The organism is Streptomyces sp. NPDC087901, assembly GCF_044742205.1.
GTDB lineage: Bacteria > Actinomycetota > Actinomycetes > Streptomycetales > Streptomycetaceae > Streptomyces.
This window is the reverse complement of the sequence record NZ_JBIUUC010000001.1, coordinates 118,002-229,937: the sequence shown is the minus strand read 5'-3', so window position 1 is coordinate 229,937 and position 111,936 is coordinate 118,002. Positions and strand designations below refer to the sequence as shown.

Here is a 111,936-nt window from a genome sequence, read left to right as displayed (position 1 = left end):
TGGGCGAGGACGTTGTGGTCGGGCGGGTGCTGTTCGAAGACGGTGACCACACGCCTGATGTCCGTACCGTCGGCGTGCAGCGGCCGGTCGAAGTTGACGACCTTGGTGGCGTCGGAGTCGACGCCCGGGGCGTCCGGGTCGGCGACGAGGTAGACGATGCCGTATGCCGAGAAGTCGACCTCGGGGTCGGCCGCGTCGATCGCGTCGCGCAGGTAGGCGCTGCGCCGGTCGTCGTCCCAGTCGCGCTGTATCCCGTACCAGACGGACGGCTTGGGCATCTGGATCCAGTGCTGCAAGGGGTGCGGGCGCAGGCTGAACTTTCCGTACGAGGCGCGCCGGAAGAAGTCGGTGGTGGCGGGGAAGTGGTCGGCGGCGAGTTCGGCGGGGGTGGTGGCGGGCCGGGCGTCGGGGAACGAGAGGAAGACCATGACGGCGTCGAGGGTGTGGTCGGGGCGCGGATAGGCGCCATTCCATTCGTCCAGGCCGAGCGAGTGGTGGGCCTCGGTCCGGGGCAGCGCGCAGGGGGTCGCCTCTCCGGTGGCGGCCACGGCGGGTCCTGCGACGAGAGAGGTGGCGGCGAGCGCCAGGAGGGAGATCAGCCCGGCCGCCACCGCGCGCGGACTCGGCCTCTCCATCCCTCCGGGCCCTTGCTGACGCGGCACATCTACCTCCGGGTACGGGGTGTGGGCTCCAGGACCCTCCTGACCACCTTCTGGCGTTTCGGGAGGTACGTCCTGTTGAGCTGCCCCAGTCGGGTCAGCGGCCGAACCCCGCGCATCCCTCACACTCAGTCACAATCGATCACTGACGCGACGGGAGGGAACGAAGCCGTGCAGAAACAATCAGGCACAGGCAAACCGGATCACCCCGCGAATGGCTCAAGTGCAGCGGACGCGGGACCCGTAACCGTCGGGGCGCTGGAACGGCCGAGGTGCCAGCCTCTATGCTTCACCTCGCTTTCCTGCGCGGTTTCCGCCTCTGACGACGGCGCTCCACGCGGCGGGCCAGTCCGACCAGAGGTGTCCGGGACAGAACTGCACGGCGGGAGCGAACGGTGAGCGGAACCCCCGAAGGGCCCAGGCCCGCGGCGGGCACAGCACTCTCTTCCCCACCTCCATCCGTCACGGAACGTGACGAGGCGTGGCCGTCCGCCGGAGCCCTCTCCGAACCGCACGACTACCGGGCCGCGTTCCGGGCCGCCACGCTCCCGATGGCCGTCGTCGACCACGAGGGCCTGATCGTCACCGCCAACGAGGCCCTGGCCGCACTGACGGGTGTCGGAGCGGCGGCGCTGACCGCGCAGTCCGCATCGGATCTGGTCGACCTCGCCGCGGACGGCCGCACCTGGCACGCGTACCGCGAGGTGCTGCACGGCCGGCGCTCCCGCTTCCGCTGCACGCGGCGGCTCAAGCACCGCGACGGGCGCTCGCTGTGGGCGGAGATCACCGTCGTGCCGATGGCCGCGGCGACGGAGCAGGGGGACGGGGCCGCACCCGGCCAGGTCCTGCTCTCCATCGCAGACGTCAGCGACCGGCTCGAGCTCCAGAAGCGGCTGCGCCACCTCCAGATGCACGACCCGGTGACCCGGCTGCCCAACCGGACGCTGTTCTTCGAGCGGCTCTCGGCGGTCCTGGAGACGGCGCCGTACCAGGACGACAGCATGCCCGGGCGGGGCCGGATCGGGCTGTGCTACCTCGACCTGGACGGCTTCAAGGCCGTCAACGACACCCTGGGCCACCGGATCGGGGACCGGCTGCTGGCTGCCGTGGCCGCCCGGCTCACGGACTGCGCCGAGCAGGAGGGCCCGCACTCCACCGGCGCCCATCTGGTGGCGCGTCTGGGCGGGGACGAGTTCGCGATCCTGGTCGAGGAGTCCACCGGTACGCAGCAGCTGACCGAACTCGCCCGGACGGTGCTCGCCGCGTTGCAGCAGCCCTTCGACCTGGCAGGTCAGCGGCTTTCGGTCTCGGCGTCGATCGGCGTGGTGGAACGGCCCGTCGCGGGTACCTCGGCCACGGGTCTGATGCAGGCGGCGGACACGACGCTGTACTGGGCGAAGGCGGACGGCAAGGCCCGCTGGACCCTCTTCGACCCCGAACGCAACGCCCACCGGATGACTCGCCAGGCCCTGTCGTCCAATCTCCGCCCGGCGGTCGAACGCGGTGAGTTCACCATCGAGTACCAGCCACTGGTCTGCCTGGCCGACGGTGTCGTACGGGGTGTGGAGGCGCTGGTGCGCTGGAACCACCCGCAGTTCGGCCTGCTCTCCCCGAATCGGTTCGTCGCGATCGCCGAGGAGGACGGCTCGATCGTGCAACTCGGCCGGTGGGTGCTGCGGGCGGCCTGCCGACAGGCCAGGCAGTGGCAGCTCGACCACCCGGACGAGCCGCCGCTGTTCATCAGCGTCAACGTCGCCGTCCGTCAGGTCTGGGACTCCGACCTGGTCACCGATGTCGCGGAGATCCTCGCGGAGACCGGTCTGGACCCGGCGCTGCTGCAACTGGAGCTGACCGAGTCCGCGGTGATGGGATCGGCGGGCCGGCCGTTGCAGGCCCTGCAGTCGCTCAGCGACATGGGGGTACGGATCGCCATCGACGACTTCGGAACCGGCTATTCCAACCTCGCCTATCTGAGCCGCCTGCCGGTCTCCGTACTGAAGCTGGACGGCGCCTTCGTCCGCAGTTTCCGGTACGAGGACGGCACGCATCCCAGCCCCGCCGACGAGACCATCGTCGAGGCCATGGTCCAGCTGGCCCACCGGCTGGGCCTGACCGTCACCGCGGAGTGCGTGGAGACGGCCGGACAGGCGGAGCGGCTGCGGCGGATCGGCTGCGACACCGGACAGGGCTGGCTCTACTCCCGCGCGGTCGCCCCGGAACGCATCACGGAGCTGCTCGGCGCCCGGGCCCTTAAGGCCTGAGCGCCGAGCAGCGGACCGGCTTCGGCGACGTGACGACCATGATCAGGCCCCCGGCAGGCCGTACGCGTCCGCGATGAGGCCGTAGCTGCGCAGGCGCGCCTCGCCGCCATGGGCATTGGCGGTGATCATCAGTTCGTCGGCGCCGGTGCGCTTGGCCAGGTCGTCGAGGCCGGTGCGGACCTCGTCCGCGGTGCCGTGGACGATGTTGACGAGCCAGCTGTCGACGAACTCCCGCTCCATCGGGCTGAAGGCGTAGGCCTCCGCCTCCTCGGGCGTCGGGACCAGGCCGGGGCGGCCGGAGCGCAGGCGGAGCATCGACAGGGCTCCGGTCAGGACCTGACGGCGAGCCTCGCGCTCGTCGTCGGCGGCCAGGGCGGCGACGCCGATCAGGGCGTACGGGGCGTCCAGCACCGCGGACGGCTTGAAGGACTCCCGGTACAGCTCCAGGGCCGGAATGGTGTTCTGGGCCGAGAAGTGGTGGGCGAACGCGAAGGGCAGGCCGAGCATGCCGGCCAGCCGGGCGCTGAAACCGGAGGAGCCGAGCAGCCACAGCGGCGGGCGGCCCGGGGACTGGACGCCGCCTTCGGAGGTGGCCTGGACGGGTCCGGGGACAGCGTGGATGCGGGCGTACGGGTGGCCGTCGGGGAAGTCGTCGTCCAGGAAGCGGGTGAGCTCCATGAGCTGCTGCGGGAAGTCGTCGGCACCCTCGTTCAGCCGCTCGGTGCGGCGCAGGGCTGCGGCGGTGGCGCCGTCCGTGCCGGGGGCGCGGCCGAGGCCGAGGTCGACGCGGCCCGGGGCCATGGCCTCCAGGGTGCCGAACTGTTCGGCGATGACGAGCGGGGCGTGGTTGGGCAGCATGACGCCGCCGGAGCCGAGGCGGATGCGCTCGGTATGGGCGGCGGTGTGAGCCAGGATCACGGCCGGCGACGAGGAGGCGACGCCGGGCATGGAGTGGTGCTCGGCGACCCAGTAGCGGTGGAAGCCGCGGCGCTCGGCGAGCTGTGCGATCTCGACACCGGTACGCAGGGCCTGGGTCGCGGTGCGGCCCTGGCCCACGGTCACGAGATCAAGGACGGAGAGGGGCACGGGTGCCGTTCCCTCCGCCTTGCCACGGATCTCGTCGCCTCGAATCTCGTCCACGTCCTGGCCTCTCCGGTGGTGCTCAACTGTCCTTCGGTCCGCAGCACCCCAACAGGAGGTTGACTCCGCTTATTCCCGGGCGGGCCCTCCGTCACGACCGGTTGCCGTGCGCGTAGGACCGTCCACTCCCCCACTCCACCGGGGCCGGAGGTGATTCGCGGGCCTCGAAGAGGGTGCCGAGCCGGGGCGCCCAGGCGGGGCGGTCGGCCAGCCGCAGGGCCTCCCGGGCGGCCACCTGGTTCGCGGTGAGGACGGGTTTGCCGAGGAACTCCTCCAGTTCGGCGAGGTGGGCGACGGTGTGCAGGGCCGTGTCCGGCAGCAGGACGGCGTCCGCCTCGGGGCGGTCCGCCGCGACGGCCAGCTCCTTCACCTGGTCGAACCCCCAGGCCGCGGCCTCGGCCGCGCCGGCCACGCCCGCCGCGTGGGTGGCGACCACTTCCATGCCCGCGGCCCGGAGGAACGCGGTGAAGTGCGCGGCGATGCCCTCGGGGTAGGTCGCGGCGACCGCGACCCGGTTGGCACCCAGCTTCCGTACGGCGTGGACGAAGCCGACGGAGGTGCTGGAGGCGGGGACGCCCGCCGCCCGCGCCACGGCCATGGCCTGGTCGTGGGCGCCTTGCGGGCCGTACAGGAAACTGCCGGCGTCGCAGGCCCAGACGACGGACTGGACCCCGGAGCGCTGGAGCTCCTCGACACCGGCGGCGAGCCGGCCCGGGGCGCCCAGCTCGCGCAGGGCGTCCTCGCGGTAGGCGTCGTCGGGGCTCTCCGTGTGCCGGACGACGAGTCTGATGGTGCTGTCGAGCAGGATCTCCATGCGCGGGTAGTCGTCTTCCGCGAAGTGGCCCGGGTAGAGGAATCCGACGGTCGTCATGTCACCCTTCCTGTCCGGTGCGGCGAACCGGCCGCCACGGAGCGGGCGACCGCACTGGCCGTTTTCCCCGCCCTTGTTCCAGTATTCCCCCATCCGCCCCGGCCACCGCTCCGGCCTGTTGACGGGGTGGGGTGCGGCTGCGAGCGTGGTGCGTCCGCAGCCTCAGCCGACGCGGAGGAACCATGCCGGAGCCCGTCCTGCTCGTCCTGGACGCCGATCCGCCGCCCCGCCTCGGCGCGCTGACCGGGCGGGTGCAGGTGCGGCACACCGACGGGGCCGGTCTGGCGAGCGCCCTTCCCCTGGCGGACGTCCTGCTGGTGTGGGACTTCACCTCGGACGCGGTACGGGCCGCCTGGCCCGGCGGCGGACCGCGCCCCGCCTGGGTGCACACGGCGAGTGCGGGCGTGGACCGGCTGCTCTGCCCGGAGCTCGTGGCCGGCGACACCGTGGTGACCAACGCGCGGGGCATCTTCGAGCAGCCGATGTCCGAGTACGTGGCGGGCCTCGTGCTCGCGTTCGCCAAGGACCTCCCCGGCACCCTGGAGCTCCGGGGGCGCCGGCGGTGGCGCCCCCGCGAGACCGCCCGGGTCGCCGGGTCCCGTGCGGTGGTCGTCGGAGCCGGTCCGGTCGGGCGCGAGATCACCCGGCTGCTGATGGCGCTCGGCGTCGACGTGGCCCTGGTGGGACGCACGGCCCGGCGCACGATCCACGGGGCCGGCGATCTGGACCGGCTGGCCGCCCGCGCCGACTGGGTGATCTGCGCGGCACCGCTGACCCCGCAGACGTACGGCATGTTCGACAGCCGGTTCTTCGGGCTGATGCAGCCCTCGGCCCGGTTCATCAACGTGGGGCAGGGCCCGATGGTGGTCGAGGACGATCTCGTCGGCGCTCTGCGCAAGCGGTGGATCGCGGGGGCGGCGCTCGATGTCTTCGCGCGGGAGCCGCTCGGCCCGGACAGCCCGCTGTGGGACGTGCCCGGCCTGATCGTGTCGCCGCACATGAGCGGTGCCGCGGCGGGCTGGCGGGACCGGCTGGGCGAGCAGTTCGTCGCGATGTACGAACGGTGGGCGGCCGGGGAGCCGTTGCCGAACGTTGTGGACAAGCGGCTCGGCTACATTCCCGGCACGGACAAGGAGGGGTGATCCCAACTCAGGTCGTCCACGCCCCACTTCACCACCCCATGACGGACATCTGCGGATAACACCCCGTCATCCACCGCGCCGCGCAACGGCATACGCCCCGCACACAGCCCGTCGCACTCCGCCCATGCCCGGACACGGGAAGGTCACCCTCCGGCCACTGTTCGGTTACATGCGACCTCTTCCTGCATAGACGTACGGGATCGGGCAGGCGCCAACCCTGTCCGGACTGTTCGACCCCCAGGAGACTGCGAACCATGGCTGACTTCCCGAACCTGTCCCGCCGGGGCTTTCTCAACCGATCGGCAGCCGTGGGCGGTCTGCTCGTCGTCCCCGGCCTGCTCGCCGCGTGCAGCAAGACCGGCGCCGACTCCGCCGACGGCGAGGGGGCGCTCGACAAGCTCCGCAAGCAGGGCTTCGTCCGGGTCGCGTACGCCGACGAGGCCCCGTACGGCTACATGGAGGGCAAGGTCCTCAAGGGCGAGGCACCCACCCTGCACCGGGAGATCTTCAAGGCGCTCGGCGTGGACGAACTGCGCCCGACCCTCTCCGAGTGGGACGGGCTGATCCCGGGTCTGCAGGCCAGCAAGTACGACGTGGTCAGCGCCGGTATGGCGATCACGCCCGAGCGTTGCGCCAACGCCCTTTTCTCGGAGCCGGAGTTCATCTCGCCGACCGCGCTGATGGTGAAGAAGGGCAACCCGAAGAAGATCACCGACCTGGCGTCCGCGAAGGCCGCCGGAATCACCGTCGGCGTGATGGCGGGCGCGGTCGAGGGCTCGTACGCCGAGGGTGCGGGGATAGCCAAGGACAAGATCAAGTCGCTGCAGAAGCCGCAGGACGGCGCGGACGCGGTCAAGGGCGGCCGGGTCGACGCGTTCCTGCTCACCGGCATCTCGCTGCGCTGGCTGGCGAAGACCAACCCGGAGACCGAGGTGACCGAGGCCTTCCTGCCGGAGCTCGGCGGCGTGAAGCAGTACAGCCCCGGCGGCGCCGTCTTCCGCAAGGGCAACGAGGAACTGCGGGACGCCTTCAACCGCGAGCTGAAGAAGATCGTCTCCGACAAATCGCGCTACGTGGAGCTGCTCCGGGACTACGGCTTCGGAGCCACCGAGCTCCCGCCGGCCACGCTGAAGACGGCCGATCTGTGCAAGGGCTGACAGGGACGGGACCCACCGCATGAGTGATTTCTTCTCGGCCTTCGCCGACGATCTGCCACAGCTGCGCTCGGGCCTGTGGGTGACCCTGGAGGCCACCGTCCTGGGCGCGCTGCTGGCGCTGTTCCTGTCGTTCGTCCTCGGCCTGATGTCGATCAGCCGGCTGCTGGTCTCGCGGGGCGTCTCACGCGTGGTCGTGGAGTTCTTCCGCGGCACCTCGCTGTACGTCCAGCTGTTCTGGCTCTACTACGCGATGCCGCCGCTGACGGGGTACGAGCTGACGCCGCTGCTCTGCGGTGTCGTCGCCTTCGGGCTCAACTACGGGGCCTACGGCGCCGAGGTGGTGCGCGGTGCCATCAACTCCGTACCGCGGGCCCAGTACGAGGCGGCGGTCGCGCTGAACATGACGCCCCTGCACCGGATGCGCAAGGTGATCCTTCCGCAGGCCTGGGTGCAGATGATCCCGCCCTTCACCAACCTGCTGATCCAGCTGCTGAAGTGCACTCCGCTGCTGTGGCTCATCTCGGCGGCCGATCTGATGACCGTGATCGAGAAACTGCGCAGCCGTACGGGTGAGACCCTCGCCGCGTATGTGACCCTGCTGGTCTGCTACTTCGTGCTGGCCTACGCGCTGACCCTGCTGATGAACCTGCTGGAGCGGTCCGCCAAACGGCGGCTCGGCCTGGCGGACGGCGGGCGGAGCCTGCTGAAGTCCCGCAGCTCCGTGCCCGCCCCGACTGCCGGAGGTGTCCGGTGAGCAACGGATTCGACTGGAACGCCGTCGACGAGGCGCTGCCCCTGCTGCTGCAGGGGTTCAGGACCACCCTGCTGGCCACGGTGCTCGGGACGCTCGTCGCCGCGGTGCTCGGGCTGGCGATCGCGGTCGCCGGACGGGCCCCGAGCCGGTTCGTGACCGTACCCGTACGTGTCGTGATGGAGTTCGTCCGCTCGACACCACTGCTCGTCCAACTTGTCGGCGCCGCCGCCGTGTTCAGCTCGGTGGAGCCGCTGACCATCGGCATCGTGGTGCTGGGCATCCACTACGCGACGTACACCTCGGAGGTGTACCGCGCCGGGATCGACGGCGTGCCGAAGGGTCAGTGGGAGGCCTGCCGGGCGCTGTCGCTGTCGCCCCGGCGGACCTGGCAGGCAGTGATCCTGCCGCAGGCGGTGCGCAACGTCGTACCCGCGCTGGGCAACTACGCGATCTCGATGTTCAAGGAAACCCCGTTCCTCGCCGTGATCACCGTGCACGAGATGGTCTTCGAGGCCCGGGACTACGGAACCAAGCACTTCGTCTACACCGAGGTGTTCACGCTCGCCGGCCTGATCTTCCTGGTCGCGAGCTATCCCACGTCCCTCCTGATGAGGAAACTGGAGAAGCGCCTTGGCCACTGAACCTCTCCCCCTGCAGAAGACCGCGGCCACGGCCCCCGAGGACGTCGTCGCGATCCCCGCCCCCCAAAGCACCGCGCATCCGCTGGTCCGGTTCGACAAGGTCGTCAAGCGGTACGGCGACCATGTCGTCCTCGACCAGCTGGACTTCGAGGTCGAGCGCGGCGAGCACGTCACCCTGATCGGGCCCAGCGGCTCGGGCAAGACCACGATCCTGCGGCTGCTGATGACGCTGGAGAAGGTCAGCGACGGCGTGATCCGGATCAACGGCGACCCGCTGTCGCACATGCAGGCGGCGGACGGCTCACTGAAGCCCGCCTCCGAGAAGCACCTGCGCGAGGCGCGGAAGCGGATCGGGATGGTCTTCCAGCAGTTCAACCTCTTCCCGAACATGAAGGTGCTGCAGAACATCACCGAGGCCCCCGTCAACGTCCTGGGCATGGACCGCGACAAGGCGGAGACCCGGGCCCGGGAGCTGCTCGACCTCGTCGGGCTGTCCGCGAAGATCGACGCCCACCCCTCGCAGCTGTCCGGCGGTCAGCAGCAGCGGGTCGCGATCGCGCGGGCGCTGGCGATGGAGCCGGAGATCCTGCTCCTGGACGAGGTGACGTCCGCGCTCGACCCGGAGCTGGTGGCGGGCGTACTGGAGCTGCTGGGCGACATCGCCAGGAACACCGACATCACCATGCTGTGTGTGACCCACGAGATGAATTTCGCCCGGGACGTGTCGGAGAAGGTACTGATGTTCGACGCCGGGAGGGTCGTGGAGTCGGGTTCGCCGGAAAAAATCTTCTCCGATCCCGAACACGAACGTACTCGCGAATTCCTCAACGCGGTGCTGTGACCTCGACATCCGTCGATCGTCTTTGACTCTGGCATATGCCAGACGGGTGCGCCCCAGCTGACGGGGCCGGGGCGCCCCAATGAGTAGTCAACAGCCGCCCCTGTACGGCCTCTTGGCGGCTATCGTGAGGGCAGAGCTTGCGGTCACAACCTGGTAGGGGGAAACCGTGGCGTTGAAGCCGGAACCGACCGCGCCGTTCCATTCGGTGCAGTACGCCCTTCGTGTCCTCGAGACGGTCTCCAAGCACGGAAACGGTGTGACGAGCACCCAGATCGCCCGGGAGACGGGACTGCCCGTCGGGCATCTCACCTCCCTGCTGCTGACGCTGCGCCGCGAGGGGTACGTCGAGCAGATCACCGATGGCGCGTACGTCACCGGCGCCTCGCTGCTGCTCCTCGGCTCCGGCGCGGCCCGCAGACAGGCCCTGGAGGCCAAGCTCCAGCAGACCCTGGCCCAGTTGCGGGACTCGGTGGGCGCCGCCGTCTACATCAGTCGGTACGTGGACGGCGAGATCCGGGTCACGCAGTACGCCGACGGTCCGCGGACACCCGCGGTCAACGAGTGGGTGGACTTCCGATCGGCGGCGCACGCCTCGGCGATCGGCAAGTGCCTGCTGACCCAGCTCGACCAGAACGGGCGGCGCGATCACCTCTCGCGGCACAAGATCGCCCGGCTGACGTCGCGGACGATCACGAGCGAGAAGATCCTCTTCTCCAAGCTGGACAGCCAGCCGGCGACGGTGCCGGTGCTCGACCTCCAGGAGTACGCGGTCGGCACGGTGTGCGCAGCGGTGCCGCTGACGGCGGGGTCGTCGGCGGGATGCCTGGCACTGTCCCTGCCGGTCGAACACGCACACCGCCTGCGCGCGGCCGCGGACGCGCTGAACCGGCGGGCTGCGCCGGTGCTGCTGTCGCTGGCCCTGTAGCCACCGCGGCCCCGGAGACTCACCCGCCGCCGGATCAGGCGGCGCGGCAGAGCTCCGCGGCATCGGCCGGCACCAAGTCGCGGGCGGCCACGACCGCGTGCGCGGGACGGGCGGTGACCGCGGCCACCGAGCGGTTCCGTGCGAAGACGACGAGGCGCAGCACCACGAACCGTGCGACGCCGGCGAGCGCGGAGGCGGACAGGTAGACGGCCTGTTCCAGCACGGCCCCCGGCGCCTCCACCATGTGCGGCAGGGCGAACATCGCCACACAGGTCACCACATACGCCGCCGCCGCCGAACCGGCCGACTGGCCGTGCTGACGCCAGGTCGCGCGCCCGCCCGTGCCGAAGGTGAAGCGGGCGTGCAGCTCGGTGGCGAGGAGCGTGGAGACCACGGTGATCAGGGCGTTGGCCAGAACCCAGGGGATCCAGGAGGCCAAGGCCGCCACGGCGAAGCCGGCGGCGATCCCCACTCCGCCGCCGCAGAGCGCGAAGCGGGCGAAGGCGGTGAAGGTGGCAGGTGCCGCCGACTGTTGCTGCCGCGGTATCGCTTCCATGACCCGTCCCCCTCGATCGCCCACCGCATCCGGCGCGAGCCCTGCGCTCCGCGAGACCGAGGACTCGTTCCCCGTGGCGCCATAGTGGCACATCAATGACACCATTGCGAGTCCAATGTGGCACCACCCGCATCCGCCCTGGCGCCACTGCACCGCGACGACCACGAATGCGCAGGTCAGAAGGGTGGCGGACGCGTGTCGTCAGCACCCCTGGAGAGCAGGTATTATTTTCGAGTCAGCAAGCGCCGCTAGCTCAGTTGGTTAGAGCAGCTGACTCTTAATCAGCGGGTCCGGGGTTCGAGTCCCTGGCGGCGCACAGACACCACACGAGGCGGTCTCCGTTCAACGGAGACCGCCTCGTGTGTTTTGTGCTGCCCGCGATGATGTACGGATGTTTTACACGTCCGTACTAGACAACTGTTTTACACGCTCGTATATTTCCAGGCATGCCAACCTCCTCGCGCACCACCGCCGCTGCCGGAGATCTCGCCGGCCGTCGGGAGTGGACCGCTTTCGTGGTCCTGCTCCTCCCTCTCCTCCTGGTCTCCATGGACGTGTCCGTCCTCTTCTTCGCGATCCCGTCCATCGACCGGGACCTCGCACCCAGCGCCACCCAGCAGCTCTGGATCTTCGATGTGTACGCCTTCGCGCTGGCCGGCCTCCTCATCACGATGGGCTCACTCGGTGACCGGATCGGGCGCCGCAAGCTCCTGATGTTCGGCGCGGTCGCCTTCAGCGCGGCATCGGTCGGCGCCGCCTACGCCTCCAGCCCCGAAATGCTCATCGCGGCCCGGGCCCTGCTCGGGATCGGCGGTGCGACGCTGATGCCGTCGACCATGGGCCTGGTGCGGAACATGTTCCGCAACGAACAGCAGCGCGGCCGGGCCATCGGCATCTGGTCCGGTGCCATGGCGGGAGGCATCGCGCTCGGATCGGTGCTCAGCGGCATCATGCTGGAACACTTCTGGTGGGGTTCGGTCTTCCTGGTCAACGTGCCGGCGATGGTGCTGCTGCTCGTCCTGGTGCCGGTGCTGGTACCGGAGTTCAAGGACCCGAACCCGGGACGCTTCGACTTCCTGAGCGTTCCCCTGTCCATGGCAGCCGTGCTCCCGGTCGTCTACGGGGTCAAGGAGACCGCCGCCGAGGGGATGGACCTGAGCAACGGCCTGATCACCGCCGCCGGGCTGGCCGTCGGCTGGGTCTTCGTCCGGCGCCAGCGCACCCGCAACGACGCGATGATCAGCAGGGAGCTGTTCCGCGACCGGAACTTCGCCGCGGGAATCGGGCTGAACGCGCTGGCCGCGTTCGCCATGATGGGAGCGTCCTTCTTCACCACGCAGTACCTGCAGTCGGTGCTCGGGATGAGCACGATGGAGGCCTCGCTGTGGAGCCTGGCCCCGTCGCTGGCGGTGGGCGCTGCCGCACCGGCGGCCACCGCGATCGCCCAGCGGACCGAGCGCGCCCGGGTGATCTGCGCCGGCTTCGTCATCGCGGCCGCCGGATTCGGTGTCCTCGCCCGGTCGGGTACGGACTCGCTCGCCGTCCTGCTCATCGGCTCGGCCGTGATGAGCTGCGGGATCGTCACCGTCATGGCACTCGTCTCGGACCTGGCCATGTCCACCAGCCCGCCGGAGAAGGCGGGTTCGGCGGCCTCGCTGCTGGAGACCGGGCAGGAGTTCGGCGGGGCGATGGGGATGGCACTGCTGGGTGCGGTGGCGACCGCGGTCTACGCCGCGGACATGCCGGAATCGGCGCCCGAGGTGGCCCGCAAGACGCTGCCGGGGGCGTTGTCCACCGGTGACGGCTCACTGATCGCGGTCGGGCGGGACGCGTTCGTGCACAGCATGCAGTACGCCTCGGTGGCCGGCGGACTGCTCCTGCTGGTGGGCGCCGTGCTGGCCGTGACGCACCTGCGGCGGCCGGCCATCTCGGAACCCGCCGCCGTCTCGGGGCCCGCCGTCTCGGAACCCGCCGTCTCAGAGTCCTCCGCCGTGTGAGGAGAGCAGGTCATGGCGCCCGTGCTCCTCGTACTCCCTTACCAGCGAGCCCAGTTGTCCGTCGCCGAACGGTACGTACGCCCCGCCGGCCCCGTTCCACCACAGCGGTCCCCCGGACCAGAATCCCTCGCGCCGCAGCCCGACCCGGTGCACCTTGTTCGTCGCCGTCACCGGCATCGACCGGACGACGCGCACGAACCGGGGGGCCATCTTCGTCCCCAGGTCGGGCTGGTCCCGGAGGAAGGCGGCGAACGCCTCCGGATCGAACCGCACCCCGTCGCGCAGCGCCAGCGTCGCCATGACCTGGTCCCCCGCGACCGGGTCGGGCACCCCGTAGACGGCCACGGCCGCCGCGTCGGTCCAGCGGGCCAGGATGTTCTCGATCATCGCGGCGGCCAGGTTCTCGCTGTCGACCCGCAGCCGGTCCTCCGTACGGCCCGCGAAGTACAGGAAACCGTCGGCGTCCCGGAAGAAGAGGTCTCCGGTCCAGTACCAGCCGTCGCGCACCCGGGCGGCGTCCGCCGCCTCGTTGCGCCAGTACCCCTCGAAGGGGGTCCGGCCCCGGTTCACCAACTCACCTATCGCGGCGCCTCCGTTGGTGAGGGTGCCGCCGGCGTCGAAGACCGCGGCGACCCGCTCCCGGCCGCTCGAAGGATCGACGACCGCGAGGTCGTCGCGGTCCGACGCCCGGCCGATCGCACCCGGCGGGGTGTCCGGCGTCCGCTGGATCGCCGCCCCGCCCTCCGAGGAGCCGTACCCCTCGACCAGCCGCACGCCGAACCGCTCCCGGAAGCGGGCCGCGTCCACGGCGCCCGCCTCGGTGCCGAAGCCGAGCCGCAACGGGTGCTCGCGGTCGTCGGGGCGCTCGGGGGTTGCCAGCAGATACTGCACGGCACGGCCGACATAGGTGAAGTACGTGGCGCCGTGCGCGCGTACGTCGGCCAGGAAGCCGGACGCCGAGAAGCGGCGGCGCAGCGCGACGGCGGCCCCGGCGGACAGAGCGGGGCCCCAGTCGGCGATCACCGCGTTGCCGTGGAACATCGGCATGCAGATGTAGTGAACGTCCTCGCCCCGGATCCCGAACTGGTCGACGAGGGACCGTCCGGCCGCCGCCAGCCGCCCCTGCGTGCAGATCGCGGCCTTGGGCGCACCGGTGGACCCCGAGGTGAAGTACAGCAGCATCCGGGTCGCGGGAGCGGGCCGGTTCAGGACCGTGTCACCCGGCCGCGCCCCGGCGTAGGGGGCGAGAAGCGCGGCGTACGCGTCGGTGTCGGTGACCAGCACCCGTACGCCCGGCAGCGCGAGGCCGTCGAGCAGCGGCAGATGGGCGCGCTCGGTGATCAGCACCCGGCATTCGGTGTGCAGGATGTCGCGGGCCAGCTCGGCGCCGCGGCGGGTGGGGTTGATGCCCGCGACGGCGGCCCCGGCCAGGGCCGCCGCGCTCAACCACAGCGGGAATTCGGGAGTGTTGTCCAGCAGCACTCCGAGGTGCGGTTCACTGCCCGCCGGCAGCAGATCCGCCAGGAGCGCGGCCCGTGCGGCAGCACCCGAGGCGACCTGGTGGTGACTGAGGACGGTGCCCTCATGTCTCAACCCGGGCCGGTGGTCGCCCCATTGGCGCTGTACGAGCTCCGCGACGGTGCCTGCGCTCCCCATGGCGCCGCACGGTAACCGACCAGGCGTCAGAACTGAACATCCGAGCACGAGTAGAACGCGTTGGCCGTGTCGGCGATGTTCCAGACGCTCAGGATGATGTGCTTCCCGGTCTTCTGGGTGGGGATGGTGCCCTGCTGGGTCAGGGTCGACGGCGGCTGCTGATTGCCGTACGGCACCGTCATGAAGGGCTGCGACTCCAGGTCGGAGCGCTTGAGCGGCTTGGTGGGGTCCCAGCCGTTCTTGGTGATGTAGTAGCGGAAGTCCGTCGTGGCGTGCCGGGCGGTGAACTGCCAGCGGAAGCTGAAGCCCTGGCCCGCGGTGACCTTGGTGGCGGGCCAGTTGCCGCCGCGCGGGTCGTCGAGCTGGGCGAACTCGCCGTGACCGGCGGAGCAGATCGCACCGTCGGCGGGGCCGGCCGCCGGGAAGCCCTTGGGGCCCTCGACGCTCTGCGGCTCCCACTGGATGTTGCCGCAGCCCGTCACCGTGCCGTTGGCGCAGAGCTTCTGACGGCTGATGGGGTTGTCGGTGTAGCCGTGGCTGCTGGCACTGCTGGTCGCGAACATCGAGACGCCCGCTACCGCAAGGCCGACCAGGGCCGCGCCTGTCTTCTTACGCATTGCTGCCGCTCCTCGGAGACGTGGGGGAGGTTCCATGAGCACTGCTACGCGCGTGTCGTGCGGTCTAGACCAAGGCCTAGATTATTGACGCATCATGAACATGTCCAGACCAATGAGAGCTGGATTCCGGTTGTCTCCGAGGTGCCGGGCAGAACGTCTCAGGCGCTGTCCCCACCACTGCGACCGGTGTAGAAGGCCACCGTCAAGTCCTTGACCAGGGACTTCCGTTCGTAGGCGTCAAGCTCCACGAGGCCCCGGGCGGTCAGCCGGTTGACGGTGTCGTCCACGGCGTCCACCACCGAAGTCAGCACGCTGTCCCGGTGCTTGGCGTCGATGGCGGCGATCCGGCGCCGCTGCATGGCCGCCGCCACCTCCGGTGCGTACTCGATTCCGGTCGGCTGCGCCGAGTACAGCTCGATGCCGACCGGTTCGCAGTCCGCCTTCAGCATCCGGGTCAACGCGTCACCGACCGCCTCCGCGTTGCGCAGAGTGTGCGCGTCCTCGTGGAAGGCGTCGGCGGGCAGCTGGGACAGGACCCGGGCCATGGCCGCCTCGACCTGCTCACGCAGATACTCCTCGTGATCCTCGACCCCCAACGTCGCCCGCACGGTGTCCCCGACCCGCCACACGACGAGGACGACGACCCGCAGGGCGGTCCCGTTGGCGTCCATCGCTGGCAGCGGCTCACTGCGCCAGTGCCGCAGCCGTACGTCGACCCGGCGCCGCAGGAGCAGCGGGCTGACCCACATCAGCCCGGTCCGCCGCACGGTGCCCCGGTACCGGCCGAAGAGCGTGAGCACCCACGTGTACCCGACGCGCCCGCGGCTCAGACCGCCGAACGCGAAGAGCACCAAGGTCACCAGCAGCGCGAGCGCCGCCCAGGCGCCGATCCCGAGTCCGTCGTACGGTCGCGGAACGACCCCGATCCGCGACAGCACCCGGGCCGGCAATGCCCCGGCCCACCACAGGACTCCACCGATGGCGGCGATCCCGCCGGCTCCGGTGAGCACCGCGACCCAGCCGGGCAGCGCAGGTCCGGGCCGCTCGTGGAGCCGGGGGTCGGCGACCGGTGCGGGCCGGGTCGGGGGCCGCACCTGCGGAGTCCTCGGCACCGGCGGCCGCCGGACACCGGCCGGCTGCTCGCCGACGGGTGCCCTTCGTGCGACGGTGACCGGCATCGCCGTGGCGTCCTCCCCGGCCTCGGCCTCCTCGCGGAAGAGCAGGTGCACCGGGATGGAGGCGGTGCGCTCGTTGGCGATGACCGCCTGGTGCCGGCCGGTGTCCACACGGGCGTCGGCAGGGAACTCGCCGGTGTCCTCGCCGCTCAACATCAGGGAGAGGGAGGCGGGGGCGGACCCCGGCGTGGGCACGGACGCGGTGTCCGGCACGTCGATATCCGGCACGTCGGTGTCCGGCACGTCGACCCGGACGGGAGCGGACACGGAGACGTCGCGGGCCTCGGGCGCGGAGGCTTCCGACCCGTACGTTCCGGATCCGGCCCCCGCCATGACGAGCACAGCGGTTTCGGCAGCATCGGCTGGTGCCACGTCCTGCGGATCGCCGCCTGACGGCGCATCGGCCTCCGGCGCGGGAGCGGGCACCAGGTCCGAGGCGTTCGGCCGGGCGTCGCGCAGCGACGGCCCACCGCCGACGGGTGCGCCGGCGGTGGGCCGGTACACCGGGCCGAGGCCGGAGGCCGCCGATACCTCCGATACCTCCGCCATCTTCGGTACCTCTAGCGTCCTCGGTACCTCTAGCGTCCTCGGTACCTCTAGCGTCCTCGGTACCTCTAGCGTCCTCGGTACCTCTGGCGTCCTCGGTACCTCCGCCATCTTCGGTACCTCTGGCGTCCTCGGTACCTCTGGCGTCCTCGGCGCCTCTGGGATCTTCAGTGCCTCTGGCATCGTCGGCGCTGTCGACGTCGTCGGCGCGGTCGGCACCGGGTCGATCTCCGCCGTATCCAGCACCGCATCCACCGCCGGGACCGCCGCCAGGACGGCCGTCGGCGCAGGGCTCGGACCCGGGTCCGCCGCCGGGACCGACACCGAGGCCGAGGTCGCTCCGAAGGAGGAGCCCGCGCGTTCACCTTCGCCCGGCACCAGGTCGAGCACGAGGTCGACGACGGAGTCCGGCCCCGGCACGGGCGCACCGAGCATGTCGACCACGCCGGGCGCGTCGAACACGCCGTACACCCCAGCCACATCTGTCACCTCGGCCGCACCCGGCACCCCGGCCACACCGGGCGCGTCGTACGCCCCGGCCGCACCCGGCACCCCAGCCACACCGGGCGCGTCGACCACGCCGTACACCCCAGCCGCACCCGGCACCCCGGCCACACCGGGCGCGTCGTACACCCCAGCCACACCTGGCACCTCGGCCGGGCCGGCAGCGGGCAAGCCGGAGCCGGCGTGCGGACCCGCATCCCGGCCCATGCCCGGACCCGCATCCAGGCCCAGGCCCTGCCCCGCATCCAGGCCCACGCCCGGACCCGTGTCCGAGCCCACGCCCGGACCCGTCTGCCCGTACTCCGCCGCCCAGCCGCCCGACCCGGCCCGCTCCCCCGCCGCGGCCCAGGCGTCCGTGACCCGGCCCGGTCCGTCCGGCCCCACCCACTCCCGTACCGGGACCGCCCCGTACCTCTCCTCCCCGTACTCCGGGTCCTCCCGGTTCTCCGGGTTACCGGAGCTGTCCGACACCGTGGATCGCATTACCGCCTCCGTCATGTCCGTCGTGTCACGCGAAGAGTCGCCGCCAGGTCTCCGGCCCCGGATAGCCGTCGGCCTCCGTGCCTCGCCAGCCCTGGGCCTTCTGGAAGGCCTCGACATTGCGTCGGTCCGCCTCGGTCCACCGAGAGCCGGGGCCCGACAGGTAGTACTTGCCGTATCCCTTCTTCACCAACTGTTTGCCGAGCTTCTCGACATGGCTGTTGAACTGACCCGGCCTGAAATAGCCCCGCCCGGGGAAGGCCGGGACCGCAGCGGAGCCGCCGTCCGCGGCCTTGCCGCCCGCGGCGGGGATGTCGTGGCCGGTTCCGTTGGCCAGCAGGCGCCAGGTGTCGGGGCCGGGGATGCCGTCGGCCTCCTTGCCCCTCCAGCCCTGGGCCTTCTGGAACGCCTGGGTCGCCAGCCGGTCGGCGCTGCTCCAGGCGGGGCCGGGCCCGACCTTGTAGAAGCGCTTGCCGCCCCGGTCGACGAGCAGCTTGCCGAGCCGGGTGACGTAGGCGTTGTTCGCGCCGGCGCCGAACTTCCCGGCACCCGGGAACAGCGTCTTGGTCGAGTCGCTGCCACCGGACCCGGTCGTCAGCCCCTTGTACCGGTAGGCGACATAGCTGCCCGAGTTGGTCCAGTACGCCATGGGCGTCGTCTGCTTACGGGTGTGCGGCTTGGTCTGCTCGTACGCCGTGTAATGGGTGTGTGTGTAGTCGGTCCAGCCGCCGAAGAGCGTGACGTGCGAGCCCTTCCCGGGGTCGGCCGGGTTGTGGAAGAGCAGGATGTCGCCGGGCTGGAGTTCCTCCCTGGCGATGCGCGTCCCGTAGGTGGAGAGGCTGCCGGTCCATTCGTTGCCGGGCAGGTTCCAGGCCATCGACACATAGCCGGAGCAGTCCTGGCGGTACCCGTCCGACCAGTACTTCTCCATGCTGTACGGGACCTGTGCGGTGACCCACTTCTTCGCGCGGTTGATGATGTCGGCCCGAGTGGTCGTGCGCAGCGTGGGCGCGCCCGCCTGGGACGCCGGTGGTCCCGAGGCCCCCGCACCCTGCAACGGCCCCGGTCCGCCCTGCGGGCTGTCCGGCCCCGGTTCGACCGGCCCGGCCGCCGCGCCGGTCACCGCGACCGGGTCGGCCGCCTGGCCCGGGTCCGTCACCGGGCCCGGGTCGGCCGCCGCGCCCGCCGCCTCCGCGAGACCGGCGCTGAGCACCACCCCGGCAGCGGTGACCAGCACCATCGCCCGCCGCGCGCCGTGCGCGGCGGGATGTCCTCCATAGCGCGTCGGCAGTCCCCCGGCTGCGGTGCGCCGTTGAACGGCGCATCCCGCACAGGTGCAGTCGATGGCAGGTACGTACTCCTCGAAGGCCGGCACAGTCATGCGATTCCCTCCGCACTCGTCAAGATCTTTGGGCGCATCTGCACGGGCGTCAGTGTCTCAACTCTCCTGACATATCGCATTTTGACGGACAGAAGAGAAAAAACGACCATCCGACAGGCCGTGGCGGAGGGGAAATGGTCAGGAGCACGGCCGGAGATCGGGTAGAGTTCTCCAGGTCAGCAGGCGCCGCTAGCTCAGTTGGTTAGAGCAGCTGACTCTTAATCAGCGGGTCCGGGGTTCGAGTCCCTGGCGGCGCACGCAGAGTCAAGGCCCCCTCACCACGCGTGAGGGGGCCTTGCTCGTTCCCGCGCACTTCACCGCCCCGCGCAGGCGTCACTCGTTGAGCGATTTGCTCACGCACACCTCACGCCCGCATCGCGCTCACCTCGCATGCGCCTGACAGGCAAGCGCCCGCCGGCCGGCCGGCGGCGCATGACTCCCCGCGCACCCCCTCATACGCCTCCACACCACCCCTCCACAAGAGCCGCACAAATCGCGCATTTGAGCGGGTACTAACCCCTTTCACCCTTGCGATCGCGGCCGGGGTCGGCCAGTCTGTCTGAGGGCCATCGGCGCCAACCACGCCGGTGAGACCCATAGTTGGGGGGAAACGGAGGGGATTATTCCGGTTGTGTTCGATGCGAGGGGAAGGCGTCATGCACAAGCAAACGCCGAACAGGCATCATGCAACCGGACGGACGGCCTTGCCTGTCTCAGGGAAGTGACCCGCCACTGAACCGTCGGTCGCGTCCAGGGGGACATGCGGCAGACGAAACGACCGACCGACCACGCAGCCCCGCCTGCGTGCAGGGGGATGACCCATGACGTCGACGCCGCCAGGCGCCCGGCAGGACCACGACCCTTCCCGGACCACACAGCTTCGGATACCCCCGCAGCTGGGGACCGAGGGCCAGCGGCGGCGACAGAAGAAGGCGCTGCCTCGGTACGACTACGAGCACTACAGCCGGCTCGCCGGGCCTCTGACCCAGCCCGACCCTGCCAGGCCGTACACCGTGAAGTACCGCTCGCTCCTCTCCCAGGAGCCCCACCGGATCCGGGCGGCTCTCCTGCTGGGGGCCGCCCCGCTCGTCTCGCTCGGACTCTTCGCCTGGCTGATGCAGCCCGGGCACTGGACCCAGCGCGACCCGAACCTCAAAAACGGCACGCTGTTGGTCCTCGACATCGTGATGCTGGTCTCGATCGGTCTGATCGAGCTCTTCCGCACCCTGAACGTCCTCTCCAACGCGCACGCCACGCTGGTGGCGCGCGACCCGGTCCCGGTCGTGCCGGAGACCGGTACCCGGGTCGCCTTCCTCACCTCCTTCGTTCCGGGCAAGGAGCCCCTGGAGATGGTGACGAAGACCCTGGAGGCCGCCGTCCGCATCCGCCACCGCGGGCTGATGCACGTCTGGCTCCTCGACGAGGGCGACGACCCGGCGGTGAAGGAGGTCTGCCTGCGGCTCGGCGTGCACCACTTCTCCCGCAAGGGCGTGGCGCACTGGAACCAGGCCAAGGGCCCGCACCGGGCGAGGACCAAGCACGGCAACTACAACGCCTGGCTCGACGCCCACGGTGACACGTACGACTTCTTCGCCTCGGTCGACACCGACCACGTCCCGATGCCCAACTACCTGGAGCGGATGCTCGGCTACTTCCGCGACCCGGACGTCGGCTTCGTCATCGGCCCGCAGGTCTACGGCAACTACGACACCTTCGTCACCAAGGCCGCCGAGTCGCAGCAGTTCCTCTTCCACGCGCTGATCCAGCGCGCGGGCAACCGCTACGGCGCCCCGATGTTCGTCGGCACCAGCAACGCGGTGCGGATCTCGGCCCTCAAGCAGATCGGCGGTCTGTACGACTCGATCACCGAGGACATGGCGACCGGCTTCGAGATGCACCGCGCCCGCAACCCGCACACCGGCCGCAAGTGGCGCTCGGTCTACACCCCGGACGTGCTGGCCGTCGGCGAGGGCCCGACCGCGTGGACGGACTTCTTCACCCAGCAGCTGCGCTGGTCGCGCGGGACGTACGAGACGATCCTCAAGCAGTACTGGAAGGGCTTCTTCTCACTGCCCGTGGGCAAGCTCTTCAACTACACGATGATGATCATCTTCTACCCGATGTCCGCCATGAACTGGATCCTCGCGGCGCTCAGTTGCGCGCTGTTCCTGGGGATGGGCGCCTCGGGTGTGCAGATCGACCCGACCGTCTGGATGATGCTGTACGGGAACGCCTCGGCGCTCCAGATCGGCCTGTACATCTGGAACCGCCGGCACAACGTCTCGCCGCACGAGCCCGAGGGTTCCGGTGGTCTCGCCGGCATGATGATGTCCGCGCTCTCCGCGCCGGTCTACGCACGCTCGCTGATGGACGCCGTGCTGCGCCGCAAGAGCTCGTTCGTCGTGACGCCCAAGGGTGACTCCTCCAGCCCGGACACCCTCTTCGGGACCTTCCGCATCCACCTCTTCTTCATCCTCGTCTTCGGCGGCTCCATCGCGGCCTCCTTCGTCCTCGGTCACAGCCATCCGGCGATGCTCACCTGGGCCGCGCTGGCCCTGCTGATCACCGCGGCGCCGGTCTTCGGCTGGCAGTACACCGTGCGCGCCGAGAGGAAGAAGCGGCGTGCGGGCCCGCCGCCGGCGAGCGGGCCACCGGCCCACGCCCAGCAGACCGAGCCCCACTGGGCCGGCAACGAACAGACCATGCAGATCGCCCTTGGGGGACGTAAACCATGAAGTACCGTCCGAGCCGCCGTACCCGCCGCATGGCGATCAGTACGGCGGTGGTTCTCGCGCTCGCGGGGGCGAACGGGCCGTGGCTGTACCGCTTCAGCACCGAGCGCTACCACGCGTACAAGATCAACCAGCCGGAGTACAAGGCGGCCAACGGCCACTGGGACTTCCTGGACGTCCCCTCCGAGTTCCGGATCAACACGATCCACGCGGCGCTGCTGCACACCGGCAAGGTGCTGCTCGTCGCGGGCTCGGGCAACAACCAGAAGAACTTCGACGCGAAGAGCTTCCGGTCGGTGCTGTGGGACCCGGAGACCGACGCGTACCGGAACATCCCGACGCCCAAGGACATGTTCTGCGCCGGTCACACCCAACTGCCCGACGGCAGACTGCTCATAGCCGGCGGTACCAGGCGGTACGAGAAGCTCCAGGGTGACGTCACCAAGGCCGGCGGCCTGATGATCGTGCACAACGAGGACCCGGACAAGCCGGTCACCCTGCCGGCGGGCACCCGGTTCACCGGCAAGGAGAACGGCAGGACCTTCGTCTCCAAGGACCCCGTGCTGGTGGAGAAGGCGACCAAGGTCTTCGACAGGAACACCGGCGCCTTCCTCCGCAACGACCCCGGGCTGGGCCGGATCTACGTCGAGGCGCGGCAGTCCGGCGCGAAGTACGAGACGGGCACCGAGGACAACTACCGCATAGCGGGTCTGTCCGGCTCCGACACCCGCAACGTCTACGGGATCGCCCAGAAGCTGGCCCTCGACAAGAAGGACTTCCAGGGCATCCGTGAAGCCTACGAGTTCGACCCGGTGGCGGAGAAGTACATCACCGTCGACCCGATGAACGAGGCCCGCTGGTACCCGACGCTCACCACGCTGAAGGACGGCAGGGTCCTCGCTCTGTCCGGCCTGGACGAGCTCGGGCAGATCGTCCCCGGCAAGGACGAGATCTACGACCCGGCCACCAGGAAGTGGGAGTACACCGGCATCGTCCGGAAGTTCCCCACGTATCCGGCGGTCTTCCTGCTGAACGACGGCAAGCTCTTCTACTCCGGCTCGAACGCGGGCTACGGCCCCGCCACGGTGGGCCGCGCCCCCGGCGTCTGGGACCTGGCGACGAACAGGTTCACCAGGATCCCCGGCCTGAGCGACCCGGACAAGATGGAGACCTCGGCGACCGTGCGGCTGCCCCCGGCTCAGGACGAGAGGTTCATGGTGATCGGCGGGGGCGGCGTCGGTGAGTCCGACAGGTCCAGCGCGAAGTCCCGGCTGGTCGATCTGTCGGACGCCGAACCGGAGTTCAAGGACGGCGCATCCCTCGACGAGGGCACCCGCTACCCGAGCGCGTCGCTGCTGCCCGACGACTCCCTGCTGGTCACCGGCGGTTCGGACGACTACCGCGGCCGCGGCGGGTCCGACGTGCTCCAGGCCCGGCTGTACGACGGAAAGTCGGACACGTACACGCGGGTCGCCGACCCCGCGGTGGGCCGCAACTACCACTCGGGGTCCGTGCTCCTGCCCGACGGCCGGGTCATGATCTTCGGCTCCGACTCGCTCTACTCCGACAAGGCCAACACCCGGCCAGGCGTCTTCGAGCAGCGCATCGAGATCTACACCCCGCCTTATCTGTACCGCGGTTCACGGCCGGAGCTCACCGCCGGACCGAAGAGGATCGAGCGCGGCGGCACGGCGGTGTTCACGGCCAACCGGGCCTCGTCCGTCAGGTCGGCGAAGCTGATGCGGCCGAGCGCGGTCACCCATGTCACGGACACCGACCAGCGCTCGGTGGCCCTGGGCCTGAAGCGGACGGACGGCGGGATCTCGGTGACGGTGCCGGAGAACCGGGCCCTGGTGCCGTCGGGCTGGTACATGCTGTTCGTCACCGACGACAGGGGCACGCCGTCCGAGGGGATGTGGGTGGAGGTGCCGTAGGCGCGTCCCGCGGCACCGGACAGGACCTCTCCTATGCGGTGCCGCGGGCCAGCCCGAGTGCGTATGCGGGCCACCACGCGCCGGCCTTCGGGCCGCCCCGGCAGTCGCCGTCGGACTCGCCCGGCCGCTTGATCCAGAGATACGCGTCGACCAGCTCGTCGCCCGTGTCCGTCGTCGGTGTCTCACCGAGGGCCCGTCCCGGCGGGTTGCACCAGGTCTCCTCGGGGGCGCCGCCGGTGTACGGGCCGTTGCCGTTGCGGCTGGTGTCGATCACGAACGGCTTGTCGCCGACCTTCGCCGACAACTGCTTGCCGAACTCCCGGCTGACCGCGGTGGTCTGGAAGTTGGAGACGTTGACCGCGAACCCGTCGGCCGCGCCGATGCCCGCCTGCTGCAGGGGCTGGAACAGCGCGTCCGGGGTGTGCCAGCCCGCGTTGCCCGCGTCCAGGTAGACACGGGTGTCCGGCACCTTCCTGAGCCGCTCCACCGCACCCCTGAGCAGGTCGTAGCGCTCCTCGTGGAACTCCTGCGGGGTGCACCCGTCAACCAGGTGCAGCACCGCGTCCGGCTCCAGGATCACGGTCGCGCCCCGGTCGCCGATGCCCTTGGCGACACCCTCCAGCCAGGCCCGGTACGCGTCGCCGTCGGCGGCACCGCCCTTGGAGAACTGCCCGCAGTCGCGGTGCGGGATGTTGTACAGCACCAGCAGCGCCTCCCGGCCGGCCTTCTCGGCCGCCTCCGTGAAGCCCTTCGTCTCGGCCTCCGGACTGTCCGGGCCGACCCACTCGCCGACCGGCTGCCGCGCGATCCGGCGGATCAGGGCGGCGTCCTTCTCGTTGCCGTCCTCAATGTAGCGGGCAACCTGCCGGGCGGCGTTCCCGTCGGGGTTGACCCAGTACGGATCGCTGCCCCTGGGCTGCTGCCCGACGGCCGCCGGGTTCTTCCCCGTGCCCCCGGACGAGCCTTCGCCTTCGCCGTCGCCGTCGCCGGAAGAGCTGCATCCCGCGAGCAGGAGCGCGGCGCCGGCCGCGGCCGCGCACACCCCCCGCATGCCGAACCGGCCGTTGTGGCTGCCGTACATCCACTCCCCCTCGGGTGCGACGGCTGTGGGCTGCCGCATCGCCGTCCATCCTGGCACAGGGCCCGGCTCCGGCCCGGCCCCTCACGACTTCGTCGAAGAGCCGTTACACCGGGTTCACCACACTTTGCCCGGCCCGATCGCGTGCGGAGGGTGACCGGTTATCGACGTAACGTCAGAAACGCGCTGTGCGCCGGGAGTTCGCGCCCCTACAGTGGGGCGTGCGGCGGACCCGGACGCCACCGACCTCCCGTGTCCGCGCCGGGCCACTCCCGCGGCCCGCGCCCCGCGGTCGAGGACGGCCCGGCCGGCGCCCGGAGAACCGGGCAGCCGGCCGGGCCGGATACCGAAGAGGTCAGCCGCCGTTCGGTGCGCCGGCTTTCCCGCTCACCTGCTCCTGAGTGTTCTCCCGCGCCTCCTCCTGCACCTTCTCGCGTGACTTCTCGCCCGTGAGATAGGCCGAGACGACGACGTTCGCCGTGTACGACTTCGACGCGCGGTCGTACGTGCCGCCGCAGGTGATCAGCCGGAGTTCGGCCCGGCCGTCCTTGCGGGGGCCGTACGCCTTCCGGGCGTTGAAGCGTTCACGGGTGAAGACCTGGACGTCGTCGATGGTGAACTCGGCGACGGTGCCGTCGGTCCGGGTCACCTCGACCTTGGCGCCGGGGCGGGCCGCGCTGAGCCCGTAGAAGACGGCCGGCTTGGTCTCGGTGTCGACGTGGCCGACGAAGAGGGCCGGCCCCTTGGCACCGGGCTCGGTGCCGCTGCCGTACCAGCCGACCGTCTGGGGCGTGTCGAAGGACGGCGGCTCGATCGCCCCCTCCTTGTCCAGCCCCCGCGGGACGACGGGGGCACGGATCCCGATCGACGGGACCTCGACGCTCCGCGGCGCGACCCCCTCGATCGGGTCGTGGGCCGGGGGCAGTGGCACGCCGAGGGGTCGCCCGACCGCGGCGACGTCGCCGGTGGTCGGGGCGGAACTGGCGCCGGAGCCGCCGGTGATACCGCGGCCCCAGAGCCACAGGCCCAGCAGCAGCACGGCCCAGGCCACTCCGGTGAGCAGCCTGCCGTGCCCTGCCGGGCGGTCCGAGGCGGACACGTCAGTCGGCGGCCGGGCGGCGGCGTCGCACGCTGCGGAAGGCTACGGCGACGGCCGCGACGGCGGCCAGAGCGAGGCCCACCACCGCGTGAACGGTGCCGGGGCCTTCCTGCTGGGCGGCCTGGTCGGCGAGCACCGCGGTGCCTCCGCCACCCGCACGGACCGGGGCGACGGGCATGGGCCGGCTGCGGTGGACGACGGTCAGGACGGTGGACGCCTTGGCGTGCTTGTCGCCCTTGCAGACCACCTGGACGTCGTAGTCGCCGGGTTCGGCGTCGGACCGGACCCGGGCCTCCGCGAAGAGCGTCCGGTCGTCACCGGGCGAGAAGCGCGCCTCGGAGACGAAGGCGTCGGAGCTCCCCTTGGCCTCCTTGCCCTTGCAGCCGTCGACCTCCAGGTCGACCTCGCCGCCCGGGGGGGCGGAGGAAGGGGAGACGGTGAGCGTGACCCGGGACCGTGAGTCCTCGTGGTCGGATTCGGAATCGGCCAGTGCGGCGGAAGCGGGGATCAGGGTCGCCGCGACCACCGCGGCGGCACAGAACGTGAGGGGTATTGAACGCATCGTGAACCTCCTTATGGCAGGTTCACGCGCGCCGCGGCTTTCCGCATCCGCAGGGGGCCGGACGCTGGGCCGGTGGAGTGCGGGGGCGCGGCCACACCGGCCCGCTCCCCCGCCCCGAACCGGGTCAGCCCGCCTCGGTCGCCTCGGCCGGCTCGACCAGTCCGACCAGGTCGGCGATGGAGTCGACGACCGTGGACGGCCGGAACGGGTACTTGTCGATGTCCGCCACCGTGGTGAGCCCGGTCAGCACCAGGAAGGTCTGCATGCCCGCCTCCAGACCGGCCAGCACGTCGGTGTCCATCCGGTCACCGATCATGGCGCTGGACTCCGAGTGGGCGCCGATCGCGTTGAGCCCGGTGCGCATCATCAGCGGGTTGGGCTTGCCCGCGAAGTACGGGGCCTTGCCGGTCGCCTTGGTGATGAGGGCGGCGACGGAACCCGTCGCGGGCAGCGGGCCCTCGGCGGACGGGCCGGTCTCGTCCGGGTTGGTGCAGATGAAGCGGGCGCCGCCGTTGATCAGCCGGATCGCCTTGGTGAGCGCCTCGAAGGAGTACGTCCGTGTCTCGCCGAGGACCACGTAGTCGGGCTCGTGGTCGGTGAGGACGTAGCCGATGTCGTGGAGCGCGGTGGTGAGCCCCGCCTCGCCGATGACGTACGCCGTGCCGCCGGGCCGCTGGTCGTCCAGGAACTGGGCGGTGGCGAGGGCGGAGGTCCAGATGTTCTCGACGGGGACGTCGAGGCCCATGCGCTTCAGCCGGGCATGGAGGTCGCGCGCGGTGTAGATCGAGTTGTTCGTGAGGACCAGGAAGGGCAGCCCCGACTCCCGCAGCCGCTTGATGAAGGCATCGGCGCCGGGGATCGGCGTCCCCTCGTGAATGAGGACTCCGTCCATGTCGGTGAGCCAGGACGAGATCGGCTTGCGCTCTGCCATGTGGGACTCCAGTTGCCGTACGCCAGGTGCGGGGACGCCGGCGGCACCGCGTTGTGCAGCGCCGACGTACCCGATTTTAGGCTGTCCGTTCGACCGGAAGGTACTGCCTGATCACGCGAAAGGGGCCGCCGCACCCTACGGCCCGTACCCGTTACCCATTCGTTACGCACGCGCGGAGTCAGCTTCCCGTGGCCGCCTTCCAGGCGTCCACGTACGTGTCCAGGCTGGTCCCGATGTCCGACCAGTCCGGCTCGAAGACCTCGACGCCGGTCATCAGCTTCACCAGGGCGGCGGCGTTGGCGTCTGTCGCCTCGATGTCCTTGCGGGCGGCGAATCCGCCGCCGACCGCACTGACGTCCTTCTGGGCCTGCTCGGCGAGCATGAAGTCGAGCAGCTTCTTGCCGTTGGCGCTGTGCGGGGCCTTGCTCACCAGCCCGGCGGCGTACGGCAGCGCGAAGGTGGTGGGCTTGCCGCCGGACCTGGCGGGGAACCAGATGCCGAGGTTCGGCATGTCCTTGGACTGGGCGTAGTTCATCTGGACGTCGCCGTTGGCGGCGAGGAGTTCGCCCTTGTCGACCTTGGGGGCGAGCTTGCCGGTGGAGGCGGACGGGCCGACGTTGTTGGCCTGGAGCTTCTTCAGGTACGCCATCGCCGGCTCCTTGCCGCCGAAGTCGTGCACGGCCTTGATGAGCACGGCCGTGCCGTCACCTGCGACGCCCGGGGTGGAGTACTGGATCTTCTCGTCGTACTTCCCGTCGAGGAGCTCCTCCCAGGTGGCGGGCGGCGTGCTCAGCTCCTTCTTGTTGTAGACGAAGCCGAAGTAGTTGTTGACGACCGAGGTCCACTTCCCGTCGGGTGCCTTGCCGGCGCTCTCCACCTGGTCGGAGCCGGCCGGCTCGTACGTCTGGAGGAGTCCCTTGGAGTCGGCCTGCTGGATGAACGGCGGGAGGGTGACCAGCACATCGGCCTGGGTGTTGGACTTCTCGCGGACGGCGCGCTGCACCATCTCGCCGGAGCCGCCTTCCACGTACTCGACCCTGATGCCGGTCTTCTTCTCGAAGTCCTCGAAGACCTTGTCGTACCAGCCGTCGCCGTTCTCGCCCTTGAGGCCGTCGGCGCTGTAGACGGTGACGACCTTCTCGTCGGACGCGGCCGACGAGCCGCCGCAGGCGGTGAGGGTGGTGGCGAGGGCGAGCGCGCCGGTGACGGCGGCTATGGGCTTGAGGTGGTTCTTGCGCATGGCAGTCGTATCTCCTGGAAGACGTGTCATTGCGGGGGAGGTCAGCGGTAGGAGGCCCTGGTGCGGATGCGGGAGACCGCGAACAGCACGAGCAGCGTCGCCGCCATCAGGACCACCGCGACGGCCGCTCCGGTGAAGAGCGAACCGCGGTCGGTGGCCGCGAAGATCTGTACCGGAAGGGGTGTCCAGTCCGGCGGGTAGAGCATCATCGTGGCGCTCAACTCGCCCATCGACAGGGCGAAGCAGAGCCCTGCCGCCGCCGTGAGGGACGGCAGCAGGAGAGGCAGCCTGACGCGCCACAGCACGTACGCGGGCCGGGCGCCGAGGCTGGCGGCCGCTTGTTCGTACATCGGGTCAAGACGTACTGTCGCGGCCGAAACCGACGAGTAGGCGAACGCCGTGACAAGAACGGTGTGCGCGAGGATCACGATCCAGCGCGTCCCGTTGAGCAGCACCGGCGGCTGGCTGAACGCGACGAGTACGGCGAGTCCGACGACGACGGACGGCACGGCGACCGGCAGCATGAACAGCGCGTCGAGGAGCCGTTTGCCGCGGCGCCCCAGCGAGGCGGCGGCGAGCGCGGCCCAGGTGCCGATGACGAGGGCGGCCAGACTGGCGGTGACTGCGGTGACCAGGCTGGTGGTGAGGGCCTGGAGGGAGTCGCCTGCGGTGGCCGCGTCGTAGTGGTCGAGGGTCGGTCCGGAGGGGAAGGCGCCGGACCAGTTCGTGGCGAACGAGGCAGCGAGGACGACCAGCAGCGGCAGGGCGAACAGCGGGACGAAGAGCAGCAGGAAGACGGCCCAGATGGCCCACCTCCCGGTGCGGCTATGCACCAGCACGGCGGCTCACCGCCCGGTACAGGCCGTAGAGACCCACGGAGATCGCGATGTTGACGACGGCTACGACACAGGCAGCCGGGTAGTCGGACTCCAGGATCGCCTTGCTGTAGACGAGCATCGGCAGCGTGGTGACCCCTTTCGCCCCGGTGAACAGCACGATGCCGAACTCGTTGAGGCACATCACGAGGACGAGGCTGCCGCCCGCGAGGAGTGCCGGCAGCACCTCGGGGAGGATCACCTGCCGCACGATCCGGGCCGGTCCGGCGCCGAGTGAGGAGGCCACCTCCAGCTGTGCGGTGTCGAGCTGGGAGAACGCGGCGAGCAGGGGGCGCATCACGAACGGGGTGAAGTAGGTGATCTCGGCGAGGAGTACGCCCCAGGGCGTGGTGAGGAAGTGGAAGGGCCCGTCTGCGACTCCGGTGACACCGGTCCAGACGCCGTTGGCCATACCCGCGTTGCCGTAGATGAACAGCAGGGCGAGCGTGATCAGGAAGGAGGGGAAGGAGAGGAAGACGTCGGCGAACCGGGCGACGGCCCTGGCGCCGGGGAACGGGACGAAGGCGATGACCAGGGCGAGGACGAACCCGAGGACGAGGCATCCCACGGTCGAACCGGCGGCGAGCCACACGGTGGTGATGAGCGCGGACCGGAACGACGCGGAGGCGAAGACGTCGGCGTACGGCGCGAGCGAGGTACCGCCCTCGTCGGGGCTGAAGGACTGCCGGACGACGAGGAGGAGGGGATAGAGGAACACGACCGCGAGCACGGCCACGGGCGGCAGCGCCCGGGCCGGCCCCCGCCAGGCCGCCCTGGGCACGGATACGGGACTGTCCGCGGATCCGGCCCGGCGCACGTCTCCCCCGGTCACGACGCTAGCCATGGGAGACCGCCGCTCCCGCGGGCAGCAGCACCGCGTCCTGGGCCGCGAAGTGCAGCGTCACCCTGTCCCCCAGCGCGGGCGTCTCCCGCAGTTCGCGCAGGTCCGCCTTGATCCGGTGCCCGTCGACGTCGGCATACAGCCGGTGCGTGGAGCCGCGCCACTGGACTTCGGTGATGGTCCCGGCCAGTGCGTTGGGCCCGTCCCCGAGCCCGACCAGGTGCGGGCGGACGCAGAGGGTGGCGGTGACGCCGCCGGCCACCTCGCCGGTGGGCACGGACAGGGCGTGGCCGGCGAAGTCCACCGTGTCGGCGGGCTCGGCGACGGTGACCGGCAGCAGGTTCGCGTTGCCGACGAACGAGGCGGTGAACTCCGTGCGGGGACGGCGGTACAGCTCGTGGGGGGTGTCGCAGTCCTGCAGGCGGGCCTTGTCCATGACGGCGATCCGGTCGGCGAGGGTCAGTGCTTCGACCTGGTCGTGGGTGACGTACAGGATGGAGACGTCCGGCAACTCACGGTGCAGCCGGGCCAGTTCGGTGAGCATTCCGGAGCGCAGCCGGGCGTCGAGCGCGGAGAGCGGTTCGTCGAGCAGGAGGACGCCGGGGCGGATGGCGAGGGCGCGGGCGATGGCGACACGCTGTTGCTGGCCGCCGGAGAGTTCGCGCGGGTAGCGCTTGGCGTACGTGCCCATGCCGACGAGTTCGAGCGCCTCGGCGACCCGCCCCGGGATCCCGGCCTTGCCGGCCTTCTGCGCCTTCAGGCCGAAGGCGACGTTGTCGTGGACCCGCAGGTGCGGGAAGAGGGCGTACTGCTGGACGACCATGCCGATGCCGCGCTTGTGCGGCGGCAGGGCGGTGACGTCGCGGCCGCCGATGTACACCCGCCCGGAGGCGGGCCGGACGAATCCGGCGACGGCGCGCAGGGCGGTCGTCTTGCCGGAGCCGGAGGGCCCGAGCAGGGCCATGACTTCGCCGGGTTCGACGGTGAGGTCGAACCGGTCAAGGACGACGTTGCCGCCGTAGGCGACGCTGACCTGGTCGAATTTGATGCCGCTGCGGGCGGCGCCGGCCCCGCTCGTCATGCCTCGGCCCGCGTGATCAGGCCGGGCAGTTCGGCGACGGAGCCGAGGACGTGGGTGGCTCCACTGCGGGTCAGCAGGTCCTTGCCGTGGGCTCCGGTGAGGACGCCCGCGACGATGCCGGCACCGGCGCGTACGCCGCTCAGCATGTCGTACGAGGTGTCGCCCGCGACGACGATCTGCTGGACGCCGTCCACGGCGCCGGTGCGCAGCAACGCGGTGAGGACCATGTCCGGGTGGGGGCGGCCGCGGCCGCCCGCGTCGGCGGGGCAGAGGGTCAGCTCGACGAGGTCCTGCCAGCCGAGTGCGGCGAGGATCGCGTCCTGGGTGGTGCGGGCGAAGCCGGTGGACAGGACCACGGTGCGTCCCTCGGACGTGAGCTGTTCGACGGCCTCGCGGGCGCCGGGGACGGGGGCGATGCGGCCGCCGTCGACGAGTTCGCCGTACGCCTCCTCGAAGGCGGCGTTGGCCCGCTGGGCCAGGGTCTCCTCGCCGAACAGGTGGCGGAAGACGGTGATCTTGGATTCGCCCATGGTGGCGCGTACGTAGGCGAGTTTCTCCGCATGGCCGGCGGAGCCGGGCTCCACACCGAGGCGTGCGGCCGCGGCGGCGAAGGCCTGCTCGACGAGGCCGCCGTCGGCGACGGTGGTGCCGGCCATGTCGAGGACGATCAGATTCAGCTTGTCGTGTCGGGTCGACGGGTCGTGGTTCTCCATCTTCACCAGCCCAGTTCGTTGGCGGTCGTTTCGGCGATGGCGGGCGAGCAGGTCATGCCGCGCCCCCCGGGCCCGGTGACGAGCCAGACGCCGTCCCGCACCTGCCGGCGGAGGACGACTCGGCCGGCGTCGGTGCACTGGGCGTAGACCCCGGCCCAGCGGTGGCGGATTCTCGGCAGCGGGCGCCCGAGGAAGGACTCGACGACCGCGGCGAGGTGTTCGTAGGGCTCCTCGACGGTGTCGAAGGAGAAGGGGTGCTCGTACTCGTGGGTGTCGCCGATGGTCAGTCCGCCGTCGCGGCGCTGCACCATCAGGAGTTGCATCCGGTGCTCGGCGGCGGTGGGGGCCTGGGCCTGTCCGGCGTTGAGGGCGTCGAGCGCCTCGCCGCGGTAGGCGGGGTAGTAGCGGAAGCTGTCGGCGTCGGCGACGGAGGTGGTGAGCGGCTCTCCGAGCGGGTCGGTCTGCATCATCTGGAGGCGGACGCGTCGCACGGGGAGGTCGGGGCCGGCCAGTTCGCGGACGAGGCCGCCGAGCCAGGCGCCGGTGGCGAGGACGACGGCGTCGCCGGTGTGCACATCGCCGTGGTCGTCGCGGACGGACGCCGTACCGACGACCTCACGCACCTCTCGGCCGCCGAGGTAGGTGTACCGACCGGAGGCCAGCAGCTTCTGCTTCAGGGCGAGTTGGGCAGTGCGCGGTTCGACGGCCGCGTCCCGCTCGCACCACAGGGCGGCGGCGAAGTCGCCCCGCAGGGCGGGGTTGACCGCGCGGGCCTCGCCTGCGGTGAGCAGCTTGTAGCCACGGGCCGCCGCGTCGGGGCGGGCGACGGCCGCTTCGGCGACGGCGCTCTCCCTCGCGGTGCGCACCGGGGTGAGCGAGCCGCAGGCCCGGAAGCCGAGACCCGGCACCCGCTCGCCGATGGACTGCCACAGCTCACGGGCGCGGAGCGCGGTCTCCAGCTCCTCACCGCCGGCCCGGCCGCTGACCCATATCTGTCCGAAATTGCGGAGCGATGCCCCGCGTGCCTCGCTCTCGCGCTCGATCTGTACGACCTCGTGGCCGCGGTTCACTGCGTGCCAGGCGTGCATGGTTCCCACCACGCCGGCTCCTACGACGATGACTCTCACGACGGCCACGCTCCTCGGCGCGAGTGGCCCGGAAGGATCGGGAGGGCAACGGGAGGGTGAACCGGACCTCAAGTTTGGCCCAGACCCGTTACCTTCTCGTGATGCGTGATGTGGGTCCGCGCAGGACGGTATGCATGAGAGCGGTATGCATGGGCGGCAGGTGTCCCGCCCGCTCCCGTGGAGCAGGCGGGTGGGCCCGACCGCTCAGCCGCGTCCGCTGAGGTGGGCGGTGAAGGAGAACCGGTCGCCGCGGAACAGCGTCCGCACGCGCTCCAGCGGCTGTCCGCCCGCGTCCCGGGAGATCCGGTGGATCAGCAGCATGGGCAGGGCGGGCGGAGTCCCGATGAGCAGCGCCTCGCGCGGGGTGGCGAGCACGGTCTCGATCCGCTCGTCCGCGTCACCGAAGGAGATCCCGAGCCGGTCGTGCAGATAGGCGTAGAACGAGGAGTCCGGGTCGAACTTCTCCTCCAGGTCCGGTACCCGGGCGACGCTGACGTACGTGCTCTCCAGGCCGACCCGGTCGTCATCGGCGAGCAGCACCCGCTCCAGGTGCCAGACCGGCTCCCCGCGCTCCGTCCCGATCTCGGGGGCGAGCGCCTCGGGGCACGGGAACCGTTCCAGGCCGATGAGACGGCGGCCCGGGGTGCGGCCCTGACGGCGGACGCCCTCCGTGTAGCTCGCGAGGGAGAGCGGCTGTTCCAGCTTGGGTCCGGCGACCACCGTGCCGCGGCCCTGCCGGGCCAGCCGTCCTTCCAGGAGCAGTTCGCGCAACGCCTGGCGCACGGTCTCGCGCGACACCGCGTAGCGCACGGCGAGATCGCGTTCCGGCGGCAGCGAGCCGCCCTCGCCCAGCTCGTCGATGAGGGCGGAGACATGGGCCTTGACCGCGTAGTACTTGGGGATGCGGCCGTGCTCCGGGATGCCGGAGCGGATGGGTGCGCCAGGTGTCTGGTCGTGCGGGTAGTCCACGGACCGATGGTGGCAGACGGACGTGAACGCCGGTGGTCGCGGCGGTACCCGACGGCCGGAAGCCGCCGGTGAGAGGCCCTGACCGGGTCAGCGTGGGGCGCGGCGCGTCCTGCGGGCCCTGATGACGACGGCTCCGCCGCCGATCAGGAGGCCGGAGATGGTGAGGGCGGACAGCGGGACCGGTACGGAGATCCCGGTCCTGGCGAGTTCCGGGACTCCGGCCGGGTCCCGGCCGGGCACGAGCGGGCGCGGGGTGCCGGTGGTTCCGGTCGTGGGGTTGGAATCGGGTCTGCCGGGGACGCGGCCGTCGCCCTCCTGCTCCCTGCCCACCTCACCGGTCTCATCGGGCAGGTCGCTCGTGCCGTCGTCCGCCCCGGTCCCGCTGCCGTCGTCCTCGACCACGGTGAACGGGTAGTCCTCGGACTCACCGACCCACTCCCCGTCGAGACTCCTGCTCGCGGTGCCGCCGTCGTCCCGGCTGTCCTCGCCGCGCTGCCGCTGGACGATCGCGGCGTTCGCGGTGATCCGGCCGGGGCTGGTGTCGGAGGTGAACGCCAGCCTGACCTGGACGGTGACGGTCCGGCCGGCCGGCACGGTGAAGCCGGCGAAGGCGTCGTCGCCCTCGCCGCCGAAGACGCCGATGTGCTCGTCGCGGTCGGTCGTCTCCCAGCTGACGCGGTGTTCGACGCCGGGGTGGGCGCGTTCGGAGAACTCCAGCTGGATCTGGTCGGAGGTCAGTGTGCGGTCCTCGTCGGTGAGGACCAGGACCGGGTGGATGGCGCGGCAGGGCTCGGCGGTGGTGTTGGTCAGGTCCAGGAACCAGGTGCCGTACCCGCCGCCCGAGGCGTAGGTGTCCGGACCGCCGTGGATACGGGTGTCGATCGGGAAGTCGACGGCCCCCGGGTCACCGCAGGCGGGCCGCTGGTCGGCGGCGACGGAGCCCGGCACGGAGGCGGAGGTGAGGCCGGAGGCCGGGGTGGCGGCCGTGTTGCGCTGCGGGGCGGTGGACGCGGCCGCGGGGCCGCCGAGCACGACGGCGGGCATGACGCTCGCCGCGGCCAGCCCGAGCACGAGCCCGTGCCGGGGCCGGCTGCCCGCAGGGGGCGGCGACGGCGGGCGCGCCGGGACGGAGGGTTCGGGGGAAGGGTTCGCCGGGGGCGGTGTGGGGGGCATCGTGGGGCAGCCTTCACTTCTCGACTTCTCGCGGAATCGGTCGGCTCGCCCCGGGCCCCGGAGTTCACCGGTTTGATGGGCGACGCTGCCACACGGGGTGGGGCCGCCCACCGCAGACATGCCGACGGGCCGCCCGCCCGCCCGCACCGAACCGCTCGATCAGCCCAGTTCCGTATGGTCCCGGATGCTCCGTACGGCCGGGAGCCTGTCCTCGATCAGCTCGATTCCGTACGGCCGGGGAGCACGCCCTCGATCAGCTCGATTCCGTACGGCCGGGGAGCGTCCCGGCGTGGTCGGCCACCCGGCCTCCGCATGCGCTTCCACCGCTGTCCGGGTCCGCTTCGGCCTGCGGGTCCGCTCCGGCCTGCGGGTCCGCTCCGCCGACGCGGCCGAACAGCGGGGCGAGGATCAGCTGCGCCGCCCCTTCGGCGACCGGCTGGTCCCCTCCGCCGGCGGCGAAGACCGGTACCGGCATCCCGTCGGCCCCGTCACGCCGGGCCCGTTCGTCGAGCACCGCGCGTACCCCTCGGACGTACGCGTCGGGGTCGGCGGCGACAGTGCGCCCGCCCAGCACCACCCGGTCGATGTCGAGCAGCCCGACCAGGTTGGCGGCGCCGGTCCCGAGCACCCGCGAGGCCTCGGCGATGTCGCCCCGCTCGACGGCGGCCAGGCAGAGCGCCTCGATGCAGCCGCGCCCGCCGCAGCTGCACAGCACCCCGTCCAGCTGGACGGTCTGGTGGCCGAACTCCCCCGCTCCGGTACGGACCCCGCGGTGCACCGCCCCGCCCAGCACCAGTCCGGAGCCGAGGCCGGTACCGAGGTGGAGATAGGCGAAGTCGGCGGGGCCCGGCTCCTGGAGGGCTAGGCCGAGGGCGGCGGCGTTGGTGTCCTTGTCGATGACGGCGGGCAGACCGGTCCGCTCGGCAAGGGCGTCGCGGAGCGGATAGCCGTCCCACTGCGGGAAGCCGGTGACGCGGTGCAGGACCCCGCCCCGGTGGTCGAGGGGTCCCGGCACGGCGACCCCCACCCCGAGCACCGGCAGCGCACCGTCGCCCCGCACCGCGGCGACCGCCCCGGCCGCCGCCCCGAGCACCTCGTCCGCCGGGGCGCCGAAGTCCAGCGGAGCCGTACGGCTCGCGGCCACCGCGCCCGCGAGGTCGACGAGCACGACGGTCAGCTCGTCGCGGTCCAGGTGCAGCCCCACCGCGTGACCGGCGTCCGGAACCAGCCTCAGCACGGTCCGCGGCTTGCCGCCCGTCGAGGCACGGCGGCCCGCCTCGCCGGCCAGGCCCTCGGCGCGCAGCCGGGCGGTGATCTTGCTGACGGCCTGCGGGGTGAGCCCGGTACGGCCGGCGAGTTCGAGCCGGCTGATGCCGCGCTCGCCCGCCGCCCGCAGCAGGTCCAGCACGAGCGCCGCGTTGTGGCTGCGCAGTGCCGGCAGGTTCGCGCCGCTGTTACTCCTGTTCACTGACCCATTGTCTCCCGCGCTTGCACTTTGGCAACAGCGTTGCCAAAGTGGAACGCATGACTGACCACGCGACTCACGAGACCTCCGGATCGTCCGGGACCCCCCTGCGCGTCGGACTCGTCGGCTACGGCCTGGCGGGTTCCGTCTTCCACGCCCCGCTGATCGCCGCGACCGAGGGCCTCGTCCTGGACACGGTCGTCACGTCGAACGAGGAGCGCCGCGATCAGGCCCGCGCCGAGTCCCCCGGTGTGCGGTTCGCCGCCTCGCCGGACGAGCTGTGGCAGCGCGCGGACGAGCTCGACCTGATCGTGATCGCGTCGCCGAACAAGACCCATGTCCCGATCGCGACGGCCGCGCTGAAGGCCGGTCTGCCGGTGGTCGTGGACAAGCCGATCGCCGGCACGGCCGCCGAGGCCCGGGAGCTGGCGGCACTGGCCGAGGAGCGCGGGCTGCTGCTCTCGGTCTTCCAGAACCGCCGCTGGGACAACGACTTCCTCACCCTGCGCGCACTGATCGCGGACGGTGAGCTGGGCGACGTGCAGCGCTTCGAGTCGCGTTTCGAGCGGTGGCGCCCGCAGCCGAAGGGCGGCTGGCGCGAGTCGGGCGACCCCGAGGAGATCGGGGGGCTGCTGTACGACCTGGGCAGCCATGTCGTCGACCAGGCCCTGGCCCTGTTCGGTCCGGCGGTCCAGGTGTACGCGGAGTCGGACGTACGCCGCCCGGGTGCGGCGGCCGACGACGACACGTTCCTGGCGATCACCCACACGAACGGGGTCCGCTCGCATCTGTACGTCAGCGCGACGACGGCCCAGCTCGGCCCGCGCTTCCGGGTGCTCGGATCGAGGGCCGGCTATGTGAAGTACGGCCTCGACCCCCAGGAGGCCGCCCTGCGCGAGGGTGCGCGCCCGTCGGCGGACGGTCCGTGGGGCGTGGAGGACGAGGCCCTGTGGGGCCGGCTCGGTTCGGGCGAGTCCCCGCTCACGGGCGGCGGCACCCCGGTCCGTACGCTGCCGGGCGACTACCCCGCGTACTACGCGGCGGTCACCGACGCGCTGCGCGGAAAGGGCGAGAATCCGGTCACCGCCCTCCAGGCCGCTGCCGCGCTGGACGTCCTGGAGGCGGCCCGCCGCTCGGCCCGAGACGGTGTCACGGTCACCCTGCCCAGGGTCTCCGCACCCGTCACCGGTCACACCTCCGCACCCGCCGACGAGGAGCAGTCCGCATGAACCCCACCGCTCCGACCATCTCCGAGCTGATCGCCCAGGAGCGCCGGCTGACGCTGCCGCACTTCGGCTACGACGACGCGTACGCGCTCGGCGGCCTGCTCGTCGCCCTGGCCCGGGAACGGCACGCCCCGGTCGCGATCGACATCCGGCGCGGGGCCCAGCAGCTGTTCCACGCCGCGCTGCCGGGTTCGAGCGCGGACAACGACGCGTGGATCGACCGCAAGCGCAAGGTCGTCGAGCGCTACGGCGAGAGCTCGTACCTGGTCGGGACGCGGTTCCGGGCCAAGGGGACGACGTTCGACGAGGCCTCGCGCCTGGACCCGGACACATACGCCGCGCACGGCGGCTCGTTCCCGATCGCGGTCGAGGGCGCGGGCGTCATCGGCTCGGTCACGGTGTCGGGGCTGCCGCAGGCGGAGGACCACGCGCTGGTGGTCGAGGCGCTGGAACAGTTCGCGACGAAGATCAGCAGCTGATCGGGGCCGACCCCCTCCGACACGCACGGATGGGTGGGTGCCGCCACCGGCAGCACCCACCCATCCGATCTTTACGCGTCCAGCGTGTGCGCCGCGTGCGTCCAGCGAGTGCGCCGCGCGCATCCACCAGCCCGGCCAATGCGCGAATCAAGCCGAGCCCGCACCCTCGCGAATCAAATGAAGCCCGGCCCCATCAAGCCAAGTCCGGCACAGTCCAGCCCGGCACAGCCAAGCGCGACACAGTCCAGCCCGGCCCAGTCCAGCGCGGCACAGTCGAGTCCGTCCGGCGCTTGAGGACGAAGCGGCCCCCGGGCGCACCCGGGAAGGACCGCCCCCGCCCCCTACGCCCCCTTCAGCTCCTGCCGCTGCCGCCCCAGCCCCGCGATCTCGAGCTCCACGACATCCCCCGCCCGCAGATACGGCTTCGGCTCGGGCTGCCCCATCGCGACACCCGCCGGCGTGCCGGTGTTGATCACGTCGCCCGGGTAGAGCGTCATGAAGTGGCTCAGATAGCGCACGACCTCTCCGACCGGGAAGATCTGGTCGGCCGTCGTGCCGTCCTGCTTCAGCTCGCCGTTGACCCAGAGCTTCATCGGCAGGGCCTGCGGGTCGGCGATCTCGTCGGCCGTCACCAGCCAGGGCCCCAGCGGGTTGAACGTCTCGCAGTTCTTGCCCTTGTCCCACGTGCCGCCGCGCTCGATCTGGAACTCGCGCTCGGAGACGTCGTGCGCCACCGCGTATCCGGCGACGTGCGCGAGCCCCTCCTCCGCGGAGTCCAGGTAGCGGGCGGTGCGGCCGATGACGACGGCGAGCTCGACCTCCCAGTCGGTCTTCTCGCTGCCGCGCGGCACGAGCACGGTGTCCTCGGGCCCGACTACCGTGTCCGGCGCCTTGAAGAACAGGATCGGCTCGGTCGGGATCTGGGCGCCCGTCTCCGTGGCGTGGTCGTGGTAGTTCAGCCCGATGCACACGATCTTGCCGATCCGGGCGAGCGGCGGGCCCACCCGCAGCCCCTCGGCGTCGAGCGCGGGCAGCTCCCCGGGCGCAGCCGCGGCGGCCCGCACCCGGGCGACCGCGTCCTCGTCGGCGAGCAGCGCGCTGTCGATGTCGGTGACGATCCCCGACAGGTCACGCAGGGTTCCGTCCTCGTCCAGCAGCGCCGGTCGTTCCGCGCCTGGAGTACCCACACGAAGCAGCTTCAACGGTCTTTCTCTCCTTGGTCGCGTTCAGGCCCGTCGGATGGGTTACGGCCATCGCAGGCCTGTCCGATCCTCCAAGAGATCCGATCACTCCGCAAGACCCTGTTCACACACTGGACCGGCGCACTCGCGTCCCGGACTACGCCGCCGTGGCCATGGCGGCACCGGTGGCCGGCATGTCGCGGTACAGGTAGGCCCGCTCGATCGCGGTCCAGGTGGTGCTCGTGACGACGTACAGCGCGGCGGCCAGCGGCACGAAGGCGACGGTGAAGAGCGTGAAGAAGGACATCAGCGGCATCACCTTCGTCATCGCGCCCATGCCCGGGACCGGCTGTCCGTCGGGGCCTGCGGCCGGGGTGACGGGGTTGGCGGCCATCTGGCGCTTGGTCCGCCCGTAGTTGAACGTGGCGACGGCGGCGACGATCACGAACAGCCCCACGTACACGAGGCCCTGCGCGCCGAACATCCCGCCGTCCGCGAGCGCGTCGCGCCAGCGCTCGCCGAGCGGGGCGCCGAAGAGCTGGTGGCCGAGGAGTTCGTTGGCCTCGTCGCCGATCTTCGTACTGGAGAAGAGGTGGTAGAGCAGGAAGAAGGCCGGCATCTGCAGGAGGCTCGGCAGGCAGCCGGAGAGCGGGGAGACCTTCTCCTCCTTGTGCAGCTCCATGAGCGCCTTCTGCATCCGCTCAGGGCTCTTGGCGTGCTTCTTGCGCAGTGCGGCGATCTGCGGCTGGAGTCGGCGCTGCGCCTTCTGTCCGCGCGCCGCGGCCCGGGACAGGGGGTGCACGGCGAGTCGTACGAGTGCGGTGAACAGGACGATCGCGGCGGCGGTGGACGCGTTCTGGAAGAGCGGGTGCAGCACGTCGGCGAGGGCGCCGACCAGGCTGGCGAATGCGGACATGAAGGCGGACATGGATGAGCCCTCCGGGGGTCTCGTCGTGCCGGGAAGTGGATCAGCTTCGGCATGACGATCCGCGCGGGGCGCCCGTACGTACGCGCACACGGCGTACCTACCGGACGAAAAGAGGGAAGAGAGGGAGCCCTACGCGGCCGTCAGGAGGACATGGCCGGGGGCTCGGGGGCGGCGGCGCCCCTTGGCGTCGGGGTCGCGTTGCGGCAGGAACGCGGTGCGTTTCTCCCGGTCGCGCATGGCGGTACGGACCCGGGTGCGGGGCACCGGGGCGGCGCAGCGCGCGCTGATGACCGAGCAGGCGACGAGCGCCGTGCCGGCGGCCGCGGTGGCGGCGAGCGCGACGGCGGCGGAGAGGCTGCCGCCCTCGGCGAGCAGGACCTCGGTGAGGAAGAAGAGGAGGAGTCCGGCGGGCCGCAGGACCCGGGCGAGGGCGCCGCGCATGCGCTTCGTGGCGCGTGCGTCCATGGTCCCTCCCCCTTCCGCGTCTCCGGTGGCCGCGTGGTCGCGCGGCACTTCAACCGTTAACCGTTATACACGATCGGCTTCCAGGGGCATGAGGAGTCGGCGGGGCGCGAGCAGCGCGCGGCTGACCGGATTGCCGGTGTCCCTGTCGAGCCCGTCGCCGGGCCTCATCTCGATGTCCTCGGGCGGTACGGGGACGGAGCAGGCCGGGCATGTGCCGTACGCGCCCAGTTCCGTACCGCAGTCGGCGTGGACGAAGACACGCATCGGGAGGGTGCCGGGGAGGTGGTCGCGCCCCCACATCCCGAGGGTGCCGAGGACGGGCCAGAGCGCCTTGCCGCTATCGGTCAGGACGTACTCCTCGCGCGGCGGCGACTCCTGGTAGCGGCGCTTCTCCAGGACCCCGGCCTCGGTGAGGGACTGGAGCCGGGTGGCGAGGACGGCGCGCGGGATGCCGAGGTGGACGAGGAAGTCGTTGTACCGGCGTACGCCGTAGAAGGCGTCGCGCACCACCAGGAGCGTCCAGCGCTCGCCGACCACTTCGAGTGCGCGGGCCATGGAGCACTGCTGGTTCGCGTAGTCCTTGCCGAGTGCCATGGGATCACTTTACTCCTTCACGGTTCGATGAATGAACCCAGCGTGCTAGCGTCAGCGCCGTCGACACGAGTTCATTCATCGAACCCACTACGGGAAGTGCCGCGACCCGCTCGCGCAACGACCGTGCGAACCCCGGAGCGATGCCATGTCCCAGCCCGCCCAGCCCGTACGCCGCCGCCCCGCGCAACCGGCCGTCTCCCCACCCCTTCCGCCCGCTCGCCCGCGCCCCGGACCGACCCTCGCGATCACCTCCGTCGCCACCGCCGTGGCGCTGATGAACTACACCGCGCCGATGACGACACTCCCCGGCATCTCGGCCGCCCTGGCCACCCCGCCCTCCGGCCAGGCCTGGCTGCTCAACGGCACCCCGCTCGGTCTCGCCGTCGTCCTGCTGGTCGCGGGCAGCCTCGCCGACGACTACGGCAGGCGCAGACTGTTCCTGATCGGCACGCTCGCCCTCGGCCTCACCACCGCACTCGGGGCCCTGGCGACCGACACCCTCACGTTCACCCTGGCCCGGGTCGCCCAGGGCGCGGCGAGCGCCGCGATCCTGGCCACCAGCCTGGGACTGCTGGTCGGGGCGTTCCCGGCCGGCGCGGCCAGGATCAGGGCGACGGGGATCTGGGGCGCGTTCGTGAGCGCGGGGATCGCGCTCGGCCCGCTGCTGGCGGGGTCGCTCGGCTCCGTCGACTGGCGGCTGACGTACGTCGTGCTGGGCCTCGCCGCCCTCCTCACGGCCGCCTTCGCCTTCCGTACGCTCGACGAGTCCCGGGCCCCGCGCGGCGGCCGCCCGGACCTGGCGGGCGCGGCGGTGCTGGGCCTGTCGATGACGGCGCTGCTGACCGCGCTGACGCTCGGCCGGGACGGCTGGCTGCGCGCCCCCGTCGCGCTGCTGCTGCTCGCCGCCGTCGCACTGGCCCTGGTGTTCCTCGCGGTGGAGCGCCGGGCGGCGGCCCCGCTGATCGATCCGGCGCTGCTGCGCAGCCGCCCCTTCCTGGCCTCGTCGGCCGGCGGGCTGTTCACGGGCCTCGCGGTGATCGGCCTGTTCAGCTTCCTGCCGACGCTGCTCCAGCGGGCGCTCGGGCTTTCGACGATCGACGCGGCATGGCTGTTCCTGCTCTGGTCGGGCACCGCGTTCGTCGTGGCCCTCCAGTCGCGCCGGCTGGCCGGCCGGGTGCCGGCCCGCCACCAACTGGCCGCGGGCTTCGTCCTGCACGCGGTAGGGGTGGTGTCCCTGCTGGGCACGCTGGACGCCGGAGGGCGTCCGGACGCGGCGGTGTGGCTCCGGCTGATTCCGGCCCTGGTCGTGTCCGGCGCCGGCAGCGGTCTGCTGAATGCCGCGCTCCCCCGGCTGGCGATCGAATCGGTGCCGCAGGAGCGGGCGGCGATGGGTTCGGGCGCGAACAACACCGCCCGCTACATCGGCTCGTCGGCGGGCGTCGCCGTGACGATCGCCGTCGCGACGACGGGCTCGGGCGCGGACGGCGCGATGCTGCTGTCGGTGGGGCTGGCCCTGGTGGCGACGGTCAGCGTGCTGCTGCTGCGGGACCGGACCTGACCACGCGCCCTCATCCCGCGGGAACGAGCTGTTCCCCATCGATCTCGTCCCCATCGATCTCGTCCCGCGCGAGCACCTCGTCGTCCGGCCGCTCGTCGTGCTCGCGCGGCCCCGCGTACGTCACCGCGAGCGCGACCGCCAGATTGGCGCCCAGCGCGACGATGCCGGCGTTCACACCCCACACCGGGTCGTTCTCCGTGAACACGAACCCGCACACCACACCCACCCCGACGACCAGCCCGCTCATCGCCCCGAGCAGGGTCAGCCGCCGCCACATCAGCCCCAGCAGCACCATGGGGAGCAGCTGCGCCATGCCCTCGTACGAGATCAGCGAGAGCCGCACGAGGGTGTTCGGCGCGGTGTACGTGAGCAGCAGGGCCAGGCCTCCCGCGACCACGACGACCAGCTGAGCCGCACCCTTCTGCCGCTGCTCCCACCGCGGTACGAGCGAGAGCACACTGCGCCCCCACATCGTCCCGATGACCAGCATGAAGACGGCCATCGGCACGATCGAGGAGAGCGCGGCGGCGACGCCGATGATCCCGACCGACCAGGCCGGCAGCGAGTCCACGACCAGCTTGAAGAGCGCCAGGTTCGACTCGGCCCCGACGAGCCCGGGAACGACGAAGAGCGCCGCCATGCCGAGCAGCATCGGGACGAAGAGCAGGATGTTGTAGGCGGGCAGCCACATCGCGTTGCGCCGGAGCACGTCGGCGTTCTTCGCACCGAGGTAGCCGGCCACGGTGGTCGGGAAGATCACGACGGTGAGGGAGTTGAGGAAGGAGGTGGTGATGAACCAGGCCTGCCCGAGGCCGCTGTCCCCGTGCCCGGGGAAGGTCAGCCACTCGCTCTTCTCGGTGACGAGCCGGTCGAGGAAGGGCCCGTAGCCGTCGAAGTAGTGCAGTGGTACGTAGATCGCCAGGAAGCCGAGCGTGGCGATGACCATCACGTCCTTCAGCACGGACACCCACGCGCTGCCGCGCAGCCCGCTCACCACGACGAAACCGGTGGTGACGGCGAAGGCGATGAAGTAGGCCCAGTTCAGGCTGATGGCACCGTAGGAGATCGTCGAGACGACGACGCCCATGCCGGTGATCTGGAGCTGGATGTACGGGAGCAGGAAGACGGTCGCGAGGACGGCGACGAGCGCGCCGAGCCAGGGCCGGCCGAAGCGGTGGGCCACCATGTCGGTGATCCCGACGAGTCCGTGCTTGCGCGCGTATGCCCAGAGCATGGGCCCGACGACGTAGCCGACGGCGTAACCGCAGGACATGTACGCGACCACGTACAGGACGGGCGCCCCGTAGTTGTAGCCCCAGCCGGCGGCGCCGAGATAGCTGAAGCTGGTGTAGCCCTCACCGGCCATCAGCACCCAGATGAAGACGGTCCCGAGGCTGCGCCCGCCCACCGACCATTCGGCGAGCCCGCCGCGCTCGGGCCCGCGACGGCCGCGCACGGCGAGCAGCCCGAGAGCGACGGTGGCGACCATGAAGACCCCGAAGACGGAGGTCGCGACGGCGGCGTTCACCGGCGGTCACCCCGCCGGGTCAGCCATACGGCGACGGGGGTCAGCAGGGTCGCCCCGAGCAGCCAGAAGAAGAGGAACGGCAGTCCGAGAACGACGGGATCGACCCGGTTCACGAACGGCAGCGCCCCCAGGTAGAGCACGTAGGGAACCAGCAACCACAACAACTGCGGACGTCGTCTGAGCACGTCGGAGAATTTTACGACCTCACCCGCACGACCTCGCCGCCCCACGACCTCACCCGCACGACCTCGCCACCCCACGACCACACCCACACGACCCTCGCCGCCCCACGACCACACCCGCGGCGGTCAGCGCCCCCGCACATCCGTCAGCTTCCCCCACACCACCAGCCGGTACCGGGAGGTGAATTCGGGCGTGCACGTCGTCAGCGTCAGATAGGACCCGGCCGCCCGGTAGCCCACGTACGGCTTCACATTGCTGCGCGGCACGGCGGCGACGACCCCTCCGTCGCCCGGCTGGGTCCGGGCGAGGGTCTTGTCGACGGTGTACGTGTAGACGGCGCCCCGGGTCTCGACGGTGATCCGGTCGCCGGACCGCAGGCGGTTGATGTAGCGGAAGGGCTCGCCATGGGTATTGCGGTGCCCGGCGAGCGCGAGGTTCCCGGGACCGCCGGGCTGCGCGGTGCCTGGGTAATGACCGACGTACCCCTTGTCGAGGACGCCGCGCTTGCTGATGCCCTGGGCAACGGGCGCGGTCAGCCCGATGCGCGGGATACGGATGACGGCGTACGCCTGGGACCGCCGGGGCGCGGACGCGGCGGCGGGAGCGTCGCCGTCCGCCGCCCCCACGGCAGGGCTGTCGTCCGCCGGCTCCTGGGACACCTCCGCCGCCGGCGGATCCGACGCCCCGGCCTCCTCGGGCTCGTCCCAGTCCCGCTGGAGGGCCTGCACGGTGTCGGCGGCCTCGGCGCGGGCCTGCCGGTTGGTCCACCACAGCTGATGGGCGACGAGCAGCAACAGGACGACGCCGAGGGTCACCACCAGCTCCGCGCCCGTCCACAGCCCGCGCGCGGCCAGCCGCCTCCCGCGCCTGTCCCGCTGCACCACCACCGGTATCCGCTCACGTATCCGCTGACGCACGGCCCGCACGATAGGCGCAAGGCCCGTAACTCACCAGGCCCGGAACAGGCCTCCGTACAGCACCCCTCCGTACAACACCTCGACGGCAGTACCGTGTGGTTCATGCGCCCCGACACGCCTGCCGACCACACCACCGAAGCCGAGCGCCTGCTGCGCACCGCGGCGCAGTACCCCGAGGACCACGAACCGCTGCTCCTCCAGGCGGCGGCCCATCTGGAACTCGCCGGGGACCGCGCCCGCGCCACCACGCTCTACGACGCCCTGCTCAGCGACCCCGACACCGAACACCCCCACTTGGTGAAGGCGCTCAACGCCGCCAACCTGTGGGAGTACGGCCACGAGGCCGAAGCTCGCGCGATCATCGACGGAATCCGTGCGGCCGGCCCGCTGGAGGCGGCCCCCTGGGAGATCGCGGCCGAGACCCTGGAGGCCCACGACGAGCTGGAGTCGGCCCACGACTACTTCTCCACGGCCCTCACCCTGCTCATCGCCCCGGGCGAGGAGGTCCCGTACGCCACCCAGTCGCTGCTGACCGGCCGCCACCGGGTACGCCGCCTGATGGGCGTCACGCACGACGCCTGGGACGAGCTGGCCGACGCCCTCCACACCGCGGCGGTCCCGCTGGACGAACTCCACGACCCGAAACGGCTGTGGGCGCTCGGCTCCTCGGACCCGGGCGAGCTCCGGGCCGAGATCACCCGCCTCCGCGCCGAACTGGGCACGTATCGCACGGCCCTGTCCCGCCCGTTCCCGGTGGCGGTGCTCCACTGGCCGGAGCCCGAACTGCGCGAGCTCCTCACCGCGTACCCGGGCCTCGGCAGCGAGTACGCATCCCACCCGGACCACCTGGCCCGCCTGGAGGCGGCCCTGCGCGACCTCCATGCGGCCGGGACCCCGAACCTCGGCATCGTGACGGGCACGGTCCCGTCGTACGAGGCGTTCGCCGCCTCCGAGGCCGCCTCCCCGTCCGACCCGGACCTGCTCCCCCAGTACGCGACGACCCTGGCGGCCCGCGGGCGCGCGGTCCCGTGGCCCCCGGCGAGGAGCGCGGCGTGCTGGTGCGGCTCGGGGCGGTCTTATCGGGACTGCCACGGGGGCGCTTAGTCGTCGTACGGGGCGGGGCGGGGGCCGGCCGCGCCCGCCCCGATCAACCCGTGTCCCTGCCCGCCCGGCCTGCGTACCCTGCCGCCATGCCCGAACTCCAGCGCCTGCGCCCCGACCACGCCCCGGCCCTCCTCGCGTTCGAGCGGGAGAACCGCGCCTTCTTCGCAGCCTCGGTGCCGGACCGCGGCGACGACTTCTTCACCCACTTCGCCGCCCACCTCGCGGAACGCCTCGCCGAACAGGCCACGGGCGCCTGCCACTTCCACGTGCTGGTGACGGAGGACGGCGAGGTGCTGGGTCGGTTCAACGTGGTGGACGTGGCGGACGGTTCGGCCGAACTGGGCTTCCGCCTGGCCGAGAAGGCCACGGGCCGGGGCCTGGCGACGGACACGGTCCGCCAGTTGCTCACGCTCTGCACCACGGCCTACGCCCTGACGACGCTGCGCGCGGGGGCCACCGTCACGAACACCGCGTCACGGTCGGTCCTGACGCGGACGGGGTTCGTCCTCACGGGAGAGGAGCTGGTGCTGGTCGGGGAGCGGGGGGTCGGGTACGTACGGGAGTTGGCCGCCGGGCCGTCCGGACATGCCTGACGCCGTGATGCCGAGATCTTGACGCATGGCCTCCTGCATCACGCCGATGAGATCCCACACCTGCATCACCTCGGCGTGCACCCCCTGCCACTTCTCCTGATCCAGTTCGGATTCCTCGTGAAGAGCAGCTATCCCCTTACGGGCGTCGGCGAGTGCCACGCGGACCTCATGGCACGGCCCCAGGACGGAGTCGGGGATCAGCATCTGCGCCTGTGCATAGACGTCCTGGAACTCAAGCCGGGCGGCTTCGATGGCCCCGTCCTCATCCAGCGGACCCCCGCTCCGCAGAGCGTGGACGTCTTCCATCATCAGAATCCGATACCGGCGGACGGCGGAGTTCAGAACGACGTACGTCTCCCGTCGCCGTTCCAGGTTCTGCTGAGCCTCTTCGAAGTGGCGCTTGCCCTGCTCGGCTCGTTGCTGAAGTTCGAACTCCTGGAGCCGGGCTCGCGAACCCACCCACGTGGTGGTGATCGGGGCCAACAGCGTGCCCGCCACACCGACTGCCGCCACCAGCAGCGCTATGACCCCGGCGTCCATCTCTCCCCCGCTCAGAACGTCGCATCAGCCATCAATGTCAGTCCCCCTTGATACAACTGCATACATACGTATCGCAATGAGGGGGACGCGGCCATGGCCAGCCATGCTCAGGAGGAAGCGGCGCCCGTTGCCGGACTTTACGAGACGCTGATCACCCGGCGGCTCCAAGAGCGAATGAAGCAGCTCGATGCCGCGGGTTGGCGTGCTATCGATGCTGTGGTGGGAGTCGAGTCCGCGCCTCACGTCTTGTCCCGACACATCGCGAGCACTGTTCGTCGGGTGCTTCAGGGCCTCCAACCAGCAGAGCAGGTCGTTGCGGCGAACCACATCCTCGAATCACTCAACACCATTGAGGGCGCCACTGAGTGGGTCGACCTGGTCATCGAGGGCCCCCGGCAGCTTCTCGCCGTAGCAGAGCAAGAAGCTCCGGGCGTCTACGCGATACGACCGCACACTCCCCTGTCCGACACTGCTCTGATCACCAACTCACCCGACGACCCAAGTTTGGGCTTTGAACTCCGGGCGGAACTGGCCACGGCGGACCGTGTAGATCTGCTCTGCGCTTTCGTGAAGTGGCATGGTCTGCGGGTTCTTGAGCAAGCGCTGACATCCGCGCGCGATCGTGGCGTCCCCATCAGGGTTCTCACGACGACGTACATCGGGGCAACGGAGCGTCGCGCCCTCGACCGGCTGGTTCGCGAGTTCGGCGCCAAAGTGAAAGTGAACTACGAACTCCGCTCGACTCGCCTCCACGCGAAGGCGTGGCTGTTCCGGCGAGAAAGTGGCTTCGACACCGCGTACGTCGGGAGCTCCAACCTTTCCAAGGCTGCACTCCTCGATGGCCTCGAATGGAACGTACGGCTGTCATCGATCGCCACCCCGTCGGTTCTGCGCAAGTTCGAGGCAACCTTCGACGCCTACTGGAGCGAGCGCTCCTTTGAGTCGTACGACCCCGATCGCGACGCACAGAGATTGGACGAGGCGCTCTCTCACGCGGGTGGCCCTGGCGGCCAGCAGGGCAGCAATATCATCACGCTCTCTGGGCTGGAAGTACGTCCGTACCCTCACCAACGCGACATGCTGGAACGCCTGGAGGTCGAGCGCACCGTTCACGGGCGGAACCACAACCTCCTCGTCGCAGCAACCGGTACGGGCAAGACTGTGATGGCGGCCCTGGACTACAAGCACCTGCGACACAAGCTTGGCCGGGATCTCCGTCTGCTCTTCGTGGCGCATCGAAAGGAGATCCTGGAGCAGTCCCTGCGGGTGTACCAGAACGTGCTGGTCGATGCGAACTTCGGTGAGCTCTTCTTCGGTGGCGAGGTGCCCGAGGACTGGAACCACGTCTTCGCGAGTGTTCAGTCACTCAACGCACGCGCCCTGGAACGCCTCGCTCCAGATCACTTCGACGTCATCGTGATCGACGAGTTCCACCACGGCACTTCGCCGACCTACCGAAGAATCGTGGACCACTTCGCCCCACAAGAGCTGCTCGGTCTCACCGCCACCCCAGAGCGGATGGACGGACTGAACGTCCAAGATGAGTTCTTTGACGGCCGAATCGCAGCCGAGATGCGGCTGTGGGAAGCACTTGAGAACGAGCTGCTGAGTCCGTTCCACTACTTCGGTGTCACCGACAGCACCGATCTCAGCACCCTCGCGTGGAAGCGGGGAGCGTACGACTCGAGGGCTCTCAGTAACCTCTTCACAGGTAACGACGCCCGGGCCAGGCTCGTCGTCAAGGCTGTGAAGGACAAGGTCGCCGACCCCGGGACTATGCGGGCTCTGGGCTTCTGCGTCTCGGTAACACATGCCCAGTTCATGGCTGAGGTCTTCAGACGCGCCGGCCTCAACGCCGTCGCGCTCTCCGGCGACACCCCCAAGCACGAGCGCAAAGCGGCGCTCGAAGAACTCCGCGCCGGGACGCTGCAAGTCATCTTCTCTGTAGACCTGTTCAACGAGGGACTCGACATTCCCGATGTCGACACCCTCCTTCTCCTGCGACCGACCTCAAGCGCCACGGTGTTCCTTCAGCAGCTGGGACGTGGGCTGCGCCGTACCGAGAGCAAGGCTGTACTCACCGTCCTCGACTTCATCGGTCAGCACCGCAAGGAGTTCAGGTTCGAGGAGCAGTTCCGCGCCCTGACCAACCTGACGCGAAACCGTCTGCTCTCCAACATCGAGGACGACTTCCCCCAGCTGCCATCTGGCTGCCAGATCATCCTTGAGACCAAGGCCAAGGCGCTGATCCTCGACAACATCCGCAACCAGATCGGTGTCAACGTCACCCAGCTCGCTCGCGAGGTTGCCGCCTACGCCGAGCCTCGGCTCGCGGACTACCTCAAGGAGAGCGGCCGAGAGCTCAAAGAGCTCTACCGGGGCAACGGAAACTCCTGGACCGGCCTTCTCCGCCGCGCCAAGCTCCTCGATACGACCGCCCCCGACGGCGAGGCAGCGCTCCTGAAGCGCGTATCAGCGTTCCTCCATGTCGACGACCGGGCACGCGTCTCTGCGTACACGAAGCTCCTCGTCGACGACGCCTCCGCGTATGACCAGCTCACAGCTCAGGAACAGGCTTACGCGCGCATGTTTTTCTTCTCCCTCTGGCCATTGGGCGGCGATTTCACGAGCTACCAAGAGGGCTTCGACACTCTGCGCGTCCAGGGTGCCTTTCGAGACGAGCTCCGCCAGGTACTGGCCCACGTCCTCGACCTAGCCGATCACCTGCCGCTTCCGCTGCTCGGCACCCATGCCGATCTCCCCTTGGCAGTACACGCCTCGTACAGCCGCGAAGAGATCCTCCCTGCCCTCGGCCAGTCCACAGTGGACGGCTTCATGCCCGGGCACTTCCGCGAGGGCGTGAAGTGGTGCGAGAACATCGAGACGGATGCTCTTCTCATCACGCTGGAAAAGGACGAGAAAGATTTCTCGCCCGAAACCCGGTACAAGGACTACGCGCTGAACGAGTCCGAGTTCCATTGGGAGTCCCAGAACCAAACGTCAGACACGTCCCCGACAGGCCTTCGCTACCAGACACACAGAGAGAAGAGCACTCAGGTGCTCCTCTTCGTCCGCCGCTACAAGAAGACAGACATCGGAGGCCCTCAGCCCTGGATGCTGCTTGGGCCAGCCGATTACGTCACGCACCAGGGCAGCAAGCCCATGGCAATCACTTGGAAGCTGCGTCACGAAATGACAGCGGACGTCTGGACGTACTCAGCAATCGCCGCGGGGTGACCCCTGGCCTACGAGCTCCTACACAGTGAGGGGTGAGACTTCGAGGAGCACGTTCGAACTCCGAGTCTCACGCTTCGCTAGTGGGTCAACAGGCTAGCGGTCGCCTGGACGGTGTCGCTCCCGTGCTCTCGATGGCCGAGCCGTCCGGCCAGGGGACGCCAGTTCCTGAGGTGCGCGGTACCTGGCGCTCGTGCATGGCCTGTGCGGCGTTCTGCGGTAATCCCCGAACTCACGCGCCAATGAACTTAGTTGTGCGGTACTTTGGGCGCCGCTAAGTCGCCGTCTCCCGCATTCGGGAGCTGACATGTGTCGTCGTCGCCCCCATCGGGGTGCTGACACAAGAGGAGAAGCCTTGTCCAGCAAGGACTACACGTACGACATCCCGGACCACCCGATTGAGTACATCAAGGTGGACCCGACGGCTATCAGGTTCGACCCCCGCGCGCAGCGCAACCTCAACAAGACTCGTGCGCAGGCCATCGCTGAGAAGCTGGTCCCCACTGCTCTCGGGACGCCGATTCTCTCGCAGCGCGAGGACGGTCTGTACGCAGTGGACGGCATGCATCGCGTCTATGCGTGCCAGCTCATTCTGGCCGGGAAGGTCTCGGTCTCGGAGGCGGTTCGCGAGGCTGTCCAAACCATCACCTGTGAGGTCCACTCTGACCTCTCGATGGCCAACGAGGCGTCCCTGTTCATCATCAAGAACAAGGAATCCTCGAAGGTCGGACCGAACGACGAATTCAGGATTGGCGTGATGGCGGGGCATCCCCTCTTCGTGGACACCAACAACGTCCTGGAAAAGCACCAGCTCAAGGTTGGCAGTAGCTCCGCTCATGGCGTGCGCGGCATCAAGGGAATCCTCAGCATCGTCATGGACCAGGGCCCTGAGATCCTGGACCAGTCGCTCACCATCGCCGAGGACGCTTGGGGCCGCACCTCAGACACGTGGCACGCTGTCACCATCGGGGGCATCGCCACGGTGATGTCCAAGCACCCTGAGTTGAAGCCCGCGGAGTTGGCGGAGAAGCTCAAGCGCCAGGGTGACCCGACTGCGTTCAAGGCGAAGATTCAGACCATCGCTACCAACAACAACACCCGCGCCGACGGCACCAAGGGCCGCCTCAAGGCCGCTCACTTGGCCGTTGCCTCCGCATGGAACGCTAATCGTCGCGTTAACCGCATCCCGCTCCCGAACATCTTCGAGTAGCCCAACGGACATAGTGCCCCCTCACGCCTACGGCGTGGGCGGGGCACCGCGTTGACTTCCAGCCTTTGCTGGTCCGCGGACACGCCTTTCCCTTGGCGACCCGGCCGCCCCGCCGACCTCAGCTCTGCTTCAGTGCAACTCGCCTTCGCGCACCGATCCGACAAAGTACGCCCAAGCCCCGGTGCCGACGTGGAAGTGGCCGTCGCTCGGACGCTTACTGTCACGCACGAGGGTGTCGACGGTGGTGAAAGCAGCCTCAACGCACTCCGTGCCGCTACCACCGCTGTAAGACGACTTGAACCACTGGGCATCTTCGTGATCCATCACAGCTCCTCGCAAACGTGGTTCAGGAGCGCGGCAGAGGACTCGAGGTCCAGTGCCTGCGCCCGCAAGTACTCGAACGCCAACTTATAGCGTTCGAGTTCCTGCGGCTTCTCCATGAACAGCCCGCCACCGATGATGTCCACGTAGACCACATCGAGTTCAGGCGTTGAACCACCCAGGATGACGAAGCTGCCAACCGCCGCGGCATGTGCACCTGCCGCGAACGGCAGGATCTGAATCGTGACGTTGGGCTCGGTCGAGGCGGTGAGTAGGTGTTGCAACTGGTCGCGCATGACCGAGGGGCCTCCGACCATTCGTCTGATGACGGCCTCATCGATCACTGCCCAGAGGTGCGGAGGCTCGTCGCGCGTAAGAAGTTCCTGGCGCTTCATCCGGATATCGACCATGTGATTGATCTCTTGGTCAGTGCATCTCATCTCTGAAGCGCGGTGAACTGCCTCTGCGTACGCTCGCGTCTGAAGCAACCCGGGAACGTACATGCAGGCGTAGTGCCCCTCGCTCACCACCTCGTCCTCGAGGGTGAGCATGAGGTTCATGGACTCGGGGATGGGATCAGCGAGGGAGCGCCACCAGCCCTGGATGCGAGCCCCCTTGGCCAGGCCGACCAGTGAATCTCGCTCCTGGTCAGAGGCGCCGTACTCTCGGCAAAGGGCGTCTACAGCCGGCCACTTAACCGTTCCCTCCTTCGTCTCATACCGGCTCAGAGTGGCTTTTGAGATGCCTACGCGGGCGCCTGCATCCTCCAAAGTGAGGCCCTTCGCCTCGCGGAGTCGACGCAGATCGGCTCCCAGTTGGCGCCTGCGCGTTGTCGGTCCAGCTGGCATGTCTTCGGCCCTTCAAGTCGGTCTCCGAGAGGGTGCACGGGGATGAGTCTTGCAGGCAAGGTGGCGCACGCCGGGGGCGTGTGCCAACGAGGCGCGCCCCCGAAAAGGCAGAGTGAGAGTTCCATTTTGAGAGTTTCACTGTCACCGTATGGAGTGTGGCGGGTGCACTGGGCGACCGTCGGGCAGCGCGAAGGGTGACCGGAATGAGTGGGTGCCGCTTTGGTGTCGAGCGTAAGAGGTGGGAACTGCCGTTCCTGGCTGAGGCGGAGGAGCTTGCCGGCCTGCGCCGAGTGATGCGTCTCCACCTTGAGCTATGGGGGCTCTCGTCGATGGCCTACGCGGCTCAGGTCTGCGTAACTGAGCTCACGAGCAACGTGATCAAGCACGTGGGCGCGGGGACCTCGGCCTGCCTGGCGGTAAGCATGAACGGGGGTTGCCTGCGTATTGAGGTGCACGACTCCGACGGGCAGCGACTTCCGACATTGATCAGGACGGCCAGCCTGGACGAGCTAGGGCGGGGCATGCAGTTGGTGGAGGGAGTGGCTGCCCGGTGGGGAGTGATCGTGCGTGGCGTCTCCAAGACGACATGGTGTGAACTCGCCACAGGTTTGCAGTCGGCCGACGGCCATGTCGCTGATGAACAGGTGGCCAAGGCGGAAGCACTTCTGGGCCTCTGCGGGTTGGGGGAGCGCCGGGAGCCTTCCCAGCTCAGGCGCATGAGTGTGAAGGAAGCCGCGGAGGCAGCCACCGGCTTGATCACGGACCTTCTACTCTGGCTGAGGGCGCATGGCTACGATGCTGACGAGGCGCTTGACCGTGCGCAATTCCTCTTCGAGGTTGAATCCGAGGCGGAAGGGGCGGCGTGAGTCGTCGTGGGCGTAGCACTCGGCCGTACGGCCCGACCGGCGAAGCGGCCGAGCGGTAGCCCGCCGCAGATCCCCTACACCCCCGGAGTCGCGCGCCCCCGCCCCGGCCGAACAGCGAGCCAAGCCCTGATGGTGCTCTCCCGCCAGGCGGGCGAGCGGCCGAACTGATCGTCGGGGTGAGGTAAGTCCGTTGGCCTGAGGCGGAGTTCGTCGGTCACGCGTGTGCGCTTGAGATACAGGCGGACGGCGGCTGCCGTGATCCCCGCGCTCTGCGCGACACCCCCGGTGTCGCGCAGTCGCTCGGGTGGGCTGTCCGTGCCTCTCCTCTGTCTCCGCGGAGTGGAGGCGAAGATACCGAGCGGTTGGCGGCCGGCGGCGGCGCCCCTGTCATACCTCGCTGATTCGCTTCGTACTTGCCCCCTCCACGGGATCATTCTCGTTTCGGAAGTCGCCCGTACCCCGGCCTTCTGCCGTACCTCCCGTCATGCGCCTGGTGCTTACACCCTGGCCTGCCCTCCCTCCCTCCCTCCCCTGGACAGTGATGCGCCGTGTTCTCGGCGCGGCCCCGTGCCGCGTCCCTCAGCCATGCCCGGCCCCTGATTGGCAACCCGTCCCTGGCCCGTTCCAGGAGATCTCCACGACCGCCTCCCGGCATGCACAGCCGCGGGCGTGGTTACGTGCCGTGGTGTGGCTGGTCGAGGAGGCCGGGCTCCATCCGAGGGCCGGTGAGGCGACGTTACGTATCGCCCGGGACCTGGCCGGGCGGATGGACTACATCGCGGGGACTGTCCTGTACGACCTCGACGGAACGGCCGCGCGCTGCGGTCTGTCCAGGGCGACGGTCAAGCGTCACGTCGGATATCTGCGGGAGTCGGGGGCGCTGGTCTGGGTACGCCACGGGTCGCGACGCAATCTGCGGCTTGCCGGTCGTCCGTACGCGGGTACGGCGACGATCTACGCGGCCACCATCCCGTACGCCTACGACCGGACGCACGGCAACCGAGTCGACGGTCAGGGGTTCGAGGCCCGGGTGGTCGCGGTGCCGGTGCCGCCCGTGCACACCCCCGCGGCAGACGGTCCCGGCAGCCGGGTGCGTGAGCCCCAATCTCTCGCCGCCCGCCCCCGCAAACCCGTAGCTGAGGCAGACGAGAGGTGTAAAGACACCCCGCGCAGGCGCGCGAGGCCACGAGCCACCTCTCGCCCCAGAACCTCGACGCCGAGGAGCCCGCTACAAGTCGCCGCCGACATCCGGATCGCCGCTCAGGTCCGGCCGCACGTCCCTTGGACCCAAAGCGAGGGGTTACGTCGACTCGCTCACGCGCTGCGGCCATTGATCGACCAGGGCCTCGACGCCCACGACATCGCCGCCGAGCTGACGTCCTGGTGGCTCGCCTGGCGTCCTGCGCGCCCCGCCGCGTACATCACCGCGCAACTCCGTGACCGGATTGCTGTCGCTCCGGACGAAGACCAGCCGGCCGAAACTGCCCACCCGCACACCGCCGAGCCCACCGGAAACCCCGCATGGCAGGCATGGCTTCGACAACGCGCCACGGCAACGGCGTTCCACGAACCGCAGCGCACCGACGACGACCGCCGCCACGCCCGCCTCTACGGCTGGGACCAATGGGCGGAGATCGCTAACCACTACGCCACGAACCCCGACGACGCCCTGGACCTCTACGGCACCCGCCTGTGCGGCTATGCGGTCAAACGCGCTGCAGGAGGTTGAGCGAGGCGGTGAAACAGATGCGTGGTGACACCACACCGGCTCCCGGTCGGTCTTGCAGGCTCGACTTCAAGGCTGCATGGACCGACTTCGTCGGATCAGTACGCGTCGGCAAACCGAGCCGTTGCATCGGCGGCTTGGTTGCGCCGTCAGCCGAGCACTTCAACTGCTCCCGTCACGGACTCGACGAACCTGATCATCTCCAAGTGGTAGTCGCTCTTCGCCGCGTCAGGGAAGCGAACGTTGTGACGGTAGTAGCGGTGGAACGCGATGATCAGCGCCGCATGGATGATCTCAGCAGGAAGGGCACGCCTGTCTTCCTCTGCAAGAGGGCAGGCCCGCTCGTAGCCCTCGACCAGTGCCTCCAGGCGTGGCGCCGCGAGTACACCGTCCTCCTGCGCAAGGCCCACTGCTGCCATCCCGAGGTCCAGCAGCGGGTCATCCAGGGACACGGTCTCCCAGTCGAGAACGGTGAGGCTTCCATCGGCCCCCACGATGATGTTGTCGTCGAAAAGGTCGCCATGCGTGATCGTCCTTGGCCGGTGGCTCACCGCTTCGACGCGGTAGACACGGGCGAGCTGATCAACGAGCCAGTCGGCGAAGCGCCGGTCCGCGAAACCCGTGTTGAGAGCCTCGTGGTCGGCGGAGAGGCGCCGGGTGCCGACAGGGATGTCGGTCAGGCCGGGTGACTGAGGCGGGAGTGCGTGAAGTGCGGCGAGGATTCGGCCGGCTTCGGGAAGCAGCGCCACAGGCAGTGGCTGTTCCACCGTGCCGTCGGCCCACGCCTTCAAGATCACCGGGTGATCGCCGAAGTGGGTGATAGCCGATCCGTCAGTGCAGGCACGACCGCGACAGTCGGTACGCCCAGGAGGAACAGCGCGTGCGTATGAGCAGCGAGGCGCTCGGCGCTGGCCGTGTCGTGGTTGTCGAGAATGGTGAGGACGAACTCGTCGGCGGCGCTGGTGATGCGGAAGCTGGAGTTCGCTGCTCCCCCGGCAAGCGGAGCAAGCCGAGGAATCTTCAGCCCGTAGCGCTCCAGGCGCCCTTCCCGTGCGCTTCGGGGACGGGAACTTGCTGCTCTCGTACGGGCGATGGCGGCTGCTCCGCCGCCTGCGGTCGTGGTGACCTCGCCTTGCCCGCAGGGTCCTTCATCGGGAACGTGGGCTATATTTGATCTTGAGGGCGCGGACCGTTTCGGCGGTGCGGTTGCCTGTGCGTTGGTCGTCCAAGGAAAGATGCCCCGCTTCCTGCGGGGAGATGCAGGTGCAAGGCCTGCCCAGCGCTCCATGTGAAAGGCCCCGTTCCTGCCGCGGCAGGAACGGGGCCTTTTGCATGGGCTGCCGGTCACTGCTCGGGTGGTGGGGTAAGCCGGTCGCGGTCGGCATCCGCTCCAAAACCACGACGGCATCCTCCTCCGCCGAGGCTCCCAAACCCTCCCGATCAGACACTGTTGCCCCCGGAAGCAGCTCACCGCATGGTGGGGTGACGCGGATGCGGGAGGGCACGTGGAAGAGTCACAGTGGGACCAGCGGCGGATCTCGACCAGCGGCAGGACTCTGCGATGGCCCAGAGCGTTACTCGTATTCGCCCTTGTCGATCTGGCCTGGGAGATCGTCAAAGCCAACCTGAACGCAGGCGTCCGTGACGACTGGCCGTGGCGGCTCACCGTGCTGGACGCCTCGACATGCGCAGCCGTAGTAGCTCTCCTGGCCGGCATCGTTGTGACGCGGGCTCAGCTCTCCCAGACCATGCAGCCCGTGCTGAGTTGGTCCGGGGTCAGAGGGCGCAGTGGCGAACTGGCCGATTCGCTGAGGACGGTCTCCGTGGTCAATGCGGGCGGGGGCAGAGCCGTGGTGCGATCCATCGCCTACCGGATCCAGGCATCCTCGGCGTGTTCGGACAGTGCCGTCATCCCCTCCGGCTGGGTTTCCCGGCCCACAGCCATCGCATCGCTGGCCTCGCTGGGACTCAACGGGGGCGACGACTACTTCATGCTGCACCTCGGTTCGGGTGCGGCCGTGCCGATGACCAATGTCAGGAAGGAAGGTACGGAGCTGCTGGCCCTCGGCCCCAAGGCTCTTGAGAAGCTCTCCGTATTGGACATCAGAATTCAGGTCGTAGATGTTCTGGGAGACGTCTATGAAAGGGACTTGCAGTGCATTCGACCGAGTTCCGCGGCCGCCCGAGTAAGGGTTGTCTGATCGCTGAACGGTTGATCAGCCGGTTCTGTGCGTAGTAGGTTCCGCTCGGTTGCGCGTCAGCGCCTGCCCCGGACGAGATGTGCGCCGTACCCGGCCTGCCAAGACGACGCTCTCAGGAGACGTCATGGCCCGAAGTACGCACCTCGTCGATTTCGGGTCCGCGGCGCCCGAGCCCGGCGTACTGGACGTCAACTGGATCCACGGATCGCCGTCGGCAAAGCACAACAACGATCCCGACATCCAGGTGCACGCATACGACGAGCACACGTTCATCCTGCGCCAGAACATGGCGGTCAATTATGAGGCGCCGTTCCTGTTCCTGATCTTCGGGAATGCCCGAGCCGTGCTCATCGACACCGGAGCCACCGAGTCCGCCGAGTTCTTTCCGCTGCGCCGGGTCGTCGACGAAGTGATCGGACGGTGGCTGGCCGAGCACCCCCGGGACGACTACACGCTGCTCGTCCTGCACACCCACGCCCACGGCGACCACATCGCGGGCGACGCCCAGTTCGCAGACCGCCCCCACACGACCGTGGTGCGGGCGGACTTGGACAGCGCCTGGGAGTACTTCGGATTCGACGACGCCCCCGACCGGGTGGCCCGGGTCGACCTCGGCGGACGGGTGCTGGAGTGCCTCGCCACGCCCGGCCACCACGAGGCGGCCGTCACGTACTACGACCCGCACACCGGTTTTCTGCTCACCGGCGACACGGTGTATCCCGGGCGGCTGTACGTAGTGGACTGGGCCGCCTTCGGCAGAACCGTCGACCGCTTGATCGCCTTCGCCGGTACCCGACCGGTGACCCATATCCTCGGCTGCCACATCGAGATGACCAACGAGCCCGGTGTGGACTATCCGGTCCTGACCACCTACCAGCCGGACGAGCCACCGTTGCAGATGACCACAGGCCAGCTGCACGACATCCGCGCAGCGATCGACGAGATCGGCAAGACCGGCGCAAACGGCGAGACCGGCGCGAACGGCGACCGGCTCGGACGGTACGCCTTCCCCGGATTCGTCATCTGCCGCCTCGGCGCGTAGGCAGTGCTCCCTGCGCCGGGCCACAGCGGCGCGAAGGCGAGCGGCAGGTCCCGCACGGGCGCTCAGTCCGAGGTGCGGATCGCGGCGAGGCTCGAACCCTGGGCGTATACGAGGCGGTTGGCCGTGAGGAAGAACGGGGGCCCGCTGGTGGTGCGTCGCCAGGTGATCTTTCCGTAGACGTCGACCGCGATGAGCTCGCCCCTTCGGCCCTTCCCCGGGACGTACCAGGCGCCCTGCCGCAGGTCCTGCGCGGTGGGGTTGAGCTCTGCGGGGCGGCGTCTGGGGGTGGTGGACGGGGCGGGCTGCGGGTCGCGGTGACTGCCGTCCGCGCGATAGGCGAGCACGCTGACGCCGTAGGCGACGGGGTACTCGCCGGGCTTCAGGCGCAGGGGAAACGTGCCGTGGAAAGCGTCCCCGACCAGGGCGCCCGCCGAGTCCGGCAGGGTCAGGCGATAGCCCACGAGGAGCGGGATCGACGCATCCCTGCGGCAGCCTCCGTGGACGGCGGCCTGGGGCTGGTCCCAGGTGAAGGTGCGCTGCCAGACCGGGGCGGCCGCCTCGGCCGTGAGGTCGTACGCCGCTGCCTGCGCACGGCAGCCGGGTCCGTGCGGGGCTGTCACCACGAGGATGCGGTAAAGGGTGGGGATCACCTGCGCGACGTCGCCTCCGGACAGCTCGACGGGCCTTGACCGGAGCCGGTCCTCACCGGCCCAGAGGGTCACGAGGCGGCCGTCGGCGACGAAGACCAGCGGATCGCATCTCTGCCGGTAGTAGTTCGCGCCTCCCTCCGCCGTCCTGTCCTGGCCGCACGGCGTGGCGAAGACGGCCGGGCCGCGGGTTCGGTGCTTCCACCGGACCTTGCCGGTGGCAGTGTCCCAGGCTGTCAACGTGCAGGAGGATGCGGGCAGGCACGTAGCGGCCACCGCCAGACGCGTTCCCGATGTCCACGTGACGGTGACGAGCCGCAGTTCCCCAGGAGTGCGGGCCGGGGGGCGGGCGAGCTCTACGAAGCGGCCGGTCATGGGATCGAGTGTCGCGATGAGCGGCAACCGGCCGGACGCGGCCGCGCCGACGAGCGTGACCGCGCTCTCGGACGGGTTGGCGACGGCGCGCGTCTGCCCCGGCCTTCCGGTGAGCGCGAACTGCGCCGGCAGTGTCGTACGCCAGAGAACCTTCCCGTTCTCATTGATCCTCGCCACCGCTCTGCCCTGCCCGATGATCCCCAAGCGGCGGTTCACCAGAGCCCAGCCGCCCGAGGCGTCCGTCGGCACGGGCAACGGCACCCGAAACGCGTCTTCGGGATCCTGGTAGGCCGCGATGCGCGGCGGGCCGGGCGCGAAGCAACCGGCGAGCAACGGAAGAAGGAGCAGAAGGACAAGAAGCAGTCTGCGACGCATGAAACCCCTTCACCACCATGTACCGGCGCACCTCTCGCGGGGGCACGAATGACGACCGATACGGTCACGGAACGGAGACCGCCCCGTGCCCGCGTCCGTACGCGGCAGCCGACCCGACTCCTCCCGCTTGGCGTGCTCACGCCACTAGGGTCGCCGGATGGGACTCTTCAGCCGCCGCAAGGAAAGCAGCAGCGGGACGCACCGCCTGCTGCTGATGAAAGACGGACACGTGAGGAACGTGCCGACCTCCCTGTTCGGGATGGAGCTCGTCCAGGAGGTGAGCCGCCTCCTGGGGTCCGAGCACATACGGTCGACCAAGATCAGTGACGACCTGACCCTCTGGCACTCCGAGATCGCACCCGGCCGGGCCCACCCGGGTGCACCCAACCCCGACGCGAGCCGACTCGCAGCCGAGCACGGTTCGCCTCCGGTCACCGGCCCCGCCGTGGTCACCGGCGAGATGCTGTACGGGGCTCCCTATCCGCTGGACGCCGGCAGGGCGGCACAGATCGCGGCCCGCCTGGGCGAACAGCGGCAGGCCACTTCGCCCTTCCGCTCGGGCGAACTGCCTGCGTAACGCGCCGAATTCGGCGATGAGAGATTCCTGCCGAGGGCGCTCTTCCGACGGACAACACCCCGGCCCCGCGCTGTGGATGGACCTCGCGCGGGGACTGGTGCAGCGCGGATCACCGCACCGACGGGCGCTGCTGCGTCGCCCAGCGCTCGTCTGCGGTGATGCCGAGCAGAATGAGGGGCGGAGCGCCCCCGGACATGAGGAAGGGCCGCTGAACCCAACCTGAACCCAACCCGGCGTCTCCGAATCGCGTCCGAAAGCCGCAGCGTCCCTGTCCGTCACCGTTCGCGGAACTGCTGGCTGCCACCCATTCTGAAGAGAAGGAGCCCTCCTGAAGGAGCCGGAGGGTCTGACCCGGGGATTCGAAGGGAATGAGCCATGCGCATGCGCAGAATACTGGGCCTCGCAGCTGCCACAGCAACTCTCGCGGGCGCGAGCGCCTTCGGCGCAGCCACCGCTTCGGCAGCGCCGGATCCGAACGTAGCCATTACCGAGACGCAATGCTTGGAGCAGGGAGGAATCTCCGCGCTCGACGCGACGGTCGGCAGGTGGTGCGTGTTCCCTGACGGCCAGCTTGTCCCGATCTTCAGCCCGGAAGTAATCTCCGAGCTCGTGACTCCTTAGAGCGCTCCTACCGGAATGATCTTCGAGGTGGCCACCTACCGGCACACGGTGGTCCGGTTGCCGGCCGTCCGTAGCGCGTGGAGCGCGAGATCCTCGGGGACCTCGCGCACCACGCGTCGGCCTCTTTCAGCCAGCTGTCAGGAGCGCTGGTGTTCACGCTCCGGAGCGGCCGCAGATAGGACACCGCAGGACAGTGGCGCCTCCCGAAGTCCGAAGTGGTGAACGTCTGCTGCTCGTTCTTCTCGTGGACAGAGCCATGCCACTTGCTCACCTCCGCACGTCTTGATCGCTGCCGCGGCTGCTGATTGGCTGGTCGGCATGACTGAGCTCGGACCCATTGCATGGCCACCCGCCCCGATCAGGACCGAGAGGCTCGTGCTCCGTGAGCCCGAGGCCCGGGACCGTGCGACGTTCATCGAACTGCTCGCCTCGCCAGAAGTGCACACCTACCTCGGCGGCCCCCGGACGCGTGACGAGCTTGAGCGCAAGATGCCCGAGGCGCCCGAGCGGTGGCCCGGGAGCTTCGTCGTCGATCTCGACGGCTCGATGATCGGCCAGGTGCTGCTCAGGAGAGCAACGGGGCACGGTCGCCGGGCTGCTGCGGGGAAGGCAGAACTCGGCTACCTGTTCCTGCCGCGGGCATGGGGATTCGGGTACGCCGCCGAGGCGTGCGCGGCGGCACTCGGCTGGCTCGGCGGCGCGCTTCCCGGCGAGCCGGTGGTGCTCGCCACCCAGACCGCCAACGTCGGCTCGATGCGTCTCGCGGCGAAGCTGGGGTTCACCGAGGTGGAGCGGTTCGAGGCCTGGGGCGCCGAGCAGTGGCTCGGCATACGCTCCCCGGCCGCTCCGTCCGATTGAGCTCGTGCTCGACAGCGCGGTTCCGTAACCGGCAGCGCTGCTGGGACGGATCCCAGCGCTGTTGCCTGCTCGGGTTCGTCAACTGGAGTGCCGGCCCGGCCCGTCACGTGCACGGGCCGGGATGCCGCGAGGTCACCTCGCTGATGCCGTTCAGGCAGATGTCACCCGGCCGGCGTACGCCCCGCGCCCCTCCGTGCCGCGGTCACGTGGGCCGCGATCCGCGCGATCGTCCGGGCGTTGTCCTCGAACAGGTGCGCCTGCATCCCCGTTGCCTCGGCTGCTTCCACGTTGACCGCGACGTCATCGATGAAGAGACAGCTCTCCGGCTGCACGCCCAGGGCGGCGCAGGTGGCCTCGAAGGCGCGTGGGTCCGGCTTCTCGATGCCCAACTCGTGCGAGTAGACGATCTGTTCGACCAGCTCGTCGAACCCGTACAGTGCCGTCTCCCGCTCCCGGGCGCCGACGAAGCTGTTGCTCAGGATGCCCAGTCCGCACGTTCCCCGGAGCCCTCGCGCATAGGCGATGAGTTCCTCGTTGGGCGTGCCCAGGTACTCCGTCCAGAGGTCTGCCATGAAGGCGTCGACCTGGGCGGCGTCGAGTCGCAGGCGGGCCGACAGTTGCTGGTGCACCTCTCGTTCACCGATGGTCCCGATGCTCCCGGCCTGCCATACGTCACTCATCCGCTCGTGCACCGTACCGGGCGGCAACTGCAGCCGTTCCTCCCAGCGTTGCACCCACCCCGTCTGCGGTGTGAGCTCCAGTACGCCGCCGATATCGAAGATGACGCACGCCTCGGTCACTGTCATTCCAACTCCCTCATGCCTGCCCGGCTCAGCTGTTCCTCGGCCGGTCGAACCACATCGTCGCCAGTGCCGGCACCAGACCGGCCCAGAACAACACCATCGGGACCGTGCGTTCCGTCCAGGGGATCTGGGTGATCAGCAGCGCACAGAGCATGGCCCACGCGGCTTGCCCCAGGACGACACGGGACCAGGCCAGGCGCCGGATGAGCGAGTACAGGTTGACCCGGATACCGGCGCGCAGGCGGCGGTACCGCAGCAGCGCGCCCAGGGCCCAGATGGCAGCCATGGGGACGAGATCCCACAGCCGCTGGCCGAGAACCAGTGGCAGCTCCCGCTGGGTCTCCCCGTCCGTCGCGAACAGGTCGATGCCCACGGCGGCGAGGGCCAGACAGAGCAGGGCCAGCCAGCGGACGCCGCGCAGGAGGCGGTACGAGGCCGCGTCCAGGCCTCGCTGCATCGAAGCGGAACCGGGAGCGGATGCCAGCGCGTCGGAGTAGAGGGTGGCGGCCTCCTTCGCCCTGACGCCGGGGGCGGTCGCCGCCTTCTTCGTCCACCGGGCCAGGGCGAGCTCGTGCTGCGGGTCGAGCCGGAGGATGGCCTCGTCCATCCGGTCGGCGACGCCCCGGTTCGCCGACATGTCGGCGATGAGCCACGCCACCTCGTAGGCGTACACCTTCTCGGGCCCCAGCCGGATGGCCTCCTGGGCCATGAGGTCGGCCTCCCGCAGGGCGGCCACAAGGTCCTCGCGCCTGGCGGTGCCGCCGTTGGCCTGTCCGGAGCCGATCATCCTGATCCGCCACAGCCAGTCGGCTAGCCGCGCATATCCGAACCAGTAGTCGGGGGCCAGGCGGATCACCTCGCGCAGCACCCCCTCGGTCTCCGGGAAGCGGCCCCCCACACGCAGGGCGCGCGCATGCATGAGAAGCGCCCCGATGTCCTCGGCGTTCAGGGCGAGAGCCTGCTCGGTCGCCTCCAGCGCCTTCGCGCCGTCCTCCTTGTCCTCGACATGGCTCCGGGCGAGCTCGACCCAGGCCCGGATGTCCTCCGGGTCCTCCGCGAGCCGCCGGGCCAGCAGCTCCCTGGCCTCCTCGTACCGCTTGAGATCGTTGAGCAGATCGGCCCGCTCCACGGCGGGGTGCAGGGTCGTGGTCACAGCTTGCGCCTCTTCTTCAGGTACGCCACCAGGTCGTCGTACATGCCGCCTTCATTGGCGAACATCGCCACATTGCGCGCGGAGGCGAACCACGGTTCGGCGGACGGTACGGCCTCGTTCGCGGCGGCCAGCAGGTCCTTCATTCCGATCATCCGTACGGTTCCGGTGCGCACCGAGTCCAGCAGTGCCCGCTCGGCCGCCGACTCACAGACGTGGGCCAGGTCCGCGCCGGACAGACCGTCGGTGATCTTGACCAGCTTGCCCAGGTCGACGTTCTCGATGGGCCGGTCCCGCAGGTGGTAGCGGAGGATCGCCTCCCGGGCGGGCACGTCGGGCGGGAGGACGAGGATCGTCCTGTCCAGGCGGCCGGGCCGGCGCAGCGCGTTGTCCACGTCCCAGGGCACGTTGGTGGCGGCCAGCACGAACACGCCCTCGTTCGCCGCCGAGTCGATGCCGTCCAACTCGCTGAGCAGCTGGTTGACCACGTTACGCATGCCGCCGTGCGCGGTACGGCTGCGCTTGGCGCCGAGGGCGTCCAGCTCGTCCAGGAAGACCACACAGGGCGCCTGGCGGCGAGCGGTCTCGAAGACCTGGTGCATGTTGCGCTCGGAGTTGCCGATCCACATGTCGAGCACGTCGTTCACGGACACGGACAGGAACGCGGCACCGAGCTCACCGGCCACCGCCCGCGCGATGAACGTCTTGCCGCAGCCGGGCGGGCCGTACAGCAACAGGCCGCCGCGAAGACTCTTGCCGTACAGCTTGCGCAGCTCGGGGTTGCGCAGCGGGGCGAGGAAGGCGGCGTCCATGCGGTCCTTCACGTCCTGCATGCCGCCGACGTCGGCCAGCCGTACGGTGCCGGGCCCCTCCACGTCCCACGCGTCGGCGTCCGCGGAATCGTCCTGGCCGTCCGCACGGACCGGCGTCTCGGCGAACCGCGGGGGCACGGCGTCCCCGACCTGGTCCTCGGCGGCCTTCCAGTCGAACCCGGGGCGCGTGCGCGGACGTTGCGGGGGTTGCTCCGGGGACGGGGACGGGGACGGAGGTTGCTCCGGTGCCGGTGCCGGTGCCGGTGCGCCCATCGCCCGGGCCATCAGGGCCCGTGCCTGGACGTCGCCCGGCGCGTGCTGAAGAGCCACGGCCGCCTCGGCGACAGCCGCCTCGGACCGGTCCGCATCCAGCAGGAGCTCGGCCAGGTGGAGCCGCAGGGGTACATCGGCGGGCGCGGCGGCGACCGCGGTACGCAGACTCTGTATGAGAGGGGAGTCATCCGGCATGATCCACAGCCTAACGTCGCCGTACGACACCTCAGGAGGCGCTCGACGTCCATGTGTACCTGGCTACAGCGGATTGTCCCGCAGCCATCCAAGTACCTGTCGGGCGTGGGTGTTCGGTGGGAAGACCGGATAGAAGACGTGCTCGATCCGGCCGTCACGGATGACGAGGGTGATGCGCTTGTAGAGGGGCGTCCCGCCGAGGTCGAACGTCGGCAGCCCGAGCACGGCGGACAGGCGGAAGCCGGTGTCGGAGACCATCGGGAACGGCAGTCGCAGCCGGTCCACGACCTCCTTCTGGTAGGCGGTGCTCTGGCTGGACAGGCCGAACACGTGGGTCGCGCCGGCGGCCTCGAGGTCGTCGTGGTGGTCGCGGAAGTCGCATGCCTCGCTGGTGCAGCCCCGGGCTCCGGGGATGTTGTTCCAGCCTTCGGGAAGGTCGGTGTCGGGGCGTCCGGTGAGCGGGTAGCAGTAGACGATCGACCGGCCCTCCCCCAGTGCGTGCAGCGAGACGGTGCCCCCTGCGGTGTCGGGCAGCTCGATGTCGGGCACCGCCCGGCCCGGGAGGTGCGCGGCCGCCCCGTCGTCCTCGGGGACGGGGAGGTCCGGGGGGAGATCGGTCAGGTGGTTCACGGTGTTCCCTTCGGCGCCGGATCCGTCGGCGGCACGGCTGTTGCGGTGGGCGGCCTCGTGCAGGTGCCGGGCCAGTACGGCCCGGCGGGCGGTGAGTTCCTCGATCCGCAGGGTCAGGTCGTCGATGGCGTCGCGGTAGCCGGCCAGGGAGGACGGACAGTCGTCGGCGTGGTCCCGGCCGTTGGTCAGGCATTCGAGGAAGGGGCGCGTTCGCTCGACCGGAATCCCCAGGCGGTTCAGCTCCCGTGCCTCGCGCACCAGGCGGGCGTCGTGTTCGGAGTAGTCCCGGTAGCCGTTGGCGAGCCGGGCAGGGGCTATCAGCCCCAACGTCTCGTAGTAGCGAACCGTCTTCGTCGTCACACCCGCGCGCCGCGCGACTTCACTGATCCTCATGGTGCGATGAACGTAGACCCTTCCCCCGGGGGCAACGTCAAGCCCTGTCGTGCGGGGTCTCCGGGCGACCGTGCGCGGCGGGTGGCTCTGCGCGCTGCGTTCGTCCCCGGCGGGAACCACGCGGCGTATGTCCGCGTCCGTCCAGACACTCGCAGGATCACCGATGCAGACAGAGGATCTCGCCCCGATGACCGGAACAGCCACCCGCTATCTCTACCTCACCCGGCACGGAGAGGCTTCACCGGACGAGAGCGAGCTGACCGGCATCGGCCGCCGGCAAGCCGTCCTGCTGGGTGAGCGGCTCCGTCGCAGCCCGCTCACGGTCATCCACCACGGGCCGCTCCCCCGGGCGGCCCAGACCGCTCAGCTGATCCGCGAGCAGCTCGACGGCGTACCCCTTCAGATGTCCGAACCGGCAGGGGACTACATCCCCTACCTGCCGCAACGACACGAGCTTCCCCCGGAGCCGGCCGACTCCATGCTCGACCGCCTGGCCCAGTTCCCGGCCGGAGAACGCGAACAGGGACCGGAGCTGGCCCGGGCGGCCCTCGCCCGGTTCACGGGCCCCGTGGACGGTGATGAGCCTCGCCATGAGCTGCTCGTGACGCACAACTTCCTCGTCGGCTGGCTCGTCCGAGCCGCCCTCGACGCTCCGAAGTGGCGCTGGATGGGGCTCTACCACGCCAACGCCGCGCTGACCGTCATCAAGTACGAACCCGGCCGGCCCGCCGTCGTGCTCCTCTACAACGACACCGGGCATCTGCCCGCAGAACTCCGCTCGGCCGCGTTTCCGCCCGACCTCCACATCTGAGAGCAGGGCTGAGCACGCCAGGGCACGGCGGGGAGGGCCGGGGCGGTCGAGGGTGCGCGCCGGACGAGGCCGCCGCCGCAGGTCCGTCCACGGCGGTTGTCGCGCTCCTGCCGCTGAACGTGAACGCGTGACGTCGGCACGGCGGGGCGGCGGGGGAAGCGGCGGCCACCGAGCGGATCAGGTCCGCCGGGCGGTGAGCCGCCCACCCGGGCGGGCTTGACGGCACCGGCGTACCGCCCGCAACTTCCGCACCGTACTGCGGAATCGAAGACACGCAGTCGCGCTCCCCCGCATCCGAACCTGTCCGATGTCTTGACGTGCCCCTGACTGGATGGCTTCATGGGAGCGCGCAAACGTGGGAGCGCTCCCATGAAGCCGAGGAACGTCTGTCGATGCTCAGTTCCTGATCCCTCCACCCCCTGGAGCCGCAGTGAGAACAGCACGGAGCACAGCGATAACCGCAGCGAGAAGCGCAAGGCACAAGAGTCCCGTCACCGTCCTCCTGACCGTCCTGGCCACCCTCCTCGGGCTCCTCGCCCTCGGCGGCCTCGCCCCGGCGCAGGCGGCCGGCGTCGCCGCGACCGGGCTGCACATCAGCGACGGCCGCCTGGTCGAGGGCAACGGCAACGACTTCGTCATGCGCGGGGTCAACCATGCCCACACCTGGTACCCCGGCGAGACCCAGTCGCTGGCCGACATCAAGGCGACGGGCGCCAACACCGTCCGCGTCGTTCTCTCCGACGGCTTCCGCTGGAGCAAGAACAGCCCCGCCGACGTGGCCGCCGTCATCGCCCAGTGCAGGGCCAACCGGCTCATCTGCGTACTCGAGGTCCACGACACCACGGGTTACGGAGAGGACTCCGCCGCCGGCACGCTGGATCACGCCGCCGACTACTGGATCAGCCTGAAGGACGTCCTCGCCGGCCAGGAGGACTACGTCATCATCAACATCGGCAACGAGCCCTGGGGCAACACCGACCCGGCCGGCTGGACCGCGCCCACGACCGCCGCGATCCAGAAGCTGCGCAGCGCCGGGTTCGCTCACACGATCATGGTGGACGCGCCCAACTGGGGCCAGGACTGGCAGGGCGTCATGCGGGACAACGCCCAGGCCGTCTACGACGCCGACACCACCGGCAACCTGATCTTCTCGATCCACATGTACAGCGTCTACAACACCGCCCAGAAGGTCACCGACTACCTCCACGCCTTCGTGGACGCCGGACTGCCCCTGCTGATCGGCGAGTTCGGTGGTCCGGCCGACCAGTACGGCGACCCGGACGAGGACACCATGATGGCCACCGCCGAGGAGCTGAAGCTCGGCTACATCGCCTGGTCCTGGAGCGGCAACACCGACCCGATCCTCGACCTGACGATCGGCTTCGACCCCACACAGCTCAGTTCGTGGGGTGAGCGCATCTTCCACGGCGCCAACGGCATCGCCCAGACGTCACACGAGGCCACCGTCTACGGCGGCGGCACCTCCGAGGACACCGAGTCCCCGACCGCACCCGGCACCCCGGCCGCCTCCACGGTGACCGCCACCTCCGCCTCGCTGACCTGGGCCGCGGCCTCCGACAACGTTGCCGTGGCCGGCTACGACGTCGTCCGCGTCAACGGCAGCACGGAGACGACCGTCGCCGCCTCGACCACCAACAGCGTCGCCGTCACCGGTCTCACCGCCGACACCGCGTACACGTTCGCCGTGTACGCCCGCGACGCGGCAGGAAACCGTTCGGCACGCTCGGCAACGGTGAGCGTCACCACGGAGGAGGGCGGCACCACGCCGGGCGTCGGCTGCTCCGTCGGCTACCGCGTCGTCAACGAGTGGTCGGGCGGCTTCCAGGGTGAGATCACCATCCGTAACACCGGCACCACCACCATCGACGGCTGGACACTGGGCTTCGCCTTCGCCAACGGCCAGACCGTCACCAACATGTGGGGCGGAACCCCCACGCAGACCGGCGGTTCGGTGAGCGTCGCCCCCGCGTCGTACACCTCCACGATCGCCGCGAACGGCTCGGTCACCGTCGGCTTCACCGGCAGCCGGAGCGGTACGAACGCGGCCCCGGCCGCGTTCACCCTCAGCGGCGCCACCTGCGCCGCGGCCTGACGCTGTGCCGTAGCACGGACACTGCAACGCCGCAGCGTGCAGCGCCGGCCGGCCGGGGCCATCGCCTCGGTCGGCCGGCGTGCGGGTGTGTACGGGTGTGCAGGGGTGCGAGGTGCGGGGGGGCCGGTCAGTCAGTCAGTGAGGGTGACGGCCGTCGTCGCGCGCTCGTACGTGAGGAACGCCGCCCCGCTGCCGAGGACGGTGTGATCCGCCAGCGTCCAGGCGGTCGGGTCGAACGTGGCCTTGTGGGAGAAGAGCGGGATGCCCGCGCCGATGGTCATCGGGCTGAGCTTCACGATCAGGGTGTCGATCTCGGAGTACAGGGAACCGGCCAGCTCGCCGCCGCCGACCAGCCAGATGTCCTTGCCCTCCTCCTGCTTCAGCTCCCGCACCCGCGCGACCGGATCGGTGGCGACGATCTCCACGGCGGGGTCGGGGCTCTCGCCCAGCGTGCGGGAGAACACGAGGTGCCGCAGGTGCGGGTAGGCGTCGGTGACACCGGCCGCGATGCCGATCTCGTAGGACCGCCGGCCTTCGAGGACCGTGTCGAAGTGCGTGCCCTCCGCCGTGATCGAGAGCGCGGCCCGGGCCGCGCCCGGCAGGGTCTCCGGGTACTCGGCGATCAGGTGCCCGATGTAGTCCTCGGGGATCGGCCAGAATCCGTCCGGTCCCGTGGGGTCGGCACCGTCCGGCCCGGCGATGAAGCCGTCGAGGCTGGAGGCGATGTAGTACACGAGCTTGCGCACGAAGGGCCTTCCGTCCGTTGACAGGCCGCCGCTGCGCCGGCGGCCGTCGGATCATGATCAAGCAGGCGTTCCCGCCATGCAACGGGAATCGTCGCTTCCGCGCGCGGGGTGGTGGACATGCCTCTTCCCGGCGGGCAGGGGGCACGGCCGGGCCGGTGCCCGTCCTGGCCGCGGGTTCGAACGGAGCGCAGCCGCCGGCGACTTCAGCCACCCGGTGTCCGCCGGACGGCATGGCGGAACTGCGCGGCGCACCGACGCGGGTGGAACTGTCCGCCGGGGCGGCCGACGCCGGGACCGGGCAGCGGCTGTGGGAGCTGTCGGAGGAGGCCACGGGCGTGCGGTTCGCGTTCTCCGCATCAGCCTGAACCCACCGCCCGCCACACGGCCCGGACGGCCATCCGTACGACACAGCCGCACGGAACCGGGAAGAGACCTCGTGAGCGGCGGCAGGACGCCCGGATTTGGGTAAGGTGCCCTGTCGACAACAGCGTTCTTCGGGGGAGTTACGAGTTCATGAGCGGTCAGCAGCCACACCGGGGCAGCGCCTCCCAGATCTTCCAGCCACTGGCGGGCGACGACCCGGCCACCATCGCCGGATACCGTCTCGCCGCCAAGCTCGGCGCGGGCGGCATGGGCAAGGTGTACCTGTCGTACACGCCCGGCGGGCGGCCCGTCGCCATCAAGGTGATCCGGCCCGAGTTCGGCGAAGACCCCGAATTCCGGCGGCGGTTCGCGCAGGAGGTACAGTCCGCGCAGCGTGTGCAGGGGCTGTTCACCGCGCCCGTCATCGACGCCGACACCAAGGGTGCGCAGCCGTGGCTCGCCACCGCGTACGTGCCGGGTCCCTCGCTCGCCGACGCGGTCGTCGCGCACGGCGCGCTGCCGGTCGACGCCGTGCTGCTGCTGATCGCCGGCATGGCGGAGGCGCTGCACGTCATTCACGGCGCGGGCATCGTGCACCGCGACCTCAAGCCGTCGAACGTGCTGCTCGCCGCCGACGGGCCGCGCGTCATCGACTTCGGTATCGCGTACGCGGCCGACGCGACCTCGCTCACCGGCAGCGGCGTCACCATCGGCACCCCGTCGTTCATGGCCCCGGAGCAGGCCGCGGGGCGCCGGGTCACTCCGGCCACCGACATCTTCGCGCTCGGCCAGGTCGCGGCGTACGCGGCCACGGGGTCGCCGGCCTTCGGTGAGGGGACCTCGCACGGAGTGCTCTACCGGATCGTCCACGAGGAGCCGGACCTCACCGGTGTCCCGGAACGGCTGATGGAGCTCGTCAGCCGCTGCCTGGCCAAGGACGCGGAGGCCAGGCCCTCGGTCGCCGAGGTCATCGCGCTCTGCCAGACCGCGAACGCGGAAACGGTGCTGCGGCGCCCCGAGGACTGGCTGCCGAGCCCGGTGGCCGCCGACATCACCGTACGGGCGGCAGCGCCCGCACCCGCCCAGACCCCGCCGCCTCCGGCCGCCGCCCCGGCCGTCGCCTACTCGCCCACGACTCCGGTGGCGCCGAGCACCCCTCCCCCGGGGTACGGCCCGCCGGTCACTCCGCCGCCCGGCCAGTCGCCGCAGGCGCCCCAGACCCCGTATCCCCAGAACCCGCAGCAGCCCTCGCAGACCCCGTATCCGGTTCAGGGGCACTCCGCTCCCACCCAGCCCGCGCAGCCCTACCAGCCGGGCTCTCCGTCGCAGACGCACGCCTCGGGCCAGTACCCCACCGCGTACCCGGCGCAGGCTCAGACGCACCCGGGGCACCTCCCGCCCCAGGGACCGGCGGCTCCCCAGCCCGCGAAGCGGCGCGGCGGCCGGGTCGCCGCCATCGCCATCGCCGTCGCGCTCGTCGTCGGCGTCGCGGGCGGCGGAACGGCGTACTTCCTCCTCAAGGACGACGGGAAGAAGTCGCAGAGCAACGAGGCGCCCAAGGACAACAGCACACCGAAGCAGGGCAGTTCGTCTCCGAGCACGGAGGAGGGGAGCGGGGACACCACGACCGACCCGAAGCCCTCCGCCGTGGCGGACCCCGAGCCCCGCGACTTCCCGGGCATCAACCTCACCGCCGGGTACCACCTGACGCTCGGGGACGAGGATGTCCGCCCCCAGGACGGCGAGGACGGCGGGTACGAACTCTCCTACGACACCGGCGGATACCTCGACGCCGAGGAGGAGGGCGGGCGCCTGGCCCTGCTCGACCCGGGGCAGGAGGGGTCACTGGCGACCTGCCGTTCGGAGACCCGGTTCACCAGCAACATCTACGTGGACAAGCTCTCCAAGGGACGCCAGATCTGCATCACCACGGGCACGGGACACCTGGCACTCCTGACGTACCAGAGCCACTCCCCCGAGGACTCGGCCAGTGACTACATGACGATCGACGTGACCGTCTGGCGCAACGCGGTCGGCTGACATGGGTGTTGTGCGGGGCGGCAGCCGGGGTGAACGCCCGGCTGCCGCCCCGCCCATCCGGGGAATATAGGTTGCGGGGATGTCCTCATCGCTCCGGCTCGTGCCGGTCACATCCGACAACGTCGAAGCAGCCTGCGCACTGACTGTCCGGCCCGACCAGGACGGACTCGTGAAGCCCGTCGCCTGGTCGCTGGCCCAGGCCTATGCCACCCCGGAGATCGCGTGGCCGCGGCTGATCGCCGACGGCAAGACGCTCGTGGGCTTCGTCATGGCCTTTCTCGATGTGCGGTTCGCCCCCGAGAAGCCCGCTGACGCCTTTCGTTCCGGACTCTGGCGGCTGAACATCGCCGCCGCACAACAGGGCCGCGGATACGGCCGGTTCGCCGTCGAGGCCGTCAACGACGAGCTGCGCCGGCGAGGGAAGACACGGACGACCGTGACCTACGTGCCCGGCGCACACGGCCCCGAGGAGTTCTACCGCAGGCTCGGCTTCCGTCCGACCGGCGAGCTGAGCGGCGACCAGGTGGTCGCGGAGCTGGAGCTGGAGCCGGGGCCGAAGTAGGCGCGGAGCTCAGGCGCGTGGCTCAGGGCTCCGGTCCGCACGCCGAACCGGCCCACGCCCCGGGGAACGGGGGCCGGGTCCTCATTCACCGGTAAGTGGGCCCGGGTCCGCCGGGAATGAGGACCCGGTCTCCCGGGTTGGCCGGACATGTCGACACCACGCGTGATCCTTCTCCTGTCCGGCAGCCTGCGGGTGGGCTCCTCCAACGAGACGGTGCTGCGTACCGCGCAGGCCGTGGCACCCGAAGGTGTCCGGACCGTGTTCTACGACGGTCTGGCGGCCCTCCCGCATTTCAACCCCGACGACGACGCCGAGCCGCTGCCGGAGCCGGTGGCGGCTCTGCGCGCGGCGATCGACGCGGCCGACGCCCTGCTGGTCTGTACACCGGAGTACGCCGGGACCTTGCCGGGGGCGTTCAAGAACCTGCTGGACTGGACAGTCGGCGGGACCGAGATCTGCGACAAGCCGGTGGCCTCCGTGAGCGCCGCAGCGCCGGGTCGCGGGCAGGGGGCCGAGGCGACGCTGCGGACGGTGCTCGGCTACACCGGTGCGGTGGTCGTCGAACCGGCCTGTGTGCGGGTCGCGGTGGACCGGCAGCTGGTCGGAGCCGACGGAGTGATCACGGAGGCCGGGGCGCGTGAACGGATCGCGGAGGTGCTCGCGCTGCTGGCGTCCTTCGGCCGGTGACCGCCCTGCCCTGCCCCGCCCCGCGCAGGGCGGGACGGGGCAGGGGCCGCGGGCCGGTCGGTCAGCGGTAGTCCTCCGGATGGCCCTGCATCCAGACGTTGATGCGGTCGCGCGTGCCGATCAGCTGCTTGCGGTGCTTCTCCAGGTTGTCCGTGGAGGTGTCACCGGCCAGCGTGGTGCGCAGCCCGCTGATCCAGCCCATCGGCTCCTTGAAGTGGTTCGGCCCGTCGTTGTCGGCCTTCATCGACCGTTCCAGGCTGGTCAGTTCGTCGTTGACCCGGCCGAGGAAGTAAGCGCAGTTGGCGCCCCCGGGGGCGCAGCCGTCCTGGTACGTGGCCTGGAGGCCGGCGAAGGCGTCGCGTACGTCCGCAGGCCTTTTCGCGGCCCCTTCGACCGCCGCCTGCAGCTCGGCGTACGCCTCCGCCGACGCGGCGGCCTCCGCGTCGGCCTCGCTCCGCTCGATCCCCTTGCTCGCCGCCGCGGCGTTCACCGACGGTGCCACGTACGGGACATCGCCGCCGGGACCCTGTGACGTATTCGCCTCGGTGCAGCCCGCCAGGGCACCCACCAGGGCGACCGTCATGGCCAGTGCGGCGGTGGACATGCGGACGCGGATGCGAACAGACACGTGAGGCCCCCCTCGTCGGTTGGCCCAGACCATACCGCGCCAGACCATACCGCGCCGTGCCGCTGCTCAGCCGGTGATCAGCCGCTCCCAGCCGGTGTTCAGCCGCTCCTCAGTCGCTCCTCAGCCGGTGATCAGCTTTTGGAGCGCGGGCGCGTAGAGGTCGGCGATGCGTTCCGGGGTGGCGCGCGCGCCCGCGCCCTCGCGGTGGAGGCCGAGCGTCGCGCCGAGGCCCAGGAGGTGCCCGGCCAGGAGTTCGGCGCGCAGGGCGCGGTCATGGCCGGGGAGCCGGGCGGTCAGGGCGTCGGTGACCTGTTCGTGGAAACGGTCGCGCAGCAGGGAGCGTTCGTCCTGGTTGCCGAGGGAGAACACGACGCGCAGGAGAGGGTCGGACTTGAGTGCGCGGCGGTGGGTCACCAGCGTGACGACCATGTGGCGGCCCAGCACGTCCAGCGGGGCGTCGAAGAGCTCCGCTGCCGCCGGGCCGAAGTCGGCCACGGTGTTGAAGAGTTCCTCCTTGCGGCCGAAGTGCTTGACCACGAGGGACGGGCTCACACCGGCATCCGCAGCAATCTGACGGATTGTCACCTCGGCGTACGGGCGCTGGGTGAACGCCCGTCGCGCGGCGCGCAGGATCGCGTCCCGGCCACTGCCCGCGTCCGCGGGGACGGGGGCCGTCGCGATGGCCTGGCCGCCGGTCATGCGCCCTCCTGGAATTCCGCCGTCCGCACACCCTCCTTGCGGGTGCCCGGCGCTTTGCTGCTCTCCTCGACCGTACCCGGCCTGGCCGGCTTCCTGCCGGGCAGGAACAGCGTGACGGTCAGAGCCGCGAGTGCCGCGCCCGCCGCGATGACGAAGACCAGCTGGTACGCGTGGAGCGTCGGGGCGGTCCTGCCGCCCGCCCTGAAGGTGATGCCTGCCAGTACGGCGGCGACGGTCGCGCTGCAGAAGGCCTGCCCGATGGACCGCATGAGGGTGTTCAGGCCGTTGGCCGCGCCGGTCTCACTGACCGGGACCCCGCGCATCACGAGGGCGGGCAGGGCCGAGTAGGCGATGGCCGTGCCCGAGGCGACGACGGTGGCGCCGGCGATGATCAGCCAGAGGCTGTGGCTCGTGAAGTACCGCACCCCATAGCCGACGGCGATGATCCCGGCGGCGAGGGCGAGGCTGACCTTCGGGCCGTGCTTGGCGGAAATCCGGGCCGAGAGGGGCGACAGTGCCACCATCGCCACCCCGCCCGGCAGCAGGCACAGGCCGCTGACGACGAGCGAGGCGCCGAGCCCGTAGCCCGTGGCCTTCGGCTCCTGCACCATCTGGGCGGTGACCAGCGAGTTCGCGTAGAACGCGAAGCCGATCAGCAGCGCGGCGATGTTGGTGAGCAGGACGGCCGGACGCGCCGAGACCCGCAGGTCGACCATGGGCGTCGGCACGCGGAGCTCGTACGCGCCCCAGAGCAGAGCCACCACCACGGCCGTCACGAGCAGGCCGACCGTCCGGGTCGATCCCCAGCCCCAGTCGGCGCCCTGGGTGACGGCGAGCAGCAGGCAGACGAGGGCGGCGGTCAGGCCCAGCGCACCGAGCGCGTCGAAACGGCCACGGCTGCGCAGGGGGGATTCCGGTACGCAGCGCAGCACCAGCGCGATGTCGATGAGACCGATCACGCCGGAGACCCAGAACATGGTGTGCCAGTCGAAGTTCTCCACGACGAGGGCGGCGACGGGCAGGCCGACGGCCGCGCCGATCCCGAGCGTCGAGCTCATCAGCGCGACGGCGGACAGGACCCGCTCAGGCGGCAGTTCGTCGCGCAGGATGCTGATGCCCAGCGGTACGACGGCGATCGCGGCGCCCTGCAGGGCGCGGCCGGTGATCAGTACCCCGATGTGGGAGCTGACCGCGCACAGCACCGAGCCCACGACCAGCACCCCGAGCGAGGCCACCAGCACCCGGCGCTTGCCGTACATGTCACCGACCCGGCCGAGGACCGGGGTGAAGACCGCGCCGGCGAGGAGGGTGACGGTGACCAGCCAGCTCGCGGCGGCGGGGGTGGCGCCGGTCAGCTCGGGGATGTGCGGGAGCAGCGGAACGACGATCGTCTGCATGACCGCGACGACGACTCCGCAGAAGGCCAGCACGCCGACGGCGAAGCGGGGGTGCGGGGGCCGGACGTCGGGGGTCGCGGGGGCGGCTGGGACCGGTATGTCCGCGGACATGTGTCTCCGTACGGTGCTCGGCGGCAAGGAAGCGCAGGGGTGCACGCCTGTTCACCCCCAGGGTAAACGCTTGTGCACCCCCTCGGCGACGGGACGGCCGAAGGCGGCGTTAGCCTCGGAGCCGAGAAGCAGTACCGGACGACGGACGACGAACAGACGGAGGTGGCTGCGATGGCGAAGGTTCCGGCAGCGGCAGTGGCAGCGGGCGGACTGGTCGGCGGTTACGCCACGGCCCGGTGGACCAGGAAGCGTCCGCTGGGCGGGGTCGCGCTCGCCGCTGCGGGCACGGTCGCGGCATACCAGTGGAACCGGCAGGCCGGGCCGCGTGCCGCCGTCGGTCTGACCACCGCCTATGTCGCCGCCTTCGCGGGTTCGCACCCGCTCGCCAAGAAGATCGGCGCCTGGCCCGCGGTCTTCACCGTGGCGGGCACGGTGGCCGCCGCGTCCTGGGCGGTCACCCGGCGCGCGGCCTGAGGAGAAGTTCCTTCCGCCGGGTTGAACGCCGACGGGGCGGGGTGCGTACTGAGGGGTACTCCCCCGCGTAACCCGGGTGCGTGTCCGAACCCATCGACAGGACGGACACGCACCCGGCCTCCGCCACCGGCAGACGCCCTTCAGCCGCCGGCAGACGCTCTTCAGCCGCCGGCAGGCGCCCTTCGGTCACGGGCAGACACTGTTCAGGGGATGTCCACGTTCGGGGCAAGTCTCAGAAGGCCCGCAGAAGGCGGCAGCAGGCCTACAGAGGGCCTGCGGAGGGCTCACAGAGGCCCCGGCCCCCGGGTGCCCGGTGCGCCGAACCAGCCGTACGCCGTACCGGCCGTACCGCGTGCGTCACGCCCCCAGCGCTCGCGACACCGAATAGATCACCAGCCCCGCCAGCGCGCCCACCACCGTGCCGTTGATCCGGATGAACTGCAGGTCACGGCCGATGTGGGCCTCGATCTTCTTCGACGTCTGCTCCGCGTCCCAGCCGGCCACCGTGTCACTGATCAACGACGTGATCTCCGCCCGGTACGTCGTCACGACATACACCGCCGCGTCCTCCACCCAGCCCTCCAGCTTCGCCTGGAGCCGCCCGTCCGTCGCCAGCCTGGCACCCAGCGCCATCAGCGAGGCACGGGCCCGCAGCCGCAGCTCGCTCCGCTCGTCCTCCGCAGCCGCGATCACCATCGTGCGGACGGACGACCAGGCCGAGGCGATGACGTCCTGGACCTCGCCGCGCCCCAGGATCTCCGACTTCAGCCGCTCCACCCGTGCCCTGGTCTCCGAATCCGTCTGGAGATCCGCCGCGAAGTCCGTCAGGAACGTGTCGATCGAGCCGCGCGCCGGATGCCCCGGCATGTCACGCATCTCGGTGATGAACCGCAGCAGTTCCTTGTAGACCCGCTCCCCCACGCGCTTGTCGACGAACCGCGGGGTCCAGCCCGGCGCCCCGCCCTGCACCGCGTCCATCACCGAGTCGTTGTGCTCCACCAGCCAGTCGTGCGCCCGCACGCAGACCAGGTCCACCACCTTGCGGTGGCCGCCGTCCGCGACGACCTTCTCCAGCATCTTCCCGAGGCCGGGGCCGACCTCCGCCGCGTTCGCCCGCCGGGTGATCGCCTCACCGACGACCGCCTGCACGTCCGAGTCGCGCAGCACGGTCAGCGCCCCCCGCAGCGCGGTCGACAGTTCTGCCGTGACCCGGTCCGCGTGCTCCGGCTCCGCGAGCCAGGCACCCAGCCGGCCACCGATGGCGAGCGAGTGGATCCGGTCACGGACGACCCCGCCCGACAGAAAGTTCTCGCCGACGAAGGAACCGAGTGAGGCCCCGAGCTGGTCCTTCTTCGTGGGAATGATGGCGGTGTGCGGAATCGGCAGTCCGAGCGGACGCTTGAAGAGGGCCGTGACGGCGAACCAGTCAGCCAACGCACCCACCATTCCCGCCTCGGCGGCCGCTGCGACGAAGCCCGGCCAGCCGCCCACCCCCTCGTTCTTCGCCCAGGTGGCGAGGACGTACACCAGCGCGACCAGCAGAAGGAGGCCGGTGGCCGTGGTCTTCATACGGCGTACGCCACGACGCTTCTCCTCATCCGCCGCCGTGTACGCGAACGACGCGAGGGACGCCGACGGACGGGTGGCCGCCCGCCGCCCCGGCCCTTGCCCCTGCCCAGGGCCGCCCGCGCCGGTGTCCGCCGCTTCCTCGGCCGTGTCTTCGATCCGTTCCATCCGCTCCACCCGTCCGCGTAACCGTCGCCCCCGGCGCCCCGTACGCATTGTCCATACCTGACCTACTCCCGGGCCGCACGTCGAGTTCCCCGCGCCCTGCCGCATCATGGTTCCGGCCCACCACCAGACGAGGAGACACACCGTCCATGCCCAGGCGCCACGAGTACGCCCTGCTCATAGCCCTCATGGTGGGCACCGCTGCGCTCGCCGCCGTCGTCGCGTTCGCCGGCTCCCTGCTGTTCTCCGGGCCGCCCCGGGTGAAAACGGCCGCAGCCCCCGGCCCGCAGGGCGTGGCCCGGACCCCCGCCGCACCAGCCCACTCCACCGGCCGCTGGCTCGCCACCTGGGCCGCGGCCCCCGTACGCGGGGAGATCGAACCGGACCAGGGCACACACCCGGCCCTGCGCACCATCCGTAACGTCGTGCACACCAGCATCGGCGGCAACGGGGCCCGCATCACCCTCTCCAACCTCTTCGGTACGCATCCGCTGTTCATCGACCGCGTCACCGTGAACTCCGTCCCGGTCACGTTCCGCAGCGCACCCTCCGTGACGGTCGCCGTCGGCGGGCAGATCGTCAGCGACCCCGTCGTCGTCCCGGTCGCCGCCGACACCGATCTCGTCGTCACCCTGCGCACCCCCACCGCCCGGGGCCCGGTCACCGTCCACCCCAACAGCCACCAGACGTCCTTCACCGACGACCCGCAGGGCACGCGGAGGACCACGGACTGGCGCTACCTCACCGCCGTCGACGTACGGGGCAAGAGCGCCGCCGGGACCCTCGTGGCGTTCGGCGACTCGCTCACCGCGGGCAGCGGCTCCACCACCGACGCGAACAACCGCTGGCCCGACGTCCTCGCCGACCGGCTGCACGGCCGGTACGCGGTGGTCAACCAGGGCATCGCCGGCAACCGCATCCTGCGCAACGGCACCGGGCCACGCGCCCTCGACCGCTTCGAGCGCGACGTCCTGAGCGTCACCGGGGCGAAGACCGTCGTCATCGCCCTCGGCATCAACGACATCCAGGCCTTCCCCCAGGAGACGGACCCCGCACGGATCACGGACGCCCTGCGCGCCCTGACCCAGCGCGCGCACACCCGCGGCCTGAGGGTCATCGGCACGACCCTGATGCCGTACGAGGGCTACCGCAACTGGACCCCCGCCCAGAACGCCGTGCACGCCCGGGTCAACGAGACGATCCGGGCCGGCGGGGTCTTCGACCAGGTGCTCGACTTCGAGAACGCGGTGCGCGACCCGGCGCAACCGGACCGGCTGCTGCCCGCCTACGACTCCGGCGACCACGTCCACCTGAACGACGCGGGCTACCAGCGCCTGGGCTCCCTGGCCGACGTGGCCGGCCTGCTGCGCGTACAGCCGCCTTCGGGCGCGCTGTAGGAAACGGCGGAGACCCGGAGGGGTCCGGCAGGGAACGCGGCGGGGCAGACGGGGCAGGCGTGGCCCGGCAGGGATGCGGCAGGAGAGCCCAGCCCCGCGGGGGCCGAGAAACGGCCCCCGGCCTGTCGGCGGTTCCCAGGGAGCGGGCCGGCCCTACGGGCCGTCGTCGCCCTTCACCAACCGCGGGCGCTCCGCGTCCCGCAGACGCTGCTGCCCGGCGTCCCTCAGGCGCTGCTTCTCCGCCTTGCTCCGCTTGCGCTCCACGCCCACCCCGCCCATCAGCGCGAAGCCGGTGACCCGCACCTTGGGTGCGTCCGGCGCGGGGATTTCGGCGTCCCGCGAGTGCTCCCCGAAACCGCCCATGATGCCGATGCCGCGGACATCCACGTCCAGGTCCGGGGGAACCGTCACATGGATGCCACCCATGATCGTGAAGCAGCGGATGACCACCTCACGGGCCTCGAAATTCGCCTCACGCAGATCGATGTTTCCGCCGCCCCACATCGCGAACGCGGTGAACACCCGGCCGACGGTCCAGTTACCCTGCCGCCGGAACCCGCCCCAGAGCGCGAAGCCCCCGTTGGACGTCGCCGGCTTGCCGACCCGGTCGGACCAGCGGGCCATCGAACCCGTCCGGGGCTGCCCCGCGACCACCGGCGCCACCGCTCCACCGGGAGCGGGAAGATCACGGACGAGCGGTTCCAGCTCACCATGCGTACGGGCCTTGTAGGCGGCGTCGAGCCGATGCTCGAACTCCTCCATCTGCAACCGGCCCTCGGCCACCGCCTCGCGCAGAATCTCGGCAATCCGTTCACGTTCGCTGTCGGAGGCGCGCATATCCGGAAGTTCGCTTGTCATGCCCGCAGCCTATTGAACGCCTACGCTCCCGTCACCGGCCGACAGGCCGCTCACCGCCCCGTACGCTCCCGTCACCGGCCTACAGGCCGCCGGCCGACGCGTACATCTTCGCGATCACGGCCTCGATGTCCGGCTCCCGCACCGACAGGTCCATCAACGGGTAGTCCGCGGCGATCCGCGCCACCAGCGGCGCCGCCGAAGCCGACGCCGGGAACGCCAGCCACTGCCGCACCCCCTCCACCTTCACCGTGCGCACCGAAGGCTCCGACTCCAGCCGGATCGGCGGGAATTCACGCTCCAGGTCCACCACGAGCATCCGCTCGCTCTCGCCCACCTCGTGCAGCCCGGCAAGCGCACCGTCGTACATCAGACGACCGTGGTCGATCACCATGACCCGCTTGCACAGTTGCTCGATGTCGGTCAGGTCGTGCGTGGTGAGCAGGACCGTCGTACCGCGCTCCGCGTTCAAGTCCCGTAGAAAACCACGGACCTTGGACTTCGACACCACATCGAGGCCGATCGTCGGCTCGTCCAGGTACAGCACCTCCGGATCGTGCAGCAGCGCCGCCGCGATGTCGCCGCGCATCCGCTGCCCCAGCGAAAGCTGCCGCACCGGCACGTCCAACAGCTCTGCCAGATCCAGGAGTTCGATACAGCGGTCCATGTTGGCGCGGAAGCGGGCGTCGGGAATCCGGTACATCCGGTGGACCAGCCGGTACGAGTCACGCAGTGGCAGGTCCCACCACAGCGTGGTGCGCTGCCCGAAGACCACACCGATCCGCTGCGCCAGCCTCGTGCGCTCCCGGGAGGGATCGATGCCCGCCACCCGCAACGTACCGGCGCTCGGAGTGAGGATCCCCGTCAGCATCTTGATCGTCGTCGACTTCCCCGCCCCGTTCGGACCGATGTAGCCGACCATCTCACCGCGCGCCACGCGGAAGCTGATCCCGTCGACGGCCCGCACCTCACGCCGTTCGCTGCGCAGGAAGCCCGTCCTGCGGCGGACGTCGAAGACCTTCTCGACGCCGTCGAGCTCGATGAAGTCCGCGTCCGTGCCCGCACCCGGACCTGTACTCGTGCCTGTACTCGTGCCTGTACTCGTAGCCGTGCCTGTACTCGTACCCGTGCCTGTACTCGTGCCCGTGCTTGTACTCGTGCCCGTGCCCGCGCCTGGTTCCGTGTCTGTTTCCGTGTCCATGCCCGTTGCCCCTCCTCGCTCGAACTCCGTCAACTTCCCGTGCTCCGGTACGCCCGCAGCCCCGCCCGCCACGCCAGGCCCGCGACCGCCCCGCACGCGCCCGCCACCAGCGGCGGCAGAAACGCCACCCAGTCGGGCAGCCCCAGCGGGTACTCCCGGCCCAGCACATACAACGACGGCAGCCAGTTCACGAAGGCCAGCGGCACCACGAACGTCACCCCGCGCACCAGGTCCGTCGCGAAGACCGTCGGCGGGTACTGGAGCAGCGTGGCGCCTCCGTACGTGAAGGAGTTCTGCACCTGCGAGGCATCCTGCGCCACGAACTGGAACGCCGCCCCAGCCACGAACACCGCCCCGAAGATCGCTGCCCCGCTCAGCACCATCAACGGCACCAGCAGCACCTTCGCCACCGTCCAGTCGATGTCCAGCGTCACCAGCGCATAGCCGAGCACCAGCAGACCCTGCGTCACCCGCCCCAGCCTGCGCAGCGCGAACCGGTCCGCCGCCACCTGCGCGAGCACCGGAACCGGCCGCACCAGCAGCGTGTCCAGCGTCCCGTCCCGCACCCGGCGACCCAGCCGGTCCATCGACCCCATCAGCAGATCCGCCAGACCGAACGACGTACCCGCCGCCCCGTACAGCAGGGCGATCTCCGACAGCGTGTAACCGCCCAGCGCGTCGACGTGAGAGAACATCAGCAGAATCGTGACGAAGTCGAACGCCGTCGCCAGAAAGTTCCCGAACGTCGTCATCACGAACGACGCCCGGTACGCCATCGTCGAGCGCAGCCACATCGCGACGATCAGCCCGTACGCCCGGACCCCCTCGACCGCACGCGACCGCGGGACGAACACCGCCCCGGGCGCCTCCCCCACCGCCGCGTCCACCACATCCACCGTGTCCACTGCCTCAGCCACCCTGGACCACCACCCTCCGTGTCGCCACCGACTGCAGCAACCGCCCCGCCAGCAGCAGCACCAGCGCCCAGCCCGCCTGGAACACGTACACCCGCACCAGCCCCCAGCCCGTGTGCTTGCCGAGGAACACATCAGCCGGCACCTGGAGCAGCGCCGACCACGGCAGCGCCCGCGCCACCTCGCCCAACAGCCCCGGGAACAGATTCAGCGGCAGCAGCAACCCCGAGAAGAACATCCCCGCCAGGAACGCCATCTGCGCCGCCCCCGCCCCGTCCATCAGCCAGAACGCCGACAGCGCCACCAGATAGCGGATCGCGAAACTCACCACCACACCCAGCATCACCGCGACCAGAAACGCCACCCAGGTCCCCGGCGACGCGGGCATCACCAGATCGAAGGCGAGCGAGCCGAAAACCATCGGCACGATGCCGCGCCCCAGCAGCTGAAACGCCGCCCGGCCCAAGTCACCCGCCAACCACCACAGTTGAAGATCGACGGGCCGGTAGAGATCCACCGCGATATCACCCGTACGGATCCGCTCGATCAGCTCGTCCTCGAAACCGCCGCCCATCATCACGCACGTCATCAGCAGCGCCTGACCCAGCCACACGTACGTGAGCGCCTGCGACATGTCGTAACCGCCGAGCTGCGGACGCTCGTCCCACAGCGCCACGTACGTGTAAGCCAGGATGAACCCGAAGACCGTGTTGGTGAACACTCCCGCGACCGTCTCGATCCGGTACGTGGCATAGCGCCGGAACCCGCCCGCCGCCACCACGGCATAGAGCCGCACAGCAATCACCCCCCGCGATCGGGTGCCCCGCCGCGCGCGGGCACCAAAGCGCAGGAGCCTAGTCCAGCCGGGGCAACCGCCGCGACCGCTTTACGAAGGTCGATCCGATAGATATTCCGCATAAAAGTGCACTATGGGGGAACTGACCGCGGCCGAGGAGTCTGCACCGACATGAGCGACGAGCCACAGCAGCAGAACGGGGACCCGGGCGACCGAGGCTGGACCCCCAGGGACCTGTCTGCCGACGCTGCCGCCCGCGCGGAACAGGGCTCCCCGGCCGGCACCGGCACCGGCACCGGCGACACCGGCGACACCGGTACGAAGAAGCAGAAGAGGCAGAAGAAGCCCAAGCGCCCCAAACGCACCGGCTGGCGCCGCGCCATCCCCACCTGGCGCGTGGTCCTCGGCGGCCTCCTCCTCATCGCACTGGTCCTGATCGGCGGCTTCATCGCCGGCTACCAACTCGTCGACATCCCACCCGCCAACGCCAGCGCCACCGCCCAGTCCAATGTCTACCTCTACGAGGACGGCAGCGTCATCGCACGCGACGGCGAGGTGAACCGGGAGAACATCAAACTCGCCCAGGTCCCCCTCAACGTCCAGCACGCCGTCCTCGCCGCAGAGGACCGCGACTTCTACTCCGAACGCGCCGTCGACATCAAGGCAATGGTCCGCGCCGGCTGGAACACCCTCACCGGCAAGGGCAAGCAGGGCGGCTCGACCATCACCCAGCAGTACGTCAAGAACTACTACCTGGGCCAGGAGCAGACCGTCGTCCGCAAGGTCAAGGAATTCTTCATCGCGATCAAGCTCAACCGCGAAGAGTCCAAGAACCAGATCTTCGAGGGCTACCTCAACACCAGCTACTTCGGCCGCAACGCATACGGCATCCAGGCCGCCGCCCAGGCCTACTACAGCAAGGACATCGGCGACATCACCACCGCCGAAGGCGCCTACCTCGCCTCCCTGCTCAACGCCCCCAGCGCCTACGACGTCGTCACCCACCCCGAGAACAAACCCGCCGCCGTCGCCCGCTGGAACTACGTACTCGACGGCATGGTCAAGGAGGAATGGCTCGGCGCCGACGAACGCGCCGCACTCACCTTCCCCGAACCCGGCCCCGTCAAGCCCGCCAACAGCCTCTCCGCACAACGCGGCTACATCGTCCAGGCCGTCGAGGACTACCTCGTCCAGAACGACATCCTCGACGAGAAGACCCTCGCCACCCGCGGCTACCGCATCACCACCACGCTGGAGAAGAAGAAACAGGACGCCCTCGTCGAAGCCGTCGACGACAACGTCATGTCCAAGACCAGCAAGAAGAACAAGACCGACCGCAACGTCCGCGTCGGCGGCGCCTCCATCGACCCCGCCACCGGCCGCGTCCTCGCCATGTACGGCGGCATCGACTACACCGAGCAGTACGTCAACAACGCCACCCGCCGCGACTACCAGGTCGGCTCCACCTTCAAGCCGTTCGTCTTCACCTCCGCCGTCGCCAACCGCTCCACCACCCAGGACGGCCGCCGCATCACCCCCAGCACCATCTACGACGGCACCAACAAACGCATGGTCCAAGGACCCGGCGGACCCACCGGATACGCCCCCGCCAACGAGGACGACGTCAGCTACGGACCCATCACCGTCCGCACCGCCACCGACAAGTCCGTCAACGCCGTCTACGCGCAAATGGCCGAGGACGTCGGCCCGGACAAGGTCCGCCAGACCGCCGTCGACCTCGGCATCCCCAAGGACACCCCCGACCTCACCGCCTCCCCGTCGATCGCCCTCGGCCCCGCCACCGCCAGCGTCCTCGACATGACCGAGGCCTACGCCACCCTCGCCAACCACGGCAAGCACGGCGCCCACGCCCTCGTCGACAAGGTCACCAAGGACGGCGAGAGCATCAAGCTCCCCGACCGCACCACCAAACAGGCCGTCACCCGCGAAGCCGCCGACACCACCACCTCGATCCTCCAGAGCGTCGTCGACGGAGGCACCGGCACCGCAGCCCAGGGCTCCGGCCGCCCCTCCGCCGGAAAGACCGGCACCGCCGAAGAGGACAAGGCCGCCTGGTTCGCCGGCTACACCCCCGACCTCGCCACCGTCATCGCCGTCATGGGCCAGGACCCCGACACCGGCGCCCAGAAGCCGCTCTACGGAGCACTCGGCCTCCCCCGCATCAACGGCGGCGGCGCCCCCGCCCAGACCTGGGCCCAGTACACGAGGACCGCCCTGCGCGGCACCCCCGTCGAGAACTTCCACCTCGACCTGGAGAGCGGCACCGACGAGACCGAGCTGCCCACCGAGGAGAGCACCGCACCCGGCAACACCGGACAGCCCTCCCGGACCCCCTCCAGCACACCCCCGACCACCCCGTCCAGCACACCGCCCACCACCCCCTCCACCCCACAGACCACCCCCGGCACCACCGACAGCCCAGCCGGCGGCACCGGCGCCGGCGGAACAACGGCCGGCGGAACCAGCACCGGCGGAGGATTCACCGGCGGAGGGAACAACGGAGGCGGAAACAACGGCGGAGGCGACAACGGAGGCGGCGGAGGCCTCCTCGAAGGCGCCCGCGGCACCCGAGCCCCCACCGCCACCGGCCGTCAGTGACCCGAAGTCGCCTTCAGCCCCACCACGGCCACCAACAGCAGACACACGAAGAAGATCCGCGCCGCAGTCACCGGCTCATGCAGCACCACCATGCCCAGCACCGCCGCACCCGCCGCACCGATACCGACCCACACCCCGTACGCCGTACCGATCGGCAGAGTCCGCGCCGCATGCGACAGCAACAGCATGCTCGCGACAATCCCCAGCCCGGTGAACACACTCGGCCACAACCGGGTGAACCCCTCGGTGTACTTCATCCCGATCGACCAGGCCACTTCCAGCAGACCCGCGACCAACAACAGAACCCACGCCACGACAGCACCTCCGACGACACAGAACACACGAACAACACGGGTGCGTCGTCTTTACGGAAACCCGGTACGGCGCGTCTCGTCGGGGTCACACCACCGTAGCAAAGAACAGGCAAAAGGCCTGGTGACAACGGTCACCAGGCCTTACACGCCACAATCCGGGCTACAAATCGGGCTACAAATACAGACCCGTCGAATCCACCGAACCCTCGAACCGGTCCGCAGCCACCGCATGCAGGTCCCGCTCCCGCATCAGCACATACGCCACGCCCCGCACCTCCACCTCGGCACGGTCCTCAGGGTCGTACAGCACCCGGTCACCCGGCTCCACCGTCCGCACGTTCTGCCCCACCGCGACCACCACGGCCCAACCCAGCCGACGCCCGACCGCAGCCGTCGCCGGAATCAGGATCCCGCCGCCGGAACGCCGCTCACCCTCGGGCGAATCGGACCGGACCAGCACACGGTCGTGCAACATCCGGATGGGCAACTTGTCGTCGGTGTTCTCGCTCACGCCCCGCAACCTACCTGGCCGCGAGGCGCGCACACGCCCTCGGGGGTCAACGCTTCTTCCGCCGCCCCGACACGACGACCAGACCCACCACACCGACCACGAGCAACGCCGCCGGAATCACCCGCTCCAAACGCGGCGCACCCTCCTCCGACACGAACTGCGCCTTCACATCCGACACCGTCCGATTCACCGCGACGAACGCCCGCCCGGCCGTCCGGTCCACCACCTCGGCCGCCTTGGCCTTCGCGTCACCAACGATCGTCTTCGGGTGCACCCGCACCCCGATCTCATCGAGCACCACCGCGAGCTGCTCGCGCCTGCTGATGATGTCCGCCTCGATCTGCGCAGGGCTCCTGGCATCCGACACTGCGCCGCCTCCGTGGTCCTCGTCCGGTAAACCTTCATCGACAGTCTGTCAGCTCGACCGCCCCCGCACCCGGCGGCACCCCTATTACCCTCGGACCCGTACACCCCACGTACCAACGAGGAGAACCATGAGCGAGCGACTCACGACCGGCGACACCGCCCCCGCCTTCACCCTTCCCGACGCCGACGGGAACAACGTCTCGCTCGCGGACCACAAGGGCCGCAAGGTCATCGTCTACTTCTACCCGCGCGCCCTCACCCCCGGCTGCACCAAGCAGGCCTGCGACTTCACCGACAACCTCGACCTCCTGACCGCCGCCGGTTACGACGTCATCGGCGTCTCCCCCGACAAGCCGGAGAAGCTCGCAAAGTTCCGCGACGAGGAAAACCTCAAGGTCACCCTGGTCGGCGACCCCGCCAAGGAGACCCTGGAGGCCTACGGCGCCTTCGGCGAGAAGAAGAACTACGGCAAAACGGTGATGGGCGTCATCCGCTCCACCATCGTCGTCGACGAAAACGGCAAGGTAGAGCACGCCTTCTACAACGTGCGAGCCACCGGCCACGTCGCCAAGATCATCAAGGACCTCGGCATCTGACCGGACACAAAACCGCCCGGAACCCCCCACGGATTGAGCCGAACGGCCGAAACATGTGATGGACATCCCAATCCACGGGCGAATCGGTTTGCAACCGCCATGACCGCGCAGAAGCCTTTCCTGGAACACCCACCGAGGAAAGGACCCGGCCATGGCGGCCTCCGACCCCCACCAGGCGGCCGACCCCGAAGCGGTCAAACGCCACCCCGCCCTCTTCCGTGCCATCCGAAAACGCCAGAACCCGAAGCTGCGCCGGACGGACATCACCATCACGGACGACCAAGCGGTCAAGCGCGCGGTCAAGGCCGCATCGCTCGGTAACGCCATGGAGTGGTTCGACTTCGGCATCTACTCCTACCTGGCCGCCACCCTGGGCCACGTCTTCTTCCCGTCCGGGAACGACACCACCCAGCTCCTCTCCTCCTTCGCCACCTTCGCCGTCGCCTTCCTCGTACGACCGCTCGGCGGCATGTTCTTCGGCCCCATGGGCGACAAGATCGGCCGCAAGAAGGTCCTCGCCCTCACCATGATCCTCATGGCGGTCGGCACCTTCGCGATCGGCGTCATCCCCTCCCACGACACCATCGGCGTCGGGGCCCCCGTCCTCCTCATCCTCTTCCGGATGCTCCAGGGCTTCTCCACCGGCGGCGAGTACGGCGGCGCCTCCACGTTCATCGCGGAGTACGCCCCCGACAAACGACGCGGCTACTTCGGCAGCTTCCTCGAATTCGGCACCCTCGCCGGATACGTCGGCGCGGCCGGCCTCGTCACCGCGCTCTACGCACTCCTCACCGACACCCAGATGGAAGCCTGGGGCTGGCGCATCCCCTTCCTCGTCGCCGGACCCCTCGGCCTCGTCGGCCTCTACCTGCGACTGCGCCTCGACGAGACCCCCGCCTTCCAGAAACTGGAGGGCGGCACGGCCCACGCGACCGAGGCCGCGGACGGCGTCGAGACCACCGCCAAGGGCGACCTCGCCAAGATCTTCCGCAACTACTGGCCGACGCTGATCCTCTGCATCTGCCTGGTCGGCGCGTACAACATCACCGACTACATGCTGCTGTCGTACATGCCGACGTACCTCTCCGACGAACTCGGCTACAGCGAGACCCACGGTCTGCTGATCCTGCTCGCCGTCATGGTGTTCCTGATGCTGATCATCAGCCAGGTCGGCAAGCTCTCCGACCGCTTCGGCCGCAAACCACTCCTCATGACGGGCATGGTCGGCTTCCTGGTCCTCTCCCTCCCCGCCTTCCTCCTGATCCGCCAGGGCGGCATCCCGGCCATCACGATCGGCATGCTGATGCTGGGACTCTCCCTGGTCTGCATGCTCGGCACGATGTCCGCCGCCCTCCCGGCCCTGTTCCCGACGAACGTCCGCTACGGGTCCCTGTCGGTGGGCTACAACCTGTCGGCGTCGATCTTCGGTGGTACGACCCCGCTGGTCATCACGGCCCTGATCAGCTGGTCGGGCAGCAACCTGATGCCGGCGTACTACGCGATGGCGGCGGCGCTGGTGGGCGTGATCGCGGTGGCCTGCATGAAGGAGACCGCGAACAAGCCGCTGGCGGGCTCGCCCCCGTCGGTGGAGACGAGCGCGGAGGCGGAGGAACTGGTGGCGGCACAGACGCCGGACCCGAAGTTCTGACCCGTCCTGTCCTGCATGGGAATGGCCCGCCCCGCTTCGGTTGTCACCGAAGCGGGGCGGGCCATTCCGCATCTTGTCGGATATCGGACGTGACTCTCCGATAAACGGTTCGTTACTCCGTACGAGGCCGCGAACGGGCGGCCGGATGCGGAGGGGAACGTGCCAGCCAGCCCTTACACCCCCGAGCGGCTCTCGGAGGCCGTCTCATCGTCACGGACGTTGTCTGAGGCATTGACGAAACTGGGGGTCGACCCGAAGAGCCGCACCCGGGGCTACCTCCGGGAACGGATGAGGAAAATGGGGGTGAGTACCGGGCATCTCGAGCGTGAGGGGGCTCGCTGGACCAAAGACGTCCTTGAGCCCGTGGTCGCCGCATCGAGAAGCGTGCATGAGGTAGTACAGCGTCTCGGTCTCGAGATGGTTGGCGGACACCACACCAACATCAGCCGCCGGATCAAGTCGTACGGTCTCGACACCTCCCACTTCGTCAAGCCCTCACGAGCAGGTGTCAAGCAGCGTCGCCGCACTCCTCAGGAACTACTGGTCGAGGACAATTCACCTCACGCACGCCGCGTTCCCGGCGCCCGGCTCAAAGTCGCGATGACAGCGCTCGGCGTTGCGGAGCGGTGCGCCGACTGCGGGACGGAACCGATGTGGTGTGGCCATCCGCTGACCTTGGAGGTGGACCACATCAACGGCAGGTGGCGCGACAACCGACTGGAGAACCTGCGATTGCTCTGTCCCAACTGCCACTCGACGACGGACACCTACCGCGGCCGCGGCAAGGGGCGCCGAGCAGGTGCTGGACTATGAGCGAGAGGCGCGCGTACACCCGCGAGCGACTGGTCGAGGCGGCCGAGCAATGCGCCAATGTCGACGCGGTCGTAGCGTTCTTCGGGACAACTCCCTACAACAGGCTGAAGAGGTACCTGCTCAACCGCTTTGCCCACTTCGGCATCGACATCTCCCACTTCCAGCGCTGCGACCCCGACACCCACGCGACGCGTCCTGCGATATCCGTTGTGCAGGACGCAGTGGAGGCCTCTCGATCCGTTGCTGAGCTGCTCCGGAGACTCGGCCTTCCGGACAACCGGCGCCAGCGGGCCCTGCTGCACGAGTGGATCATCGAAATGGGGCTGCCGACCTCACACTTTCTCGGCCAGGCGCACCAACGCGGTCTACCCGGCACCACGCCCCTCAAGCCCGCTGCCGAAATCTTGGTCAAACACGAACGCAAAGGTCGCACGAAGGCCACGTTGCTACGGCGAGCGCTCGCGGAAATCGGCGTGCCTGAGCGGTGTGCGGGGTGTGGAACCGGCCCGAGCTGGCAAGGCAGGCGTCTGACTCTCGAGGTGGACCACATCAACGGCGACTGGGTTGATGACCGCGCCGAGAACCTTCGGCTCCTCTGCCCGAACTGCCATGCCATCACGTCCACGTGGTGCCGCGGGGGCGCGCGCCGAACAGCGGCAGAGTGAGGTGCCTACCAGCTCGGTGGCCCGCCCGGTACCATGTCAGGCGGCTAGCGGCGGTGGTGCAGAGGTGACACAGCAGACTTAGGATCTGTGGCCCGTGAAACGGCTTGAGGGTTCGAATCCCTTCCGCCGCACCGAAACGGCCTGTCCGTCGAATCATCGACGGACAGGCCGTTAGTGCGTTCCGGGCTGCGTCACCCCACCAACTCCCGCACCACCCGCACCAGCGCCCGGAACGCCTTCCCCCGGTGGCTGATCGCGTTCTTCTCCGCCGGGGTCAGCTCCGCGCACGTCCGGGTCTCGCCCTCCGGCTGGAGGATCGGGTCGTAGCCGAAGCCGTGAGCACCGGCGGGGACGTGGCGCAGGGTACCGAGGAGGCGGCCCTCGACCACGCGTTCCGTGCCGTCGGGGAGGGCGAGCGCGGCAGCGCAGGCGAAGTGGGCCGCGCGGTGGGTGTCGTCGATGTCGGAGAGCTGGGCCAGGAGCAGGTCCAGGTTGGCCCGGTCGTTGCCGTGGGTGCCGGACCAGCGGGCCGAGAAGATGCCGGGGGCACCGCCGAGCACGTCGACGCAGAGGCCGGAGTCGTCGGCGATGGCGGGGTGGCCGGTGGCCTGGGCGAGGGCGTGGGCCTTGAGGAGGGCGTTCTCGGCGAAGGTGACGCCGGTTTCCTTGACGTCGGGGATCTCCGGGTACGCGTCCGCGCCGACGAGTTCGTGGGTGAGGCCTGCGTCGGCGAGGATCGCGTGGAGTTCGGTGATCTTCCCGGCGTTGCGGGTGGCGAGGATGAGGCGGGTCATGGGTCGATTATCGCCGTCCCCGCCCCGCTGGATTACGGGGTGCAGACCTTGCCGATCTCCGTCGCCGCGTCGGTGACCGGGGTGATGTCGGGGGTGGCGTCGCCCTTGTCGATCGAGTTGCGGACGTTGCCGACGCCGGCCTGGAGGTCATCGACGGCTTTGCTGAGGTCGGCGTCGTCGGTCTTGTCGCCCAGGTTGTTGAGTTCCTTCTGGATCTCGTCGAGTGCTTCGGAGGCCTGGGTGGGGTCGCTGGAGGCGTTGGCGACGGCCTGCTGGAGGTTGTCGACGCTGGTGGCGATGGCGTCGGCGGTGCGGACGCAGTCGAGGGTCTTGTCGAGGGCGCCGCAGCCGGCCGCTGCGGTGACGGTGAGCAGCGCGGCGGTGATGGCCAGTGCGGTGCGGTGGTGGCGGTGGCGCGTGGCCATGGTGGGTCCCTCCCCTGGTGCGGACACGTGGACGGGCGCACGGTTCGACCCGTGCGCCCGTATGCGTATCGACGCTGTGTGGGGGGTTCTTGGTTGCTTCTTTACCTGGCTGCGTTCCTGTTCGGCTACTCGCCGAGGGTGCGGGTGAGGGCGTCGTTCTGGAAGGCGGTGAGGTCGACGCAGCCGGCGGTGGCGAGGTCGAGGAGGGCGTTGAGTTCCTTGCGGTCGAAGGGCTCGGCCTCGGCGGTGCCCTGGACCTCGACGAAGCGGCCGTCGCCGGTGCAGACGACGTTCATGTCGGTCTCGGCGCGGACGTCTTCCTCGTAGCAGAGGTCGAGGAGGGGGGTGCCGTCGACGATGCCGACGCTGATGGCGGAGACGGTGCCGGTCAGCGGCTTGCGGCCGTGCTTGATGATCTTCTTGCCCTGGGCCCAGGTGATGGCGTCGGCGAGGGCGACGTAGGCGCCGGTGATGGCGGCGGTGCGGGTGCCGCCGTCGGCTTGGAGGACGTCGCAGTCCAGGACGATGGTGTTCTCGCCGAGGGCCTTGTAGTCGATGACGGCGCGGAGCGAGCGGCCGATGAGGCGGCTGATCTCGTGGGTGCGGCCGCCGATCTTGCCGCGTACGGATTCGCGGTCGCCGCGGGTGTTGGTGGAGCGGGGCAGCATGGAGTATTCGGCGGTGACCCAGCCTTCGCCGCTGCCCTTGCGCCAGCGGGGGACGCCTTCGGTGACGGAGGCGGTGCAGAAGACTTTGGTGTCGCCGAAGGAGATGAGTACGGATCCTTCGGCGTGCTTGCTCCATCCGCGTTCGATGGTGACGGGGCGGAGCTGGTCGGGGGTGCGGCCGTCGATACGAGACATGGCGTCGACTTTATCGGGTGCGGGGTGTGGGCCGTTGCGGTGCGGGGCGGGGTGTACGCCGCAGGCCCCGTCCTGGTGGGGCGGGGCCTGCGGGGTTCGGGCCGGTGGCCCGAGGGGTTTGGGGGTGCGGGTTCAGCGGTGGGTCACATCATGTCTTCGATGTCGGCGGCGATGGGGTCCGCGTCGGTGCCGATGACGACCTGGATCGCGGTGCCCATCTTGACGACGCCGTGGGCGCCGGCGGCCTTGAGCGCGGCTTCGTCGACCTTGCTCGGGTCGATGACCTCGGTGCGGAGGCGGGTGATGCAGCCTTCGACCTCTTCGATGTTCTCGATTCCGCCGAGCCCGGCGACGATCTTCTCAGCCTTGCTGGCCATGGCCTTCTCCCTGGTTCTTCACGTACATGTGACGGCCCACCATGGGTCCGTTTCGTCACGGTAACGCACGGTTGGCCCAACTTCGCGAGCGGGTAGCCGAACCATCACCAAAGATGACGATCACCGGTGCCCTGTCTTCCGGGCGGGCTCCGCACCGTACCGCAACTGGTCTACACCAGTCTGCAACACCCGCCAAACGTGGCCTGTTCCGGGAGGACGCCGATGAGCTCAAGCAGCGCAGCGATCCCACAGAAGAAGTGGTGGAACGGCCTCTTCCAGGGCCTGCAGAAGATGGGGCGGAGTCTTCAGCTCCCGATCGCCGTCCTGCCGGCGGCAGGAATTCTCAACCGGCTCGGCCAGCCGGATGTGTTCGGCGACGAGGGCCTGGGCTGGGACAACATCGCCAAGGTGTTCGCGGCGGCCGGTGGCGCCTTGCTGGACTCGGGGCTCGGTCTTCCGCTGCTGTTCTGCGTGGGCGTCGCGATCGGCATGGCGAAGAAGTCGGACGGGTCGACGGCACTGGCGGCCGTGACGGGCTTCCTCGTCTATTACGCGGTGCTGCACGCGTTCCCGGTGGACTGCGACGCCGGCTCGACGTTCGTCACCGGCGGCACCTGGTTCGGGACCTGTGTCACGGACGACGCCCAGGTGACCGCGGCCGAGTACCAGAACCCCGGGGTGTTCGGTGGCATCGTGATGGGCCTGATGACGGCCTGGTTCTGGCAGCGGTACCACCGGGTCAAGCTGGTGGACTGGCTGGGATTCTTCAATGGCCGCCGCCTCGTCCCGATCATCATGGCCTTCGTCGCCCTGCTCTTCGCGGCGCTCTGCGCCTGGCTGTGGCAGCCGGTCGGTGACGCCCTGACCAGCTTCTCCGAGTGGCTGGTGGACCTGAACTGGCTGGGCTCCGGCATCTTCGGTCTGGCCAACCGCGCCCTGCTCGTCTTCGGCCTGCACCAGTTCCTGAACACCTTCGTCTGGTTCCAGTTCGGTGACTTCACGAAACCGGACGGCACGGTCGTGCACGGTGACATCAACCGGTTCCTGGCGGGGGACCCGACGGCCGGCCAGTTCACCACGGGCTTCTTCCCGATCATGATGTTCGCGCTTCCTGCGGCGGCGCTGGCGATCTACCACTGTGCCAAGCCGCACCGCCGCAAGGCGGTCGGCGGCCTGATGGTCTCGGTCGGTCTCACGTCGTTCGTGACGGGAATCACGGAGCCGATCGAGTACTCGTTCCTCTTCGTCGCGCCGCTGCTGTACGCGATCCACGCGGTGCTCACCGGTGTGTCGATGGCGGTGACGTGGGCGCTCGGAGCGAAGGACGGCTTCAGCTTCTCGGCGGGTCTGATCGACTACGTCATCAACTGGAGTCTGGCGACGAAACCCTGGCTGATCATCCCGATCGGGCTGGCGTTCGCCGTCGTGTATTACGTCATCTTCCGGTTCGCGATCACCAAGTTCAACCTCCAGACGCCGGGCCGTGAGCCCGATGAACTGGAGGAGGAAATCGAGAAGGACCTCACGAAGTAGCTGCTCCGGCCGGGGCTTACGCCCTGGCCGGCCAAGGCCCTCGGACCTCCGGTCCGGGGGCCTTCCGCATGTCACTGTGCGTGCGTGGTGGCTACTGCGAAGTAGTCGGAATTTGCAGGTTCCTTATCTAACCCTCACCGTGCTACAACTGGTCTACACCACTCAGTGGTCCAGACCACGTGCCGTTTCTGCGGCGCGTTTCTCGAGTCGTCGCCCACCCAAACACCCTGTCCCTGGCGGCGCCTTGCCCAATGGAGGAAGTTGATGTCCACGGCTGGCACCGCTCCCGCGGTCACCAAATCGAAGGGCGCCGGCGTGATGGCGGTCATGCAGCGCATCGGCCGCAGCCTCATGCTGCCGGTCGCGGTGCTGCCCGCAGCCGCGCTGCTGGTCCGGCTCGGCAACGCCGACATGCTCGGCCGCGAGTCGTTCCCGACCGTCGTCACGAAGCTCGCGGGCTACATGGCCGCGGGTGGTGGCGCGCTCCTCGACAACATGGCGCTGCTGTTCGCCGTGGGCATCGCGATCGGCTTCGCCAAGAAGTCGGACGGCTCGACCGCGCTCGCCGCGGTCACCGGCTACCTCGTCTTCCAGAAGGTGCTCGCCACCTTCACCGACAGCAACCTGCCGCAGGTCGCGAGCGTCGTGGACGGCAAGATCGTCATGAGTGACGCCCCGGTCAACGCCGGCGTGCTCGGCGGCGTCGTGATGGGCGTGGTCGTGGCCCTGCTGTACCAGAAGTTCTACCGGACGAAGCTGCCCGACTGGGCGGGCTTCTTCAGCGGCCGCCGCCTCGTCCCGATCCTCTCCGCCTTCGCGGGCCTGCTCATCGGCATAGTCTTCGGTCTGATCTGGCCCGTCCTCGGCTCGGGTCTGCACACCTTCGGTGAGAAGCTGGTCGATTCCGGAGCGGTCGGCGCGGGCATCTTCGGTATCGCCAACCGTGCGCTGATCCCGGTCGGCATGCACCACCTGCTGAACTCCTTCCCGTGGTTCCAGGCCGGCGACTACAACGGCGCGCACGGCGACATCGCCCGCTTCCTGGCGGGCGACCCGCAGGCCGGACAGTTCATGACCGGCTTCTTCCCGATCATGATGTTCGCCCTCCCTGCGGCCTGCCTCGCGATCGTGCACTGTGCCCGTCCGGAGCGCCGCAAGGTCGTCGGCGGCATGATGTTCTCGCTCGCCGCCACCTCGTTCGTCACCGGTGTGACCGAGCCGATCGAGTTCACGTTCATGTTCATCGCCCCGGTGCTGTACGCGATCCACGCGGTCCTGACCGGTGTCTCGATGGCCTTGACCTGGGCACTCGGCATGAAGGACGGCTTCGGCTTCTCCGCTGGTCTCGTCGACTTCCTGCTGAACCTGGGCATCGCGTCGAAGCCGTGGCTGCTGGTACTGGTCGGCCTCTGTTTCGCGGCGATCTACTACGTGGTCTTCCGCTTCGCGATCACCAGGTTCAACCTGCCGACGCCGGGCCGTGAGTCCGACGAGGAGCTGGCGGAGCTCCTCAAGGCCGAGGCCAAGTAACCCGTACGGCCCCAGCTCGAAGCCCTCACCTTCCCGGCGGAAGGTGAGGGCTTCGTCGTGCGTGGGGCGGACCGAGGGCTAGATCTCGTACACCGCGCCCGGCACCGCCAGCTCCGTCGGGCCGTCGAAGACCTCCTGGGCGTCGGTGAGGTTGCGGGCGGCGTCGGTCCACGGCGGGATGTGTGTGAGGACCAGGCGGCCCACCTCCGCGCGGGCGGCGAGTTCTCCCGCCTCGCGGCCGTTGAGGTGGAGGTCCGGGATGTCCTCCTTGCCGTGGACGAACGACGCCTCGCAGAGGAAGAGGTCGGCGCCCTCCGCCAGCTCGTCGAGGGCCTCGCAGATGCCGGTGTCGCCGGAGTACGTGAGCGAGCTGCCGCCGTGCTCGATGCGGATGCCGAACGTGTCGACGGGGTGGCAGAGCTTCTCCGTACGGACCGAGAAGGGGCCGATCTCGAACGAGCCCGGCTTCAGGGTGTGGAAGTCGAAGACCTCGCTCATCGCGTGCTCGGAAGGGGTGTCGGCGTGCGCGGTGGTGAGCCGCTGCTCCGTGCCGTCGGGGCCGTAGACCGGGATGCGGGCCGGGCGTCCGCCGCCGTGCGGGTAGTACCGGACGACGAAGTACGCGCACATGTCGATGCAGTGATCGGCATGGAGGTGACTGAGGAAGATGGCGTCGAGGTCGTAGAGACCGACGTGGCGCTGCAGCTCGCCGAGGGCGCCGTTGCCCATGTCGAGGAGCAGCCTGAAGCCGTCGGCCTCTACGAGGTAGCTCGAGCATGCCGATCCCGCGGACGGGAACGAGCCGGAGCAGCCGACGACGGTGAGCTTCATGGAGCGTGAACCTCCGAGACGTGGGAACGGGGAGGGTTCGTGCGGTTCGTGGAGCGGTTTGTTGAGCGTAAGGCGCGAAAGAGCTGGTCGCTCCTCTGGGGCGTGTCGTTGTGGGGGAACTCACCTGTGCTGTCACCGGTTCGATGGAAGGTGACGCGAACCGGGCCCCTGCGGCGATCGAGGGGCGGGGGGCCGGGTGTGGAGCCCGGGAACGGCGAACGCCGGGGGTCCCGGACCTGTGTGGTCCGGGACCCCCGGCGTTCGGGAGGTGAAGGCGTGGGTGGCTACGCCCAGAGCTGGCCCTGCAGTGTTTCGATGGCCGCCTCTGTCGTGGGGGCGGTGTAGACGCCCGTCGACAGGTACTTCCAGCCGCCGTCCGCGACGACGAAGACGATGTCGGCGCTCTCGCCGGCCTTGACCGCCTTGTTGCCGACGCCGATCGCCGCGTGGAGTGCGGCACCGGTGGAGACGCCCGCGAAGATGCCCTCCTGCTGGAGGAGTTCGCGGGTGCGGGTGACGGCGTCGGCGGATCCGACGGAGAAGCGGGTGGTGAGGACGGAGGCGTCGTAGAGCTCGGGGACGAAGCCCTCGTCGAGGTTGCGGAGGCCGTAGACGAGGTCGTCGTAGCGCGGTTCGGCGGCGACGATCTTGATTCCGTCGACGTGTTCGCGCAGGTAGCGGCCGACGCCCATGAGGGTGCCGGTGGTGCCGAGGCCTGCGACGAAGTGGGTGATCGACGGGAGGTCGGCGAGGATCTCGGGGCCGGTGGTGGCGTAGTGGGCGCCCGCGTTGTCGGGGTTGCCGTACTGGTAGAGCATCACCCAGTCGGGGTGCTCGGCCGCGAGTTCCTTGGCGACGCGGACGGCGGTGTTGGAGCCGCCCGCTGCCGGGGAGGGGATGATCTCGGCGCCCCACATGGTGAGCAGGTCGCGTCGTTCCTGGGAGGTGTTCTCCGGCATCACGCAGACGATGCTGTAGCCCTTGAGCTTGGCCGCCATGGCGAGGGAGATGCCGGTGTTGCCGCTGGTGGGTTCGAGGATGGTGCAGCCGGGGGTGAGCCGGCCGTCCTTCTCGGCCTGCTCGACCATGTGGAGCGCGGGGCGGTCCTTGATCGAGCCGGTGGGGTTGCGGTCCTCCAGCTTGGCCCAGATGCGGACGTCGTCCGCCGGTGACAGCCGCGGCAGGCGGACGAGCGGGGTGTTGCCCACTGCGGCGAGCGGGCTGTCATAGCGCATCAGTTCATGCCGCCGGCGACGGCCGGGAGGATGGTGATGTTGTCGCCGTCGCTGAGTTTGGTGGAGATGCCGTCGAGGAAGCGGACGTCCTCGTCGTTGAGGTAGACGTTCACGAAGCGGCGGAGCTGTTCGCCGTCGACGATGCGCTCACGGATGCCGGTGTGGCGGCTTTCCAGGTCCGTGAAGAGGTCGGCGAGGGTGTCCCCGTTGCCCTCGACGGCCTTGGCGCCGTCGGTGTAGGTGCGGAGGATGGTCGGGATGCGGACCTCGATGGCCATGGCGTGGGCTCCTGTCGAAGCGGAGTGGTGGCGGTCGGCGTGCGGCGCGCGGCTCTGCCCCCGCGCAGGGAGTGGTACGTGAAGGGCGGCGTCCGGTGGGGCGGTGCCGGGCCTCGCCCCGGCTCAGGCCTCGCGGCCGGCGGTGCGGTGGTTCGTACAGATCGCGCTGGCGAGTCGGCACAGGTCGACGTGCAGGCGCGCCACGAGCAGTGTGCCCGGCGTCTTGTCGCTCACGTCATGGGGAACCATGGGCTCATCGTATCGATTCCCGGTCCGGATTCCGGTATGTGATCTCAGCTGGTGGATGGTTCATGTTCGACAGGTGGACAGGGCCGGGTGCGTGGCCCTGTCCGGTCTGTCGTGGGTGGTGCTGGTGCCGAGGTCAGGGCGCGGGGTGGGCGTCGACGACCTCGACGTCCTCCTCGGTGATCTCGCCGTCCACGATGCGGTACGAGCGGAACTGGAAGGGTCCTGCCTCGTCGGCGTCGGCGGTCGACACGAGGACATAGTGGGCGCCGGGCTCGTTGGCGTACGTGACGTCGGTGCGGGAGGGGTAGGCCTCGGTCGCGGTGTGCGAGTGGTAGACGATCACCGGCTCCTCGTCCCGGTCGTCCATGTCGCGGTAGAGCTTGAGGAGGTCGGCCGAGTCGAATTCGTAGAACGTGGGCGAGCGGGCCGCGTTGAGCATGGGGATGAAGCGTTCGGGGCGGCCGGTTCCGGCGGGCCCGGCGACCACGCCGCACGCCTCGTCGGGGTGGTCGGCGCGGGAGTGCGCGACGATCTGGTCGTACAGCGCCTGGGTGATGGTCAGCATGGCGCCCAGGATAGGACGACGGGCCCCTGCGTACCGAGGAGTGGTACGCAGGGGCCCGCATCATGGGACCGGCCCGTCGGGGGCCCGTGGTTCAGCGGCCCGCGAAGGCCTTGTTCTCGGGGTTGCGGGCCTTGAGGACCAGGTACGAGACGCCGAGGATCAGGGCCCACAGCGGGGCGCAGTAGAGCGAGATCCTGGTGTCCTTGTCGATGCCCATCATGACGATGACCACGCCGATGAACGCGAGGGCGAAGACGCTGGTGTACGGGGCTCCGGGTGCCCGGAAGGTGGACTGCGGGAGGGCTCCGCGGTCGGCGAGGCGGCGGTAGCGGAGCTGGCTGATCAGGATCATGATCCAGGCCCACATGCCGGAGATGGTGGCGAAGGAGACGACGTAGGTGAAGGCGTCACCGGGCCACTGGTAGTTGATCCAGACGCCGACGAGCATGAGTGCGGCGGAGACGGTGGTGCCGACGAGGGGTGTGCCGCTCCTCGTCAGCCGGGTGAAGACCTTGGGGCCCTGTCCGTTGAGTGCGAGGTCGCGCAGCATGCGGCCGGTGGAGTACATGCCGGAGTTGCAGGAGGAGAGCGCGGCGGTCAGGACGACGAAGTTGACGATGCCCGCGCCGAGGCCGAGGCCCATCTTCTCGAAGGCTTCGACGAACGGGGAGACGTCCGGTGAGAACTCGGTCCAGGGGACGACCGAGAGGATCATGATGAGGGCGCCGACGTAGAAGACGGCGATGCGCCACGGCACGGTGTTGATGGCCTTGGGCAGGACGGTCTTGGGGTCCTTGGACTCGCCTGCGGTGACGCCGACGAGTTCGACGGCGAGGAAGGCGAACATCACGATCTGCAGCGTCATCAGGGTGCCCTTGATGCCGTGCGGGAAGAATCCGCCGTCGGACCACAGGTGGGTGACGGATGCGGTGTCGCCGGCGTCGGAGAAGCCGAGGGTGAGAATTCCGGCACAGATGAGGATCATGCCGACGATGGCGGTGACCTTGACCATGGAGAACCAGAATTCGAGTTCACCGAACAGCTTCACGGAGATCAGGTTCACGCCGTACAGGATGATCGTGAAGATCAGTGCGGACACCCATTGAGGAATGTCGAACCAGAACGTCATGTACTGGGCTGCTGCGGTGACTTCGGTGATTCCGGTGACGACCCAGAACAGCCAGTAGGTCCAGCCGGTGACGAAGCCTGCGAAGGGGCCGATGAATTCGCGGGCGTACTCCGAGAAGGAGCCGGAGACCGGGCGGTACATGAGGAGTTCGCCCAGGGCCCGCATGATGAAGAAGATCACCAGGCCTGCGACGGCGTACGCCAGGATGAGGCTGGGGCCGGCCTTGGCGATGGCCTTGCCCGCGCCGAGGAAGAGGCCGGTGCCGATGGCCCCGCCGATCGCGATCATCTGGATCTGGCGGGCACCGAGCGCTCTCTGGTAGCCCTCGGCGGAAGTGGTGGCATCCGCGGCTGCGGCGTGCGGGCCTTCTTGTCCCTTGTCGTCGACCTGCGCCGATGTCATGTGGTGCGCCTTTCTCCACGCCGATCCGCGCCTTTCGGCTGCGGATCAGGTCCTGATCCCCCCGGATATGGATGGAGTGCCGCCGGTGGTTGCCGGCTCGTAGCGCCTACCCGGGAACAGGGGTGGCGTCCCCGAGTGGTCGTGAAGATTTATCACGACCACAACGGAGATCCACCGGACATTATGTGGCGCACGCCACAGGAAAAAGCGGACAACGGTGTCCTGGCGCTGCAAAAAAGACCGATCAGGTGACGCGATCGTTATTCGGATTTGAGCGTCCGTTGAGCGAACGCCACGCAGTCCCGCAAGTGCCTCGCGTTACGGCATCAGCGTTTCGATAAGCGTTTCCTGGAGCGCGCCCAGCCAGAGGTAGGCCATGACCATCGGCTTGCGGGGGTCGCTGTCGGGCAGCCGGTAGAGGGAGCCGTCCTCGCCGCCGTCCTCGTCGGAGACCTCCAGGCGGGTGCCGATGGTGAGCCGGAGGTCGTTGAGGGAGCCCAGCCAGCTGCGGCATTCGTCGGCGGTGAGGGTGAGTACGGCTGCGTCGTCCCCGACGGGTGTGAGCGCGTCGAGGGTGCGGATGACGACGAGGGCGTCGTCGCGCTTGCGGGTGCGCAGGTCGTTCTCGGTGAAGCGGCGGAACTCGGCGGACGCGGCGCGCAGTTCGGTGTCGTCGTCGCCGTAGGCCTCGGGGAAGAGGCGGGCCAGGGCGGGGTCGGAGGGCGGTTCGCTGGGGCCCTCGGCGAAGAGGGCGGCGAGCGGGTCCTCGCCCTCGGCGGGTTCGTCGCCGGGGCCGATGAGTTCGAGCAGCTGGACGGCGAGGGAGCGCAGGATCGCGATCTCCACCTCGTCGAGCGCGACGGCCGCGCCGCCGCCGGGGGTGGCCTCGAAGTGGCCGGCCATGGGTTCTCTCCGATGGTGGTCGGGCGGGGCGGGGGCTGGGGGTGCCGAGAGGGTTAGTTGCGGTCCTGGGTGAGGGTGGCCCACAGTCCGTAGCCGTGCATGGCCTGGACGTCGCGTTCCATCTCTTCGCGGCTGCCGCTGGAGACGACGGCGCGGCCCTTCTGGTGGACGTCGAGCATCAGCTTGTGCGCCTTGTCCTTGGAATAGCCGAAATAGGCCTGGAAGACATAGGTCACGTAGCTCATGAGGTTGACCGGGTCGTTGTGGACCAGCGTCACCCAGGGGACGTCGGGCTCGGGGACAACGAGGTTCCCCTCGGCCGATTCGGGACGTTCGATCTCTACGGGGGCGACGCTCACCTACCCCATGCTGCCACCCGGGAGGGCGCATCGCACAAACGGGGCCGGTGGCGCGGCGGGCCCGGCACCCCCATCTCGTCACTTTGACGAAATAGGGGTAGCATCCCCGGCATGAACTCAGCGGACCTTGGGCGACGGGTCGGTGTGCCGTCGACCGCACTCTTCACCGACCAGTACGAGCTCACGATGGTGCAGGCCGCACTGAAGGCCGGCACCGCCGACCGGCGCTCGGTCTTCGAGGCGTTCACCCGCCGGCTGCCCGAGGGTCGGCGCTACGGCGTCGTCGCGGGCATCGGGCGGGTCCTGGACGCGGTGGAGAACTTCCACTTCGACGACGAGATGCTCACCTTCCTGCGCGACCAGAACGTCGTCGACGGGCCCACGCTCGCCTATCTGGCCGATTACCGCTTCAGCGGCGACGTCTGGGGCTACCCGGAGGGCGAGGTGTACTTCCCGGGCTCGCCGATCCTGCGGGTCGAGGGTTCCTTCGCCGAGTGCGTGCTGCTGGAGACGGTGATCCTGTCGATCCTCAACCACGATTCGGCGATCGCCGCGGCGGCCTCGCGGATGTCGGCGGCGGCGGGCGGGCGCGGGCTGATCGAGATGGGTGCCCGGCGCACCCACGAGCTGTCTGCGGTGGCCTCGGCCCGTGCCGCGTACATCGGCGGCTTCGACACGACGTCCGACCTGGCCGCGGGCTTCCGCTACAACATCCCGACCGTCGGCACGAGCGCCCACGCGTTCACTCTGCTGCACGACTCCGAGCGCGACGCGTTCCGGGCCCAGGTCGACTCGCTGGGGCGTGACACGACGTTGCTCGTCGACACGTACGACGTCACCGCGGCGGTCCGCACGGCGGTCGAGGTGGCCGGGACGGAGCTGGGTGCGGTTCGGATCGACTCGGGTGACCTGCTGCTGGTCGCGCACCGGGTGCGCCAGCAGCTGGACGAGCTGGGCGCGACGGGCACGAAGATCGTGGTGACGTCGGACCTGGACGAGTACGCCATCGCGTCGCTGGCCGCGGCGCCGGTGGACGCGTACGGGGTGGGCACGCAGCTGGTGACCGGCAGCGGGCACCCCACCTGCTCGATGGTCTACAAGCTGGTCGCCCGAGCCTCCTCGGCCGACCCGGCGGACGAGCTGCGGCCGGTGGCGAAGAAGTCGCTGGGCGCGAAGTCCTCGAAGGGCGGTCGCAAGTGGGCGGCCCGCCGGCTGGACGAGGACGGGGTGGCCGAGGCCGAGGTGATCGGCACCGGTCCGGTGCCGCCGGAGCTGGCCGGCCGCCAGCTGCTGGTGGAGCTGGTCAGGGGCGGCGAGGTGGTCGCACGCGAGCCGCTGGACGCTGCGCGGGAGCGGCATATCGCTTCGCGGGCGGGGTTGCCGATGTCGGCGATGCAGTTGTCGCGGGGCGAGCCGGTGCTGCCCACCGAGTACGTGTGAGGGTGCGTGGTGCGGGGCGGGCGTGGCGACCGGGGGGGCACGGTGGTCGCTTTGTCCTCAATCGCCGGACGGGCTCGATATTGCACGGCCAGGCTTGGTTCTGCCCGGACGGGCAGAATCTGCGCGGACGGGCCGATTTCGCACGGACGGGCTTGATTTTGGCCGGACGGGCTTGATTTGCGCGAGCGCCCCCTCCCTAAGCCGGGCCTGATTCCCTAGGCTCGATGTCACCCCCGTAACCCCGCACCCCTCCCCCACCGAAGGACACCCGCCATGCACCGCGCCTTGATCGTCGTGGACGTCCAGAACGACTTCTGCGAGGGCGGGAGCCTCGCGGTGGCCGGGGGCGCCGATGTCGCCGCCGCCATCACCGACCTGATCGGTGAGGCCCAGCCGGGCTACCGGCACGTGGTGGCCACCCGCGACCACCACATCGACCCGGGTGACCACTTCTCGCAGGCGCCGGACTTCGAGCACTCCTGGCCCGTGCACTGCGTCGCCGGCACGGAAGGGGTGGGCTTCCACCCCAATTTCGCCCCCGCGGTCGCCTCCGGGGCGATCGACACCGTCTTCGACAAGGGTGCGTACGCAGCCGCGTACAGCGGCTTCGAGGGTCAGGACGAGAACGGTGCGGGACTGGCCGAGTGGCTGCGCGACCGCGGGGTCACCGAGGTCGACGTGGTCGGCATCGCGACCGACCACTGTGTCCGGGCCACCGCGCTCGACGCCGTCCGTGAGGGCTTCGCCACGCACGTACTGCTGGATCTGACCGCGGGCGTCGCCGAGGCGACGACGGACCGGGCACTGGCCGAGCTGCGGGACGCGGGCGTGGTGCTGTCCGGCAAGCCGGTGGTCTGAGCGGCGGCAGGCCCGGAAGCGAGGCCCTGAGGGCTGTCCCGCCAGGAACGGCGGGACAGCCCTCAGCCAGTGCCGCGTCAGTCGGGGTCCGCCCGCGACGGGGGGGGACCCCGGCTGACGCGGCACTAGCTCTGCCGGGCCGGCAGGGCGGGCCTCAGCAGGGCTCGTATCGGGTGCCAGAGCTCCTGGGCCCGCTCGGGTCTCGCGCGCCACAGGAGGCCGTCGGGGTGGTGCAGGACGGCGGTGATCTCGTCCGGGGTGGGCGGCTCGGCGTTGCCGCGGAGGTAGACGGCGCGCAGGCCCAGATTGCGCAGCCGGGTCAGCGCGCGGGCCCGGTTGACCGCGTGCACCAGGACGCGCACCGGGGTGTCCGGCCCCACGCCTCCCGTCGGACTCGGCAGTGTGATCGCGACGACCACACTGCCGTTCGGCAATTTGCTGAATCCTCCGCCTGCCATGCTCCGCGCTCCCCCGTGAGACGTCGTGTCAATAAGAATCCGAACAAGAGGCACCTAAACACGATCGGCCGCCGCCCGCTAGAGGGCGACGGCCGATCATGCTTTGACCTGCAGTTTTACGAGATTACTTGTGCGAGGGACCGACGCGGACGGTCACCGTGGAGCCGCTGAACGGCTCGTTGATGATCGAGATCCGGGTGTTGGTGTCAGTTACCTGCACGCTGCCGGTCTTGTTCTCCTCGTACCAGTAGGTGCCCTTGTGGTCGTCGAAGACCGGAACGCCGAGCTGCGGCTTGATCTTCGTGGCCACGTCACCGTTGTGCAGCGTGAAGCCGTCGGTGGGGTACCAGCTGAACGGGGCGTCGAACGGCTGGATCTTGTTGCGGATGACCGTGCCGTTCGCCCACTTCAGCGGCTTGGCGTGCGCGTCGATCGGCAGGATCAGGCCGTGACCCGGGTGGGTCGAGACGTTGTTGTCCTTCTGCGAGCTGTCCCACAGCCAGATGAGCAGGCCGTTCTGGTACGGGTAGTGCTCGACCCAGTCCGGACGGGTGTTGGCGAAACCGAAGTTGTACGGGCCGACCTTGAGGGTCTGGTCGTACGAGACGTACTGGCGGTTCTCCGCGATGTAGCGCTGCGGGTAGTCCTTGGTGAAGGACGAGCCCACCCGCGAGAAGCCCTTCGCGGTCCAGCCGTTGTCGTCGCCCTCGGCATTGTCCGTGAAGAGCGCGGCACCGTCGGCGTTGACCGAGATGGTGTCGGCGGCGAAGCCGATGCCGCCCGCGCCGCCGTCGGTGGCGTAGCGGAAGCGGATGTCGATCTTCTTGCCGGCGTAGGCGTCCAGCGAGTACGAGAGCTTCTGGTACTTGCCGGAGACGTCGGTCAGGGCCGGCTTGTCGCTGGCGTCGCGCGGGATGGCCTTGCCGTCGGCGGTGCCGTCGATCGCGGCCCAGCTGGCGCCACCGTTGTCCGACACCTCGGTGTAGAGGTAGTCGTAGTCGGCCTCGATGTCCCACCAGCCCGAAAGGTCCAGGGACGCCTTGGACTTGCCGGTCAGGTCGACCGGACGCGACAGCGTGTTGCTGAGGTTGTCGCCCATGTCGCTCCACCACTGCTTGGCGCCCTCGGCGGGCGTCGTGACATCGGTGGTGACGGCCTTGTCGGGCAGCTCGACGACGAGTGCCTGCTTGTTCTTGGTGTTGTACTCGGACACACCCAGCTTGTGGGTGGACTTCGTCGCGGCCTTGGCCACGTCGTAGTCCAGCCATCCCAGCTGGAACTTGTCCCAGGCGGTCATGTCGCCGGGCAGGTCACCGATGCTGTTCTTACCGGTGCCGAGCCAGGAACCGGCCGACATCAGCGACCAGAAGCCGACCGAGTTCTCGGCGGTGTTGGTCGTGTCGTACAGGTCCGGCAGGCCGAGGTCGTGGCCGTACTCGTGGGCGAAGACGCCCAGGCCGCCGTTCTCGGGCTGTGCGGTGTAGTCGCCGACCCAGATGCCGGTGTCACCGATCTGCGTGCCGCCGGCCTTGTTCTCGCCCGGACCGGTCGCGCCGGCGTTGGTGCCGTAGGCGTACCAGCGGTGCGCCCAGATGGCGTTCGTGCCCTCGGCGCCGCCGCCCGCGGACTCGTCCTCGCCGGCGTGCACGATCTGGAAGTGGTCGATGTAGCCGTCGGGCTCGTTGAACTCGCCGTCACCGTCGAAGTCGTAACGGTCCCACTGGTCGTACTGAGCCAGGTCCGCCTTGATCTGCTCGGGCGTACGGCCCTTGGCCTTCTGATCGGCGGCCCAGGCGTTCACGCCGTCCTTGATCATGTCCCAGGCGTTGGCGCAGTTGGTCGAACCGCAGTAGTTCGAGCCGTAGCGGGCCTCGTTGTACGGGACCTTGACCCAGTCGGAGACCTCGCCCTCGACCGAGTAGCGCCCGGAGGACGTCTTCTCGTAGTACGTCTTGAGCGAGTTCTTGCCGGCACCCTCGCCGAAGTACAGGTCCTGGAAGTGGGCCTGGTTGTAATCGGCCTGCCAGGCGGTGCTGTTGTCCTTCTTGGGGTCCGGCTTGGCTATCTTGTTGTGCGCCGGTCCCGTCGTGCCGCCGTACTTCGGAACGGCGGGCTTGGGGCCGTCGCCGTCCGGGTCGAACATGGTCGTGTTGTCGACCTGGTCGCCGAACTCCACCAGGACGGTGAAGATCTTGTCGGTCTTCTGGCGGCCGAGCTCGACGTACTTCTTGTCGTCGAGCTTGACGACCTTGGAGCCGCCGCGCGTCGACACCTTCTTGTCGCCGGATATGACCTGTTCCAGGGCGGCCTGACGCTGGGCGTCCTGCTGCTTGCTGAACGGGCCTTCCAGGTCGTGCGCGTCACCCTTGGCCGACCCCGGGTCCCGGCGGTCTATGGCGGTGGCAGCGGTTCCTGACGCCTGGTCATCTGCCTGAGCGGTGGCGAAGGCGGATGCGGTGGCGGCGGTCGCAGCCATGGCCACGACAACCGCCCCGGTGCGAAGCGCCCGTCTTTTAATGATCACGTGATGCAGTCCTCCCCGGCGCCCGCGGCTACGGCCTTGGAGGTGTAAAGGGGCCGTGCGCGGTTACGCGTCACAAGTGACGACATTCGACCGGAGTTACGGAAGAAAAGACAGACCTTGACTTGAACAGACCAAGTGCACTATGCAGGAGCGCGTTTCCGCTATCCGGACGACCGCCCCACGCCCGACCGGCGCGCCAAAGCCCTTCAGCGGCGCGCGAGATGACTCCGTGCGCCCCCCGTGCAACGGTACCGTGGGTTAGGTGACGCTTACTACCCGTTCCGCTCGGGCATTCACCGTCGTAGAGTCACTTGACAGCGAGACCGTGTCGAGAGACTGCCCATCCGACGTCCCGAGGACGGATACCGCCATGCCGCGTCCCACTGCTGCACAGCTCTCCTACGGTTCGGTGACCGTCGTCTTCTCGACCCTCGCCATGCTGCTGCTGTCCCGGACCGAATCGGGCATCGGCATCGCCGTCATCGGTACGGCCGCGCTCGCGCTCGGTCTGCTGGTGGCCGTCACCGTTCCCCTGCCGGCGCGCAGGAAGACAGCGAAAGCGGCGAGGACAAGGGCCGCGGTGTCCGTACACCGCGACGTCGTCCCCGCCGCTGCCGGACCCGAGGGCCGCACCCTCGACCCCGTACAGAGCAGGATCCCCGCCGCACGCGCCGCGTCGGAGCGGGTGGGCGAGCACTCGCTGCGACGCTGACCGTCACCGCCGGGAGGGTGCCGACGCCCTCCCGGCCGGCCGTCAGTTGGTGACCACCACCACCGTCTTGGCCGCCTTGTCCTGGAGCCCCTGCTTGTAGGGCTTGTCCGTGAACATCAGCACGATGTTGATCAGCCACCACAGGCACGGGCAGCACAGCAGCGCCGGCAACCACAGCACCACGGCCCGCAGGAAGGCACTGCCGGTGTCCGGCACCCGGCCGTCGTTCAGCATCGCGACGCGCAGCTTCAGCAGCCGCTTGCCCAGGGTGCGGCCGTCCTTGTGCGTGAAGTACGTGTCGTACGCGACGTAGATCACCAGAGCGATCAGCGACCAGAGCAGCTGATGCCCGCTGTAGGTCTGGGCGAAGACGTCACTCACGTTGTCGTCGTTGTTGTTGTTGTCCGACATCTCGACCGCGCCGCCCCAGGGCAGCGAGATCAGGTACAGCGGGATCGAGATGATCAGGAAGTCGATCAGCCGGGCCAGGATCCGCTTGCCGGGCTCGGCGAGCGGTGGCATGCCCGCAAGCGGATCCGTTCCGCCGTACCGGCCGCCGCCGTACGGACCGGGATCGTACGGCGGCGGGGGCGGCGGCGCGCTGCCGTAGGGCGAGCCCGATGACGGCGGCTGCTGGGACGCGTCCGGCTTCTTGGAGAACGGGTCGTCCTCGGGCGGCTGACCGGACGTCGGCTGATCGTTGCTCATGCGGGCAGTGCACCCCGCCCCACGGGTGCCCGCAACGGCTCAGGTGCGTTCGGGGGAACGGAATCCGTCCGACGGCCCTCACCCGAAGGGCCGTCAGCCGTGCGGGTCGCTCCCCCGGCCTCTTCTCAGCCCGCGACGAAGGTGCGAGCCGCCTTGTCGTGCCAGCACTGGCGCCACGGCCGGTCGATCAGGCACCAGAGCACATTGACCACGCCGATGGCCAGCAGGCCCAGCACCCCGTAGACCAGCCAGCGGCGCAGGGCGGCACCGAAGCCGGGCGCGTCGTGGGACTCGATGTCCCGTACGTCGAGTCCGCAGAGCTTCTTGCCGAGCGTACGGCCCCACTTCGCGGTCGGCAGCGCCTCCAGGAGGACGCCCAGCACCAGGAAGAGACCGAGAACCGCACCGCCCAGCGAGGCTGTGGTGGAGTCCAGCAGCCAGACGGTGACCGTCTCGCCGGACAGCTTGGCCGCGTCGATCTTCTCGTCGACGTGGTCCGCCGCCCGGGCCGCGAGCGGCACGGCGGCGGCGCCGACAAGCGCGCCGAGCACGACCGTGTCGATGAGCCGGGCGGCGAACCGCTTGCCGAGCGCCGCCGGGCGGGCCGCCGTCCGGGCCGCGGCGAGCTGCTGGAAGTGGTCGTCGACCGGGGGCTTCCAGGGCACGACGGGCTGGTCGGGGTGCGGCGCCTGCTGGGACTGCTGCGGGAACGCGGGCCGTTGCTGCTGTACGGGCGGCTGCGGCCTGGCGTTCTGTTCGGGCCGGGCCAGCTGATGGGCCTGCTGCGCCCAGGAGGCGGAGCCGCCGCCGGGGCCGGGCGTCAGCGGGCTGTTGAGCGCCGCGGGGGCCGGGGCGGGCGCGGACTGCCGGGCCGGGGCGGGGGCGGGCTCAGGGGCCTGCGGAGCGGGCATGGAGGGCTGCGCGGCGGATTGCCGGGCGGCGGGCTGCGGGGCGGCGGGCGCGGGCGGTGCGGTGCCCGGGGTGATCGCACGGATCGTCAGCGTGCCGTCCTCGGGCGGCTGCTGCGCACCGCGCGGGCCCGGCGTCCTGCCGCCCGGTCCCACGGCGCGCATCGTGACGGTGCCGTCGGCGGGAGGGCGCGGCGTGTCACCGGTTCCGCCGCCGGGGCG

The 111,936-nt window shown here is 69.8% G+C and carries 106 protein-coding genes, 3 tRNA genes and 2 riboswitches (2 of these 111 running past the window's edge); of the genes, 44 read left to right on the top strand and 65 right to left on the bottom strand.

Translation table 11 applies throughout. The annotated features are described in order from the left end of the window. A protein-coding gene (locus ACIOEW_RS01025) for a M6 family metalloprotease domain-containing protein (RefSeq protein ID WP_401960242.1) crosses the window boundary here: on the bottom strand, positions 1–635 show its 5' portion. 580 nt of this gene lie to the left of the window's left edge; the window shows 635 of its 1,215 coding nt (coding positions 1–635); it begins with the start codon at positions 633–635; its stop codon lies off the left edge, out of view. Positions 636–1,054: 419 nt separating this feature from the next. Between ACIOEW_RS01025 and ACIOEW_RS01020 the strand changes: the two genes are divergently transcribed. Then, positions 1,055–2,920 carry a putative bifunctional diguanylate cyclase/phosphodiesterase gene (locus tag ACIOEW_RS01020; RefSeq protein ID WP_401960240.1) on the top strand — a complete coding sequence of 622 codons (1,866 nt, stop codon included), beginning with the start codon at positions 1,055–1,057 and terminating at the stop codon, positions 2,918–2,920. Positions 2,921–2,962: 42 nt separating this feature from the next. Here the strand turns inward: ACIOEW_RS01020 and ACIOEW_RS01015 are convergent, their stop codons facing one another. Together ACIOEW_RS01015 and ACIOEW_RS01010 are read right to left on the bottom strand one after the other, a co-directional pair. Beyond that, entirely contained in the window at positions 2,963–4,060 is a 1,098-nt protein-coding gene (locus ACIOEW_RS01015) for an LLM class flavin-dependent oxidoreductase (protein ID WP_326661931.1), read from the bottom strand. A gap of 91 nt (positions 4,061–4,151) precedes the next feature. After that, positions 4,152–4,931: a decarboxylase gene (locus ACIOEW_RS01010; protein ID WP_362543093.1), complete on the bottom strand. Its 780-nt coding sequence runs from the start codon at positions 4,929–4,931 to the stop codon at positions 4,152–4,154. Between the two features lie 182 nt (positions 4,932–5,113). On the opposite strand from ACIOEW_RS01010, the gene ACIOEW_RS01005 reads away from it, so the two are divergent. The 6 genes from ACIOEW_RS01005 to ACIOEW_RS00980 all read left to right on the top strand — a co-directional run bounded on the left by ACIOEW_RS01005 (position 5,114) and on the right by ACIOEW_RS00980 (position 10,391). Beyond that, entirely contained in the window at positions 5,114–6,073 is a 960-nt protein-coding gene (locus tag ACIOEW_RS01005; protein ID WP_401960238.1) for a D-2-hydroxyacid dehydrogenase, read from the top strand. A 254-nt stretch (positions 6,074–6,327) separates the two neighbouring features. Then, the gene (gene ehuB / locus ACIOEW_RS01000; protein WP_401960236.1) at positions 6,328–7,230 is read left to right on the top strand and encodes an ectoine/hydroxyectoine ABC transporter substrate-binding protein EhuB; all 903 of its coding nucleotides are present in this window, start codon (positions 6,328–6,330) and stop codon (positions 7,228–7,230) included. A 19-nt stretch (positions 7,231–7,249) separates the two neighbouring features. Next, positions 7,250–7,984 (top strand): ectoine/hydroxyectoine ABC transporter permease subunit EhuC, encoded by a 735-nt coding sequence (ehuC, locus tag ACIOEW_RS00995; RefSeq protein WP_362543102.1) that lies wholly within the window; start codon positions 7,250–7,252, stop codon positions 7,982–7,984. Further along, positions 7,981–8,625 carry an ectoine/hydroxyectoine ABC transporter permease subunit EhuD gene (gene ehuD, locus ACIOEW_RS00990; protein ID WP_362543105.1) on the top strand — a complete coding sequence of 215 codons (645 nt, stop codon included), beginning with the start codon at positions 7,981–7,983 and terminating at the stop codon, positions 8,623–8,625. Before ehuC ends, ehuD begins: the two co-directional genes overlap by 4 nt. Beyond that, complete coding sequence (ehuA, locus tag ACIOEW_RS00985; protein WP_401960233.1) at positions 8,615–9,466, top strand: ectoine/hydroxyectoine ABC transporter ATP-binding protein EhuA; 852 nt, start codon at positions 8,615–8,617, stop codon at positions 9,464–9,466. The genes ehuD and ehuA overlap by 11 nt, the downstream gene beginning before the upstream one ends. Before the next feature lie 166 nt (positions 9,467–9,632). Continuing rightward, positions 9,633–10,391, top strand: coding sequence for an IclR family transcriptional regulator (locus tag ACIOEW_RS00980; RefSeq protein ID WP_401960232.1), 759 nt, complete (start codon positions 9,633–9,635; stop codon positions 10,389–10,391). 34 nt (positions 10,392–10,425) lie between these two features. On the opposite strand, the gene ACIOEW_RS00975 is transcribed toward ACIOEW_RS00980, so the two are convergent. After that, positions 10,426–10,947 carry a GtrA family protein gene (locus tag ACIOEW_RS00975; RefSeq protein ID WP_401960229.1) on the bottom strand — a complete coding sequence of 174 codons (522 nt, stop codon included), beginning with the start codon at positions 10,945–10,947 and terminating at the stop codon, positions 10,426–10,428. 242 nt (positions 10,948–11,189) lie between these two features. Here ACIOEW_RS00975 and ACIOEW_RS00970 point away from each other — a divergent pair. After that, a tRNA-Lys gene (locus tag ACIOEW_RS00970) sits at positions 11,190–11,263 on the top strand. Positions 11,264–11,393: 130 nt separating this feature from the next. Then, entirely contained in the window at positions 11,394–12,944 is a 1,551-nt protein-coding gene (locus tag ACIOEW_RS00965; RefSeq protein WP_401960227.1) for an MFS transporter, read from the top strand. Here ACIOEW_RS00965 and ACIOEW_RS00960 read toward each other — a convergent pair. From ACIOEW_RS00960 to ACIOEW_RS00945, 4 genes are all read right to left on the bottom strand, one after another. Then, positions 12,924–14,600, bottom strand: a complete 1,677-nt coding sequence (locus tag ACIOEW_RS00960) for an AMP-binding protein (protein WP_401960225.1) — start codon at positions 14,598–14,600, stop codon at positions 12,924–12,926. The genes ACIOEW_RS00965 and ACIOEW_RS00960 overlap by 21 nt on opposite strands. Before the next feature lie 26 nt (positions 14,601–14,626). Next, positions 14,627–15,217, bottom strand: a complete 591-nt coding sequence (locus ACIOEW_RS00955) for a lytic polysaccharide monooxygenase (protein WP_362543122.1) — start codon at positions 15,215–15,217, stop codon at positions 14,627–14,629. Between the two features lie 158 nt (positions 15,218–15,375). After that, complete coding sequence (locus ACIOEW_RS00950; protein WP_401960224.1) at positions 15,376–17,925, bottom strand: SPFH domain-containing protein; 2,550 nt, start codon at positions 17,923–17,925, stop codon at positions 15,376–15,378. Positions 17,926–17,950: 25 nt separating this feature from the next. After that, positions 17,951–19,303: a peptidoglycan-binding protein gene (locus ACIOEW_RS00945; RefSeq protein WP_401960223.1), complete on the bottom strand. Its 1,353-nt coding sequence runs from the start codon at positions 19,301–19,303 to the stop codon at positions 17,951–17,953. Positions 19,304–19,486: 183 nt separating this feature from the next. Between ACIOEW_RS00945 and ACIOEW_RS00940 the strand changes: the two genes are divergently transcribed. The 3 genes from ACIOEW_RS00940 (at position 19,487) to ACIOEW_RS00930 (ending at position 23,969) form a co-directional block, all read left to right on the top strand. Further along, positions 19,487–19,560: transfer RNA gene (locus tag ACIOEW_RS00940), tRNA-Lys, on the top strand. Between the two features lie 564 nt (positions 19,561–20,124). Continuing rightward, entirely contained in the window at positions 20,125–22,038 is a 1,914-nt protein-coding gene (locus ACIOEW_RS00935; RefSeq protein WP_401960222.1) for a glycosyltransferase, read from the top strand. After that, the gene (locus ACIOEW_RS00930; RefSeq protein WP_401960221.1) at positions 22,035–23,969 is read left to right on the top strand and encodes a galactose oxidase-like domain-containing protein; all 1,935 of its coding nucleotides are present in this window, start codon (positions 22,035–22,037) and stop codon (positions 23,967–23,969) included. Before ACIOEW_RS00935 ends, ACIOEW_RS00930 begins: the two co-directional genes overlap by 4 nt. Before the next feature lie 31 nt (positions 23,970–24,000). On the opposite strand, the gene ACIOEW_RS00925 is transcribed toward ACIOEW_RS00930, so the two are convergent. From ACIOEW_RS00925 to ACIOEW_RS00865, 13 genes are all read right to left on the bottom strand, one after another. After that, positions 24,001–25,050 carry a glycoside hydrolase family 6 protein gene (locus ACIOEW_RS00925; RefSeq protein WP_401961477.1) on the bottom strand — a complete coding sequence of 350 codons (1,050 nt, stop codon included), beginning with the start codon at positions 25,048–25,050 and terminating at the stop codon, positions 24,001–24,003. A 352-nt stretch (positions 25,051–25,402) separates the two neighbouring features. Further along, a complete protein-coding gene (locus ACIOEW_RS00920) occupies positions 25,403–26,146 on the bottom strand; it encodes a class F sortase (protein WP_362543133.1) in 744 nt (247 codons plus the stop codon). Position 26,147: 1 nt separating this feature from the next. Then, positions 26,148–26,708, bottom strand: coding sequence for a hypothetical protein (locus ACIOEW_RS00915; RefSeq protein ID WP_401960219.1), 561 nt, complete (start codon positions 26,706–26,708; stop codon positions 26,148–26,150). 124 nt (positions 26,709–26,832) lie between these two features. After that, positions 26,833–27,639: an HAD-IIA family hydrolase gene (locus ACIOEW_RS00910; RefSeq protein WP_362543139.1), complete on the bottom strand. Its 807-nt coding sequence runs from the start codon at positions 27,637–27,639 to the stop codon at positions 26,833–26,835. A gap of 178 nt (positions 27,640–27,817) precedes the next feature. Continuing rightward, positions 27,818–28,879: a 2-aminoethylphosphonate ABC transporter substrate-binding protein gene (locus ACIOEW_RS00905; RefSeq protein ID WP_401960217.1), complete on the bottom strand. Its 1,062-nt coding sequence runs from the start codon at positions 28,877–28,879 to the stop codon at positions 27,818–27,820. A gap of 41 nt (positions 28,880–28,920) precedes the next feature. Further along, entirely contained in the window at positions 28,921–29,718 is a 798-nt protein-coding gene (locus ACIOEW_RS00900) for an ABC transporter permease (RefSeq protein WP_401960215.1), read from the bottom strand. After that, positions 29,705–30,598, bottom strand: a complete 894-nt coding sequence (locus ACIOEW_RS00895; RefSeq protein WP_401960213.1) for a 2-aminoethylphosphonate ABC transporter permease subunit — start codon at positions 30,596–30,598, stop codon at positions 29,705–29,707. The genes ACIOEW_RS00900 and ACIOEW_RS00895 overlap by 14 nt, the downstream gene beginning before the upstream one ends. Next, positions 30,591–31,676: an ABC transporter ATP-binding protein gene (locus tag ACIOEW_RS00890; RefSeq protein ID WP_401960211.1), complete on the bottom strand. Its 1,086-nt coding sequence runs from the start codon at positions 31,674–31,676 to the stop codon at positions 30,591–30,593. Before ACIOEW_RS00890 ends, ACIOEW_RS00895 begins: the two co-directional genes overlap by 8 nt. Continuing rightward, a complete protein-coding gene (locus ACIOEW_RS00885; protein WP_401960209.1) occupies positions 31,673–32,389 on the bottom strand; it encodes an HAD family hydrolase in 717 nt (238 codons plus the stop codon). Before ACIOEW_RS00885 ends, ACIOEW_RS00890 begins: the two co-directional genes overlap by 4 nt. A gap of 2 nt (positions 32,390–32,391) precedes the next feature. After that, positions 32,392–33,516: a TIGR03364 family FAD-dependent oxidoreductase gene (locus tag ACIOEW_RS00880; protein WP_401960207.1), complete on the bottom strand. Its 1,125-nt coding sequence runs from the start codon at positions 33,514–33,516 to the stop codon at positions 32,392–32,394. Positions 33,517–33,720: 204 nt separating this feature from the next. Then, complete coding sequence (locus ACIOEW_RS00875; protein ID WP_401960206.1) at positions 33,721–34,485, bottom strand: GntR family transcriptional regulator; 765 nt, start codon at positions 34,483–34,485, stop codon at positions 33,721–33,723. Between the two features lie 87 nt (positions 34,486–34,572). Beyond that, on the bottom strand, positions 34,573–35,658 hold the full coding sequence (locus ACIOEW_RS00870; protein ID WP_401960204.1) for a hypothetical protein: 1,086 nt from the start codon (positions 35,656–35,658) through the stop codon (positions 34,573–34,575). A 253-nt stretch (positions 35,659–35,911) separates the two neighbouring features. Next, complete coding sequence (locus tag ACIOEW_RS00865) at positions 35,912–37,126, bottom strand: ROK family protein (RefSeq protein ID WP_401960202.1); 1,215 nt, start codon at positions 37,124–37,126, stop codon at positions 35,912–35,914. A gap of 56 nt (positions 37,127–37,182) precedes the next feature. Here ACIOEW_RS00865 and ACIOEW_RS00860 point away from each other — a divergent pair, with 56 nt between their 5' ends. Continuing rightward, on the top strand, positions 37,183–38,352 hold the full coding sequence (locus ACIOEW_RS00860) for a Gfo/Idh/MocA family oxidoreductase (protein WP_401960201.1): 1,170 nt from the start codon (positions 37,183–37,185) through the stop codon (positions 38,350–38,352). Next, positions 38,349–38,828, top strand: coding sequence for a heme-degrading domain-containing protein (locus ACIOEW_RS00855; protein WP_362543171.1), 480 nt, complete (start codon positions 38,349–38,351; stop codon positions 38,826–38,828). The genes ACIOEW_RS00860 and ACIOEW_RS00855 overlap by 4 nt, the downstream gene beginning before the upstream one ends. 341 nt (positions 38,829–39,169) lie before the next feature. Here ACIOEW_RS00855 and ACIOEW_RS00850 read toward each other — a convergent pair whose 3' ends face one another. The 4 genes from ACIOEW_RS00850 to ACIOEW_RS00835 all read right to left on the bottom strand — a co-directional run bounded on the left by ACIOEW_RS00850 (position 39,170) and on the right by ACIOEW_RS00835 (position 41,996). Further along, positions 39,170–40,030: a fumarylacetoacetate hydrolase family protein gene (locus ACIOEW_RS00850; RefSeq protein ID WP_362543174.1), complete on the bottom strand. Its 861-nt coding sequence runs from the start codon at positions 40,028–40,030 to the stop codon at positions 39,170–39,172. 136 nt (positions 40,031–40,166) lie between these two features. After that, the gene (locus ACIOEW_RS00845) at positions 40,167–40,937 is read right to left on the bottom strand and encodes a YidC/Oxa1 family membrane protein insertase (protein WP_362543177.1); all 771 of its coding nucleotides are present in this window, start codon (positions 40,935–40,937) and stop codon (positions 40,167–40,169) included. A 129-nt stretch (positions 40,938–41,066) separates the two neighbouring features. After that, entirely contained in the window at positions 41,067–41,402 is a 336-nt protein-coding gene (locus ACIOEW_RS00840) for a DUF6412 domain-containing protein (protein WP_362543180.1), read from the bottom strand. Between the two features lie 63 nt (positions 41,403–41,465). After that, the gene (locus tag ACIOEW_RS00835) at positions 41,466–41,996 is read right to left on the bottom strand and encodes a helix-turn-helix domain-containing protein (RefSeq protein WP_362543183.1); all 531 of its coding nucleotides are present in this window, start codon (positions 41,994–41,996) and stop codon (positions 41,466–41,468) included. A 145-nt stretch (positions 41,997–42,141) separates the two neighbouring features. Here ACIOEW_RS00835 and ACIOEW_RS00830 point away from each other — a divergent pair, with 145 nt between their 5' ends. After that, entirely contained in the window at positions 42,142–43,554 is a 1,413-nt protein-coding gene (locus ACIOEW_RS00830) for an MFS transporter (RefSeq protein ID WP_401960195.1), read from the top strand. Between the two features lie 10 nt (positions 43,555–43,564). On the opposite strand, the gene ACIOEW_RS00825 is transcribed toward ACIOEW_RS00830, so the two are convergent. The 3 genes from ACIOEW_RS00825 to ACIOEW_RS00815 all read right to left on the bottom strand — a co-directional run bounded on the left by ACIOEW_RS00825 (position 43,565) and on the right by ACIOEW_RS00815 (position 46,182). After that, positions 43,565–45,082, bottom strand: coding sequence for a sodium:solute symporter (locus ACIOEW_RS00825; RefSeq protein ID WP_401960194.1), 1,518 nt, complete (start codon positions 45,080–45,082; stop codon positions 43,565–43,567). After that, a complete protein-coding gene (locus ACIOEW_RS00820) occupies positions 45,079–45,237 on the bottom strand; it encodes a DUF3311 domain-containing protein (RefSeq protein WP_356321379.1) in 159 nt (52 codons plus the stop codon). Before ACIOEW_RS00820 ends, ACIOEW_RS00825 begins: the two co-directional genes overlap by 4 nt. Positions 45,238–45,390: 153 nt before the next feature. Then, positions 45,391–46,182 carry a class E sortase gene (locus tag ACIOEW_RS00815; RefSeq protein ID WP_401960191.1) on the bottom strand — a complete coding sequence of 264 codons (792 nt, stop codon included), beginning with the start codon at positions 46,180–46,182 and terminating at the stop codon, positions 45,391–45,393. A 102-nt stretch (positions 46,183–46,284) separates the two neighbouring features. Between ACIOEW_RS00815 and ACIOEW_RS00810 the strand changes: the two genes are divergently transcribed. Next, a complete protein-coding gene (locus tag ACIOEW_RS00810) occupies positions 46,285–47,286 on the top strand; it encodes an SEC-C metal-binding domain-containing protein (protein ID WP_401960188.1) in 1,002 nt (333 codons plus the stop codon). Positions 47,287–47,372: 86 nt separating this feature from the next. Then, positions 47,373–47,879 carry a GNAT family N-acetyltransferase gene (locus tag ACIOEW_RS00805; protein WP_401960185.1) on the top strand — a complete coding sequence of 169 codons (507 nt, stop codon included), beginning with the start codon at positions 47,373–47,375 and terminating at the stop codon, positions 47,877–47,879. On the opposite strand, the gene ACIOEW_RS00800 is transcribed toward ACIOEW_RS00805, so the two are convergent. After that, the gene (locus tag ACIOEW_RS00800; RefSeq protein ID WP_401960184.1) at positions 47,760–48,419 is read right to left on the bottom strand and encodes a hypothetical protein; all 660 of its coding nucleotides are present in this window, start codon (positions 48,417–48,419) and stop codon (positions 47,760–47,762) included. The genes ACIOEW_RS00805 and ACIOEW_RS00800 overlap by 120 nt on opposite strands. A 93-nt stretch (positions 48,420–48,512) precedes the next feature. Here ACIOEW_RS00800 and ACIOEW_RS00795 point away from each other — a divergent pair, with 93 nt between their 5' ends. Continuing rightward, positions 48,513–51,656 carry a DUF3427 domain-containing protein gene (locus ACIOEW_RS00795; RefSeq protein WP_401960181.1) on the top strand — a complete coding sequence of 1,048 codons (3,144 nt, stop codon included), beginning with the start codon at positions 48,513–48,515 and terminating at the stop codon, positions 51,654–51,656. A gap of 352 nt (positions 51,657–52,008) precedes the next feature. Beyond that, entirely contained in the window at positions 52,009–52,863 is an 855-nt protein-coding gene (locus ACIOEW_RS00790; protein WP_401960178.1) for a DUF6551 family protein, read from the top strand. Positions 52,864–52,992: 129 nt separating this feature from the next. Here ACIOEW_RS00790 and ACIOEW_RS00785 read toward each other — a convergent pair whose 3' ends face one another. Both ACIOEW_RS00785 and ACIOEW_RS00780 read right to left on the bottom strand, forming a co-directional pair. Continuing rightward, positions 52,993–53,187: a DUF397 domain-containing protein gene (locus tag ACIOEW_RS00785; RefSeq protein ID WP_401960175.1), complete on the bottom strand. Its 195-nt coding sequence runs from the start codon at positions 53,185–53,187 to the stop codon at positions 52,993–52,995. Further along, positions 53,187–54,032, bottom strand: a complete 846-nt coding sequence (locus tag ACIOEW_RS00780) for a helix-turn-helix domain-containing protein (protein WP_401960172.1) — start codon at positions 54,030–54,032, stop codon at positions 53,187–53,189. The genes ACIOEW_RS00785 and ACIOEW_RS00780 overlap by 1 nt, the downstream gene beginning before the upstream one ends. A gap of 155 nt (positions 54,033–54,187) precedes the next feature. Here ACIOEW_RS00780 and ACIOEW_RS00775 point away from each other — a divergent pair, with 155 nt between their 5' ends. Both ACIOEW_RS00775 and ACIOEW_RS00770 read left to right on the top strand, forming a co-directional pair. Next, positions 54,188–54,898: an ATP-binding protein gene (locus ACIOEW_RS00775; RefSeq protein WP_401960170.1), complete on the top strand. Its 711-nt coding sequence runs from the start codon at positions 54,188–54,190 to the stop codon at positions 54,896–54,898. A 682-nt stretch (positions 54,899–55,580) separates the two neighbouring features. Continuing rightward, positions 55,581–56,627, top strand: a complete 1,047-nt coding sequence (locus tag ACIOEW_RS00770; RefSeq protein WP_401960168.1) for a hypothetical protein — start codon at positions 55,581–55,583, stop codon at positions 56,625–56,627. Positions 56,628–56,773: 146 nt separating this feature from the next. Here the strand turns inward: ACIOEW_RS00770 and ACIOEW_RS00765 are convergent, their stop codons facing one another. Next, on the bottom strand, positions 56,774–57,421 hold the full coding sequence (locus tag ACIOEW_RS00765) for a phosphotransferase enzyme family protein (RefSeq protein ID WP_401960165.1): 648 nt from the start codon (positions 57,419–57,421) through the stop codon (positions 56,774–56,776). Positions 57,422–58,129: 708 nt separating this feature from the next. On the opposite strand from ACIOEW_RS00765, the gene ACIOEW_RS00760 reads away from it, so the two are divergent. Together ACIOEW_RS00760 and ACIOEW_RS00755 are read left to right on the top strand one after the other, a co-directional pair. Beyond that, positions 58,130–58,825, top strand: a complete 696-nt coding sequence (locus ACIOEW_RS00760) for a hypothetical protein (RefSeq protein ID WP_401960163.1) — start codon at positions 58,130–58,132, stop codon at positions 58,823–58,825. Positions 58,826–58,871: 46 nt separating this feature from the next. Further along, a riboswitch (guanidine-III (ykkC-III) riboswitch) is annotated at positions 58,872–58,938 on the top strand. A gap of 11 nt (positions 58,939–58,949) precedes the next feature. Further along, on the top strand, positions 58,950–59,867 hold the full coding sequence (locus tag ACIOEW_RS00755; protein ID WP_401960161.1) for an MBL fold metallo-hydrolase: 918 nt from the start codon (positions 58,950–58,952) through the stop codon (positions 59,865–59,867). A gap of 62 nt (positions 59,868–59,929) precedes the next feature. Here ACIOEW_RS00755 and ACIOEW_RS00750 read toward each other — a convergent pair whose 3' ends face one another. Further along, complete coding sequence (locus ACIOEW_RS00750; RefSeq protein WP_401960159.1) at positions 59,930–61,264, bottom strand: hypothetical protein; 1,335 nt, start codon at positions 61,262–61,264, stop codon at positions 59,930–59,932. 157 nt (positions 61,265–61,421) lie between these two features. Between ACIOEW_RS00750 and ACIOEW_RS00745 the strand changes: the two genes are divergently transcribed. Both ACIOEW_RS00745 and ACIOEW_RS00740 read left to right on the top strand, forming a co-directional pair. Then, complete coding sequence (locus tag ACIOEW_RS00745) at positions 61,422–61,841, top strand: hypothetical protein (protein ID WP_401960158.1); 420 nt, start codon at positions 61,422–61,424, stop codon at positions 61,839–61,841. A gap of 939 nt (positions 61,842–62,780) precedes the next feature. After that, positions 62,781–63,320 (top strand): GNAT family N-acetyltransferase, encoded by a 540-nt coding sequence (locus ACIOEW_RS00740; protein WP_401960157.1) that lies wholly within the window; start codon positions 62,781–62,783, stop codon positions 63,318–63,320. A 161-nt stretch (positions 63,321–63,481) separates the two neighbouring features. Here the strand turns inward: ACIOEW_RS00740 and ACIOEW_RS00735 are convergent, their stop codons facing one another. The 4 genes from ACIOEW_RS00735 to ACIOEW_RS00720 all read right to left on the bottom strand — a co-directional run bounded on the left by ACIOEW_RS00735 (position 63,482) and on the right by ACIOEW_RS00720 (position 67,576). Beyond that, positions 63,482–64,120, bottom strand: coding sequence for an HAD family hydrolase (locus ACIOEW_RS00735; RefSeq protein WP_401961475.1), 639 nt, complete (start codon positions 64,118–64,120; stop codon positions 63,482–63,484). A 31-nt stretch (positions 64,121–64,151) separates the two neighbouring features. Then, positions 64,152–65,276, bottom strand: coding sequence for a tetratricopeptide repeat protein (locus ACIOEW_RS00730; RefSeq protein ID WP_401960156.1), 1,125 nt, complete (start codon positions 65,274–65,276; stop codon positions 64,152–64,154). Beyond that, positions 65,273–66,553: an ATP-binding protein gene (locus tag ACIOEW_RS00725; RefSeq protein ID WP_401960155.1), complete on the bottom strand. Its 1,281-nt coding sequence runs from the start codon at positions 66,551–66,553 to the stop codon at positions 65,273–65,275. The genes ACIOEW_RS00730 and ACIOEW_RS00725 overlap by 4 nt, the downstream gene beginning before the upstream one ends. 63 nt (positions 66,554–66,616) lie before the next feature. Then, a complete protein-coding gene (locus tag ACIOEW_RS00720; protein ID WP_401960154.1) occupies positions 66,617–67,576 on the bottom strand; it encodes a MerR family transcriptional regulator in 960 nt (319 codons plus the stop codon). A gap of 187 nt (positions 67,577–67,763) precedes the next feature. Between ACIOEW_RS00720 and ACIOEW_RS00715 the strand changes: the two genes are divergently transcribed. Together ACIOEW_RS00715 and ACIOEW_RS00710 are read left to right on the top strand one after the other, a co-directional pair. Further along, positions 67,764–68,387 (top strand): histidine phosphatase family protein, encoded by a 624-nt coding sequence (locus tag ACIOEW_RS00715; RefSeq protein WP_401961473.1) that lies wholly within the window; start codon positions 67,764–67,766, stop codon positions 68,385–68,387. A gap of 430 nt (positions 68,388–68,817) precedes the next feature. Then, entirely contained in the window at positions 68,818–70,500 is a 1,683-nt protein-coding gene (locus ACIOEW_RS00710) for a cellulase family glycosylhydrolase (protein WP_401960153.1), read from the top strand. 131 nt (positions 70,501–70,631) lie between these two features. On the opposite strand, the gene ACIOEW_RS00705 is transcribed toward ACIOEW_RS00710, so the two are convergent. Further along, on the bottom strand, positions 70,632–71,246 hold the full coding sequence (locus tag ACIOEW_RS00705) for a dihydrofolate reductase family protein (RefSeq protein ID WP_401960151.1): 615 nt from the start codon (positions 71,244–71,246) through the stop codon (positions 70,632–70,634). 230 nt (positions 71,247–71,476) lie between these two features. Between ACIOEW_RS00705 and ACIOEW_RS00700 the strand changes: the two genes are divergently transcribed. From ACIOEW_RS00700 to ACIOEW_RS00685, 4 genes are all read left to right on the top strand, one after another. Continuing rightward, entirely contained in the window at positions 71,477–71,611 is a 135-nt protein-coding gene (locus ACIOEW_RS00700) for a hypothetical protein (RefSeq protein ID WP_401960149.1), read from the top strand. A gap of 148 nt (positions 71,612–71,759) precedes the next feature. Beyond that, on the top strand, positions 71,760–73,649 hold the full coding sequence (locus ACIOEW_RS00695; RefSeq protein ID WP_401960147.1) for a protein kinase: 1,890 nt from the start codon (positions 71,760–71,762) through the stop codon (positions 73,647–73,649). Between the two features lie 79 nt (positions 73,650–73,728). Further along, positions 73,729–74,211, top strand: a complete 483-nt coding sequence (locus ACIOEW_RS00690; RefSeq protein ID WP_401960146.1) for a GNAT family N-acetyltransferase — start codon at positions 73,729–73,731, stop codon at positions 74,209–74,211. Positions 74,212–74,358: 147 nt separating this feature from the next. Beyond that, positions 74,359–74,898, top strand: a complete 540-nt coding sequence (locus ACIOEW_RS00685; RefSeq protein ID WP_401960144.1) for an NADPH-dependent FMN reductase — start codon at positions 74,359–74,361, stop codon at positions 74,896–74,898. 61 nt (positions 74,899–74,959) lie between these two features. Here ACIOEW_RS00685 and ACIOEW_RS00680 read toward each other — a convergent pair whose 3' ends face one another. The 3 genes from ACIOEW_RS00680 to ACIOEW_RS00670 form a co-directional block, all read right to left on the bottom strand. Continuing rightward, a complete protein-coding gene (locus ACIOEW_RS00680) occupies positions 74,960–75,526 on the bottom strand; it encodes a hypothetical protein (RefSeq protein ID WP_401960143.1) in 567 nt (188 codons plus the stop codon). A 120-nt stretch (positions 75,527–75,646) separates the two neighbouring features. After that, the gene (locus ACIOEW_RS00675; protein ID WP_362543286.1) at positions 75,647–76,225 is read right to left on the bottom strand and encodes a TetR family transcriptional regulator; all 579 of its coding nucleotides are present in this window, start codon (positions 76,223–76,225) and stop codon (positions 75,647–75,649) included. After that, positions 76,222–77,733, bottom strand: coding sequence for an MFS transporter (locus ACIOEW_RS00670; RefSeq protein WP_401960141.1), 1,512 nt, complete (start codon positions 77,731–77,733; stop codon positions 76,222–76,224). Before ACIOEW_RS00670 ends, ACIOEW_RS00675 begins: the two co-directional genes overlap by 4 nt. A 171-nt stretch (positions 77,734–77,904) precedes the next feature. On the opposite strand from ACIOEW_RS00670, the gene ACIOEW_RS00665 reads away from it, so the two are divergent. Then, positions 77,905–78,207 (top strand): hypothetical protein, encoded by a 303-nt coding sequence (locus ACIOEW_RS00665; protein WP_362543292.1) that lies wholly within the window; start codon positions 77,905–77,907, stop codon positions 78,205–78,207. A gap of 357 nt (positions 78,208–78,564) precedes the next feature. Here the strand turns inward: ACIOEW_RS00665 and ACIOEW_RS00660 are convergent, their stop codons facing one another. Beyond that, positions 78,565–79,941: a DUF445 domain-containing protein gene (locus ACIOEW_RS00660; RefSeq protein WP_401960139.1), complete on the bottom strand. Its 1,377-nt coding sequence runs from the start codon at positions 79,939–79,941 to the stop codon at positions 78,565–78,567. 146 nt (positions 79,942–80,087) lie between these two features. On the opposite strand from ACIOEW_RS00660, the gene ACIOEW_RS00655 reads away from it, so the two are divergent. Beyond that, positions 80,088–81,335 (top strand): SGNH/GDSL hydrolase family protein, encoded by a 1,248-nt coding sequence (locus ACIOEW_RS00655; RefSeq protein WP_401960136.1) that lies wholly within the window; start codon positions 80,088–80,090, stop codon positions 81,333–81,335. A 153-nt stretch (positions 81,336–81,488) separates the two neighbouring features. Here ACIOEW_RS00655 and ACIOEW_RS00650 read toward each other — a convergent pair whose 3' ends face one another. The 4 genes from ACIOEW_RS00650 to ACIOEW_RS00635 form a co-directional block, all read right to left on the bottom strand. After that, on the bottom strand, positions 81,489–82,172 hold the full coding sequence (locus ACIOEW_RS00650; protein WP_401961471.1) for a DUF1707 domain-containing protein: 684 nt from the start codon (positions 82,170–82,172) through the stop codon (positions 81,489–81,491). Between the two features lie 100 nt (positions 82,173–82,272). Beyond that, positions 82,273–83,391 carry an ATP-binding cassette domain-containing protein gene (locus ACIOEW_RS00645; protein ID WP_401960133.1) on the bottom strand — a complete coding sequence of 373 codons (1,119 nt, stop codon included), beginning with the start codon at positions 83,389–83,391 and terminating at the stop codon, positions 82,273–82,275. A 29-nt stretch (positions 83,392–83,420) separates the two neighbouring features. After that, the gene (locus tag ACIOEW_RS00640; protein ID WP_401960130.1) at positions 83,421–84,308 is read right to left on the bottom strand and encodes an ABC transporter permease; all 888 of its coding nucleotides are present in this window, start codon (positions 84,306–84,308) and stop codon (positions 83,421–83,423) included. Then, on the bottom strand, positions 84,301–85,101 hold the full coding sequence (locus tag ACIOEW_RS00635) for an ABC-2 family transporter protein (RefSeq protein WP_362543306.1): 801 nt from the start codon (positions 85,099–85,101) through the stop codon (positions 84,301–84,303). The genes ACIOEW_RS00640 and ACIOEW_RS00635 overlap by 8 nt, the downstream gene beginning before the upstream one ends. 171 nt (positions 85,102–85,272) lie before the next feature. Here ACIOEW_RS00635 and ACIOEW_RS00630 point away from each other — a divergent pair, with 171 nt between their 5' ends. Next, entirely contained in the window at positions 85,273–87,720 is a 2,448-nt protein-coding gene (locus tag ACIOEW_RS00630) for a transglycosylase domain-containing protein (protein ID WP_401960127.1), read from the top strand. On the opposite strand, the gene ACIOEW_RS00625 is transcribed toward ACIOEW_RS00630, so the two are convergent. The 3 genes from ACIOEW_RS00625 to ACIOEW_RS00615 all read right to left on the bottom strand — a co-directional run bounded on the left by ACIOEW_RS00625 (position 87,714) and on the right by ACIOEW_RS00615 (position 88,912). Next, the gene (locus ACIOEW_RS00625) at positions 87,714–88,034 is read right to left on the bottom strand and encodes a multidrug efflux SMR transporter (protein WP_306070237.1); all 321 of its coding nucleotides are present in this window, start codon (positions 88,032–88,034) and stop codon (positions 87,714–87,716) included. The two genes, ACIOEW_RS00630 and ACIOEW_RS00625, sit on opposite strands and share 7 nt — an antisense overlap. Before the next feature lie 39 nt (positions 88,035–88,073). After that, positions 88,074–88,139, bottom strand: a riboswitch (guanidine-III (ykkC-III) riboswitch). A gap of 67 nt (positions 88,140–88,206) precedes the next feature. Further along, positions 88,207–88,545: a co-chaperone GroES gene (locus tag ACIOEW_RS00620; protein ID WP_266779271.1), complete on the bottom strand. Its 339-nt coding sequence runs from the start codon at positions 88,543–88,545 to the stop codon at positions 88,207–88,209. 46 nt (positions 88,546–88,591) lie between these two features. After that, complete coding sequence (locus ACIOEW_RS00615; RefSeq protein WP_362543313.1) at positions 88,592–88,912, bottom strand: DUF3618 domain-containing protein; 321 nt, start codon at positions 88,910–88,912, stop codon at positions 88,592–88,594. Between the two features lie 127 nt (positions 88,913–89,039). On the opposite strand from ACIOEW_RS00615, the gene bcp reads away from it, so the two are divergent. From bcp to ACIOEW_RS00590, 5 genes are all read left to right on the top strand, one after another. After that, positions 89,040–89,507 carry a thioredoxin-dependent thiol peroxidase gene (gene bcp / locus ACIOEW_RS00610; RefSeq protein WP_401960123.1) on the top strand — a complete coding sequence of 156 codons (468 nt, stop codon included), beginning with the start codon at positions 89,040–89,042 and terminating at the stop codon, positions 89,505–89,507. A 151-nt stretch (positions 89,508–89,658) separates the two neighbouring features. Further along, a complete protein-coding gene (gene proP, locus ACIOEW_RS00605; RefSeq protein ID WP_362543319.1) occupies positions 89,659–91,155 on the top strand; it encodes a glycine betaine/L-proline transporter ProP in 1,497 nt (498 codons plus the stop codon). Positions 91,156–91,314: 159 nt separating this feature from the next. Further along, entirely contained in the window at positions 91,315–91,968 is a 654-nt protein-coding gene (locus ACIOEW_RS00600; protein WP_401960119.1) for an HNH endonuclease, read from the top strand. Beyond that, positions 91,965–92,633, top strand: a complete 669-nt coding sequence (locus ACIOEW_RS00595; protein ID WP_401960116.1) for an HNH endonuclease — start codon at positions 91,965–91,967, stop codon at positions 92,631–92,633. The genes ACIOEW_RS00600 and ACIOEW_RS00595 overlap by 4 nt, the downstream gene beginning before the upstream one ends. A 47-nt stretch (positions 92,634–92,680) precedes the next feature. Then, positions 92,681–92,764: transfer RNA gene (locus ACIOEW_RS00590), tRNA-Leu, on the top strand. A 60-nt stretch (positions 92,765–92,824) separates the two neighbouring features. Here ACIOEW_RS00590 and rdgB read toward each other — a convergent pair. The 4 genes from rdgB to ACIOEW_RS00570 form a co-directional block, all read right to left on the bottom strand. Beyond that, positions 92,825–93,427: an RdgB/HAM1 family non-canonical purine NTP pyrophosphatase gene (rdgB, locus tag ACIOEW_RS00585; RefSeq protein WP_401960114.1), complete on the bottom strand. Its 603-nt coding sequence runs from the start codon at positions 93,425–93,427 to the stop codon at positions 92,825–92,827. A gap of 32 nt (positions 93,428–93,459) precedes the next feature. After that, positions 93,460–93,852 carry a hypothetical protein gene (locus ACIOEW_RS00580; protein ID WP_362543329.1) on the bottom strand — a complete coding sequence of 131 codons (393 nt, stop codon included), beginning with the start codon at positions 93,850–93,852 and terminating at the stop codon, positions 93,460–93,462. A 125-nt stretch (positions 93,853–93,977) separates the two neighbouring features. Further along, positions 93,978–94,715 (bottom strand): ribonuclease PH, encoded by a 738-nt coding sequence (rph, locus tag ACIOEW_RS00575; protein WP_362543332.1) that lies wholly within the window; start codon positions 94,713–94,715, stop codon positions 93,978–93,980. 143 nt (positions 94,716–94,858) lie between these two features. Further along, positions 94,859–95,092 carry a glucose PTS transporter subunit EIIB gene (locus tag ACIOEW_RS00570; RefSeq protein WP_018517946.1) on the bottom strand — a complete coding sequence of 78 codons (234 nt, stop codon included), beginning with the start codon at positions 95,090–95,092 and terminating at the stop codon, positions 94,859–94,861. A gap of 222 nt (positions 95,093–95,314) precedes the next feature. Here ACIOEW_RS00570 and ACIOEW_RS00565 point away from each other — a divergent pair, with 222 nt between their 5' ends. Both ACIOEW_RS00565 and ACIOEW_RS00560 read left to right on the top strand, forming a co-directional pair. Beyond that, positions 95,315–96,625 (top strand): PTS transporter subunit EIIC, encoded by a 1,311-nt coding sequence (locus tag ACIOEW_RS00565; RefSeq protein ID WP_401960111.1) that lies wholly within the window; start codon positions 95,315–95,317, stop codon positions 96,623–96,625. Positions 96,626–96,889: 264 nt separating this feature from the next. Continuing rightward, positions 96,890–98,155 carry a PTS transporter subunit EIIC gene (locus tag ACIOEW_RS00560; RefSeq protein WP_362543338.1) on the top strand — a complete coding sequence of 422 codons (1,266 nt, stop codon included), beginning with the start codon at positions 96,890–96,892 and terminating at the stop codon, positions 98,153–98,155. 78 nt (positions 98,156–98,233) lie between these two features. On the opposite strand, the gene ACIOEW_RS00555 is transcribed toward ACIOEW_RS00560, so the two are convergent. The 8 genes from ACIOEW_RS00555 to clpS all read right to left on the bottom strand — a co-directional run bounded on the left by ACIOEW_RS00555 (position 98,234) and on the right by clpS (position 104,106). After that, positions 98,234–98,986, bottom strand: a complete 753-nt coding sequence (locus tag ACIOEW_RS00555) for an MBL fold metallo-hydrolase (RefSeq protein ID WP_362543341.1) — start codon at positions 98,984–98,986, stop codon at positions 98,234–98,236. Positions 98,987–99,270: 284 nt separating this feature from the next. Then, positions 99,271–100,221: a cysteine synthase gene (locus tag ACIOEW_RS00550; protein ID WP_362543344.1), complete on the bottom strand. Its 951-nt coding sequence runs from the start codon at positions 100,219–100,221 to the stop codon at positions 99,271–99,273. Beyond that, positions 100,221–100,499 (bottom strand): MoaD/ThiS family protein, encoded by a 279-nt coding sequence (locus ACIOEW_RS00545; RefSeq protein ID WP_326736416.1) that lies wholly within the window; start codon positions 100,497–100,499, stop codon positions 100,221–100,223. Before ACIOEW_RS00545 ends, ACIOEW_RS00550 begins: the two co-directional genes overlap by 1 nt. Before the next feature lie 123 nt (positions 100,500–100,622). Beyond that, a complete protein-coding gene (locus ACIOEW_RS00540; RefSeq protein ID WP_261991849.1) occupies positions 100,623–100,748 on the bottom strand; it encodes a putative leader peptide in 126 nt (41 codons plus the stop codon). Between the two features lie 133 nt (positions 100,749–100,881). Next, the gene (locus ACIOEW_RS00535; RefSeq protein ID WP_362543348.1) at positions 100,882–101,313 is read right to left on the bottom strand and encodes a M67 family metallopeptidase; all 432 of its coding nucleotides are present in this window, start codon (positions 101,311–101,313) and stop codon (positions 100,882–100,884) included. Positions 101,314–101,404: 91 nt separating this feature from the next. After that, positions 101,405–102,844, bottom strand: a complete 1,440-nt coding sequence (locus tag ACIOEW_RS00530; protein ID WP_401960107.1) for an amino acid permease — start codon at positions 102,842–102,844, stop codon at positions 101,405–101,407. Positions 102,845–103,162: 318 nt separating this feature from the next. After that, a complete protein-coding gene (locus ACIOEW_RS00525; RefSeq protein ID WP_362543354.1) occupies positions 103,163–103,747 on the bottom strand; it encodes a DUF2017 domain-containing protein in 585 nt (194 codons plus the stop codon). 53 nt (positions 103,748–103,800) lie between these two features. Continuing rightward, positions 103,801–104,106, bottom strand: a complete 306-nt coding sequence (gene clpS / locus ACIOEW_RS00520; protein WP_401960104.1) for an ATP-dependent Clp protease adapter ClpS — start codon at positions 104,104–104,106, stop codon at positions 103,801–103,803. 111 nt (positions 104,107–104,217) lie between these two features. Here clpS and ACIOEW_RS00515 point away from each other — a divergent pair, with 111 nt between their 5' ends. Together ACIOEW_RS00515 and ACIOEW_RS00510 are read left to right on the top strand one after the other, a co-directional pair. Then, positions 104,218–105,546 carry a nicotinate phosphoribosyltransferase gene (locus ACIOEW_RS00515; protein WP_401960101.1) on the top strand — a complete coding sequence of 443 codons (1,329 nt, stop codon included), beginning with the start codon at positions 104,218–104,220 and terminating at the stop codon, positions 105,544–105,546. A gap of 273 nt (positions 105,547–105,819) precedes the next feature. After that, the gene (locus ACIOEW_RS00510) at positions 105,820–106,404 is read left to right on the top strand and encodes an isochorismatase family protein (protein ID WP_362543360.1); all 585 of its coding nucleotides are present in this window, start codon (positions 105,820–105,822) and stop codon (positions 106,402–106,404) included. A 125-nt stretch (positions 106,405–106,529) separates the two neighbouring features. Here ACIOEW_RS00510 and ACIOEW_RS00505 read toward each other — a convergent pair whose 3' ends face one another. Continuing rightward, positions 106,530–106,862, bottom strand: coding sequence for a hypothetical protein (locus ACIOEW_RS00505; protein ID WP_401960100.1), 333 nt, complete (start codon positions 106,860–106,862; stop codon positions 106,530–106,532). Positions 106,863–106,986: 124 nt separating this feature from the next. Beyond that, positions 106,987–109,386 carry an immune inhibitor A domain-containing protein gene (locus tag ACIOEW_RS00500; RefSeq protein WP_401960097.1) on the bottom strand — a complete coding sequence of 800 codons (2,400 nt, stop codon included), beginning with the start codon at positions 109,384–109,386 and terminating at the stop codon, positions 106,987–106,989. Between the two features lie 370 nt (positions 109,387–109,756). On the opposite strand from ACIOEW_RS00500, the gene ACIOEW_RS00495 reads away from it, so the two are divergent. Next, positions 109,757–110,098 carry a hypothetical protein gene (locus tag ACIOEW_RS00495; protein WP_401960096.1) on the top strand — a complete coding sequence of 114 codons (342 nt, stop codon included), beginning with the start codon at positions 109,757–109,759 and terminating at the stop codon, positions 110,096–110,098. Between the two features lie 42 nt (positions 110,099–110,140). On the opposite strand, the gene ACIOEW_RS00490 is transcribed toward ACIOEW_RS00495, so the two are convergent. Continuing rightward, complete coding sequence (locus ACIOEW_RS00490) at positions 110,141–110,806, bottom strand: RDD family protein (RefSeq protein ID WP_401960093.1); 666 nt, start codon at positions 110,804–110,806, stop codon at positions 110,141–110,143. A 125-nt stretch (positions 110,807–110,931) separates the two neighbouring features. Then, on the bottom strand, positions 110,932–111,936 hold the 3' portion of the coding sequence (locus tag ACIOEW_RS00485; protein ID WP_401960091.1) for an RDD family protein. The gene runs 576 nt beyond the window's last position; 1,005 of the gene's 1,581 nt are visible here — the last part of the coding sequence; its start codon lies off the right edge, out of view; it ends in the stop codon at positions 110,932–110,934.

Coding starts and splice junctions, on each gene's coding strand:
- ACIOEW_RS00660 (WP_401960139.1), bottom strand. CDS start 79,941: ATGGAACGGATCGAAGACACGGCCGAGGAAGCGGCGGACACCGGCGCG.
- ACIOEW_RS00565 (WP_401960111.1), top strand. CDS start 95,315: ATGAGCTCAAGCAGCGCAGCGATCCCACAGAAGAAGTGGTGGAACGGC.
- ACIOEW_RS00595 (WP_401960116.1), top strand. CDS start 91,965: ATGAGCGAGAGGCGCGCGTACACCCGCGAGCGACTGGTCGAGGCGGCC.
- bcp (WP_401960123.1), top strand. CDS start 89,040: ATGAGCGAGCGACTCACGACCGGCGACACCGCCCCCGCCTTCACCCTT.
- ACIOEW_RS00800 (WP_401960184.1), bottom strand. CDS start 48,419: ATGGACGCCGGGGTCATAGCGCTGCTGGTGGCGGCAGTCGGTGTGGCG.
- ACIOEW_RS00930 (WP_401960221.1), top strand. CDS start 22,035: ATGAAGTACCGTCCGAGCCGCCGTACCCGCCGCATGGCGATCAGTACG.
- ACIOEW_RS00915 (WP_401960219.1), bottom strand. CDS start 26,708: ATGCGTTCAATACCCCTCACGTTCTGTGCCGCCGCGGTGGTCGCGGCG.
- ACIOEW_RS00755 (WP_401960161.1), top strand. CDS start 58,950: ATGGCCCGAAGTACGCACCTCGTCGATTTCGGGTCCGCGGCGCCCGAG.
- ACIOEW_RS00670 (WP_401960141.1), bottom strand. CDS start 77,733: ATGTCCGCGGACATACCGGTCCCAGCCGCCCCCGCGACCCCCGACGTC.
- ACIOEW_RS00525 (WP_362543354.1), bottom strand. CDS start 103,747: ATGGCCGGCCACTTCGAGGCCACCCCCGGCGGCGGCGCGGCCGTCGCG.
- ACIOEW_RS00830 (WP_401960195.1), top strand. CDS start 42,142: ATGTCCCAGCCCGCCCAGCCCGTACGCCGCCGCCCCGCGCAACCGGCC.
- rdgB (WP_401960114.1), bottom strand. CDS start 93,427: ATGACCCGCCTCATCCTCGCCACCCGCAACGCCGGGAAGATCACCGAA.
- ACIOEW_RS00910 (WP_362543139.1), bottom strand. CDS start 27,639: ATGGCAGAGCGCAAGCCGATCTCGTCCTGGCTCACCGACATGGACGGA.
- ACIOEW_RS00675 (WP_362543286.1), bottom strand. CDS start 76,225: ATGACCGGCGGCCAGGCCATCGCGACGGCCCCCGTCCCCGCGGACGCG.
- ACIOEW_RS00665 (WP_362543292.1), top strand. CDS start 77,905: ATGGCGAAGGTTCCGGCAGCGGCAGTGGCAGCGGGCGGACTGGTCGGC.
- ACIOEW_RS00965 (WP_401960227.1), top strand. CDS start 11,394: ATGCCAACCTCCTCGCGCACCACCGCCGCTGCCGGAGATCTCGCCGGC.
- ehuB (WP_401960236.1), top strand. CDS start 6,328: ATGGCTGACTTCCCGAACCTGTCCCGCCGGGGCTTTCTCAACCGATCG.
- ACIOEW_RS00845 (WP_362543177.1), bottom strand. CDS start 40,937: ATGTCCGCCTTCATGTCCGCATTCGCCAGCCTGGTCGGCGCCCTCGCC.
- ACIOEW_RS00925 (WP_401961477.1), bottom strand. CDS start 25,050: ATGTACGGCAGCCACAACGGCCGGTTCGGCATGCGGGGGGTGTGCGCG.
- ACIOEW_RS01005 (WP_401960238.1), top strand. CDS start 5,114: ATGCCGGAGCCCGTCCTGCTCGTCCTGGACGCCGATCCGCCGCCCCGC.
- ACIOEW_RS00690 (WP_401960146.1), top strand. CDS start 73,729: ATGTCCTCATCGCTCCGGCTCGTGCCGGTCACATCCGACAACGTCGAA.
- ACIOEW_RS00975 (WP_401960229.1), bottom strand. CDS start 10,947: ATGGAAGCGATACCGCGGCAGCAACAGTCGGCGGCACCTGCCACCTTC.
- ACIOEW_RS00810 (WP_401960188.1), top strand. CDS start 46,285: ATGCGCCCCGACACGCCTGCCGACCACACCACCGAAGCCGAGCGCCTG.
- ACIOEW_RS00570 (WP_018517946.1), bottom strand. CDS start 95,092: ATGGCCAGCAAGGCTGAGAAGATCGTCGCCGGGCTCGGCGGAATCGAG.
- proP (WP_362543319.1), top strand. CDS start 89,659: ATGGCGGCCTCCGACCCCCACCAGGCGGCCGACCCCGAAGCGGTCAAA.
- ACIOEW_RS00895 (WP_401960213.1), bottom strand. CDS start 30,598: ATGGCTAGCGTCGTGACCGGGGGAGACGTGCGCCGGGCCGGATCCGCG.
- ACIOEW_RS00695 (WP_401960147.1), top strand. CDS start 71,760: ATGAGCGGTCAGCAGCCACACCGGGGCAGCGCCTCCCAGATCTTCCAG.
- ACIOEW_RS00490 (WP_401960093.1), bottom strand. CDS start 110,806: ATGAGCAACGATCAGCCGACGTCCGGTCAGCCGCCCGAGGACGACCCG.
- ACIOEW_RS00550 (WP_362543344.1), bottom strand. CDS start 100,221: ATGCGCTATGACAGCCCGCTCGCCGCAGTGGGCAACACCCCGCTCGTC.
- ACIOEW_RS00885 (WP_401960209.1), bottom strand. CDS start 32,389: ATGGAGAACCACGACCCGTCGACCCGACACGACAAGCTGAATCTGATC.
- ACIOEW_RS00725 (WP_401960155.1), bottom strand. CDS start 66,553: ATGCCGGATGACTCCCCTCTCATACAGAGTCTGCGTACCGCGGTCGCC.
- ACIOEW_RS00950 (WP_401960224.1), bottom strand. CDS start 17,925: ATGCGATCCACGGTGTCGGACAGCTCCGGTAACCCGGAGAACCGGGAG.
- ACIOEW_RS00870 (WP_401960204.1), bottom strand. CDS start 35,658: ATGCCCCCCACACCGCCCCCGGCGAACCCTTCCCCCGAACCCTCCGTC.
- ACIOEW_RS00545 (WP_326736416.1), bottom strand. CDS start 100,499: ATGGCCATCGAGGTCCGCATCCCGACCATCCTCCGCACCTACACCGAC.
- ACIOEW_RS00835 (WP_362543183.1), bottom strand. CDS start 41,996: ATGGCACTCGGCAAGGACTACGCGAACCAGCAGTGCTCCATGGCCCGC.
- ACIOEW_RS00750 (WP_401960159.1), bottom strand. CDS start 61,264: ATGCGTCGCAGACTGCTTCTTGTCCTTCTGCTCCTTCTTCCGTTGCTC.
- ACIOEW_RS01010 (WP_362543093.1), bottom strand. CDS start 4,931: ATGACGACCGTCGGATTCCTCTACCCGGGCCACTTCGCGGAAGACGAC.
- ACIOEW_RS00580 (WP_362543329.1), bottom strand. CDS start 93,852: ATGGCCACGCGCCACCGCCACCACCGCACCGCACTGGCCATCACCGCC.
- ACIOEW_RS00840 (WP_362543180.1), bottom strand. CDS start 41,402: ATGGACGCACGCGCCACGAAGCGCATGCGCGGCGCCCTCGCCCGGGTC.
- ACIOEW_RS00555 (WP_362543341.1), bottom strand. CDS start 98,986: ATGAAGCTCACCGTCGTCGGCTGCTCCGGCTCGTTCCCGTCCGCGGGA.
- ACIOEW_RS00935 (WP_401960222.1), top strand. CDS start 20,125: ATGACGTCGACGCCGCCAGGCGCCCGGCAGGACCACGACCCTTCCCGG.
- ACIOEW_RS00795 (WP_401960181.1), top strand. CDS start 48,513: ATGGCCAGCCATGCTCAGGAGGAAGCGGCGCCCGTTGCCGGACTTTAC.
- ACIOEW_RS00645 (WP_401960133.1), bottom strand. CDS start 83,391: ATGGACACGGAAACAGACACGGAACCAGGCGCGGGCACGGGCACGAGT.
- ACIOEW_RS00700 (WP_401960149.1), top strand. CDS start 71,477: ATGGCGGAACTGCGCGGCGCACCGACGCGGGTGGAACTGTCCGCCGGG.
- ACIOEW_RS00890 (WP_401960211.1), bottom strand. CDS start 31,676: ATGACGAGCGGGGCCGGCGCCGCCCGCAGCGGCATCAAATTCGACCAG.
- ACIOEW_RS00805 (WP_401960185.1), top strand. CDS start 47,373: ATGCCCGAACTCCAGCGCCTGCGCCCCGACCACGCCCCGGCCCTCCTC.
- ACIOEW_RS00905 (WP_401960217.1), bottom strand. CDS start 28,879: ATGCGCAAGAACCACCTCAAGCCCATAGCCGCCGTCACCGGCGCGCTC.
- ACIOEW_RS00720 (WP_401960154.1), bottom strand. CDS start 67,576: ATGAGGATCAGTGAAGTCGCGCGGCGCGCGGGTGTGACGACGAAGACG.
- rph (WP_362543332.1), bottom strand. CDS start 94,715: ATGTCTCGTATCGACGGCCGCACCCCCGACCAGCTCCGCCCCGTCACC.
- ACIOEW_RS00560 (WP_362543338.1), top strand. CDS start 96,890: ATGTCCACGGCTGGCACCGCTCCCGCGGTCACCAAATCGAAGGGCGCC.
- ACIOEW_RS00540 (WP_261991849.1), bottom strand. CDS start 100,748: ATGGTTCCCCATGACGTGAGCGACAAGACGCCGGGCACACTGCTCGTG.
- ACIOEW_RS00655 (WP_401960136.1), top strand. CDS start 80,088: ATGCCCAGGCGCCACGAGTACGCCCTGCTCATAGCCCTCATGGTGGGC.
- ACIOEW_RS00960 (WP_401960225.1), bottom strand. CDS start 14,600: ATGGGGAGCGCAGGCACCGTCGCGGAGCTCGTACAGCGCCAATGGGGC.
- ACIOEW_RS00530 (WP_401960107.1), bottom strand. CDS start 102,844: ATGACATCGGCGCAGGTCGACGACAAGGGACAAGAAGGCCCGCACGCC.
- ACIOEW_RS00860 (WP_401960201.1), top strand. CDS start 37,183: ATGACTGACCACGCGACTCACGAGACCTCCGGATCGTCCGGGACCCCC.
- ACIOEW_RS00740 (WP_401960157.1), top strand. CDS start 62,781: ATGACTGAGCTCGGACCCATTGCATGGCCACCCGCCCCGATCAGGACC.
- ACIOEW_RS00945 (WP_401960223.1), bottom strand. CDS start 19,303: ATGACTGTGCCGGCCTTCGAGGAGTACGTACCTGCCATCGACTGCACC.
- ACIOEW_RS00650 (WP_401961471.1), bottom strand. CDS start 82,172: ATGCGCGCCTCCGACAGCGAACGTGAACGGATTGCCGAGATTCTGCGC.
- ACIOEW_RS00510 (WP_362543360.1), top strand. CDS start 105,820: ATGCACCGCGCCTTGATCGTCGTGGACGTCCAGAACGACTTCTGCGAG.
- ACIOEW_RS00715 (WP_401961473.1), top strand. CDS start 67,764: ATGACCGGAACAGCCACCCGCTATCTCTACCTCACCCGGCACGGAGAG.
- ACIOEW_RS00745 (WP_401960158.1), top strand. CDS start 61,422: ATGGGACTCTTCAGCCGCCGCAAGGAAAGCAGCAGCGGGACGCACCGC.
- ehuC (WP_362543102.1), top strand. CDS start 7,250: ATGAGTGATTTCTTCTCGGCCTTCGCCGACGATCTGCCACAGCTGCGC.
- ACIOEW_RS00785 (WP_401960175.1), bottom strand. CDS start 53,187: ATGGATCACGAAGATGCCCAGTGGTTCAAGTCGTCTTACAGCGGTGGT.
- ACIOEW_RS00685 (WP_401960144.1), top strand. CDS start 74,359: ATGTCGACACCACGCGTGATCCTTCTCCTGTCCGGCAGCCTGCGGGTG.
- ACIOEW_RS00955 (WP_362543122.1), bottom strand. CDS start 15,217: ATGCGTAAGAAGACAGGCGCGGCCCTGGTCGGCCTTGCGGTAGCGGGC.
- ACIOEW_RS00535 (WP_362543348.1), bottom strand. CDS start 101,313: ATGCTGACCATCACCCAGGCGCTGTACGACCAGATCGTCGCGCACTCC.
- ACIOEW_RS00505 (WP_401960100.1), bottom strand. CDS start 106,862: ATGGCAGGCGGAGGATTCAGCAAATTGCCGAACGGCAGTGTGGTCGTC.
- ACIOEW_RS00630 (WP_401960127.1), top strand. CDS start 85,273: ATGAGCGACGAGCCACAGCAGCAGAACGGGGACCCGGGCGACCGAGGC.
- ACIOEW_RS00780 (WP_401960172.1), bottom strand. CDS start 54,032: ATGCCAGCTGGACCGACAACGCGCAGGCGCCAACTGGGAGCCGATCTG.
- ACIOEW_RS00855 (WP_362543171.1), top strand. CDS start 38,349: ATGAACCCCACCGCTCCGACCATCTCCGAGCTGATCGCCCAGGAGCGC.
- ACIOEW_RS00495 (WP_401960096.1), top strand. CDS start 109,757: ATGCCGCGTCCCACTGCTGCACAGCTCTCCTACGGTTCGGTGACCGTC.
- ACIOEW_RS00515 (WP_401960101.1), top strand. CDS start 104,218: ATGAACTCAGCGGACCTTGGGCGACGGGTCGGTGTGCCGTCGACCGCA.